The sequence below is a fragment of the Cupriavidus alkaliphilus genome (assembly GCF_900094595.1).
Taxonomy (GTDB): Bacteria; Pseudomonadota; Gammaproteobacteria; order Burkholderiales; family Burkholderiaceae; genus Cupriavidus; species Cupriavidus alkaliphilus.
On the sequence record NZ_FMAD01000012.1, the window covers coordinates 1 to 115,343 of the forward strand.

Sequence of the window (115,343 nt, forward strand, 5' to 3'; positions counted from 1 at the left end):
TCGGCGAGCGTGGTCAGCAGCGTGACGCGCTGGCCGAGCAGGCTGTCGAGCGCGATATCGGCGTTGGCGCTGACCGCAACGATGCGCCATTCGAACAGCGCCGAGATGGCCTCGCGCCCGATCCATGCTTCGACAGCAAGTTCCTCGACCGGCGAGCCGCCGTCCAGCCTGTACAGGCGATGATGCGATGAAAAGAGATGCTGATAGAGCGTGGCAAGGTCCATTTCCAGTACAACCAGGGCAGCGCAATCACCGATGGGCGAACGTGCGAATCTGCCCCGAAACGGTACGGAAGTCCATCAGAAATGTATTAAATGATATTTATATCTATTTTTATCAGATAAAAGAAACCGTCATGAGGGCTTCTGCCGGGTTCGCTTAACGAAAAAGCCGCTCCGAAGAGCGGCTTTTGTCAGCACATGGGCCCGCGGCCCATCGCCGCATCAATCATCCAGCAACGACAAATCCCGCACCGCGCCCTTGTCCGCCGACATCACCAGCTTGGCATAGGCCTTCAGCGCCGCGGACACCTTGCGCGGACGCGGCTTGACCGGCTTCCAGCCCTTGGCGTTCTGCGCTTCGTGGCGGCGTGCCAGCTCTTCGTCGGACAGCAGCACGTTGATGGTGCGGTTGGGGATGTCGATACGGATCTTGTCGCCGTCTTGCACCAGGCCGATGGCGCCGCCGGCCGCGGCTTCGGGCGAGCAGTGGCCGATGGACAGGCCCGAGGTGCCGCCGGAGAAGCGGCCGTCGGTCAGCAGCGCGCACGCCTTGCCCAGGCCCTTGGACTTGATGTAGCTGGTGGGGTAGAGCATTTCCTGCATGCCGGGGCCGCCCTTCGGGCCTTCGTAGCGCACGATCACCACGTCGCCGGCCTTGACCTTGTCGTTGAGGATGTTCTCGACCGCTTCGTCCTGCGATTCAGTGACGTGGGCGGTGCCCTCGAACACCAGGATGCTCTCGTCGACGCCGGCGGTCTTGACCACGCAGCCGTCGAGCGCGATGTTGCCGGTCAGCACCGCCAGGCCACCTTCCTTCGAGAAGGCGTGCTCGTAGGAGCGGATGCAGCCTTCGGCGCGGTCCAGGTCCAGGCTGGGCCAGCGCGTGTTCTGGCTGAACGCCACCTGGGTGGGAATCCCGGCCGGGCCGGCCAGGTAGAAGTTCCTGACGGCTTCGTCTCGTGTGCGGCTGATGTCCCACTGCTCAAGCGCGTCCTTGAGCGTGGGGGCATGCACCGTCGGCACGTCGGTGTGCAGCTTGCCGGCGCGCTCCAGCTCGCCCAGGATGGCCATGATGCCGCCGGCGCGGTGCACATCCTCGATGTGGTACTTGTTGGTGTTGGGCGCGACCTTGCACAACTGCGGCACCACGCGCGACAGGCGGTCGATGTCGGTCATGTCGAAGTCGATTTCCGCCTCGCGCGCGATCGCCAGCAGGTGCAGGATGGTATTGGTGGAGCCGCCCATGGCGATGTCCAGCGTCATGGCGTTCTCGAACGCCTTGAAGCCCACCGCGCGCGGCAGCACGCGCGCGTCTTCCTGTTCGTAGTACTGGCGCGCCAGCTCGACGATGCGGCGCCCGGCGCGCTTGAACAGCTGCTCGCGGTCCGCGTGCGTGGCCACCACCGTGCCGTTGCCGGGCAGCGACAGGCCCAGCGCCTCGGTCAGGCAGTTCATGGAATTGGCGGTGAACATGCCCGAGCACGAGCCGCAGGTCGGGCAGGCGGAACGCTCCACCTCGGCCACGTCGGCGTCGGAATACGCGCTGTCGGCGGCAATCACCATGGCGTCGACCAGGTCCAGCTTCTTGAACTCCATGGCCTTGGTGACGGGGTTGGCCAGGCGCGTCTTGCCGGCTTCCATCGGCCCGCCGGAAACGAAGATCACCGGGATGTTCAGGCGCATCGCGGCCATCAGCATGCCGGGGGTGATCTTGTCGCAGTTGGAGATGCACACCATGGCGTCGGCGCAGTGCGCGTTGACCATGTATTCGACCGAGTCGGCGATGATGTCGCGGCTGGGCAGCGAATACAGCATGCCGTCATGGCCCATGGCGATGCCGTCGTCGACCGCGATGGTGTTGAACTCCTTGGCCACGCCGCCCGCGGCCTCGATCTCGCGCGCAACCAGCTGGCCCAGGTCCTTCAGGTGCACGTGCCCCGGCACGAACTGCGTGAAGGAGTTGACCACGGCGATGATGGGCTTGGAGAAGTCTTCGTCTTTCATGCCGGTGGCGCGCCACAGCGAGCGCGCCCCCGCCATGTTGCGGCCGGCGGTGGAAGTTTTGGAACGGTATGTGGGCATGGTCTTGCTTTAGAAGTATCGCGGGTAGGAAGCGGGCCGCGGGAATAAGGGCCCTGGCATGCCCGTGCGATCAACCTCTTGAGCTGCGCCGTGGGCAAAGCCGCGATTATCCCACAGCCGGCGCGGCAGGCGCTTCCCCCGCCGCGCGGCACGCGGCGCCCGCCAGGTCGGCCGCAATGTTCGGGCGGCCACCATGGGAGCGCGCCACCCGCCTCCGATACCCTTGCGCGATTGCCGTTTCGGGGAAATGCTTGCGTTTATGTCACCTGCGCGGAGCAACGTCATGGACACTTCAAGCGAACTGCAAGCCACCGTGGACGCCCTGGCACAGCCGGGCAAAGGCCTGTTGGCCGCCGACGAGAGCGGCCCGACCATTGCCAAGCGCTTCGAGCGCATCGGCGTGGAATCGAGCGAAGAAAACCGGCGCGCGTGGCGTAACCTGCTCCTGGGCACGCCGGGGCTGGGCGACTACATCAGCGGCGTGATCCTCTACGAGGAAACGCTGGGCCAGCAGGCCGACGATGGCACGCCGCTGCCGGAGCTGGCCGCGCGGCAGGGCATCGTGCCCGGCATCAAGGTCGACAAGGGCAAGCTCGCCCTCGCGCTCGCCCCCGGCGACGAGATCACCGAGGGCCTCGACGGGCTGGGCAAGCGCCTGGCCGGCTACCGGCAACAAGGCGCGCGTTTTGCCAAGTGGCGCGCGGTCTACAACGTGTCCGACACTCTCCCCGGTCTCGCCGCCGTGCAGGCCAACGCCGAAGCGCTGGCCCGCTACGCCGCGATCTGCCAGCAGGCCGGCGTGGTGCCGATCGTCGAGCCGGAAGTGCTGATGGATGGCGGCCACTCCATGGCCCGTTGCGCCCAGGTGACCGAGGCCGTGCTGCACGAAGTCTTCCACGCCCTGCACCGCTACGGCGTGGCGCTGGAACACATGCTGCTCAAGCCCAGCATGGTGCTGCCCGGCAAGGATGCCGGTCACGCGCCACCGTCGGAGGTGGCGATGCAAACCGTGCGGGTGCTCAAGCGCACCGTGCCTGCGGCGGTGCCGGGCATCTTCTTCCTGTCCGGCGGACAAACCCCGGCCGAGGCCACCGCCAACCTCGACGCCATGAACCGCCTGGCGCCGCTGCCGTGGCGGCTGTCCTTCTCCTATGGGCGCGCGCTGCAGGAGCCGCCGCTGCTGGCCTGGCGCGGCGAGGCCGCCAACGCCGGGGCGGCGCAACAGGCATTGCTGCAGCGTTCACGGCTGAATGGCATGGCTTGCATGGGGAAATATGAGGCGGCGCTGGAGGGCGCCGCGGGATAAATCCGACCATGCAAGGTATAGCGGTGGCGCACGCGGCCGCGGGCGCATCGCGGGCGGGGCGCCGCCCGCGCCATGCCTTATGCATAGAGAGAATCACGCCGGCCCCCTAGAATGTCGGGATGAAATCCTCTCTGCACCCCACCAGGACCGTGGTCCTGGTATTTCTGCTGGCCATCGTGGCGGGCAGCATGCTGTTGATGTTGCCGGTGTCGAGGGCCGAGGGCGGCCAGGCGCCCTGGCTGGTTGCCTTCTTTACCGCCGTTTCCGCGGTCTGCGTTACCGGGCTGGTCGTCGTGGATACCGGCACGTACTGGTCGGGTTTCGGGCAGGCAGTCATCATGGCGCTGTTCCAGCTGGGCGGCTTCGGCATGATGACGGCGTCCACCCTCCTCGGCTTGATGGTCAACCGCTCGTTGCGCCTGCGGACGCGGTTGATCACGCAGGTTGAAACCCGTGCGCTGGGCCTGGGCGATATCACCGGCATTGCCCGCCTGGTCCTGATCGTGACGTTCGGCTGCGAGCTTGCGATCGCGCTGTGGCTGACGGCAACGCTGCATTTCGGCCACGGCCTGCCTTGGCCCGAGGCGGCATGGAGCGGCCTGTTCCATGCGGTCTCGGCGTTCAACAATGCGGGTTTTTCGATCCATGCCGACAGTCTGACCCGGTATGCCGCCGCGCCGGCGATCCTGTTGCCCGTCATGCTGGCAATCGTGGTCGGCGGCCTCGGCTTCCCGGTTCTCTACGACCTGCATGGCAAGCTGCGCGAGCCGCGCCGGTGGTCCCTGCACAGCAAGCTCACCCTGCTTGGCACCGCGCTGCTGCTGGCGCTCGGCCTGGCCGGGCTGCTGCTCTTCGAATGGAGCAACAGCCGGACCCTGGGTCCCATGCCGGTGCCGGAGAAGCTGCTGGCCGCGGCATTTGCCTCCGTCTCGGCCAGGACGGCCGGATTCAATGCCATCGATATCGGCGCGCTGACGCAGGAAAGCCTGGCCCTGCATTACCTGCTGATGTTCGTTGGCGGCGGCAGTGCCAGCACGGCCGGCGGCGTCAAGGTCGGTACCATCGCCATCCTTGCCTTGCTGGTGATTGCGGAGTTCCGCGGCCGTACCGACAGCGAAGCCTTCGCGCGCCGCGTCAGTCCGTCGGCGCAGCGCCAGGCGATCACCGTGCTGGTGCTGGGCAGCACGCTGGTCACCGTCGGCACACTGGTGCTGCTGCGGCTGACCAACCTTCCCGCCGGCAGCGTTATCTTCGAGGTGATCTCCGCCTTCGGCACGGTTGGCCTGTCGACCGGCATCACGCCGGAGTTGCCGCCCGGCGCGCAGATCATGTTGACCGTGTTGATGTATGCCGGACGAGTTGGCACCATTACGCTGGCAGTTTCGCTGGCCATGGGCGAACGCCGCTCGCCCTATCGCTATCCCGAGGAGCATCCCATTGTTGGCTAGACTTTTTACCGAGCAGTTCGCCTTCTCCGCAGGAGACAGCGTGGTCGTGATCGGGCTGGGCCGCTTCGGCAGCGCAGTGGCCCAGTCGCTGATGCGCCTTGGCCACGATGTCATGGGCATCGACAAAGACATGGACCTGGTACAGCGCTGGTCGAACAGCCTGACTCACTGTGTCCAGGCGGATTCCACCGATGTCAACGTCATGCGCCAGCTTGGCGTGGCGGATTTCTCTCACGCCATCGTTGGCATCGGCACGGAAATGTCGTCCAGCCTGATGACCCTGATGGCACTCACCGAACTTGAAATCCAGGACATCTGGGTCAAGGCCTTCACCACCGAGCACGGGAAAATCGCCGAGCGCATCGGCGCCCACCACGTGGTCTATCCGGAAGCCGACATGGGCGCGCGCGTGGCCCATCTGATCACCGGCAGGATGATCGATTTCATCGAGTTTGAGGACGGCTTTGCCATTGCGAAGATTCATGCGCCGGCGTTCACGCACGGCAAGAGCCTGATGGAGTCGCGCGTGCGCGAGCAGTCAGGTGTTACCGTGGTCGGCGTCAAGCGCGCGAACGAGGAGTTCATGCATGCGACCCCGTCTACCACGATCGAGGCCGGCGACCTGCTGGTCGTCTCCGGTGCGACCAGCAAGATCGAACGCTTCGCCGGCGGCACCGGAAAGCCGTAGCGTGCCGCCCGGTCGATGCGCCGGCGAATCCGCCGGTTCAGGAACCCCGCAACCATGAACCAGCCTGCTCCGCAGCAAGATGTGCCCCGCGCCCAGATCCTGGCGGAGAAAGCATTCTCGGCTATCGACCATTATCTTCATATCGAAGCGGTCAGTGGCCTGGTACTGCTGCTTGCCGCCGCGGTGGCCCTGGTCTGGGCCAACTCGCCGGCGGCCGGCAGCTACGTCGCGCTTTGGCATACCAGCCTGTCATTCGGCTTTGGCAGCCACGTGGTGGACCAGCCGCTGCACTTCTGGATCAACGACGGCCTCATGACGGTGTTCTTCCTGGTGGTCGGCATGGAGATCCGGCGCGAGATCCATGAAGGCGCGCTCGCCAGCATCCGCTTGTCCGCGCTGCCGGTCACCGCGGCGCTGGGCGGCGTCCTGGTTCCCGCCGCGCTCTACCTGGCGATGAACCCGGGGTTGCCGGCGCGGCACGGATGGGCGGTGCCGACGGCCACGGACATTGCGTTCGCCGTAGGGGTGCTCGCATTGCTGGGCAAATCCATTCCGGGGAACGTCCGGGTCTTCCTGCTGGCCCTGGCGATTATCGACGACATCGTGGCGGTGCTCATCATTGCCGCGGCTTATTCCACCGGCCTCGACCATACCGGTCTCTATCTGGCCGGCGCCGGCATCCTGCTCGTCATTGGCCTGCAATGGCTCGGCATCGGCACCGCGTACGCGTATGTCGTGCCGGGCGCCGTGTTGTGGCTGGGCTTGCTCAAGACGGGTGCCCACCCGACCCTGGCAGGGGTGGTGCTGGGCATGATGACTCCGGTCCGGATCGCGCCGGTCCGCGGCCGTCCGCTGGACCAGGCAAGGGACGCCGTTGACGACCTGCGCGCCCGTAGCGCGAGCCCCGCGCCGGAACCGGACAAACTCGCCGCGCCGTTGCGGCAACTGCGACAAGCGCAGCGGGACGTCCTGCCGCCGGTCACGCGCGTGCAGATCGCGCTCCATCCCTGGGTGGCCTTCCTGGTCATGCCGTTGTTTGCGCTGGCGAACGCCGGCGTCGATGTCACCGGCGTAGACCTCGGCAACGGCAGTGCGCGGGTCGTGCTGGCGGGGGTGGTCGCGGCGCTGGTACTGGGAAAACCACTGGGCATCGTCTCGATCAGCTGGCTGGCGGTTCGGCTCGGATGGTGCCAGTTGCCGCCCGAAGTATCGTGGCGGGGCCTGTGGCTGGTCGGCCTGCTTGCCGGCATCGGTTTCACGATGTCGATCTTTATCGCCATGCTTGCCTTCGACGATGCCAACCTGCTTGCCGCCGCCAAGCTTGGCGTGCTGCTTGCCTCCGCCATTGCCGCGGTGCTCGGGCTCGGCTGGGGACTGCTCTACGCGCGCAGCCTCAAGGCAGCCAGCCGTTAGCGACCAGCCTGCCTGCGGCCGGCGCTTGCGGCGTTGGCGCGAGCCCGCCGCACGGTTCAGCGAAATACCCCCACTGCCTCCACCAGCCGCACCGCCTGCTGATTCAGGCTCTCTGCCGCGGCTGCGCTTTGCTCGACCAGCGCGGCGTTCTGCTGCGTGATCTGGTCCAGGTCGCTGACCGCATCGCCCACCTGCGAAATGCCGCTGCTCTGCTCCCTGGTGGCGTCGCTGATCTCGGCGATCAGCTGCGACACATGCCTGACCTGCGACACGATGTCCTGCATGGTCTGGCCGGCATCGTCCACCAGCCTGGCGCCGGATTCGACGTTGTGCACGCTGGCATCGATCAGCCCCTTGATTTCCTTGGCGGCGTTGGCGCTGCGCTGCGCCAGGCTGCGCACCTCGCCGGCCACCACTGCAAAGCCGCGGCCCTGCTCGCCGGCGCGCGCGGCTTCCACCGCGGCATTCAGGGCGAGGATGTTGGTCTGGAAGGCAATGCCGTCGATCACCCCGATGATCTCGGCGATGCGCTTCGAGCTCTCGGTGATCGCCTTCATCGTGCTGATCACCTCCGACACCGCCTCGCCACCGCGTTGCGCCGCGGCACTGGCCGAGCCCGACAAGGTATTGGCCTGCGCCGCGGTCTCCGCATTGCTTTTGACCGTGGCGGTCATCTGCGTCATCGACGCGGCGGTTTCCTGCACGTTCGACGCGGCCTGCTCGGTGCGCGCGCTCAGGTCGGAGTTGCCGCGCGCGATCTCGTTGCTGGCGGTCTGGACGTTGACCACCTGCGCGCTGACGTCGTCGATCAGCCAGCGGAACATCAGCCCCAGCTGGTTGATGGTGCGCAGGGTCATGCCGATTTCGTCGACCCGGTTCATGTGCACGGCCTTCTGGCTTTCGCCCGAGGCCACGCGCAGCGCGTGTTCCAGCACTTCCTCCAGCGGCCTGGTGACCTGCCGCTGCAGCGTCCACGACACCAGCAGCGTGGCAAGCGCCATCACGCCGGCAAAGCCGGCCAGCGCCATGCCGCCCAGGCCGAGCCACCAGGCACTGGCCACGCTGGCAGACAGCAGTCCGGCCAACGCCAGCCGCACGCGCCAGCGCACCGGCATGACCTGGAGCAGCGACGTCACCGCCATCAGCCCGGTCCGGACGATCAGCCCCTTGTGGAATCTGCGGTTGCCGGCATGGCCCTCGCGGAAGTCGCGATACAGGCGCTCCGCGGCGGCGATCTCATCGCGCGTGGCCTTGGTCCGCACCGACATATAGCCCGCTGGCCGGCCATTGCGAACCACCGGCGTAGCATTGGCGCGGACCCAGTAGTGGTCGCCGTTCTTGCGCCGGTTCTTCACCAGCGCGGTCCACGGCTCTCCGCCCTTCAGCGTGGCCCACATGTCGGCGAAGGCTTCCGCCGGCATGTCGGGGTGGCGCACCAGGTTATGCGGCTGGCCCTGGATTTCCTCCTGCGTGAAGCCGCTGACTTCGACAAACGCTGCATTGGCGTACGTGATGTAGCTTTGCGTGTCGGTGGTCGACATCAGCGTGGCGTGGTCCGGGAACTCGAATTCCCGCTGCGTCACCGGTTGATTGTTGCGCACGGCACTCCTCCTCATTCTCGATAAAAGGCGGGGGACGCGTTAGTGGTTGCGGCCTGCAGAATCGCTGTCTGCATATGTCCCTTCCAGCCGGAATATCGGATTGCGGCGCGTTCGCCCGACCCCACTGTGGTGGGGATGGCGGGCGGAATGACGAGGGCGGGTGCCGGTCGGGCTTTCGGCACCGCGTCGTTGTCGGGTATTGGCCACCCCTATAAAGCCCAACGTCAAAGCGTCGCGCTATTTGCCGAACGTCATGCTGAGCCCCGCAAACACCGTCCACCGGGCTGCCCTTGCATCGCCGGCAGCGCCGCATCACCTGCGCTCCACCACATTGCGCCCGGCCACCGATGCCTTTAACATAGCAAGCCAATCCCCCATCACCGAGGTACTCGTCATGCGCCATTGATGCCGCCGTCTTCATGACGGCCAGTCTCCACCTACCCCCACAAGCAGGGGGAGCTTCTGGCATCCCTGGAATCATCCATGACGAATCCCTATCTCACGCTGGAAGGCGTGTCTTATGTTCTGCCCGACGGCAGGACGCTTTTCTCCGATATCAGCGAACAGTTCGACCAGCGCCCCACCGGCCTGGTCGGGCGCAATGGCGCCGGCAAGACGGTGCTGGCGCGCATGCTGGCCGGACAAGTGCAGCCGACCAGCGGGCGCTGTACGCGCTCCGGCAGCGTGTACTACCTCGCCCAGCAGATATCGCCTGCGCCTGGCGCTACGGTGTCTGGCCTGGCCGGTGTGCAGGCCACGCTCGATGCGCTCGGACGCATCGAGGCCGGCAGCAGCGCGCCCGAAGATTTCGATGCCGTGGGCGAGCGCTGGGATGTACGCCTGCGGCTGCAGGACGAACTGGCGCGCAATGGCCTGGGCCATCTCGATGCCGCGACGCCTGCCAGCGTGCTCAGCGGTGGCGAAGCCATGCGCGTCACGCTGATCGGCGCCTTGTTGTCGGATGCCGATTACCTGATCCTGGACGAGCCGAGCAATCACCTCGACCGGCCGAACCGGCAGGCGCTGATCGGGCAGCTGCAGCGATGGCCGCGCGGGCTGCTGGTGGTAAGCCATGACAGGCAATTGCTGGAGGCAATGACGCGCATCGTCGAGTTGTCTTCGCTTGGACTGCGCAGCTATGGGGGCAACTACTCCTTCTACGCGCAATGCAAGGAGCGCGAGCGGCTGGCCGCGATCCAGCAACTGGAACAACGCAAGCTCGAACGCCGGCGCGAAGAGCAGTCCCTGCGCGAGCAACGCGAACGCCTCGAGCGGCGCCAGGCACGTGGCAACCGGCACGGACAAGAAGCCAACCAGGCCAGGATCCTGCTGGGCCGCCAGAAGGAACGCAGCGAAAGCTCGGCCGGCAAGCTGCGCCAGCAGCATGCCGAGACCCGGCTGGAGCTGGCCGAGCGCGTGCGCGAGGCCGCGCAGCGGGTCGAGCACGACCTGGCCATCGTAGTGCACGAGCTGCCGGTCGCCCTGGCTTCGCAAAAACGCGTCGCGGAACTGGAGGCCGTGGAGCTGCCCTTTGTCCAGGGTGCCACGCGCCAGATCCACCTCACGTTGACGGGACAGCAGCGCGTGGGCGTGATCGGCCCCAATGGCAGCGGCAAGTCGACCTTGCTCAAGGTGCTCGCGCGCCAGCTGACGCCCCTGAGCGGGACATGCAGGCTTCCGGTGGAGGGCATCTACCTGGACCAGCGGCTGGCCAACCTGGACCCGCGGCGAAGCGTGCTGGAACAGATGCTGGCCGCCAACCCGACGGCTGCCGAAGGCGATCTGCGCATGCGCCTTGCGCACCTCGGCCTGGATAGCGGGAAGATTGCAGTGCCCGGCGGCTCCCTCAGCGGCGGCGAGCGTCTGAAGGCGGCGCTGGCGTGCGTGCTGTATGCCGACCCAGCGCCGCACCTGCTATTGCTCGATGAGCCCAGCAACCACCTGGATCTGCCTTCGGTACAGGCGCTGGAAGCCATGTTGCGTGGCTACCGGGGCGCGCTGATGGTCGTGTCCCACGACGATGCATTCATGAACAACCTGGGCCTGACGGATCGGCTGGTGGCGACGGAACAAGGCTGGCGGACCGCGCCGTGGTGATGTCAGGCGGTGCGCATCGCCAGTGCGTAGTACGACGCGCCGTCCTCGCTGCGCTCCAGCACCGCGCGCACCGTCACCGGCAGCCTGCTTCCGTCTTCCCGCAGCAGTTCGGCGGCGAACGTCGCCCTGGGCCGGGTGCGCGTCATCCTGCGCAGGCGGGCCTCGGCCTCGGCCAGGCGCCTGGCAAACCCGTCGCCCAGCAGCGCCTCGGCGTCGCCGCCGACCATCTCGACGAGCGCCGCGTTGACCGATTCGCAGCGCAGCTTGCCGTCCAGCAGCGCCATGCCTTCGGAGGTCAGCTCGAACACCGCCTGGAACCGCGCCTGCTGGTCGCGCAGTGACTGCTCGGCAAGCTTGCGCGCAGTGTTGTCCATGCTGATGCCGACGATCTTGACGATGCGCCCGTCGAGTTCGCGCACCGGCGTGGCGCGCGACGAGATCCAGCGGATGCTGCCGTCGGGCTGGACCAGGCGGAAGTCGAATTCGTGGGCCTTGCCGGTGCGCACCGATTCCTCGTAGGCGGCGTTCATCATGGGAACGTCCTCGGCGGGCACATGCTTCCAGAAGCTTTCGTTGCTGACGATGCGCCAGCCGTACACGGCCTCGACGTTGGACGAATAGGTCACGTCGTCGGTGATCAGGTTCCATTCCCACGTGACGATGCGCGCGCCCTCCTGCGCCAGTTTCATGCGCGCCTCGCTCTCCATGATCTCGGCGGTGTAGCGGCGACGCATGTCGGTCATCGGGATTTCCACCGCGCTGGAGGTCTCGGCCTCGTGCCGGGCCTGATCGCCGTAGCGCAGCCAGATCCAGTTGACATCGAGGAACGCCGCCAGCTTGCGCAGCTTCTCGTAGTCGATCTCGCCGCCCCGGGTCCATTTGTGGACCGCCGGGCGCGACACGTCGAGCGCGTTGGCTACCGCCTGCAGCGTGAGCTTCTTGTGTTCGAGCAGTTCCTTGAGGCGGAAGGCAAAGCTGTTTTCTGTCATGTTGTGGATTCCCCGGTGGCACCGCCGAGATGGCGCATGAAAAACTCGACGCAGGCGCGCACGCGCGCGGAGCCGGACAGGCGCGAAGGATACACCGCCCAGATATCCGCGTCCTGGCGGTAGTCGGGCAGCACCTGCACCAGGCGCCCGGCCTCGAGGTCGGGCGCGACATCCCACATCGAGCGCAGCATGACGCCATGCCCGGCCAGCGCCCAGCCTGTGACGATCTCGCCGTGGTTGGACGACAGGCGCCCTCCTACCTTGACGTTGCGCTCCCCCTCGGGCCCCGTCATGCGCCAAATGCCAAAGGGGTGGTCGCGCTCCTTGGTGACAAGACAGTCGTGCTCCGCCAGCGCCTCGAGCGTCCGCGGTACGCCGCGCGCGGCCAGGTAGGCGGGCGCCGCGCACAGCACGCGCCAGTTGCGCGCCAGGCGGCGCGCGATCAGGTGCGGCGCAATGTCGTTGCCGATGCGGATGTCGAGGTCGATGCCTTCGGCCACGAGGTCGACCAGCTTGTCGAACACGTCGAAGCGGATTTCCAGTCCGGGAAACTGCTGGCAAAGCGTCGAGATCAGCGGTGCCACATGGCGCCTGCCGAAGCCCACGCTACTGCCGATGCGCACCAGCCCGCGCGGCGCGCCGCCGGCAGCGATTTCATCCCTGAGCTGCCCGATCTCGTCGAGCATGTCGCGGGCCCAGCGGCACACGCGCTCGCCGTTTTCCGTCAGCGACACCTGGCGCGTGCTCCGGTGCAGCAGTTGCGCGCCCAGCGCCTGTTCCAGCGCCTTGACGCGCTTGCTGACATAGGCGGGCGAACTGCCCAGTTCTTCCGCGGCGGCGACGAAGCTGGCGCGCTGCGCGACCAGACAGAACACCCGCAGGTCTTCCAGTGGGGGCAGATTATTCACGATTCGTGTTTCCTGTATCCACGCTTGCGCGGATGATCCGCGCCGGGTTTCCCGGCATTCTCGATCGCACCTGACCACCAGACCCGAGCGAGACACCGCCATGACCACACCATTTCCTGCTGCGTTCCGGATCGCCGCCATTGCCGGCGACGGCATCGGCAACGAAGTCCTGCCCGAGGGGCTGCGCGTCGTCGAAGCCGCCGCGCGCAAGTTCAACCTGCCGATCGAAGTGCGCCACTTCGAATGGGCCAACTGCGACTACTACCTGCGCCACGGCAAGATGATGCCGGACGACTGGAAGCAGCAGCTCGACGGTTTCGACGCGATCTACTTCGGCGCCGTCGGCTGGCCCGACAAGGTGCCTGACCACATCTCGCTGTGGGGCTCGCTGCTCAAGTTCCGCCGCGAGTTCGACCAGTACGTCAACCTGCGCCCGGTGCGGCTGCTGCCCGGCGTGCCCTGCCCGCTGGCCGGCAAGAAGCCCGGCGACATCGACTTCTACGTGGTCCGCGAAAACACTGAGGGCGAGTACAGCTCCGTCGGCGGCCGCATGTACGAAGGCACCGCGCGCGAGATCGTGATGCAGCAGTCGGTCTTCAGCCGCCACGGCACCGACCGCATCCTCAACTATGCCTTCGAGCTGGCGCAATCGCGTCCGCGCAAGAAGCTGACCTCGGCGACCAAGTCCAACGGCATCGCCGTCAGCATGCCGTGGTGGGACGAGCGCACCGCGGCGATGGCAGCGCAGTACCCCGACGTCCAATGGGACAGCCAGCACATCGACATCCTGTGCGCGCGCTTCGTGCTCCAGCCCGAGCGCTTCGACGTGGTGGTCGCCTCCAACCTGTTCGGCGACCTGCTGTCGGACCTCGGCCCGGCCTGCACCGGCACCATCGGCCTGGCGGGCTCGGCCAACCTGAACCCGGAGCGCAAGTTCCCGTCGCTGTTCGAACCGGTGCACGGCTCGGCGCCGGACATCTACGGCAAGCAGATCGCCAACCCCATCGGCATGATCTGGTCGGGCGCGATGATGCTGGATTTCCTGGGCGGCGAAGCCGGACGCCAGGCGCATGACGCCATCCTCGCCGCCATCGAAACCGTGTTGCGCGAAGGCCCGCTGACGCCGGACGCCGGCGGCAAGGCCGGCACCAGCGAGGTGGGCAAGGCCATCGCGGCAGCGCTCTGAACCTGCGCGGCATGCGGCACGTGATGCCGGGTTCGCTCCCGGCATCGGGTCCATACAACGCAGCGCGCACCGTTCGTCACACCCGCAGTTTTTTTCCACGCGGAGCTTGTGCATGTCCGGAATTTTGCATAGAGTTTCCGTTAACTAATAGTTACTGTAAACCATTAGTTAACAAAATACAAGCAATCTGAACGCGGGCACCGCCCGCGCCGGGCAGACAAGTTCCACCACAAAACCAAGCCATGCGCCAAGACGCATCGGAGGAGACGCACTTGAAAACTCCCACGCCCCGCCTCGACGGCTTCCTGACCGCCTGCACCCTCACCGCCGTGCTGGTCACCGTCATCGCCATGGTCCGCTGGCCCGCCGAAGCGGCCGCCACCGCCACCCTGCTGTTCGAATGGTCCACGCGCTCCTTCGGCTCGCTGGTCCAGATCTTCGTCTTCGGCTGCGTCATCGCCTGCCTGGCGCTGGCCTTCAGCAAGTACGGCAACGTGCGGCTGGGCGAAGGCAAGCCCGAGTACTCCACGCTGTCGTGGGTGTTCATGTTCATCTGCGCCGGCATGGGCTCGTCGACCATGTACTGGGGCGTGATGGAGTGGGTCTACTACTACCAGTCGCCCGGCCTGAACGTGCCCACCGGCACGCGCGAGGCGCTGGAGCACTCCATCAGCTACTCGTTCTTCCACTGGGGCCTGAGCGCGTGGGCGGTGTACGCGCTGCCATCGCTGGCAATGGCGTACCACTTCCATGTGCGCAAGAACAAGGGGCTGAACCTGGCGTCCATCGTCGAAGCCATCACCGGCTTCCGCGCCACCGGGCCGGTGGGCCGGCTGGTCGACCTGATCTTCCTGCTGACGATGTTCGGGGCGCTCACGGTTTCGATCGCGCTGACCGCATCGACCTTCACGCGCGGCCTGTCCGGGCTGTTCGGCGTGCCGGATACCTTCGTCACGCAGCTGGTCGTGATCGTCGGCGTGTCGGTGCTGTTCTCGGCGAGCGCCTATGTCGGCATCGACGGCGGCATGCAGCGCCTGAGCCATATGGTGTGCTGGGGTGCGCTGCTGCTGGCGGCGGTGGTGTTCGCGATCGGGCCGACCCTGTTCGCCGGCAATAACATCGTCAACGGCCTCGGCCTGATGCTGCAGAACTATGTCCACATGAGCCTGTTCACCGATCCCACCGGAGACGGCGCCTTCAGCCGCGGCTGGACCGTGTTCTACTGGCTGTGGTGGGTGTCGTACTCGCCCGGGGTGGCGATGTTCGTGGCGCGCGTGTCCAAGGGCCGCAAGATCAAGGAAGTCATCTATGCCCTGCTGCTGGGTGGCAGCGTCGGATGCTGGTTCTTCTTCGGCGCGCTGGAAAGCTACAGCATGCACCAGTTCATCACCGGCACCATCGACGTGCCGCGCATCCTGAAGGAACATGGCGGCGAGGCCGCGGTGGAAATGCTGCTGAGCGCGCTGCCAGCCGGCAAGGTGTTCCTGGCGGTGTACCTGGCGATCATGATCGTGTTCCTGGCCGCCCACGTCGATGCCGTGGCCTACGCCGTGGCCGCCACCACCACCCGCAACCTGAAGGAAGGACAAGACCCGTCGCCGACCAGCCGCGTGTTCTGGTGCGTGATGCTGACGCTGGTGCCGCTGGCGATGCTGTTCGTCAAGGCTTCGCTGGAGACCATGAAGACCGCCGTGGTGCTGACCGCGATCCCGTTCCTGGTGATCCTCGGGATCAAGCTGTTCGGCCTGTTCCGCTGGCTCATGCAGGACTACGCCGACACGCCGGCCCACCTGATCGAGACGGCCCGGCCTGAAGCGGACAGCGTTACCGTGAGCACCGAGCGCGCAACCGCCATCGCCAAGGCCTGATCGCGCGACAGGGGACGCGCCTCCGGCCGTCCCCTCTCACCTGAATTTTGCCAGCCCCAAGGCTCTTTTTTTACGCCTTGCTGTTAAACAATATTTAACCTGTAACCACAAATTAACCGAGGAAACGGAATCATGGAGAAGACCCTGGACACCGCCGCCGTCAAGCTGCCTGCCGGCTTCTGCGCCGACGACGAAAACGCCTGGACCCTGCCCGCCTCCTTCTACACCAGGGACGCGGTCTTCGAGTACGAGAAGGAAAAGATCTTCGCCAACAGCTGGATCTGCGTGGCCCACCGCAGCGAACTGGCCGAGTCCAACGACTACGTGACGCGCGAGATCATCGGCGAGAGCATCGTCGTGCTGCGCGACCGCGAAGGCGTGCTGCGCGCCTTCTACAACGTCTGCCCGCACCGCGGCCACCAGCTGCTGCAAGGCAGCGGCCGCGCCAGGAACGTCATCACCTGCCCGTACCACGCCTGGACCTTCAAGCTCGACGGCGAACTGGCGCTGGCGCGCAACTGCGACAACGTGCCCAATTTCGACAAGAGCAAGTCGAGCCTGGTGCCGGTGCGGGTCGAGGAATACGCCGGCTTCGTCTTTATCAACATGAACCCGGACGCCGGCAGCGTCGAGGAGCAGCTGCCCGGGCTGGAAGCGCGCATGCGCGCCGCCTGTCCGGTCATCGACGACCTCCACCTTGGCGCCCGCTTCGTCACCGAGACGCCGGCCAACTGGAAGTCCATTGTCGACAACTATATGGAGTGCTACCACTGCGGCCCGGCGCATCCCGGCTTCTCGGACTCGGTGCAGGTCGACCGCTACACCCACACGCTGCACGGCAACTGGACGCTGCAGTTCGGCCACGCCAAGTCGTCGGAGAAGTCCTTCAAGCTGGACGAGTCGATCAAAGATCCGAGCTTCAGCGGCTTCTGGGCCTGGCCCTGCACGATGTTCAACGTGCCGCCGGGCGCCAACTTCATGACCGTGATCTACGAGTTCCCGGCCAGCGCCGAAGTCACGCTCCAGCACTACGAGATCTACTTCCTGAACAAGGAACTGACCGAGGAACAGCAGAAGCTGGTGGAGTGGTATCGCGATGTGTTCCGCCCGGAAGACCTGCGCCTGGTCGAAAGCGTGCAGAAGGGCCTGAAGTCGCGCGGCTATCGGGGCCAGGGCCGGATCATGGTCGACCGCCAGCGCAGCGGCATCAGCGAGCACGGCATCGTGCATTTCCACCGCAAGGTGGCCCAGGAATACGAAGGCGCGTAAGCGCCGGTACCCCCAATACCGAAACGGAGACCAGACCCATGCAACTCAAGGACAACGCCCTGTTCCGCCAGCAGGCCCTGATCGGCGCCGAATGGACCGACGCCCCCGACGCCGCCACCGTGGCCGTGACCGACCCCGCCACCGGCGATCTGGTCGGCACCGTGCCACTGATGCGCGAGGCCGGCGCCGTGGCCGCGATCGAGGCCGCCAATGCCGCCCTGCCCGGCTGGAAGGCCCGCACCGCCAAGGAGCGCGCCGCGCTGCTGCGCAAGTGGTTCGACCTGATCATCGAGCACGAGGACGACCTCGCCGCCATCATGACGCGCGAGCAGGGCAAGCCGCTGGCCGAAGCGCGCGGCGAGGTACGCTACGCCGCCTCGTTCATCGAGTGGTTCGGCGAGGAAGCCAAGCGCCTCTACGGCGACGTGATCCCGTCCCCGGCCGCCGACAAGCGCCTGGTGGTGGTGCGCGAGCCGATCGGCGTCTGCGCCGCGATCACGCCGTGGAACTTCCCGGCGGCGATGATCGCGCGCAAGGCCGCGCCCGCGCTGGCGGCCGGCTGCACCATGGTGGTCAAGCCCGCCAACGAGACCCCGTTCAGCGCGCTGGCGCTGGCCGAGCTGGCGCTGCGCGCCGGCATCCCCGCAGGCGTGCTTAACATCGTCACCGGCGACGCGGCGGCGATCGGCAGCCAGTTCACCGGCCACCCGCTGGTGCGCAAGCTGTCGTTCACCGGCTCGACGCCGGTCGGCCGCCTGCTGATGCAGCAGTGCGCCGGCACGGTCAAGAAGGTGTCGCTGGAGCTGGGCGGCAATGCGCCCTTCATCGTGTTCGAGGACGCCGATATCGACGCGGCGGTCGAAGGCGCGATCCAGGCCAAATACCGCAACGCCGGCCAGACCTGCGTCTGCGTCAACCGCCTCTACATCCACGACGCGGTGTATGACCAGTTTGTCGAGCGCTACGTGAAGAAGGTGGCCGAGCTGCGCGTCGGCAACGGCTTCACCGCAGGCAGCGAGATCGGTCCGCTGATCAGCGACAAGGCGGTCGCCAAGGTCGGTGCGCTGGTGGCGGATGCCGTCGGCAAGGGCGCGCGCATCGCCATCGGCGGCGGCGTGCATGAGGCCGGTGCGCAGTTCTTCGCGCCGACGGTGCTGGCCGACGTCAAGCCAGGCATGCGCGTACTCGACGAAGAAATCTTCGGCCCAGTCTCGCCCATCGTCCGCTTCAGCTCCGAAGCCGAGGTCGTGCGCATGGCCAACGACACCATCTACGGCCTGGCGGCCTACTTCTTCAGCCGCGACATCGGCCGGGTCTGGCGCGTGGCCGAGCAGCTCGAGTACGGCATCGTCGGCATCAACACCGGCCTGTTCTCAAACGAGGTGGCGCCGTTCGGCGGCGTGAAGCAGTCGGGCCTGGGCCGCGAGGGCTCGAAGTACGGCATCGAGGACTACCTCGAGATGAAATACCTCTGCATGGCGCTGTAACGCGCGGCAGCAAACCCGGAAGACAGCAGCATGGGCAATATCTACCAGACCCTCCAGGTGCGGGTCTCGCGCATCGAGCACGTGACCCCGCTGATCAAGCGCTTCACCATGGAAGCGATCGACGGCGGCGAGCTGCCGCCCTTTACCGGCGGCAGCCACGTCATCGTGCAGATGCGCGACGGCGAGCGCCAGTACAGCAACGCCTACTCGCTGATGAGCTCGCCCGACGCGCTCGGCAGCTACCAGATCGGCGTGCGCCGCGAAGAGAAGTCCAAGGGCGGCTCGGCGTTCCTGCATGAGCGCGTGGCCGAGGGCGACGCACTCACCATCACCACGCCGAACAACCTGTTCGCGCTTGACGATGGCGCGCATCACCACGTGCTGATCGCCGGCGGTATCGGCATCACGCCGTTCATGTCGCAGATGCATGAATTGCGCAAGCGCGGCGCGTCGCACGAACTGCATTACGCGTTCCGCGCAGACGAGCACGGTGCGTTCCGCGATGAGCTGGCGGCGTTCACGCAGCAGTCTTCCGGGGGCCGCGTCAGCTTCTATGTCGACAGCAAGGGGCAGAAGCTGGACCTGTCCGGCGTGCTGGGCGGCATGGACGCCGGCGCGCATGTCTATGTGTGCGGACCGGCCCCGCTGATCGACGCCGTGCGCCAGGCGGCGCAGCACGTCGGCGTCGATCCGTCGCGGGTGCACTGGGAACAGTTCGCCGCGCCGGAACAGGCGGGCGACGCCTTCACCGTGGTGCTGGCGAAATCCGGCAAGACGGTGGAGGTGGGCGCCGGCGAATCGATCCTGAAGGCGATCGAGCGCGACGGCACCGTGCCGGTCGAATGCCTGTGCCGTGAAGGCGTGTGCGGCACCTGCGAGACCCGCATCCTGGAGGGCGAGGCAGTTCACTTCGACCAGTACCTGAGCGACAAGGAGAAAGCGGCGCAGAAGACGATGATGATCTGCGTCTCGCGGGCCCGGGGCGGCAAGCTCGTGCTCGACCTGTAAGACGACAACAACAATAACAACAACAAGCCGGCGCAGAGGACGCCGGCCAACATCCACCGAGGAGACCCCATGAGGAAATCAGCCAGCCTGTGGCTGCTGGCGAGCGCCGTGCTGCCCGCCGTTTCGTATGCGCAGTCCAACCTGACGCTCTACGGCGTGATCAGCACCGCAGTGCGCTACACCTCCAATATCGACGGCCGCCACCACGACCAGGGCGAGCTGGTCTCCAGCGGCATCGGCGGCAGCCGCTGGGGCCTGAAGGGCAACGAAGACCTGGGCGGCGGCAACAAGGCGGTGTTCCTGCTCGAGAACGGCTTTGGCACCGACGACGGCAAGACCGCCTATAGCGCGCTGTTCGGCAGGCAGGCATACGTCGGCCTCTCCGGCGACTGGGGCACCCTGACCTTCGGCCGCCAGTACAACGCCCTCAACAACATCGCGTGGTCCTTCGATCCGCTCGACCAGAGCTGGGGCAATTTCTGGTCCGATCCGCTCTACACCGGCGGCGATATCTTCTTCCAGGGCTACCGCGTCAACAACAGCGTGGTGTACAAGAAGAAATTCGGGCCGGTCAGCGTGCAGCTCGACTACGGCTTCGGCGAGCGCCCCGGCAGCCTGGCGCGCGGCGCCACCTTCGGCGGTGGCGTGATGTACCAGGACGGGCCGCTGGCGCTGGGCGTCGCCTATGACCAGCAACGTCCCGGCAGCGGCGACAACACGCTGCACAACTACTCGGTCGGCGCTTCCTACGTGGTCGGCAAGGCCACCGGCTATGCCGGCTACATGGGCCGCCGCGAGACCAATCCCGATGCGCGCTTCTGGATCGCCTTTGTCGGCCTCGGCTACCAGCTCACGCCGGCGCTACACCTGTCGGGCGCCTACTACCGCTACAACCAGAGCGGCACTGTGACCACCCAGTTCCAGGCCACGCCGCTTGTGCTGGGGAGCGGCAATGCCGATGCGATCTCGGCGGTTGCCGACTATGCCTTGTCGAAGCGCACCAGCCTGTTCCTTGAAGCCGACGCCACCTTCGCGCGCGGCGGCACGGTCGGCCGCGAGACCGAGTACTGGGCCGGCACGCCGGTGACCGATATCCGCAGCACCACGCGCGTGGGCGTGATGGCCGGGATCCGGCACGTGTTCTGAGGGCGCTGCATCGGTGCGGGCAAGCGCTGCGCGCGCGGGCCCACTGGCCGCCGGCTGAACCGTGTTGCACCGGCCGGCGTCCGTGTCCACAGGCATAGAATGCGCTACTGCAGTGCCAACTCCATGCCGAAGGAACACGAGGGATATCCATGATCACAGGACACGTCTTCATTGCCACCAGCCTTGACGGCTTTATCGCCCGCCCCGATGGCGACATCGGCTGGCTTCTCGAGCGGGATGACCCGGCCGAAGACCACGGCTACACGGATTTCATCGCCGACAAGGGCGCTATCGTGATGGGCCGCGGCAGCTATGAAAAAATCATCACGATGGGCGAATGGGCTTACGACCGGCCGGTGCTGGTGCTGTCCAGGCAACTGGCCGGCAAGCCGGTGCCCGACCCGTTGCAGGGAAAGGTGCGCTTCTCCGGTGCGACGCCGCAGGATGCCATGGCGCAACTGGAGGCGGAAGGCGTGCGGCGCGTCTATGTCGACGGCGGCCAGTTGGTGCAGTCGTTCCTGCGGGAGGGATTGATCGCGGACATGGTGGTCACCACGGTGCCGGTACTGATCGGCACAGGCAGGCCATTATTCGGCACGCTGCCGCACGACGTGAGCCTGAAGCTTGAGTCGAGCCGTCACTTCCCTTCCGGACTGGTGCAATCGACCTATCGCGTGCTGCGCTGACCCCTGCTCAGGGGCTGGCGCTTTACCGCCAACAGACCGCGGGCGCGGCGGCGTCGGTGCGGCGCTGCGTAGTGCAACGCGCAGCACATTACCGTCTGCGCGAACTACCGCGCCGCCCGATGCGGCCAGCTTCTGCCAGCACCAGCGCGCGGCCGATGGTGTCGAGCGCGTCGCGCATCAGCAAGGCTTCTTCGACATCGCTGGCATACGCGATCAGATCCGGCCACGTGATGTTGTGCAGCAGTCTGGACAGAGCGGCTGCGCGCCGCTCGTCGAGGTCCAGCCGGAGGGTCGGTGCCTTCACGGCCTTAAGGCAGCCTGGGGTCTGCATTGGGCATGTCGGCCAGCGCCGGCTGCCCTTCCCTGGTGTAGAACTTGTAGGCAACGAAGACGATGGCGACCCACGACGCGGAGACGATCAGCGACATCCGCATGTCCGGCAGGATCGCGATGCAGACCAGCACCGCGGCGATGAACACCAGAGCAATGTAGTTGCCATACGGGAAGAACGGCATCTTGTAGGACAGGCTGTCCGCTTGCCCGGTCTGGATCTTCAGCTTGCGGAAGCGCAGGTGGCTGACCACGATCGACGTCCAGGCGCACACCAGCGCGAACACGGTGATCGACGAGAACAGCTCGAACGCCTTCTCCGGCATCAGGTAGTTCAGCAGCACGCCCGCGAACATGGTGGCGAACACCAGCATGATGGCTCGCGACGGGACGTTGCGGCGGTTCACGGTTCCCAGGAAAGCCGGCGCGTTCTTCTGCAGTGCCAGGTTGTAGAAAGTGCGGCTGTTGGTGAACACGCTGGCGTTCACGGCCGACAGCACCGCGGTGATGACCACCAGGTTCATGACCCCGGCCGCGGCGGGCACGCCGATCCGCGTGAATACATCGACGAACGGACTACCCTTGGCCGTCAGCGAGGTCCACGGGAAGATCATCAGCAGCACCGCAATGGCACCGACGTAGAAGATCAGCAGACGCCAGAACGTCGCGCTGACGGCCTTGGGCATGGTGGTCTTGACATCCTTTGCCTCCCCCGCCGCCAGGCCGAGGTTCTCGATGCCGCCGAACGAGAACGCCACCATGACGATCGACAGCACCATGCCGCCGATGCCCTTGGCGAAGAAGCCGCCATGGTCCACCAGGTTGTGATGGCCGATCGGCTCGCCATTGTTGCCCAGGCCGAAGAAGATCATGCCGACGCCGAAAACGATCATGGCAACGATTGCCGTCACCTTGATCAGCGCGAACCAGAACTCGGCCTCCCCGTAGAACTTCACGCCGATCATGTTGACGCAGAACATCACCGACACGGCAATCAGCGCGGTCAACCAGATCGGCATGGTTGGGAACCAGAAATGTACGTAGTTGCCCAGCGCATTCAGCTCGGCCGCGCTGGTTGCCAGCAGGAAGATGAACGCGTTCCAGCCGTTCAGGAAGCCGGCAAAACGGTGGATATACCGGTTCGAATAGGAAATGTAGGATCCGGAGACCGGCTCCTCGACCGCCATCTCGCCCAGCGCGCGCATGACGAAGTAGATCGCCACGGCGGCGACCAGATAGGTCAGGATGATCGCCGGGCCCGCGGTCTTGATGGCCCAGGACGACCCATAGAACAGGCCGGTGCCGATCGCGCCGCCGATGGCGATCATCTGGATATGGCGGCTCTTCAGGTCGCGTTTCAGCTCTTCCTGTTCATAGGACTGAGCGTCGGTTTTGCTGCGCATTGCACTGTCTCCTTTGGTACATCTCTTTGTGATGCTTGTCGTTGTGGGTGGCCAGCTGTCCGGAGCCGAATCAGGCAGTCGGAGTCCGCCGATGCGACGGGCGAGCGCCTTCCGCAGCCGATGGCTCCTCTTCCATCGACTGCCGGCTGGCTTCGTCCTGGGTTCGCAGAGCCGGATCAGAGTCCGGCAACGGCGGCAGTCAACCTGCCGATGGCTTCATCCACGGTCGCACGCGGGCATCCCAGGTTCACACGCATGTAGCCGTGCCCCTCGATGCCGAACTTCTGGCCCTTGTCGAGCCAGAGCCGGGCCCGGGTCAGCATGAATTTGTCCAGCGACGGCGCGTCCATGCCGAGGCCGCGGCAGTCCATCCATGCCAGGTAGAGCGAGTCGGCCGGCAGCACCTGGATGCGTGACGTCGCGCGATGCACCGACTCGCGGAAATGGTCGTGGTTGGCGCGAAGGTATGCCAGCAGCTCTTCAAGCCATGGTTCGCCGTGGGCGTAAGCCGCCTCGGCGGCCACCATGCCCAGCGTATTGACCAGCGGGAACATGTTCCTGTCGTACTGGCGGCGCAGTTCGTCGCGCAGGCGCCGGTCCGGCACGAACACGTTCGCGCTTTGCAAGCCCGGCAGGTTGAAGGTCTTGCTGGGTGCCGTGCAGGTAATGCTGTGCCGGGCAAAATCGTCGCCGAGGGAAGCAAAGGGAATGTGCCTCTTCTCGGGGTTGAGGATCAGGTCCTGATGGATCTCGTCCGAGATGACCAGGACACCGCGGCGCAGGCAGATCTCGCCCATGGTCCGCAGTTCCGCCTCGGACCAGACATTGCCGGTGGGATTGTGCGGATTGCTCAGGATGAAGAGCCTGGTATCGTCGCGGATCGCCGCCTCGAAGCTGGCCGGATCGAAGCGGTAGCCGGCATCGCTACGCTCGAGCGGAGCAAAGGCGAGATGGCGGCCGTTCATCAGCACGTCGTTATGGAAGTGCGCATAGACCGGCGGCTGGATTAGCACGGAATCGCCAGGTGCGGTAAATGCCTGGATGGCCGTCTTCAGCGCGGTGATGATGCCGGAGGTCTGCACCACCCATTCCTTCTCTACCTCCCAGCCGAACCGCCTGCCCTGCCACGCGACCACCGCGTCGACGTAGCTGTCGGTCGCGCCGCCCGGATAGCCGAAGATGCCGTGCTCCACCGCTTCGTGCAGCGCATCGATGACGGCTTGCGGCGCGCGGAAATCCATGTCGGCAACCCACATCGGCAACGGCTTTGCGGCCGCTTCTTCCGGCGCCAGCAGTTTTTCGGGAATGGCCCATTTCATGGAGTGGGACTGCGCACGGTCGATGACCTCGTCGAACACGCTGAGCGCCTGGCCGGCTCCGGCCGATATCTCGCCTTGCACTGCGGTTGCATGGATCTTCATGGCTTCCTTGTTCTCGCTTCAGGGAGGCGCCCGCTGGCGCCGGATGGCTTGGATGGAGGCCAGCATAGCGATGCCATGTCATGAATAAAAATGGTATATTTTCATGAACCAATGAACCGGAGTCATGCGTGCTGGATCGCCAACATCTTGCGGCACTTGTCGCGGTAAGCCGTTATGGAAGCGTCACCGCGGCGGCGGAAAAGCTGAACGTCACGCAATCCGCGCTTTCGCATATGGTGAAAAAGCTGGAAGACCATCATGGCGTGCCGATCTGGACCAAGAACGGCCGCGGCCTGCGCTTTACGCAGGCAGGGGAATACCTGCTCGCGCTGGCGGAGCGCCTGTTGCCGCAGCTGGAACACGCCGAGCGCATCCTTGCTGACTTCGCCGAAGGCCGCCGCGGCGCACTGCGGGTCGGCATGGAATGCCACCCCTGCCAGAAATGGCTGGCGCGGCTGACGCCGCACTACCTTGCCGAGTGGCCGGACGTCGACTTCGATGTCCGGACCTCATTCCGGTTCGACGGCGTCGCCGCGCTGCTCGGGCACGAGATCGACCTGCTGATCACGCCTGATCCGGTCAAGGTGCCGGAACTGGCTTTCACGCCGGTGATCGACTACGAACTGGTGCTGGTCGTTCATGAATCCCATCCGCTGGCCGCGCAGCCTTACGTACGGCCGCACGATCTGGTTGATGAGACATTGATCACGGTGCCGGTCAGCATCGAGCGCCTCGACATCTATACCCGCTTCCTGGTCCCGGCGCATTGCCAGCCGAAACGCCACCGCACCGCCGAAGCGACAGACCTGATGCTGCAACTGGTCGCCGCCGGTCGAGGCGTCTCCGTGTTGCCGGATTGGCTGGTGCAAGAGGAAGGCGCCGGCATGCCATTGCGGGCGTTGCGACTGGGCAAGCGCGGTATCCGGAAGAGCATCCATCTTGGGATCCGGCGTGGCGACGAGGAAACCGCCTACCTGGCCGGCTTTGTCGAGATGGCGCGGCGATCGGGGCGCTAGACCGCCCGTACGCGCGGGACCGGACGTCAGCCGGCAAGCCGGGGCAAGCGCCTTCCCGGCGGTTGCGGCTCAGCGCCTGGCAACCGCTCAGACCTGCCGGGACGGCTCCACGCTTGTCCTTTGCAGCCACAGCAGCGCGGCAGCCGCAACCACGACTGGCGGCAGGATCAGCGAACTCACCATCGCCCAGCCAAAGGCAGCCAGCAGGCTGCCGGAAACAAACGAGCCCACCACCATGGCCCCGAACACGACGAAGTCGTTCAGCGACTGGACGCGCGGCCCTTCCTCCGGGCGATGGCAGGTCAGCACCATGGCGGAAGCACCCAGGAAGCCGAAATTCCAGCCGACCCCGAGCAGCACCAGCGCGATCCAGAAATGATGGACGGTCATGCCGCTGAGGCCTGCCAGCGCTGCCATGCCGGTCAGCGCCAGGCCCGCCAGCACGATCGCCGGTGCACCGAAGCGGGCGATCAGGCGTCCGGTGAAGAAGCTCGGCGCGTACATCGCGATCACGTGCATCTCGATACCGTAGTTCGAATAGAGCCGGGGTATGCCGCACAGCTCCATCGCCAGCGGCGCGGACGTCATCATGAAGTTCATCATCATGTAGCTGACCACGCCGCACAGCATGGCAACCAGCAACTGCGGCTGCCGCAGGATCTCGCGGACCGGCCGGCCACTGTCCGTGCGCGGCCCCGCCGTGCGCACCTGGAACCGGACACCGCGCAGCACCAGCGCCGCCAGCACCGCGACCGCGGCGGAGGCCAGGTAGGTCACGGCATACGCGTGGGGCGGCCACAGGTTCATGGTGGCGGACACCAGTTGCGGTCCCACTACCCCGGCCGCAACGCCGCCCGCCAGAACCAGGGACAACGCCCGCGGCCGCTCTTCCGGGCCGACGCATTCCGCGGCGGCAAAGCGGAACGTCAACACCACAGCCGCGTAGGCGCCCCCGAACAACATGGCAAAGCAGAACAGCGCGAAGGACCGGTTGACCAGCGCCAGCGCGGCCAGCAGGCCGACCAGTACGCCGCAAACGTTCCCCGCGAGAAACGCGGCGGGTCTGCCGAACCGCCGCGCCAGCATCCCGACGGGCAGCGTGGACAGCGCCATGCCCACCACGAACAGCGAAATCGGCAGCGTGGCGAGTTCCGGTCGCGGCGACAGCATGTTGCCGATGATGGCGCCGGTGGCGTAGACGACGGTGGAATTCGCACCGGAAAGCGCCTGTGCGAGGGCAAGCCGGGCGACGGAGGCGTTGATCGTCATGGATGCATTTACGAGGAAATTGAATTCTGCTGGGCGTCATCGACGCCGGTGAACGTCCCTGCGCAGTAACGGCTGATGGCGCCAGGGACATTCGGGATCAGGCCACGATCCCCGTGACTCCATCCGGCATCACCCCCTTCAGGCCGTGTCAGGCATCGTCCGCCGCCATGGTCAGCACCATTCTGAACTTGACGTCGCCGCGCTTCAAGCGCTGATAGGCCTCGTTGGCGCGGGCCAGCGGCATAGATTCGAAGCGCGGACGCGCGTCCACCAGCACGCTGAACGCGAGCGCCGCCTCGCTCTCGTGCGGCGTGCCGGTAATCGAGCCGACCACTTCCCGCTCGCCGACCACCAGGTGCCGGGTCTGCACCGCGAGCGGTTCCCGGGTGCCACCAAGCACGACCAGGCGGCCTTGCGGCTTCAATGCCTGGATCAGCGCGGCAACGGCCTGCGCATCGCCAGCCGTCGAGATCAGGGCGTGCGCGCCACCCATCTTCTGCAGCGCTTGCGCGGCATCGCCGGCATGGGTGTCCAGGTACACATGTGCGCCCAGTTCGGCCACGTCGCCGGCGATATCGCTGCCCCGCCCCACCGCGACCACCTTGAAGCCCATTCGCTTCGCATACTGGATGGCCATGTGGCCGAGCCCGCCGATGCCGAGGATCGCGACCACATCCCCTGCCTGCGCGCCGGACTTGCGCAGCGCGTTGAACGTGGCAATCCCCGCGCAAAGCAGAGGGGCCGCTTCCGCTGAACCCAACTCGTCGGGAATGGCAACAAGCCCGGTCGCGCGGGCGCGGACGATCTCGGCATAGCCGCCATCGCAGGTTGCGCCAACGATGGGCTGGTCTTCGCACAGCTGGAACTGGCCCCGCCGGCACTGGCTGCACGCGTTGCAGTGTCCGCCCAGGCGCCCGATCCCTGCCCGCATGCCGATCCGCCACATGGCGGGCGTATTGGCGCCGATCGCAAGGATCCGTCCCACGATCTCGTGCCCGGGCACGCGCGGCGGCTGTTGCGCGGCATTGGCCTGCTCGATATCGCCGATGTCGGCGCCGCACATGCCGCAGGCTTCCACCTGGATCAGGACTTCTCCGGCCTGCGGCAAGGGCGTGGTTCGCTCCACCAGTTCGAGCAGCCCGGGACGGGCGATCTGCATCGCGCGATAAGTCGGCTTCATTTCACAGGCCCACGGTTTTCGGAAGCAATCGGTTCATGCGGATCAGGTCTTGCGTTCCCCTGCCAGCGGCATCCACTGCCCCGGCAACATAGCCGGGAAAGACCTGCGACCACTCGCTGGCGATGCCGGTGATGCGGCCTTGCCAGGGGCCGGATGACGCCGTCGCGGCCGGGGCCGCGGCGTGGTGATGCGCCCCGCCTTCGAGATCCAGCGCCGTCGCGGTCAGGCCATCGCCGGCCCAGTCCTTGATAAAGTCCGCGACGGGCCTTCCCGCGCGCGGACCGAACAGGCGGGCAAGCTGCGCACGGCAGTGGGTGCGCAGCACGTCTTCCGCAACGGTGCGCCTGACACCGGCCGGCACGCCAAGAAAGCCAAACAGCGCGGCGCTGCCGCCGGGCATCGATGCATCGTGGATCTCGGCCATCGGACCCACCGCGCTTCGGGCCTCCCCGGAGAGCCCCTGCTCGCGCCAGAATGGACCGTCATAGACCGCGACATACTTTGCATGCGACGCCATCCAGGTCGGCGTCGCACGCCACTGCTGCGCCAGAGTCTGCGGCAGTGCCGGGGCGAAGGTGATGGTTGCCTCCGCAAGGCGTGGCGGCAGGGCCAGCAAGACATGTTCCGCTGCGATCGTCGCTGCCACGCCCGCGCCATCGGCGTAATCCAATGCGATCTGCGAGCCTTCGATACGCAGCTGCCGCACCGTCCGGCCCGTGAGGATCCGGGACGTGTCAAGCTGCCGGCGCAAAGCATGAACCAGCGCCCCCATGCCGCCGGCCAGGCGCATGGAAGCGGGCGAACTGACATAGCCCCTCAGCCGCATGGGCGCCACGCCAGCACCGCGCTCGGCCAGCATGTCGCCCGACTCGTGCTGGTTGAACCGCGCCAGGCCGAGCCGGGTGACCAGATCATCCAGTTCACGTTGGAAAGCCGGCCAGAACCAGGTGGGCCCAAGGTCAACGCGGTCCATGCCATCGCCTTCCGGCTCGGAACCGGACTGGCCGGAGGCAAGCGGCGACAGGATGCGCCCGCCCATGGCCGGGCGCGCCTCAATAAGGACGTAGTCGTCGATACCGGCTTTCTGGAGCAGCGTGGCCGCGTACAGGCCGCTCAAACCCGCGCCGACGATGGCGATTCTCGTGCTTTGCATGGCTTATGCCGCCGCACCGGCGGCCGGTGCGTGGGTTCTGATGTACAGGGTTGCGCCGGCCGCGCCGGCCTGGATCTCCGCGTGGTCGCCTTCGGGGAATCGCATCCAGCTGCCCGCGGCGTAGTCATGACCATCCATGCGCAGTTCGCCGTGAACCACCAACAGTTCCAAAGCACGTCCCTGCGGCAAGGACACGCCTCCATCGAGGTGCAGCAGGGCGACATGCTCGGCATCGTCCGCATACAGCGCGCAGACGGCCCCGCCGTCGAATTGCCGCCAATGGACGGCGTCGTTGGTATCGATACGCACGCTTTCCTGCTCGCTCGCCCTCATGTGCCGCAGCTTGACGAAAATGACGGCGCCGCCCGCGCTTGACGGCCGGTGCGACGATCCTGGCGGACTGCGCAGATACCAGCCCGCCGGATAGTGCGCGTTCGCCTCGGAGAAGACGCCCGACAGCACCAGGATTTCCTCGCCGCCCGGATGCCTGTGCAGCGGGAAATGGGATGCGGGAGCGTACCTGACAATACTGGTCGCCCGGGCCTGTTCTCCGCCAAAACGCTCCAGCATCATCCGCTCGACTCCGGGCTGCGGAGAAGCAACCCAGTGGTGATCGTCCGGCGTAACCACAGCGCGGCGGGTGAGATCGGCATTCACGTACATGGGCGGGCAGCGGCGGCTCCACAGTCTGCGTGCAGGGAAGGCCGTGCAAAGTGCGACGACAGTGGCGAGCCGAAAGCGGATATCGTTTTGGATGCAGCGATTGTTGTTGCTTTCGGCGAAGCGGGCAAACGAGATAATGTGTGCGACGGTAAAGAAAAACTTTAGCGTGGCCGGCCTATCTCGCCGCTGCGAGTTTTACCCATAAGCACCGGCCTGCGGGCTTTGCATCGTCGGATGCATGGCTCAGTTCGGGCATTGCATCCGGCGGAAAGCTATCAAGGGGAAGCACGTTCCCGGCTCACTCAAGCTCGGTGATAGCTTCGCGGCTTTTCGCCAGCTCTCTCAAGCGGTACTTCTGGATCTTGCCAGTGCCCGTCTTTGGCAGCGCGCCATATACCACCCTCACCGGGCATTTGTAATGAGCCAACCGATCACGACAGAAATCAATGACCTCCTTTTCTGCGGGTGCGTCGACTCCAGGCTTCAGTTCGATAAAGGCACAGGGCGACTCCCCCCACTTCGGATCAGGCTGGGCTACCACCGCGGCAATCAACACCGCCGGGTGTTGATGCAAGACATCTTCAACCTCCACCGACGAGATGTTTTCCCCGCCCGATATGATCACATCCTTGGAGCGGTCCGTGATCTGTATATATCCGTCGGGATGCATGACCGCGACGTCACCGGTGTGAAACCAGCCGCCGCCAAATGCGGCTACGGTCGCCTGGGGGTTTTTCAGGTAACCCTTCATCACGATATTGCCGCGTAGCAGCAACTCGCCTTGCGTCTTGCCATCGCAGGGTACCGGTTCCATGGTGTCGGGATCTGCAACGCGCAGCCCTTCCAGGGCGGCGGCCCGATTGCCCTGGCGCGACATCAGTCGGGCTTTTTCTTCGATTGGCTTGTCATCCCACGCCGGATCGCGATATGAACTGACCGGCGTTCCCGAGGCCTCCGTGATGCCGTAGACGTGCTCCACGTCGAAGCCCATTTCCATCACAGCCTTCAGGACACTTGCGGGCGGCGGCGATCCCGCCGTGCGCACCCTGACCGCATGCGAAAACGCGCGACGCTCGGATTCCGATGCCGTCGCAAGCGATGCCAGGACGATGGGCGCGGCACAGAAGTGGTCCACCTTATGCGTCTCAATGGCGTGAAAGATGTTTGCCGCCGTGACCTTGCGCAAGCAGACATGGGTGCCCGCCGCGGCAGTAATGGCCCACGCGAAGCACCAGCCATTTGCATGGAACATGGGAAGCGTCCAGAGATACCGCGGCCCGCGCGGCATGCCCCAGTCAGTCAGCTGAAGCATGCTCATCAGGTATGCGCCCCGATGGCTCGGCACCACACCCTTGGGATCCGAAGTCGTGCCGGATGTGTAGTTGAGTGCGATGGCATCCCACTCGTCATCGGGCCAGATGCCGCTGAAGTCGGCATCGCCTTCGCTCAGAAGCTGCTCATAGTCGAGCGCTCCCAGTCGGTTCCCGCTAGGCCCTTCAGTGTCGAGAATGTCGACCACCACTGGTGGATTCTCCAGGCCTTGCAGAGCGGTTGCAGCGAGCGCGGCGAACTCGCTGTCTACCAGCAAGACTCTGGCTTCGCCATGGGCCAGGATGAACCTCACGCCGTCCGCGTCCAGCCGGCAGTTGATGGCATTGAGCACCGCACCGCTCAGCGGGACACCGTGATGGGCCTCGACCATGGCAGGCGTATTCGGCGCCAGAATGGAAACCGTATCGCCGCGGCGGACGCCGCGCTTCACGAGCGCGCTGGCAAGGCGGCGGCAGCGGTCTCGCGTTGTCCGCCAGGACTGACGGAGGCTGCCATGGACGATCGCAGTTCGCTCAGGATACTGCTCGGCGCACCGATCCAGGAACTGCAAGGGCGTCAACGGCACATGGTTGGCCGCGTTGCGCTCAAGTCCTGCCTGATAAATGTTGGCGTTCATCTTTTGTCTCCTGCCTGACGTGCCGCAGCGGGTGCATCAGCTATCGCTAGTTGTGGAAACAAAAATGTAGCGACTGGCCACGATCAGGAATGTCTCGCACGAGACATTGCCCCCATTCCCCAATTTCGTGTCGCTACCCGGGGGCGAATGTCTCGCACATGACAGTGCGCCCCCGCTCTTGCTCCTACTCTCCGACCGGAGTCCGTCAGATGTCTACGACATGTCGAGAGAGCAAGCATGAACAGAGTTGCACCCCCACCCGCAGAACTCCAGTCTGTCCGCGAGGCTGTTGAATGGGCGATCGTCACCCGCCGCAGCGTCAGGGCCTTTCGTCCGCAGCCCGTGGACGTGGAAACCGTCCACAAGATCCTCGATGTCGCCCGGTTTGCCGCCACGGGCGTGAATATCCAGCCGTGGCAAGTGCATGTCGTGACCGGGCAGGCACGCGACCGCATTTGCGCGGCAATCAAGCAGGTCGACGATGACCCCGCACAGTCCGGCGCCCATGCTGACGAGTGGGCGTACTACCCGGACGAGTGGGTGCCACCGTATCTGGATCGACGCCGTGAAGTGGGGTGGAGGCTTTATGGCCTGCTCGGCATCGAGAAGGGAAACAAGGCGCGCATGCATGCCCAGCATGGTCGGAATTATCAGTTTTTCGACGCACCCGTTGGCCTGTTCTTTACCGTCGACCGGCTCATGAATGAAGGCAGCCTGATCGACTACGGGATGTTCCTGCAGAACCTCATGGTCGTGGCACGCACATATGGTCTCAGTACCTGCCCGCAGGCAGCCTTCATGAAGTACCACGCCATTATTCGCCGGGAGCTTTCATTGGGGCCAGAGGAGAAGTTCCTGGTCGGTATGAGCCTGGGGTACGCGGACGACGAGCGGGTGGAAAACCAACTGATCTCGGACCGTGCGCCCGCATCCAGCTTCACCGTCGTCCACACATAAAGAGGCATGAAAGCCTGACTGACAAAGCAACCCATCCATCACCGCATGGAGGAGACAGATGAAAACCGAAATCAATGTACAAAAATTGGCAGAAGACGCACGCTTCTCGCGATTCCACGCCGTGATCCTGTTCTGGTGTGTCGTCATACTGGTTCTCGACGGCTATGATCTTGCAGTGGTCGGGGCGGCCTTGCCCTCGATCATGAAAGAGATGGGCGTAGACGCCACCAAGGCCGGCTTCATGGCCAGCTCCGCGCTGTTCGGCATGATGGTCGGCGCGATCTACCTGGGCACAATGGCCGAGAGGATCGGGCGCAAGCTATCCATCTGCATCTGTGTGGCGCTGTTCAGCTTGTTTACGGCCGCGGCTGGACTCACCACCGATCCCATCACCTTCAGCGTGACGCGCTTCCTCGCAGGACTTGGCATCGGCGGCGTACTGCCCGTTGTCACGGCCCAGATGGGCGAATTCGCACCGGCCAAAATGCGTGCCCGGCTGGTCACGCTGGTTTTTGCCGGATATTCGATCGGCGGCATCCTCGTGGCGCTGACCGGCAAGCAACTGATCGGGACATACGGATGGCAAGCAGTGTTCTTCGTCGCTGGCCTTCCGATCTTCTTCATTCCGTTCATTTTGTGGACCATGCCGGAGTCCGTTGCCTTCCTTGCGAAAAAGGAACACCATGCCGAACTCGAGCGTGTAGCGCGACGCCTGGCACCGGCATTGAAGCAGGGTGACCGCTATCAGTTCTTCGTTCCGTCCGAGGCGCTCGCTTCCAATGCTCCGGTGGCTGCGCTCTTCTCGCAGGGTAGAGCCCTTAGCACGCTGATGATCTGGGTGGCGTTCTTCACCGGCCTCTTCATGGTCTACGCGCTCAGCTCGTGGCTGACCAAACTGATGGCGTTGTCCGGGTACAGCCTGGGCTCGGCGCTGAACTTCGTGCTCGTCTTTAACATCGGCGCAGTTTGCGGTGCCATTGGCGGCGGATGGCTGGGTGACCGATTCAATATCAAGCACGTGCTGGTTGCCTTCTATGCCACGGGAGCGGTCTCTCTCGCCCTGATGGGGTACACCAAGGCGACAGAACTGCTCTTTGTCCTCGTGTTTGTCGTGGGCGCGTCGACCCTCGGTACGCAGTTGCTGGCCTATGCATATGCGGGTGAGTTCTACCCGGGTTCCATTCGCTCGACGGGCGTCGGCTTTGCCTCAGGGATCGGGCGACTGGGTGCCATCATCGCCCCGGTCCTCATCGGTGCGCTGGTGGCAATGAAGCTGCCATTGGAACAGAACTTCCTGGCCATCGGCGTTGCCGGTCTCGTCGGTACGCTTGCCGTCATGCTGATTGACCATCGCAAGAGCGCCGCGGCACTGAACCAGCCAGAAAAAATGGCTTCGCGAGCGCCGCTGGGGCCCGTACCCGCGCATCAGCCGACGAACCACTAGATAGAACCCCGACCATCATCTCCGGAAGTGGGCGCCAGGGCGAGTGCACTCGCCCTGGCTTCAATGGATCGGGGCAGGCTAGTCGCCAATATGCGCGTACCGGCGCAGTCCATCCAGATCGATTACCACAATGGCTCCATATTCCATCTCGATCATGCCCGCTTCGGCGAGTTCGCGGAGTGCGCGGTTGGTGTTTTGCCGGGAAAGCCCGGATAGCCTGCCGAGCTCTTCCTGTGACAGCGCAAGGGTGCGCTCGGTGGCAGGATAAAGCTGATGGTGGAATAGCGCGGCCAGGCAAAATGCGACGCGGGCGGCGGCCTCGTGGAGCCGGAAGTTGTGCACCAGTCCGACGTAGTAACCGCAGCGTGCATTGAGCTGGTCAATGACGTAGCGGCTGAAGCTATGGTTACGCGCCAGCAGCCACAAGAAAGTCTCGCGTGGCACATAGGCAATGCGACTGTCCTTGATGGCTACCACCGAATACGGCCGCATCTCCGACTTCAGCACTGCGCCTTCGCCAAACCACGATCCCGCTGGCACGCCAGCAAAGGTCACGGCGCGACCGCAAGCGGACGCCGTATCGACTTTAATGATGCCTTCGATTACGCCGAGCCAGTGATCGGCCGGATCGCCGCGATGACACGCTATGCCACCCGCGGCGCAGCAACGCTCGAACGTCTCGGTTTTGACACGCGACTTCTCTTCGTCGGTCAATATGGCGAACCAGCTTGACGCCTGCAGGAAGTCCTCAAGCGTGCGATGGCGTGACAGCGTCGAACCGTAGCGCGTGTGAACATGCACTGCGCTATCGACTTCAGCGCAGGAAATCGACCGCATGGCAACTCCTCGGCTTTGCAAAGCGCCCGGGCTAGTGCTTTTCATCGCCCTTTCCATCCGAGTCCGCGTTTTTTCGCGCCTCGCGGGGCGCCGAAGGGTCGGGATAGATTTCCACGGCGACCGTCTCCTGCTATGAAAGCCGGTCAGCGCCAGCATTAAGTGAAATCAAGATTCACTTAAGGCTAAGGCGGCCGTTTCACGAAGTCAAGGACGAATCTCGCAGGGTATCCACTTACCTGAGCAACCTGCCTTGGCATTGCGCCGACAGGAGTCTTTCCGTACACATCCAATCTGGAACCCAAGTTCTAGTTATGTACGCCTTTTTCTTCACAGGAAATCGTCACGCGGGTGGGATGAACGCCACCGCGGTTCCTGCCACGCCACGCAGGCAGAAGGAAATAATGGACGTCACCTGACTCTGCATTGGGACGCCCGCCAGCGCCGCTTCGCTGCTCAACGGAGCGACGAGTCCCTCGAACAGGCATCCCACGATGCAGTCGGCCGAGGCAGCCGAATCCTGTTCGGGAAACTCGCCGTTGGCAATACCCTGATCAATGATGGTGCGGAACACCCGCGAGAGCGCACGGTGATAGGTCAGCCTTGCTGCCTCGACCTCGGGTTCAACCGGTTCGGCCACCAACGCGTGCGCCAGCCGCCGGCCACGCAACGCCCTGCTCGCGAAAGTCCAGGCCGCCATGCCCAGCCGCTCGCAAGCGGTGCCATCCCGCATGGCAATGCCGGCCACGACATCGACTTCCCGCTGTGCCGTGAATTTGACGACCTCGACAAGCAGTTCGGTCCTGGACGGAAAATATCGATACAGCGTCCCGATCGCTATGCCAGCCGCTTCGGCGATCGCCGTCATCTGGGCTTCCCTGAACCCCGACTGCGCGATGAGCGTGCGTGCGGCCTTCAGGATAAGGGGATGCTTGTCGGCACCGCGGCGACGCAGGCGTACTCTGGGAGAAGTCAGTAGATCATGCATCTCGGTCCTGCTGCCTTAAGCCATCCCTGCCGTGATCGCGGGGAGCATCCTGCGTCCGATTATGCCATGCGCTCCCAATGCCTTTGGTATCAGAAGACCCGCAAGCAACTGGAAAAGCCGGGCGCAGCCCTGCCGCGGGCGAGCACCTCGCCCCAAACCGACCATCGCCGGATCGCGGCCCAACCCCTTTCGTTTCGTCGACCCCAGCAAGCAGATTGTCCGGTTCCTGAGGATCGCCCGCGTCGACGCCCATCGCCTTGCCTCCCTCCCCTAACACGCAACAAGCCGCACTTGGCGATTCCCACGCAAAAAATATGTGAATGAGAATCCCTCGCATCTAACGGCTACATTGTTGCGCCTCCTTTTTTTGCCTTTTTCTTGCTGATGCCAGCATTTCTTCGTCATCCCGGCTTGATCGCCAGCCATGCCTGTCGCGCCAGCCTGATCCTCTTTACCTTGTCCAATGCGGCGCTCGTTCGAGCGCAGGAGCTTGCAGGCTCGGCCAATCTTCCTGAAGTCCGCGTCAGTGCGAATGCTGGCGGGAGCGGATACGTTGCTACCGAGGCCAGCGGAGCAACCCGGACCGAAACGCCGTTGCGCGAAGTACCGCAGTCCGTGCGCGTGGTCACCTCGGAACTAATTAACGACCTCGGTGCAACCCGCCTTGCAGACACGGTGGACTATGTGAGCGGCGTGGCCCGCCTGAATGACTTTGGCGGAACTTGGGACAACTATGCCATCCGTGGATTCAGCAGCACGGATATGGGATACCTGGTCAACGGCTTTCCTGGCTCGCGCGGCTACAACCCGATGCGAGATGCCGCCACGGTCGAACGCTTTGAATTCCTGAAGGGGCCTGCCGCGGCGCTATATGGCAGCAGTGAGCCAGGCGGCACCATCAACATTGTCACGAAGAAACCCAGATTCACGCGGGCAACCACGGCGGAACTCAGTGCCGGGACGCTCGGGTTCAGACGCGCCACGGTCGATACCACCGGCCCCCTCAATGAAAAGCTGGCCTATCGCCTCAATGCCATGGCCGAGGACAGCGCCAGTCGCAGCTCCCTGATCGACAGCCACAAGTACCTTGTGGCGCCGGCGTTCGCCTGGGCGCCAGACGACCGCACGCTGCTGCAATACGAGGGCGAATTCATGCGAGTGCGTACACCGCTGGACCGTGGCCTCGTCAATGTGAATGGCAGAATCACCCTCCCACGCGACCGCTACCTTCAGGAACCCAACGATCCCAACCTCCATCTTTCCAGCGATACGCACCAGTTGACGCTCGACCGCCAGCTTTCCGCCAGCTGGCGTACACGGATAGGCGTGAGCTACAAGGAATCCAGCTTCGAGGGATACGCCGCAGAGTTTGGCAGCTTGCGCGCGGACGGCCGTACCCTCACGCGCCGCCATAGCTGGCGGACACTGCCTTCCCGCGACACGTCGGCCAACGCCGAGGTGGAAGGCAACTTCCATACCGGTGGCCTGGGGCACCGCATGCTCGCCGGCATCGAGGCTTCGCGCCTGTTCATGGGGATGGATATCGCCTACTCCAGCCTCGCGGCCAACCCTTATGCAATTGACATCTACGAACCGGTGTACGGGCAAGCGAAGCCGCCGCTCGCGCCGAGCATATCGACGCGCGAAAACCAGCGCAACGTTGGTGCCTATCTGCAGGATGAGGTATCGATTGGAGAGCGATGGAAACTGCTGGCCGGAGTACGCTTCGACAATTTCCACCAGTCGGTGGATAACCTCCTCACCGCAACCTCGACCCACCAGAGCCAGACAGCCGTGTCGCCCAGGCTCGGGTTGACGTGGCTGCCCACCGCGCAGCTTTCCGCATACGTGTCCGTCGGCAAATCCTTCCGCCCGAACAGCGGCGTGGACGAGGCCGGCAATGCCTTCGATCCGCAGCACGCCCGCGCGGTAGAGGCAGGGCTGAAGTGGCAGTCCAACGACGAGCGGCTAGGGGCAACGCTCGCGGTCTTCGATATCCGCAAGAACAACGTCCTGACGCGCAGCCCCACCAACCCCAATTTCAATATCGCCGCCGGCCAAGCCACGAGCCGCGGGCTGGAGATAGACGTCTTCGGCCAGCTGGATCAGCACTGGCGCATCAGCAGCAGCTTTACCCTGATGAACGCCAAGGTCACCGAGGACAACGCCATCGCGCCCGGCACCCGCCTGACCAATATTCCCAAGGTCAGCGCGAGCCTGCTCGCGATTCGTGAAGATGCCATGCCCGTGTTCGGCGGGCGGTACGGCATTGGCACAGGGATCGTCTATGTGGGATCGCGCTCCGGCAATGCCACCGACACGTATTCACTACCCGCCTACGCCACCGTGAAGCTGGTCAGCTACTGGCAGATGGATCGCCGCACTCGGGTGTTCCTGGACATTCACAATGTGTTCGACAAGACCTATTATCCCGCGTCGTGGGGTAACCTCGCGGTAGTGCCGGGGTTGGGGCGGCAGTTTGTCGCCGGACTGCGATACCAGTTCTGAATCCGTGTGGGTGGGGGCGACACTGGCCGCTCCCAAAACAACTGAAGGTTGGAGAAGACCGGGATCGATGTGCCACGTCGAAGATGGCGTGTTGGCGGGAGGCGATTGCACTCAAGACAACAGGCCGCCATCGCGACCTCCCCTTACAAATACTTGAACAGATTCATCCCCTGGATCTGCATAAACGACTGCTGCGCCCCCTGCAGCGCCACCTGCCGCTGGTAATACTCGGTAATCGCCTTGGCGTAATCCAGGTCCTGCAGCCCTGACAGCGTCTGCGAATAGGTCAGATCCCGGTTGGCACCGACATCATCCAGCGCATCCAGCTCGTTCATGCGCGAGCCCACCGAGGCGCGCACGGTCAGCACGTTGTCGAGCGAGTTGGAGAACTGGCGCACCGCGGTCGACAGCACGTTGCCCAGGTTGGCGCGGTCGTTCTCCGAAGCGGCGGGCTGGCGCAGCGTGTCGATCACGGTCTGCAGGTTGGCGAACATGTCGGTGCCGGCCTCGCTGGCCGGCTGCATGGTCAGGGTGTCGCCGGCCTTGGGGTTGCCGGTGACGTTGAAGCTGAAGCCCGCCACCTCGATCTGCGCGGGCGAGGTGTAGGCCAGCGGGCCGGCCACCACCGGCGCGGGGGTGGTGCCGGTCGAGGTGTCGGTGATGGTGTATTCCATCTGGCCGGTGGCGTTGGCCGTGAACGACATCTGCAGCGCATGGCCGAACAGCGGGTGGCTCGGGTCGGTGGTCGACACCGTGCCGAAGGTGGCGGTGCCGGTATTGGCGGGGTTGCCCTTGACCACATAGCCTGCGCCGCCGGTCACGCTCATGAAGACTTCGCGGCCGGTGTTGCCGGCGGGCATCTGGCGCGCCACGTCGACCTGCAGCAGTTGCTGGCCGTTGTCGCCGATATAGTTGCTGGCGCCGGCGCTCTGCGTGAACGGCGCGCTGCCCGAGCGCGTGCCGCCGAACAGGAACTGGCCGTTGCCGTCGTCGGAGTTGGCCAGGCTCAGCAGCTGGTTGTACAGCCCTTCCAGCGCGGTCGCCAGCGAACCGCGGTCGGCATCGCTCATGGTGCCGTTGCCGGCCTGCACCAGCATGGTCTGGATGTTCTGCGTGATGGTCGTGACGGACTGCAGCGCGTTCTCTTCCGCCGCCAGCGCGACATTGGCCTGGTTGCGGGACGTGGCGTACTGCCCGTTGACGGCCTGCGCCTGGCTGACGCCCAGCGCGCGCGTGGCGCCGACCGGGTCGTCCGACGGGGTCAGGATCGAGCGGCCGGTGCCGAGCTGCTGCTGGATATGCATCAGCGCGCCCTGCTGGAAGTTCATCGAAGCCAGGCCTTGCTGGTACAGGGTGGAGCTTGCAACGCGCATATTGGGTTACCTCTTCTGACGCGGGTGGATGCGGCGCTTAGCGGCCGATGCCGATGATGGTGTCGAACAGCGTGCCAGCGGTCTGGATCACGCGCGCATTGGCCTGGTACAGCTGCTGGAAGCGCAGCATCGACACGGTTTCCTCGTCCATGTTGACGCCGGAGACCGACTGCTGCGCGGTCTTGATCTGCGTGGTGATGCTGTCCTGCGAGGCCGAGGCGATCTTGACCGACTTGGCGCGCGTGCCGACATCGTTGACCAGCTGCGCGTAGGCTTCGCTGAAGCTCGACACGCCGCCGATGGTCTTGGCGTTCTGCAGCTTGGCCAGGGCCAGCATGTTGCCGTTGTCCTTGACCGCGCCGGCGTTGCTGCCCAGCGTGAAGCTGTCGCCGGCGGCGGGCGTGCCGCCGAAGCTGAAGGTCAGGCCATTGAGGGTGAAGTCGGTATTGCTGCCGTTGGGCACGCCCACCGGCTGCGGCGCCATGGCCACGCCGCCAACCTTGAACACGTAGTTGGTGCCGTCGAACTCGGCGGTGATCTTGCCGGCCGGCGGGGTGAACCCGGGCGCGACCTTGCTCAGCGACGCGGTGGCGTTGCCCTTGTTGCCGGCGGTTGCCTCGATGTAGGCGGGCGAGGCCGCGGCGATCTTCGCGGGATCGTTGATCGCCATGTCGAAACCGGTGGCGGCGTTGCGGGTCGGCTGCACCGTGAACGAATCGTTGGTGCCCATCGGCCCGTTGATCTCGACGGTAAAGCCATCGGCGCTGAATTGCAGCGGGTAGGTAGCACCGCCGGCCGGCACGGGCGTGACCACCTGCTGGTTGTCGGACAGGCGCGTCAGCGTGTAGTTGGTGCCGTCGAAGTGGAGCTTGTAGTCGCTGGTGGTCAGCGCCGAGGCGTTGTCGATCGTGGCGGTGGCCACCGTGGTCTTGACGGTGTTGTTGGCGTTGGGGATGGTGGTGGCCCCGCCCAGCTTGAACATGTCGGTGCCGGGGGCGCCGTTCAGGTCGATGCCGAGCTGGTGCTGCGCATTGAAGCTTGCGCCGATCGCCAGCGACAGGCGGCCGATGGCGCTTTGCGCCGGGTCCAGGGTTTCGGTGCGGAACTGCAGCAGGCCGCCCAGCGAGCCGCCGGTGAGCGCGCCCGGCTCGCTCTCGATCACCGCGCCGGTGGGCAGCGTGTAGGCCACCACGGTGCGGTTGGGGTCGGCGGCCGAGGCCACGGCCTTCAGTTCATAGGCGTCGTTGCCCATCACCAGCGGCTGGCCGTTGCCGACGAAGATGTTGTAGGTGCCGCTGTCCTGTACCACCACCTTGGCGCCGACCAGCTTGGTCAGCTCGGCTACGGCTTGGTCGCGCTGGTCGAGCAGGTCGTTGGGCGGCTGGCCGCCGGAAGCTGCCTTCAGCCGGGTGATCTCCTGATTCAGGTTGGCGATCTGCTTGGTGTACGCGTTGACCTGCGTGACGGCGGTGCCGACCTGCTCGTTGACGCCGGCCTGCAGCTGCTTGAAGTAGTTGCTGGCCGAGCGCACCTGGCCCACCAGCGCCTGGCCCGCCGACAGCATGCCCTGGCGCGCGGCCGGATCGGCCGGGGTATCGGCCACCGCCTGCACCGCGGCGAAGAACTTCTGCATCAGCGGCGCCAGGCCGCCCTTCTGGTCGGCCAGCAGGTTGTCGATCTGGCTGATCTGGCCCGAGTACGCCGCCAGCGAGGCGCTGGCCGAGGTGGCGCCGCGCAGCTGGCCGGTCAGGAACTCGTCATAGACGCGGATCACCGTGGTGGTGTTCGAGCCGAAGCCGTAGAAGCCCTGGCTGGTGTACTGGCCGCCGGCAGAAGCGACGATGGTGTTCTGGCGCGAATAGCCTTCAGTTGCCGAGTTGGCAAAGTTGTGGCCCGTCGTCGTCAGCGCGTTCTGCGCGGTGTTCAGGCCGGAGAGGCCAATACTGAAGAGAGACATGGTGCTCTGATCCCGGATTTTTAGGACTGCCGCGGCGTGGGGCCGGCGGTGTGGATGTGGGAGTTATCGGCTGGGTGGGGGTGGGACTTTAGGTGTGGAGGAGGCGTTTTACAGGTCCGGCAGGTTTGGGCAATTGCGACGGCCTTCACTTCGTTGATGTTCCCGCCCTCACCCCAACCCTCTCCCGCAAGCGGGAGAGGGAGTACACAAGCGGGAACTGGAAGGGTCGAGGCGATGGCGCCACGCCTCAGGCCGCCACCTTCTTCATGATCTTCACCAGCTTGTGCCCATACGCCGGATCCGTGGCATACCCCGCCCGCTGCAAGCCGTGCGCCGCGTCCTCGGCGGTGGCCGCGCTGACCACGCCCGCGTAGCGCGGATTGCTGGTCAGCAGGCGCGCGTAGTCGGCGCAGGCCTCGTCATACGAGCCATAGGCGCGGAACTTCGCCCGCACCTTCTGCGGCTGGCCGTCGATGTATTCGGTAGTGGTGATTTCCGCGACGCGGCCCTTCCAGCTGGGGCCGGCCTTGATGCCGAACACGTTGAACGTGGAGGAGCCGTCGGCGTGCGTGATCTCGCGCTGGCCCCAGCCGGATTCCAGCGCGGCCTGGCCGACGATCAGCCGCGCCGGCACGCCACTGGCGCGGGAAGCGGCTTCGGCGGGCCCGGCCATGCGGGCGACGAAGGCGCTCACGTGGGCCGGCGCGTCGTCGGGCAGCCGGCCGAGCCGGTCTTCGCCCGGGCCACGGTCCGCGTAGGACTGCGGCTGGTACTGGCGCAGGCCCGCGGTGGGATTCCATTGCTGGCCCGCGACGGTGGTGCCGATCGCCGGCAGGTCCGCCTGTTCGCCCGCGTCGGCAGGCATGGCGCCCGCACCGCGGCTGTCGAGCAGCCTCGCCATCTCGGCATCGGCGGCCTTGCCGGCCTCGGCCGGAGTCAGCGTGTTCATGCCGGAGGGCATCGCGGTGCCGGTGGCGCGCGCCAGCTGTCGCACCATCACATCGGCCAGGCCGATGCCGCGCGACGACATCTGCTGCGCCAGCTGCTGGTCCATCATCGACAGGTAGAGCTTGCTCTGCTCGTTGTCGAACAGGCCGTCCTGCGGCGTGGCGTCGCGCATGCTCTTGAGCACCATCTGCGTGAACACCGCCTCGAACTGCTTCGCGACGGCCTGCAGCGTACTGGCGTCGGCGCCGCCGCGCGCGCTGTGCTTGAGCGCTTCGAAGCCCTGCGTGTCGAGCGCGAAACGCTGGGTCAGGTCGGCGCCCGGCGGCGGCAGTGCGCCGCTGTGAATGCCGCTGGTCATGCTCAGATCACTTCCAGCTCGGCGCGCAGCGCACCGGCCGCGCGCATCGCTTCCAGGATGGTCTGCAGGTCGGCCGGGGTCGCGCCCAGCGCGTTCAGCCCCTTAACCACGGCCGCCAGCGAAGCGCCCGCCTTGACGATCTGCAGCGAACCGCCCTGCTGCTTCAAGTCTATCTGCGACACCGGCGCCACCACGGTCTGGCCGCCGCTGAACGGCGCGGGCTGGCTGATCACCGGTTGCGTGTTGATCACCACCGACAGATTGCCGTGCGCCACCGCGCAGTCATCCACGGTCACGGCCTGGTTCATCACGATGGAGCCGGTGCGGGCGTTCAGGATCACCTTGGCCGCGGCCTTCGCCGGCGTGACGTCGATATTCTCGATGCGGGCCAGGAAGCCCACGCGCGCCGCCGGCGATGCCGGCGCGCGCACCTGCACCACGCGGCCGTCCAGCGCCGCGGCGACGCCACCGCCCATGTTGCGGTTGATGGCTTCGACCACGCGCTCGGCGGTGCCGAAATCCGTATCCTTCAGTTCCAGGTTGAGCACGCCGCCATCGGGCTGGAACGGCGCGACCGCGCGCTCGACGATGGCGCCGTTGGCGATGCGCCCCACCGCCAGCTGGTTGATCTGCACCTTGCTGCCGTTGGCCGACGCGCCCGCGCCGCCCACCAGCATATTGCCCTGCGCAATCGCGTAGACCTGGCCGTCGGCGCCCTTGAGCGGTGTCATCAGCAGCGTGCCGCCGCGCAGGCTCTTGGCATTGCCCATCGACGACACCACCACGTCGAGCTGGCTGCCGGGCTGCGCGAACGCGGGCAGCGACGCGGTCACCATCACCGCCGCCACGTTCTTGAGCTGCATGTTCTTGCCGGCCGGCAGCGTGATCCCCATCTGCGAGAGCATGTTGGTCAGGCTCTGCGTGGTGAACGGCGTCTGCATGGTCTGGTCGCCGGTGTTGTCCAGCCCCACCACCAGGCCGTAGCCGACCAGCGGGTTCTCGCGCACGCCCTGGAAGGTGGCCAGGTTTTTCAGGCGCTCGGCCTTGGCACTGGAGGCAAAGGCGCCGAAGGCCACGCCCAGTGCCAGGCTGACCATGGTCAGCCGCAGCAGGCGGGACAGGAAACGAGCGAGCATCTGGGCAGACATGGCGCGGTCAGAACGGAGAAACATTGAGGAAGAAGCGCTGCAGCCAGCCCATGTTCTGCGCTTCGTCGATCACGCCCTTGGCGGTGTATTCGATGCGCGCATCGGCGACCTGCGTCGACAGCACGGCGTTGTCGCCGGTGATGGTGCGGGGATTGACCACGCCCGAGAAGCGGATGAACTCGGCGCCCTGGTTGATGGCCATCTGCTTTTCGCCGGAGACCACCAGGTTGCCGTTGGCCAGCACTTCCAGCACGGTCACGGTGATGGTGCCGTTGAAGGTGTTGGCGGCGCTGGCGCCGCCGCTGGCCTTCATGGTGTTGGCACCGTTGATGTTGGCGTTCTGGCTGGTGCCGAACAGCCCGCCCAGCGCGCGCGGCACCGCGTCGAACGCCAGCGCGGCGTTGCCGGTGCGGCTGGTATTGGTGCCGGAGTTCTTGCTGGCGTTGACGTTCTCGGTGATCAGGATGGTCAGGATGTCGCCCACGTTGCGCGGGCGGCGGTCCTCGAACAGCGGATTGCCGGCGTACGAAGACTGGTAGATCGAGCCCGACGCCGGGCCCATCGGGCGCGGCTCGGCGCGCGCCGTGGTCGGCATCTGCACCAGCGGCTCGCGCGGCATCAGCGCGCAGCCGCTTGTGGCCAGCATTGCCACGCCGGCCAGGCAAACCAGCGCGCGCGCGCCCAGGCGGGAAAGCAAGGTGGCCATGTTCACACCAATCAACCCAGTTGCGACAGGCGCTGCAGCATCTGGTCGGATGCCTGCACCGCCTTGCTGTTGATCTCGTACGCGCGCTGCGTCTGGATCATGCTGACCAGTTCCTCGACCACGTTCACGTTGGACGCCTCGACATAATTCTGCTGCACCACGCCCGCGCCGTTCAGGCCCGGCACGGTGGTGTTGGGCGCGCCCGAGGCGTCGGTCTGCACATACAGGTTCTCGCCCATGCTTTCCAGGCCGGCCGGGTTCATGAAGGTGGCCAGCTGCAGCTGCCCCACCTGCACGTTGGCGCTGGAGCCCGGCTGCGTCACCGACACCGTGCCGTCGCGCCCGACGGTCATCGTCAGCGTGTTGGCGGGGATGGTGATGGCGGGCTGGATCACGAAGCCGCTGGAAGTCACCAGCTGGCCGTTCTGGTCCACCTGGAACGAGCCGTCGCGGGTATAGGCGGTGGTGCCGTCGGGCAGCGCCACCTGGAAGAAGCCCTGGCCCAGGATGGCCACGTCCTTGGCATTGCCGGTCTGCTGCGGGTTGCCTTGGGTGTGGATGCGCTCGGTTGCCACCGGACGCACGCCGGTGCCCAGCTGCATGCCGGAGGGCAGCGTGGTCTGGTCCGACGACAGCGCGCCGGGCTGGCGGATGGTCTGGTACATCAGTTCCTCGAACACCGCGCGGCCGCGCTTGAAGCCGTTGGTCGACACGTTGGCCAGGTTGTTCGAGATTACGTCCATCTGCGTCTGCTGCGCATCGAGGCCGGTCTTGGCAATCCAGAGAGAGCGGATCATGTGGGTCCTTGGTGGGTGCTGGGGGCCGGCACGGCGATGCCGCGCCGGCCGGTCATTCGGTTCAGTTGGTCGAGAGCAGCTGGTTGGCGCGCTGCTCGTTGCCGTCGGCGCCCTGGATCATCTTCATCTGCATCTCGAAGCGACGCGCATTGGCAATCATCTCGACCATGGCTTCGGTCGGGTTGACGTTGCTGCCCTCGAGCGCGCCCGAAATCACGCGCACGGTGGGATCGGCCTCGAGCGGCTGCGCGCCGGGGCGCAGGCGGAACAGGCCGTCATCGCCGCGGGCGATGGCGTCGTTGGGCGGATTGACCACGCGCAGCCGGCCCACCTGCGCCAGGCCGGCCGAGGCTTCGCCCGGGCCGCGCGCGGTGATGGTGCCGTCGGTGCCGATGCTCACCTGCGAGCCCGGTGGCACCGCCAGCGGACCGCCGTCGCCCATCACCGGCAGCCCGGAGATGGTCTGCACCTGGCCGTCCTGCGCCACCTGCAGCGCGCCGGCGCGGGTGTAGGCCTCGGTGCCGTCGGGCGCCTGCACCACCAGCCAGCCATTGCCCTGCAGCGCCACGTCCAGCGTGCGGCCGGTGTAGGTCAGCGGGCCGGCGCGCATGTCGGCACCCGGCGTGGAGGCCAGCGTGAAGGCACGCGTGCCGGCCTCCGCCCCGACCACCGGCACCGCGCGGTACAGGTTGACCTGGGCGCGGAAAGCCGGCGTCGAGACGTTGGCGAGGTTGTTCGATACCGCCGCTTGCTGGTCGAGTATCTGCTTGGCGCCCGACAGGGCGGTGTAGATCATGCGGTCCATGGCGGCGGCTCAGCTCAGCGTGGCGGTCACAGGTTGACCAGGGTCTGCATGACCGTGTCCTGCGCCTTGATGGTCTGCGCGTTGGCCTGGTAGTTGCGCTGGGCCACGATCAGGTTCACCAGCTGGCCGGACAGGTCCACGTTGGAGGCTTCCACCGCGTTGGAGCGTAGCGTGCCCATGCTGCCGCCGGCCACGCCGACCAGCGGCTGGCCCGATGCGCCGGTGGCCGACCACACGTTGTCGCCTTCCGGCTTCAGGCCTTCGACGTTGCCGAACGCGGCCATCACGATCTGGCCCAGCGGCTTGGTCTGCTCGTTGGAATAGCTGCCGACGATGGTGCCGTCGCCGTTGACCGAGAAGCCCAGCAGGCTGCCCGAGGTGTAGCCGTTCTGGCTGAGCTGCTTGACGTCGTTGTCGGCACCGAACTGGGTGGTGCCGGTCAGGTCCAGGCGCATGGCCATGGCCTGGGCGCCGTTGGCCGCCGGCTGGGTCAGCGTGACCGCGCCCGCGCCGGGTGCCTGCAGCGCGCCGGCGTTGTCGAACGACAGCGTGACCGGTGCACCGCCGACCGCGTTGCCGTTGACGTCGGTCACGTACATCTGCCAGTCAGTGCCGCCCGGCACGGTCGGCGCCGCGCCCGACTTGGCGAAGTACGCCATCAGCTGCTGCTTGTTGCCCAGCGAGTCATAGACGTTGATCGCCGTGCTGTAGTTGAACATGTTGCTGGTCGGCGGCACGCCGGGCGCGCTGGCAAACGCCTGCGTCGGCACGGTGGCGCGCGAATCCAGCTGGAACTTGGCGGTGATGTTGCTGGTAGCGCGCGGCTCCATCTGCGCGTTGCTGATCACCAGCGGCTGCGGCTGCACGCCGGCGCCGCCGGCGACGCCGGCCGGATAGCCCGTCACCTGCAGGCCCTGCATGTTGGTGATGCGGCCGTCTTCCTGGCGCTGGAACTGGCCGTTGCGCGAGTAGTAGACCGCGCCTTCTGGGCTGGTCATGCGGAAGAAGCCGTTGCCGTTGGTGATGGCCACGTCCAGGGACCGGCCCGAGGCCTCGATATTGCCCTGGTTGAACGACTGCACCACCGAGTTCACGCGCACGCCCAGGCCGATCTTGGTGCCGGCGTAGACGTCGGCGAACTGCGCGGCCGATTGCTTGTAGCCAACCGTGTTGGCGTTGGCGATGTTGTTGCCGATCACGTCCAGGTTGGACGCGGCGGCGTTCAGGCCGCTTACCCCTTGACCGAAACCCATGATTGCTTCCTTTTGACTAGGCTATGGTTGAAGCCGGCTTGCGCCCGCGCGCTGCCGGCACCTGCGTATCTGCGTATTAAAGAATGCGGCGCACGTCGTCGACGTTGGCGGTCTGGCCGTCGCCCAGGTCCACCAGCACGCCGGTGGCATCGCCGCTGATGCTCTCGACCTTGCCGTACACCAGCGCCACCGGCTGCACCGAGGTGCCGTTGGCGGTGGCGGTCACCTTGAAGGTGTAGTCGCCGTCGGCCACGGCCACGCCGGCGTTGTTCTTGCCGTCCCACGCGATGTTGTGCACGCCCGCGGTCTGGCCCTTCATGTCGATGGTGCGCACCACGTTGCCGTCCTTGTCGAGCACGTCGACGGTGACCGCATCCGCGGTCGACGGCAGGTCCACGCCGATCTTGCCCGGCACGCCGCCTTCCACCGATACCTGCTTGCCCGGCACCATCACGGTACGGCCGATCAGCGCGGCCGAGTCCATGGCGCGGCTGGCGCTGACCTGCGACAGCAGCTGCGACAGCGTCGCGTTCATGGTCTGCATGCCGCTGACCGTGCTGATCTGCGCCAGCTGCGAGGTCAGCTGCGCGTTGTCCATCGGGTTGAGCGGATCCTGGTTGTTCATCTGCGTGACGAGCATGGTCAGGAAGTTGTTCTGCAGCTCGGACGCGCTGGCGCTGCCGCTCTTGAGCGCATCGTTGATGCCTTGCGTGTTGCTGCCTACCGGTGGGGTGGTGGTCATGTCAGTTGGTTGTGTGCGAGGTGCGGATGGAGCCGTTGCCGTGACGGGCCGGTGCGTCTTACTGGCCGATCGTCAGCGTCTTGAGCATCATGTTCTTGGCGGTGTTGAGCACTTCCACGTTGGCCTGGTACGAGCGCGAGGCAGAGATCATGTTGACCATCTCCTCCACCGGGTTGACGTTGGGCATCACCACATAGCCCTGCGCATTGGCCATCGGATGCGTGGGGTTGTGCACCATGCGCGGGGGCGACGGATCCTCGCTCACGCCCTGCACCTGCACGCCGCCGATATCGGTCTGGCCCGGCGTGGGCGCCATGCCGAACACCACCTGCTTGGCGCGGTAGGCCTGCCCGTCGGGGCTGACCACGCTGTCGGCGTTGGCCAGGTTGGACGCGGTCACGTTCATGCGCTGCGACTGCGCGGCCATGGCCGAGCCCGCGACGTCGAAGATGTTCATTGCCGGCATGGGTTCGCTCCGCCGTTACTGCTGGATCGCGGCCAGCATGGTCTTGATCTTGGAATTCATCACCGTCAGGCCGGATTCGAAATGCACGGCGTTGTCGGCAAAGGCCACGCGTTCGGTGTCCATTTCCACGGTGTTGCCGTCCACGCTGGACTGCAGCGGGATGCGGTAGGCCAGGTCGAATTCCTCGCGCCCTGGCGCCTGCGCGGGCAGGTGGCGCACCGAGGTGGTCGACAGCGACACGCCCTCGTTGCGGTGGCCGCGCTCCACGGTCTGCGCCAGCGTGCTGGAGAAATCAAAGTCGCGCGCCTTGTAGCCGGGCGTGTCCGCGTGCGCGATGTTCGAGGCAATCACCGACTGCCGCTGGTTGCGCAGGCTCAGCGCTTCCTGCTGGAAACGTAGCGCCGCATCAAGTCTGTCAATCATCTGGCATCTCCCCTGCTGGGCCAGCGCTCCCGCAATCGGAGCGCACGTAGCTTCTTCAGGGTTGGCATCTTAGGCGGGGAGCTGTCACGCCAATCGGATGAATAAGGACGGGAAATCCGCGCATTTCGGCCCGCCCGCGCGCGGGGCGCTGCCTACAATGGGCCCCGATGACAGATGTATACGGCGCGCGCAGCCAGTCACGGGGCCGCGCGCCGTCCTTGCCGGGAAGTCCAGATGACACAGCATTGCCGCAACGCGCGCCGCCTGGCGCAAGCCGCTCTTGGCGCTTGCCTGCTGGGCGCTTGCCTGTTTGGCCGCGCCGGCGCCGCGCCGGCGCAGATCACGCCGGTAGCCATGCAGGCGCCGGCCGCGCACGGTGCCGGCACCCCCGCCCACGCCGCGGCCAACCCCTTTACCGAAGACCCCGCGCGCATGGCGGTCGAACGCTTCCTGCAGCAGCAGACCGCCGGGCTGCCGGGCAAGGTCAGCGTGCAGGTAGCGCCGCCGTCAGGCGGGCGGGCGCCCGAATGCATCGCGCCCGATCCCTTCCTGCCCGCCGGCGCTTCGCCGTGGGGGCGCGTTTCGGTAGGCGTGCGCTGCGGTGGCGAGCGGCCCTGGGTGCGCTATATGCAGGCGCGCGTGTCGGTGCTGACCGACTATTACGTGGCCGCGCGCGCGCTCGGCGCGGGCGAGCCGGTCGGCCAGGCCGATATTGAAGTCCGCCAGGGCGACCTGGGCGCGCTGCCGCGCGCGGTGATCACCGACCCGGCGCAGCTTGCCGGGGCCGTCACCGCCAACCGGATCGCCGCCGGCTCGCCGCTGCGCACCGACCTGCTGCGCAAGGCCATCGCCGTGCGCCAGGGGCAGACCGTCACCGTGGCGGTCGAGGGCGATGCCTTCCAGATCACCAGCGAAGGCAAGGTGCTGGCCGACGCCGCCACCGGCAATACCGTGCAGGTCCGGCTGCGCAACGGCCAGGTGGTCAATGGCCTGGTCCGCAGCGGCGACACCGTCGTGCTGCAATGACAATGCGCCAAGTGCTGTAACCGTGGCTGAGATGACTGGAATTCCGGGGCCAGCGGCGTGCGAAAATGCCGCCGCAGCCGCCGTGCAGCGAATCCGGGCCAGGCGCCCTAAAGAATTCGCCGGCGCGTCCGTAATGCCATAGGAAACCAGCAAGGATCGCCCCGTGAAGATCAACCACTCCACCTCGTCCCGGCCCGCCGACGCCGCCGCAGCCGACGCCGCCCGGCCCCAGGCCGCCCCGGCCGCCGCCGCCGACGCCACTGATGCCGCGCCGTCCGCCGGCCTGAGCGTCAGCCCGCTGGCCGCGCAGGTGCGCGACATCAGCGCCCGCCTGGCCCAGCCGGCTGACGACGATATCGATACCGCCAAGGTCGAAGAGATCCGCCAGGCCATCGCCGAAGGCCGGATCAAGATCGACCCGGGCAAGATTGCCGATGGCCTGCTCGCCACCCTGCGCGAGCTCGGCCAGGCCGACGCCAAATAGCCACCATGAGCCAGAGCCTGATCCAGTCCCTGCAGCGCGAAACCGAAGGCATCCAGGCCTTCGGCCAACTCCTCGCCGAAGAGCGCGACGCCCTCAAGCGGGGCGACTTCCAGTCCCTGAGCGGGCTGCTGACGCGCAAGGTAGAACTGGGCCAGGCCCTGTCCCGCCAGCTCAAGACCCGCGAAGCCCAGATGGGCGCGCTGGGCCTGCGCGCGGGCCCCGACGGCCAGCTGCTCGGCCGCCAGGTCGAACCGGCGGTGGCCGATGCCTGGCGCGGGCTGATCTTTGCGGCCCGCACCGCGCGTGACGCCAATGCGCTCAACGGGGCGGTTGTGGACGCCCATCTCGACTTCACCCGTGAAGCCATCCAGGCGCTGCGCCAGCATAGTGGCGGGGATGCGGGGTTGTATGGGAAGGATGGGAAGGCGGCGGCTGGGGTGGGTGGGGTTAGTTTGGCGGCTGGTTAAGATTCCGCCGCTATGCGCCTTCTACAGTGGCAATGGCGGGAGCCTTCACTTCGTTGATGCTGCCGCCCTGACCCCAACCCTTTCCCGCAGCGGGAGAGGGAGTACGCAATCTGAAATGGGAAAGCCCGAGGCAATAATATCGCTGCGGGTTTTCTCCCCTCTCCCGCTTGCGGGAGAGGGGCGGGGGTGAGGGCCGGCGCGTGCAATAGCGACAGCCTTCACTTCGTCGACGCTCCCGCCCTCACCCCAACCCTCTCCCGCAAGCGGGAGAGGGAGTACACAAGCGGGAATGGGGAAGCCCCGAGGCGTTGATGCTGCTGCGGGCTTTCTCCCCTCTCCCGCTTGCGGGAGAGGGGCCGGGGGAGAGGGCCAGCGGTGGCAATAGCGATGGCCTTCACTTCGTCGATACTCCCGCCCTCACCCCAACCCTCTCCCGCAAGCGGGAGAGGGAGTACACAAGTGGAAATTTGGAAGGCTCGAGGCAATGATGCCGCTGCGGGTTTTCTCCCCTCTCCCGCTTGCGGGAGAGGGGCGGGGGTGAGGGCCAGCGGTGGCAATCGCGACGGCCTTCACTTCGTTGATATTCCCGCCCTCACCCCAACCCTCTCCCGCAAGCGGGAGAGGGAGTACACAAGCGGGAATTGGAAGGCTCGATTGAAAGTCGCGTGTGCCCGACGCGGCAAGGCCCTACCTGAACCCCACCACCACCTCATTACTTCGCCCCTGCAACACCGGCACCAGACTCCCCTGCCCCGGCACCCGGAACGCGTACACAAACCCCTTGGTGGCATCGTCGCCCAAGAACGCATCGGTCTTGCCCTCAGCCTGCGGCAGCAGCACGCAGCGCTGGGCATTGCACAGGTAGGCCTGCAGTTCCTGCGGCGGCGTCTTGGCAAAGCTGTAGCGCCAGCGCACCGAGGTAATCACCCCTTCTGATTGCGGCAACACGCCGGTGGGCAAGATCGGCGGCGACACCGCGCGCTGGCCGCGGCCGTACAGGGCCGGGCCGTTGACCGAGCCGGTCCAGGCATGACGGGTGCCTGCATCGAACGCGGCCCACGCGCATGCCGAGATGGCTGCCAGCAGGCAGCAGGCGCCACGGGCGACGCGCGCCTTCCCCGGCATTACAGCAGGCCGCGCAACTGGTTGCGCAGCCGGTTGATGGCCTGGCCGCGGATCTGGCATACGCGCGACTCGGTCACGTCGAGCACTGCGCCGATTTCGCGCAGGTTCAGTTCCTGGTCATAGCACAGCGACAGCACCAGCTTTTCGCGCTCGGGCAGGCGTTCGATGGCGCGCACCAGCGCCTCGCGCATGCCGCTTTCCATCAGCACGGTGAGCGGGTTGCCGTCATCGCTGCCGCCGAGGTGGCGGTCCAGGAAGTCTTCCTCCCCGGAGCGCTCGAAGTCTTCATAGTGCAGCAACTGGCAGCCATAGACCTCGTTGAGCAGCAGCTGGTATTCGTCCAGCGGCATCTCCATGGCCTCGGCCACTTCGGAGTCGATGGGCGTGCGGCCGAGCTTCTGTTCCAGGTTGCGCTGGGTGCGTTCGATGCGGCGGGTGAACTGGCGCAGGCTGCGCGATTGCCAGTCGTTGGCGCGCACTTCGTCGAGCATGGCGCCGCGGATGCGCTGGCTGGCGTAGGTCTCGAAGCGCGCGCCGTGGGTGTCTTCATAGCGCTTGGCGGCGTCGAGCAGGCCGATCATGCCGGCCTGGATCAGGTCGTCGATCTGCACGCTGGCGGGCAGCCTGGCGGCGAGCTGCAGCGCGATGCGCCGCACCAGCTGGGCGTGCGCCTTGACCACATCGGCCTGTTCGAGCTTTCCCTGGATCGTGTACATGGTGCAATTCTCGTGACTGCTGGATGGCTGGACCGGCGCGCTTTTGCGTGCCGGCTGGCTCAGGGTGTGGTGGTTTCGGGTGGCATGGCTGGCAGGCTCAGGCCATGGCGGGCGCAGCTGCTGGCGCGGCGGCATCCGCGCGCAGCGGCCAGGCGCCGATGCCTCCGGCGCTGCGGCGCAGGGCCGCGGTGGCCGGTGCCGCCGGGAAGGCCTCGACCACGCAGCGGCCCAGCTGCGCGGCGCGCGCCACCAGCGGGTCGGCCGGCAGCCAGCCCGCGCACAGCACTTCGACGCCGAGGTACTGGCTGGCGGTGCGCGCCAGGTTGCGCAGGATGGCCTGCACCGTGGCTTCGCTGGCCGCCAGGTTGACGATCAGGTGGAACTGGCGCCACGCATACAGGTGGTGCAGCCGCTTGATGCACGCGTAGGCGGCGGTGATCGACGCCAGCTCCGGACGCATCACCACCAGCACGTTGTGCGCAGCGCCCGCAAGCGGCGACAGCGCGCCGTCGGCATCGAGGCCGGCATCAACGAGCACGCTGCGAAAATCGTTCGTCGCCGCCGTCGGCAAGGCAGCACCCGGCACCGGCCGGCCCGCCGGCACCACCGACAGCACACCTTGCGGGCTCACACCCGCCGCAGCCTCCAGCGACAGCCGGCCCGCGTGAACGTCAGCCAGCGTGCCCACCGGCCTGGCGCCGGACAAGCGCGTGGCACGGGCGTTGGCGTCTTCGTCTACCAGCAGCACGCGCTCGCCCTGCATCGCCAGCGCATGCGATAGACCCAGCGCCACGGTGGTGGCACCGGCGCCGCGTTCGCTGGCGAGCACGGCGATGCGGCGCGTGGTGCGCGGCGCCAGCATCCGGCGCAGGCTCTCGGCCTGATCCATGGCGAGGGAACTCACTGCACGGCCTCCGCGGTAGCGGCAGGCGCTGCGGCGCCGCGGCCCGGATAGTTTTCCAGCACGTCGAGCAGGGCCAGCATGCGGCCCATGCCTTCATTGAGCACGGTGCCCGGCACCGGCGCGCCCGGGCGCACCGCTCGGCCGGCCAGGCGCGCCAGGAACGCGGGCGCGGCCGCGGTCGGCGCGTGTTCCAGGCGCAGCACCGACATGCCCAGCTGCAGCGCGGCCACGGCGGCGCCGGCGGCATCGTGCGCATCCTGCGCGAAATGGTCGATGGCATGGCGCAGCGTGCGCAGGCCGGCCTCGGCCGCATCGGTCCACAGCGCCCAGCGCGCCACCTGCGCGGCATCCTGCGCCAGGGCCGGATCGCACAGCAGGTAGCGCGTATCGAGCAGCTCGCCGGTGGCGCGGTCGGCCAGGCGGGCCACCACCAGGCAGGCGTCGATGCCGCCGTCGGGCGTGCCCTTGCCGCGCACCGGGCTGTCCGGCACGCGCACGTCGGCAGTTGCCAGCCAGCGCACGGCATCGCGCTCGCGCACGGTGTCTTCGCCGACGGCGTGGAAGGTCAGCGTGTCCGCCAGCGCATCGAGCTTCCACGCGGCGCCGGCGCTGACCACGCGCGCGGTCTTGCGCGCGCTGGCCACCCAGCGCTCGCCGGCCTGCTGCCAGCGCGCCAGCGTGGCGGCGGACGGCATCGCCTCGAGCAGATTGACGACCTTGCGCGCGGCGCTCATCGCGGCGCGCAGGTTGGCGGCATCGGATTCGGCTTCGCCCAGCGGCTGGCCGGCACGGCCAGTGGGGGTGACGGCTGCCGCCAGCGGCATGCCGTTGCGGTCGGCCAGCCACAGCGTGTGCTGCGTCGGCTGGGGCGAACGGCGTCCGGGCACGGCCACCTGCAGCGTGGCGGCAACGGCCAGCACGTACTGCTCGCACTGGCGCGTCACATCCCGGCACACGGCTTCGCGCACCTGCTGCGACATGGCGCGCAGGGCGGGCGCGCCGGCGCTGCGCTGTTGCCACAGCGAGCGCGCCAGGTCGAAGCCCAGGCCCGCGCCATTGAGTTCGGCCACGCACTGGCCCAGCGCGTCGGCGCTGTCGGTCAGCGAGCGCAGCACGTCGGTGGCGCCACCGCGCGCAGTTGTCTCTTCCCCCGCACCAGCGGCGGCACGGCGCGCGGCATCGGCATCGGCAAACACCGAGCCGCGGCGCGGCGTCAGGAAGGCGCGCTCCACCAGCGCGGTGCTGCTGGCCAGTTCCAGGTGCTCGGGCACGCGCTGCCCGGTGGAGGCATAGAAGACAGGCAATCGGTGGCGGATCACCACGTCCAGCACCGATCCCAGGTGGGTCGCTTCGTCCAGCTTGCTGATGATGCAGCCGTCGATGCCGCCGCCATCCGGCGCGGCGTCATGGCGGTAGGCATGCACCACTTCATTGAGGGTGTCGCCGTGGCTGGCGCCGTTGAGCAGCAGCACGCGCTGCACCGGCGCGGGCACGCCGGCCAGCATGGCGATCTGCTCCGACAGGCTGCGGTCACGCTGGCTCATGCCGACGGTGTCGATGATCACCAGGTGCTTGTCCTTCATCGCCGCCAGCGCAAAGCGCAGGTCGGCGGCGTCCTTGACCGCATGCACCGGCACGCCCAGGATGTCGCCATAGATGCGCAGCTGCTCATGGGCACCGATACGGAAGCTGTCGGTAGTCAGCAGCGCCAGCTTGTCGGCGCCGTGGCGCAGCACGAAGCGCGCCGCCAGCTTGGCCGTGGTGGTGGTCTTGCCCACGCCGGTGGGGCCCACCAGCGCCAGCACGCCGCCTTGCGCGAACAGGTGGTCTTCGTCGGCCAGCACCGGCAGCTTGCTGGCCAGCTCCGCGCGGATCCAGCCCATCGCCGCGGGCCGGTCATAGCCCAGCGGCAGCCGCGCCAGCAGCGTGCGCGCCAGTTGCCCGGAAAAGCCCGCGCCCACCAGCCATTCGAACAGCGATTCGCGCAGCGGATCGCTCGCGGCCACACCGTGCGCCGCCGCGCTCGGGGCTACGCCCGGGGCCGCGCTGATGCCGGCCAGCTGGCGCTCCAGCATCGCCCGCATCGATTGCAGCTCGCCGCGCAGGTCGCCGATGGCGGCAGGCTCGGCCGCCGGTGCGGGCGGCACATACACCTGCGCCGTGGCGGACACGCTGCCCAGGTCCGTATCGCGCATGGCGACGATCTCCACGCCGCCCTCGACGGTGCGGTTGGACAGCACCACGGCATCGGGGCCCATGGCTTCGCGCACCTGGCGCATGGCTTCGCGGCCGTTGGCCGCGACAAACTTGGCTACGCTCATCTATGGCTCCTCACGCGCCGATCATGGCGGTGATGCGGATATTGCGGTTGTCGGGCACCTCGGCGTGCGACAGCACCCGCAGCTGCGGCATGGTGCGGCGCAGGAAGCGCGCCATCAGCGGACGCAGCTGCGACGGCACCAGCAGCACCGGGTCCATGCCCATCTGTTCCTGGCGCGTGACCGCGCCCTGGGTCTGCTGCAGCAGCGCGTCGGCCAGGCCTGGCTCGATGCCGCCGCCGTTGGTCAGCGCCTGCGACAGCACGCGCTCCAGGCCGGCATCGAGGCCGATCACCTGCAGGTCGGCATTGTTCGGGAACAGCTGCTGCGTGATGGCGCGGCCCAGCGCCACGCGCACCATCGCGGTCAGCTCGTTCGGATCGCTGATCTTGGGCGCGTGCTCGGCCACCACATCGAGGATGGTGCGCATGTCGCGGATCGGCACGCCTTCGTCCAGCAGGTTCTGCAGGATCTTCTGCAGCGCAGTCAGCGAAATCGTCTTCGGCACCAGGTCTTCGGTCAGCTTGGGCGAATCCTTGGCGATGCGGTCCAGCAGCGCCTGCACTTCCTGGCGGCCCAGCAGCTCGGCCGCGTGCATGTGGATCAGGTGGTTCAGGTGCGTGGCCACCACCGTGCTGGCGTCGACCACCGTGTAGCCGTAGGCCTGCGCCTGCTCCTTGATGCCGGCATCGATCCACACCGCCGGCAAGCCGAAGGCCGGATCGCGCGTGGCGGCGCCCGGCAGCGTGCCGCTGACCTGTCCGGGGTTGATCGCCATCCACTGGCCCGGCATGGCTTCGCCGCGGCCGATCTCCACGCCCTTGAGCGTGATGCGGTAGGCGTTGGGCTTCAGTTCCAGGTTGTCGCGGATATGCACCACCGGCACCAGGAAGCCGATTTCCTGCGCCACCTTCTTGCGGATGCTCTTGATGCGGCCCAGCAGCTCGCCGTCCTGCGCGCGGTCCACCAGCGTGATCAGGCGGTAGCCCACTTCCATGCCGAGCGGGTCCACCAGCGTGACGTCGTCCCAGCTGGCTTCAGTCGATTCCTGCGCGACCGCCGGCGTACGCTCTTCACGCTGTTTGGTCTGCGCCTGCGTGGCCGCGCGGCGCGCGACATAACGGCCCATCCACACCAGCGTGCCCGCCAGCAGCAGGAAGGCAAAGTGCGGCATGCCCGGGATGATGCCCATCAGGCCGATGATGCCCGCGGTCAGGTACAGCACGCGCGGGTTGGCAAAGAGCTGGCCGGTGAGCTGCTCGCCCACGTCCTGCTCGTTCGACACGCGCGAGACGATCACGCCGGCGGCGGTGGAGATCACCAGCGCCGGAATCTGCGCCACCAGGCCATCGCCGATGGTCAGCAGCGTGTAGTTGTGCACGGCGGTGCCGAAGTCCAGGTCATGCTGGACCATGCCCACCACCATGCCCGCGGCCACGTTGATAAACATGATCAGCAGGCCCGCCACGGCATCGCCGCGCACGAACTTGCTGGCACCGTCCATGGCGCCGTAGAAGTCGGATTCCTGCGCCACTTCGGCGCGGCGCTTCTTGGCGGCGGCTTCGTCGATCAGGCCGGCGTTCAGGTCGGCGTCGATCGACATCTGCTTGCCCGGCATCGAGTCCAGCATGAAGCGCGCGCCGACTTCGGCGATACGCCCCGCACCCTTGGTGATCACCATGAAGTTGATCACCACCAGGATGGCGAACACCACGATGCCCACGGCAAAGTTGCCGCCCACCAGGAAGTGGCCGAAGGCCTCCACCACCTTGCCGGCCGCGTCCGGGCCGGTATGCCCTTCCAGCAGCACCACGCGCGTGGACGCCACGTTCAGCGACAGCCGCAGCAGCGTGGTGAACAGCAGCACCGCCGGGAACGCCGCAAAATCCAGCGGCTTCTGCGTGTACATGCTGACCAGCAGCACCATGATCGCCAGCGCGATATTGAAGGTGAACAGCAGGTCCAGCACAAAGGGCGGCAGCGGCAGGATCATCATCCCCAGGATCATGATGATCAGCAGCGGCCCGGTCATGGCCTTGAGCTGGCCGGCCGAGCGCAGGCCGGGCAGGTTGAGCAGGTTGCTTAGTGCGTTCATTCGCGCATTTCCGGTACGGCGAGTTCATCGGGCACCTGCAGGTCCGCCGGCGCCTGCGGCTGCGGCCCCTGCGAGTAGTGCCAGTGCTTCAGTTGATAGACCCAGGCCAGCACTTCGGCCACGGCGGTATAGAGGCCGGCCGGGATTTCCTGGCCCAGCTCCACATGGCGGTGCAGCGCGCGCGCCAGCGGCGGCGCCGACATCAGCGGCACGCGGTGCTCCGCGGCCAGCGCGCGGATGCGCGCGGCAACATCGCCGGTGCCCTTGGCCACCACGCGCGGCGCGCCCATGCGCCCTTCCTCATAGCGCAGCGCCACCGCAAAGTGCGTGGGGTTGGTCACCACCACATCGGCCTTGGGCACCTCGGTCATCATGCGGCGGCGTGCCATGGCGCGCTGCTGCTGACGGATGCGGTTCTTGATATGGGGATCGCCCTCGCTCTCCTTGAATTCCTGCTTGACCTCTTCCTTGGTCATGCGCAGCTTCTTGAAGAACTCCCAGTACTGCCACGGCACGTCGATGGCCGCCACCACCAGCAGCGACAGCGACACCACCAGGCAGCAGAACATCACCAGGTCCACCATGTGCAGCAGCGCCTCCTGCACCGGCGCATTCATCAGCGCGATGGCCTCGGGCAAGCGCCGCCACAGCACCCACGCGCCGACCGCGCCCACCAGCAGCGACTTGGCCACCGCCTTGAGCAGCTCCACCAGCGAGTGCGCGGAGAACATCCGCCCCAGCCCCGCCAGCGGCGACAGGCGCGAAAACTGCGGCGCGAACGACTTGGCCGAGAACACCCAGCCGCCCAGCAGCAGCGGCGCGGCCAGCGCGGCCACGCCGAACAGCAGCAGCAACGGCAGGAAGGCCAGCAGGCTGTCCCACACCATCAGCGCAAAGCGCGACAGCATGCGAGACGGATCGAAAGCCGTGGCTCGCTCGAAGCGCAGCGCGCCCTGCATCACCTGGTTCAGGCTGCGGCCTAGGTGGCCGCCAAGCGTCCACAGGCCGGTGACGCCGGCAATCAGCATGACGAACGTGGCCAGCTCGCGCGAACGCACCACCTGCCCCTCCTCGCGCGCCTTTTCCAGGCGCCGGGGTGAGGCGGGTTCGGTTTTCTCGAGATCGCTTTCTTCGGACATCCACGCTCCGTGCGAAGCGGCCAGCCGCTATTCGTCAGCGGGGATTATCGAAGCGCGGGGGTGTTCCCATTCGCGCGAAAAGGCGGGGGAATTGGGTGCTGTTTGGGATATGGGGGACGCATCAGGTTAACGGCGGGCCGCCCGAGAGTCTTTAGAGGAAAAGTGACGAAGCCGCCGACCGAAGGGCTCTTGGAGCAGCTTCTGCCCGCTGACTGAAAGAGCGTTTCACATCGTGGGATTTTCGTCGCTGGCAGCGCCGCGCCGGGTTTCGTTCTGCGAAAAAACATTCCGCATCATGAAAATTGATGCCTAACCCATTGAAATTTAAGGGCAAACAAAGTCTTATGTCTTATATAAGACTAGGCCGCAACCGAGCCAGATCCCCCTACAATAAGTCCACGCTGTTTGCTTCGACCCACGGTCGGCACGCCAAACGATTTTTCTCAAACGCGCCTTATCTTAGGAAACTGACATGGCCCAGTATCAAGACGACATCAAGGCAGTGGCTGCTTTGAAAGAAACCCAGGGCAGCGCCTGGAACGCCATCAACCCCGAGTACGCTGCCCGCATGCGCGCGCAGAACAAGTTCAAGACGGGCCTGGACATCGCCAAGTACACCGCCAAGATCATGCGCGCCGACATGGCCGCCTACGATGCGGACCCGTCGAAGTACACCCAGTCGCTGGGCTGCTGGCACGGTTTTATCGGCCAGCAGAAGATGATTTCCATCAAGAAGCACTTCAACAGCACCGAACGCCGCTACCTGTACCTGTCCGGCTGGATGGTCGCCGCGCTGCGCTCCGAGTTCGGCCCGCTGCCGGACCAGTCGATGCACGAGAAGACTTCGGTCAGCGCGCTGATCCGCGAGCTGTACACCTTCCTGCGCCAGGCCGACGCCCGTGAACTGGGCGGCCTGTTCCGCCAGCTCGACGCCGCCACCGGTGCCGAAAAGGCCGCGATCCAGCAAAAGATCGACAACCACGTCACCCACGTCGTGCCCATCATCGCCGACATCGACGCCGGTTTCGGCAACGCCGAAGCGACCTACCTGCTGGCCAAGCAATTCATCGAAGCCGGCGCCTGCTGCATCCAGATCGAAAACCAGGTCTCCGACGAGAAGCAGTGCGGCCACCAGGACGGCAAGGTCACCGTGCCGCATGAGGACTTCCTGGCCAAGATCCGCGCCATCCGCTACGCCTTCCTGGAACTGGGCGTTGACGACGGCATCATCGTCGCCCGCACCGACTCGCTGGGCGCCGGCCTGACCAAGCAGATCGCCGTGACCACCAAGCCGGGCGACCTGGGCGACCAATACAACTCGTTCCTGGATTGCGAAGAACTGTCGGCCGACCAACTGGGCAATGGCGACGTCATCATCAAGCGCGACGGCAAGCTGCTGCGTCCGAAGCGCCTGCCCAGCAACCTGTTCCAGTTCCGCGCCGGCACGGGTGAAGCCCGCTGCGTGCTGGACTGCGTGACCGCGCTGCAGAACGGCGCCGACCTGCTGTGGATCGAAACCGAAAAGCCGCATATCGCCCAGATCGCCGGCATGGTCAACGAAATCCGCAAGGTCATCCCGAACGCCAAGCTGGTGTACAACAACAGCCCTTCGTTCAACTGGACCCTGAATTTCCGCCAGCAAGCGTATGACGCGATGAAGGAAGCGGGCAAGGATGTGTCGGCCTACGACCGTGCCCAGCTGATGAGCGTGGAATATGACGACAGCGAACTGGCCAAGCTGGCCGACGAGAAGATCCGCACCTTCCAGGCCGACGCGTCGCGTGAAGCTGGGATCTTCCACCATCTGATCACGCTGCCGACGTACCACACTGCTGCGCTGTCGACGGACAACCTGGCCAAGGAATACTTCGGTGATCAGGGCATGCTGGGTTATGTGGCTGGCGTGCAGCGCAAGGAAATCCGCCAGGGCATCGCTTGTGTCAAGCACCAGAATATGTCCGGGTCGGATATTGGTGATGACCACAAGGAATACTTCAGCGGCGAAGCTGCGCTGAAGGCGGCGGGCAAGGACAACACCATGAATCAGTTCTGATTCCTGGAATAGCCAAGCCAGACGTCAACCCGCACTGGGCTGCTCTGCGGATTTGGGCGGTTCAGTAGGCTGGGCCTGAGGGGCTGAGTTCTGTATTGCACAGGACTCAGCCCTTTTTGCTTGGTCGCGGCGACGCGCTTTTCATTCGTGCGCCTGGCCCCGAATTCCCTCAGACATAGAGCCCGCTGCCCTGTCTCTCACTCGCAACGCTGGCTTTCCCTCTAACTGAGAATGAGTTACATTTATCCAGCCCTTCCACAGCTTATCTCGCGAAGGTGAGCCTGACTTCGCATCCATGCCGACACCGATGTTTTTCATGCCGACCCTGCCTGATGCCAAGGCCGGGAGCCTTCGCGGGCGGCCCGCAGCCGCTCCTTGCTCTGCCAAAGTCGCACGGTATGTGATGCCGGACTCATACGCAGCAAACCTTCAGCCGGGCATGGCGATGCCCGCGACGGCGCGCTGAGGCGCACGGCTGCCATGGCCGCTGCCGAACCCGTCGTCAGCGCACAGGTTTGCGCGCTCTACCACGATCACCATGGCTGGCTGCAAGGCTGGTTGCGGCGCAAGCTGGGCAATGCGTGCGATGCGGCCGACCTTGCGCAGGATGTGTTCCTGCGGTTGCTGAACCGCGACCAAGTTCCGATTCGCGAACCACGCCTGTACCTGGGCCGCATTGCCGACGGGCTGGTCATCGATCATTGGCGCCGGCGCGCCCTGGAGCGCGCCTGGCTGGAAACCCTGGCGCAACTCCCCGAGGCGCACGCGCCCTCGCCGGAAAGCCGCCTTGCCTTCCTGCAGACGCTGATCGAGATCGACCGCTTGCTGGATGCGCTCAAGCCCAGGGTGCGCAGCGCATTCCTGTGGGCCCAGCTCGAAGGACTGACCTGCCCGCAAATCGCCGAACGGCTGGGCGTGTCGCTGTCGACCGCCGAACGCTATGTCGGCACGGCGCTGCGGCACTGCTATACCGTGCGCTTCGGTGACTGACGCCGCGGCGCGCGGTGCGCCAGACCCTGCTTCGCCACCGTCGATTCCATCCGATATTGTCGACCAGGCCGTGCAATGGGCGGTGCGGCTCCAGTTCAGCCAGGCTGACGCAGGCGCGCGCGAGCGGTTCGCGCAATGGCTGCGGGCGGATTCGCGCCATGCGCTGGCGTGGCAGCGCATGCAGTCGCTGCGCGACGATTTCGCCAGCGTGCCGCCAAACCTGGCCCTGCCCACACTGCAAGCCGCGGACGCGCTGCGCAAGAGTGGCGCCGGCGGCCGCCGGAAAGCGCTCAAGACGCTGGCTTTCGGCGGGGTTTCCGTGCTGGCGGTGTCGGCGGCGAGCCAGTTCGCACCCTGGCAGCGCTGGCGCGCCGACGCCAGCACCGGCACCGGCGAGCAACGCACGCTGCGCCTGGAAGACGGCACCACGGTCGTGCTCAATACCGACACCGCGATAGATACCCGCTTCGATCCCGGCCATCGCGTGGTGGCATTGCGGCGCGGCGAGGTGTTGGTAACGACCGGCCACGACGCCCGCTTTGCCGCGCAGCCGTTCTGGGTGCAGACGCCGTTTGGCTCGCTGCGCGCGCTTGGCACGCGCTTTGTGGTGCGGATCGAAGCGGACCATGCGCGCGTCAGCGTGCAGGAAGGCGCGGTGGAGATGCACCCCGGCGGCGGTGCAGCCCGCGGGGTGGCAGAGCCGGGCACCACATGGACGATGTCGCGCACGCAAGCGGGACGGTCGGCCGCGCCGCCAATCGCCGCGGACGGGTGGGCGGACGGCGTGATCGCCGGCAATGACATGCGCCTGGCCGATGTGCTGGCGGAACTGGAGCGCTACCGCACCGGCCGCATCGCCTGCGATCCGCGCGTGGGCGACCTGCGCGTATCCGGCGCCTACCGGATTGCCGATACCGATCGCGCGCTGCGCTTCCTGGCCCATTCGCAGCCGATCCGGGTGTCGTATCTCACCCGATTCTGGGTCATGGTGGGGCCGGCAGAGGGTCACTGACCCTGGCTGAGACCTTGTCGCGCACCTGCCAGAAAAATTTTTCAGAAAAAGTGAGGGGATCCGGATTCTCGTCCGGCTTTACAGGCAGTAACGCAACTCAACTTACTGCCGGAACCGAGAATCATGCCTGCCAACGACCTTCAGCCCGCCCTTCCCGCGCTCAGCCCGATGACGGCTGCCTTGCGATCCGCGTTGTTCTGCCTTGCCGTCGGGGCAACCGGGGCATCGCCGGCATTGCGGGCGCAAACCGCAACGGCGGAACCGCAGGCCCCCACCACCGCCACCACCGCCGCCACCTTGCCGGCCGTGACCGTGACGGCTGCCGCCGAGCCCTCGGGCGAACTGCCCCAGCCCTATGCCGGCGGCCAGACCGCGCGTGGCGGGCGACTCGGCCTGCTCGGCAACCGTGACGTCATGGACACGCCGTTCGCCACCACCAACTACACCGCCCAGCGCCTCGAAGACCAGCAGGCCGTGACGCTGGCCGAGGTACTGGGCAGCGACCCGTCGACACGCTTCACGGGCCAGATCGGCGGCGTGACGGACTCGTTCATGATCCGCGGCTTCCCGATCAACGAAGGCAACCTGTCAGAAGTAGCATTCGACGGCGTCTATGGCGTGTCGCCGAACTACCATCTGTTCACCGAGTACATCGAACGCGTGGAGGTGCTCAAGGGCCCGGCGGCGATGCTCTACGGCATGTCGCCGAACAGCGGCGTGGGCGGCGTGGTCAATCTCGTGCCCAAGCGTGCCGGCGCCACGGACCTTACCCGCTTCACACTGGACTACACCTCGGATGCCCAGGTCGGCGGCGCCGTCGACCTGAGCCGCCGCTTCGGTGAAGGCAAGGAATGGGGCATCCGCTTCAACGGCCTGCACCGCCAGGGGCCGACGCCGCTGGACAATCAGAAGTCGCGGGCCGAAGTGGCCGCGCTGTCGCTGGACTACCGCGGCGAGCGCTTGCGCGCCTCGCTCGACCTCATCGAGCAGTACCAATGGACCGATGCGCCCACGCGCCCGTTCCTGGTCGCCAGCGGCGTGCAGGCGCCCGCAGCGCCGGATGGCCGCCGCAACGTGTCGCAGCCCTGGGGCTGGTGGAAGTCGAATGACATCTCCACGCTGCTGCGTGTGGAATATGACGTCGCCGACAACGTGACCGTGTTTGCCGACGCCGGCGGCACCCGTTCCGACGTCGCGCGCCTGTCCGACCAGACCCCAACGATCCTCAATGCCGCCGGCGATACCTCGTCGGCCATGCAGCGCTGGCGCTTCCAGATCAACCGCGCGTCGTTCGATACCGGCGTGCGCGCCAAGTTCGATACGGGCCCGGTGCGTCATGCGCTGGCGCTGCAGGCCAACCTGTACTCGGACCGCATTGCCAATGCCAACGTGTCCGGCACCCCGGTGCAATCGAATATCTACGCGCCGGTGGCAAGGCCGGAACAGTCCATCGCGGCGCCCCGGTTCGTGCCGAAGGTGTCGGACTCCACGCTGTCCGGCGTGGCGCTGATCGATACGCTGAGCGCGATGGATGACCGCGTCGCCCTGACGCTGGGGCTGCGCTACCAGAACGTGGAGTCGAACAACTACGTCGCGGCCACCGGCGCGAAGTCGGCCGCTTACGAGGAAAGTGCCGTCACGCCGCTGGCTGGCATCGTGTTCAAGCCGTGGCGCAACGTGTCGTTCTACGCCAACTACGTGGAAGGCCTGAGCAAGGGCGATATCGCGCCGGCCACGGCTTCGAACGCCGGGCAGGTGTTCGCACCGTACAAGACCAAGCAGCAGGAGGTTGGCGTAAAGATCGACAGCGGAGCGCTGATCGCCACGCTGGCAGCATTCCGCATGACCAAGCCGAGCGGCCAGCTCTACGGCACGGCTTATGCCGTCGACAGCGAGCAGCGCAACCAGGGCCTGGAACTGACGGTGTCGGGCGAAGTGCTCAAGCGCGTGCGCCTGCTGGGCGGCGTAACGCTGCTGGACGCCGAGCTGACCAAGACCAACAGCGCTGCCACGCAGGGCAATCGTCCGGTTGGCGTGCCCAACGTCATGGCCAACCTCGGCGCCGAGTGGGACCTGCCGTGGTTGCAGGGCCTGACGCTGACGGGCGCCGTCAACTATACCGGCAAGGCCTATGTGAACCAGGCCAATACGCAGTCGGTGCCGGCCTGGACCACCTTTGACTTCGGCGCGCGCTATCGCACCAGGGTGGCGGGCAAGGCCACCACCTTCCGCGCCAGCGTGATCAATGCGTTCGACCGCCGCTACTGGTCGGGCGTGGCATCGTTCGGCACGGTATCGCTCGGTGCGCCGCGCACCGTCCTGGCGTCGATGACGGTGGACTTCTGATGCGAGGGCCATGACCGCGAGCTGCCGTGCGACCCTGTTGTCGGTCATCGTCGCGCTGGCGCTCGCGGTGGCGGCGCTGGTGCCCGAGGCTGCGGCCCAGGCGCCGGCAAATGCGTCGGCACATGCGCCGGCACATGCGCCGCCATCCGACAGCCGCGAGTATGCGATCGCCGCGGGCCCGCTGGGTCCTGCGCTGATCCGCTTCGCACAAGTCTCGGGCATCGACCTCGCCTACGACGCCACGATGGTCGGCCGCCTGCACGGCCCGGGATTGCGTGGTCGCTACACCGTTGCGGACGGCCTGCGGACATTGCTGGCTGGCAGCGGCCTGGAAGCCGTGGCCCTGCCCGACGGCGGGTATCAGGTACGCAGGCGTGACGGAGTGCTGGCCGGGAAACCCGAGGCGGTGCAGATCCTGCCTACCGTCACCGTGTCCGGCTCCATGCCGGGTGAGCCTCCTGCCGCGGCCCCAGGCGGCCAGCTGGCACGCGGGACGCGCCTGGGGCTACTGGGCAATACCGACCTCATGGACGCGCCACTGAGCACGGTCGGCTACACGGCCCAGGCGATACAGAATCAGCAGGCGCGCACGGTCGGCGACATGATCGAGAGCGATGCGTCGGTACGGTCGGTCAGCAAGCCAGGCGGCATTCTCGACGCTTACACGATTCGCGGATTTCCCTTCAGCAACGGAAATTTTGGCGAAATCGCGTTCGATGGGGTGTACGGCGTGGCGTCGAACTATCGCGTGTCCACCGGCTACGTCGAACGCATCGAACTGATCAAAGGTCCCACGGCCGTGCTGACAGGGATGGCCCCCGGCGGCAGCGTTGGCGGCGGCATCAATATCGTGCCGAAACGCGCCACCGAATCGGATGCGACGCAGCTTGGCGCAGACTATGCATCGGCCGTGCAAGTCGGCGCATCGGTGGATCTGAGCCGCCGGTACGGGCCGCAGCAGGATTTCGGCGTGCGATTCAACGGCGGGTATCGCAGCGGCGGCACCGGCCTGGATCAGCAATCGCGCCGCGCCGGGGTGGGTGCGCTGGCGCTCGACTATCAAGGCAGCCGCTTGCGCGCGACGCTGGATGCGATCGTCCAGCGCGAATCCATCGCCGCGCCCTCGCGCTTGCTCCATATCGTGCCGGGCATCGGCGTTCCCGACGCGCCAGACGGCCATCGCAATATCTCGCAGTCGTGGGAGTCTTCCGGCATCAGCGATCATTCTGTATTGCTGCGTGCTGTCTACCGGTTCAGCGATCAACTGGAGGGGTTTATCCACGGCGGCGGCGGACGTACCCGCGTATCGCGGCTGTTTGCCATCGCACCCACCATCATCAATGAACGGGGCGATGTGACAGTCCTGGATACCAACTATCGCTTCAATGTCGCGCGTGCCAGCGCGGAGGCTGGGCTGCGGGGCACGTTCGACACGGGCCCGCTCAGGCACCGGGTCGGACTGGTGGTCAGCGGCTATCGCGATCAGCTCGAGCGCGGCCTGGTGAATGCCAGCGTGACATCGCTGACGAACATCTATGCACCGGTGACGCTTCCGCCGCAAGCGATCCCGGCACCGGACGATGTGCCCAAGATCTCGCAGACCACGCTTTCCGGCCTGGCACTGGTCGACACCCTGGCTGCCTGGGACAACCGGCTGCAGCTGACGCTGGGGGTACGCTACCAGCGCATCCGGTCAGACAATTTCAGCCCCGACGGCGCGACCACCGGCCGCTACGACCGGGGGGCCGTTACGCCCATGCTCGGGATCCTGGTCCAGCCGCGTGACAACATTTCCCTGTATGCCAATCGCATCGAGGGGCTCGGCAAGGGTGATACCGCACCCACGTCGGCAACCAATGCCGGCGAGGTGTTCGCGCCCTATCGCTCTGTCCAATACGAGGTGGGTGCCAAGGTGGAAATCAACCGCCTGATCGCCACCGCCAGCGCGTTCCAGATCACGAAGCCGGGCGGCGAAATGTCGGGAGGCGCGTTCGCGGTCAGCGGGGAACAACGGAATCGCGGCATCGAGCTGGGACTCTATGGCACACCCCTGCAAGGTGTTCGCGTCAACGCCAGCGCGATGTGGCTGGATGCCACGATCACCCGCAGCGCCGTCTCGCAGGGCAAGGTGCCTGTCGGCGTGCCATCGCTGCAAGGCAATCTGGGTGTCGAATGGGATATGGCGTGGCTGCCAGGCCTGACGCTGACCGGCGCCATGGCCTATACCGGTGGGCAGTACGTCGACGCAGCCAATACCCAGCACATTCCCGCCTGGACCCGCTTCGACATCGGCCTACGCTATCGCACCGGGCTTGGCCGGCATACGGCAACATTCCGGCTCAACGTGCGCAATGTGCTGAACCGGCGCGGCTGGGCTGCGGTCGATGCCTATGGTGGAATGGCGCCGGCCGATCCGCGGACGGTGCTGGCATCGGTAGTGGTGGATCTTTAGGCGGGGGTTTGTGTTTATGGGGCCACCCACCTGCTGTGGATCGCGTTGGCCATGCCGGCGATCTGGGCCTTGGATCCTGAATTTCCGCAAGCAAGCCTATGACGCGATGAAGGCCGCGGGCAAGGACGTGTCGACCTACGACCGCACCCAGCTGATGAGCGTCGAATACGACGACACCGAACTGGCCAAGCCGGGCGACGAGAAGGTTCGCACCTTCCAGGCTGATGCCTCGCGCGAAGCCGGCATCTTCCACCACCTGATCACGCTGCCGACGTACCACACCGCCGCTCTGTCGACGGAAAACCTGGCGAAGGAATACTTTGGCGACCAGAGCATGCTGGGTTATGTGGCTGGCGTGCAGCGCAAGGAAATCCGGCAGGGGATCGCTTGTGTCAAGCACCAGAATATTTCTGGGTCGAACATTGGGGATGATCACAAGGAGTACTTCAGCGGGGAAGCGGCGCTGAAGGCGGCAGGGAAGGACAACACTATGAATCAGTTTTGATTCTGGTGGGGCCTAAAGTAAGAACGCCAGTCCGTATGGGCTGGCGTTCTTCTTTTGAGCCTGGACGCCGTTGCTGATTATTCAAGGGGCAGGCCCTGCAATTGAGGAAGGACAGTTTGTTCCAGTTGCCCCTTTGGAAGGCACGTTGTACTTATGAATCATGCGCTTCGTGCGCTATGGCTCGAATGACCGCTTCATTCCGGTCAGTTAACTGCGCACCGCCAATCCCGTAATGGGCTGTAACGAGAAGCTTTTTCATTTGCCTGTGTACTTCGTAAAAAGTCTGGATACGTCCACCGCCATCAGTGCGGCCATATGACCACTTAGCAGTGTCAATAATGCGAAATGTGCCCATAACCGCATAAGCACACCCCCCATCTTGGTGGCGCAAAAAGCTTGTCCGTTGGTTACACTTATTTACATGACGTAACCCGACACTTACATCCTCCATGTCCTCGTTTGTGGCTACGTCATCACAGTGACGAGCGCATTCTCTCGCTGATGTTAGACCATTAAATCAATAGGTTTTGGAGAGGGGACTATGAAAGGATTTTTGAAGACTTTTGCTGCTGTCGCAGCAGGGTTCGCGACCCATGCCACCGATGCAGCGCCGTTACGAGCCCAGGCGCCAACCCATTCCGTTGATGCCTCGTCGACCGCTTCTATCGATGCTAAGACCCTAGAAGTCATCGCCGTAATAGATTCGACGGGAGACGCCTTCAACTTTGTGTTGAAGCGGGCAGCTGATGAGCAAGGGTCCCTGATGGCCTATCACCAATCGCACTCTTCGCATTCATCGCACCGTTCTCATTCGTCGCACTACTCCAGCCGCTATTAAATTAGAAAACTGCTTGAAGCCGACTCCCGCAAGGAGTCGGCTTTCAATGAGGTCGCCATGACGACACGCTTGGAATTGGATGCCGCAGTCTACAGTTTGGAAGCTGTACAGAAGGCAGCTTATAGGTTCATTGACCGTCTCACCATCCTCATCTCCCAAGGACAAGGCATAGTGATTTGTGAGCTTGATTTGGTCGTGGGCACCCAAATGCCCATAGGCGACGTCCTGGCCGACTTCAAACGTGAACTACTCGATCAGCAGCTCCGCTTGCAGATCAAACGAGAAACAGAGCCAGCCAGGAACCTGATTCTCGCTTACGCCTTTTCCCGTACAGGGCTGCAGCAATGAGCAAGTTTCGTAGCCTTGAAAGCTATCAAGTCAAGCGGTCGGGTCAATATCAGTTGCTTCCATTCCGCTTTGAAGCCCTGGATGACCAAAGCGTCGTTGCCACCAATGCAGTCGGTGAGTTTGCTTTCCTCTCCCGTAGTCAGCTCGAGAACCTTGTAGCGCATCGTTTAAGCCCGACCGATCCCGACTACAGCATGTTGAGGTCTCGGCATTTCCTGCGTGAAGACGGCGATGATGCTAGCTTGGAACTTCTTGCACTAAAGACGCGAACCAAGTTTAGTAAGCTCCGAAATTTCACGAACCTGCATATATTCGTCGCGTCGCTTCGTTGCGACCATAGCTGCCAGTACTGTCAGGTCTCTCGACAATCAGAGAACAAAGCAGCGTTTGACATGACACTCGAAACGGCGGACAAGGCCCTCGACCTTGTGTTTCGCTCTCCGAACCCGGCCATTAAGATCGAGTTCCAAGGTGGTGAACCACTTTTGAACTTCGAACTGATCCGACACGTTGTTCAAAAGGCAGAACAACGAAACAAGGGCGAGGGTCGGGATCTGCAGTTTGTTATTACAACAACCTTGTCACTAGCCACCGATGAAATCCTGGAGTTCTGCCGCGACCACAAGATTTTTCTATCGTCTTCCCTGGACGGCCCTTCCGATCTGCATAACAAAAATCGTCCCCGTCCAGGTCGGGACAGTCATGAACGTTTTGTCTCTGGCCTGAAGCGAGCTCGCGACATCCTAGGCTACGATTCCGTGTCGGCGCTAATGACTACGGCTCCAACAAGTCTCACTCGGGTTCGTGACATCGTCGATGAATATCTGAAGCATGGCTTCGACGGAATTTTCCTGCGTCATCTTTCCCCCTACGGTTTCGCGCTGAAGACGAAAAGTTTTCAGGCTTACAACACCGACCGGTGGCTCGAGTTCTACAAGGAAGGGATGGAATACATCCTCGAACTGAACAAAGCTGGAACACCGTTCACTGAGTATTACTCCACGCTTTTGCTGACCAAAATGATGTCGGCCGAAGATCCCGGATTTGTAGATTTGATGAACCCAGCCGGCGCGGGCATCGCAGCTATCGTATTCAACTATGACGGAGATGTCTATGCATCCGACGAAAGCCGCATGCTTCGTGAGATGGGGGATACCACATTCCGTCTTGGCAACGTTCATCAGAACAGCTATGAGGAAATGTTCACCTCCGACGCACTTCTGACTGCCCTTGAGGATTCGTTCACTTCCTCCGCCCCCATGTGCAGTGATTGTGCATTCGAGCCCTGGTGTGGCGCAGATCCGGTCTTTCACCATGGAATGTATGGGGACGTCCTCGGGCGCAAGCCCGAATCGGACTTTTGCAAGCGGGTCATGGGGATTGCCAAGTATCTCTTGGAGAAAATGCGCAAGGACGACGAAGCGAAGGAAATTTTCATGCGGTGGGTAAACCGATGCTGATACTTTCGGGTCGTGTAATACGAATAACTGAGGACAAGCCCACTCGGCAACATGTGCCTGCTCCTCGACGGCAGTTCTCGCTCAGTACGAATCGCAATCTCCCGCTCCCTTTGAGAGAATCGCGAGCCTATCTGTCACGCTCCGCAGACCCGGTCCCTGGTGGCTTCACACATTACTTCGCGTTCAACAACCGCCCTCTAAGCTTGGCAGATAACGTGCCTTGCACGCTGCTAGGCGAAGAATTCTCTTACCTTGCTGATGGTGACGTGGTCAGCTTGACGGATGACGGTAGGATCCGGGCCCTCTTTAGAGCGGCGTCTGAACACAACAGCATCCTCCTTACCGAGCAGTGCAACAACTATTGCTTGATGTGCTCCCAACCTCCAAAGAAGGTCGATGACCGCTGGCTGTTGGAAGAAGCAATGGAAACGGTGCGGTTGATTCCGCGGATCACCCGCTCACTGGGCATTACTGGCGGCGAGCCAACACTGTTCGGTAGAGGCTTCCTAGACTTGCTTCACCAGATCAAGAACTGGCTGCCACGCACATCTCTGCACATCCTCTCAAACGGCCGCACATTCTCTGACGTAGCGTTCGCTGAGCAATATGCGGCAGTCCAACACCCGGACGTCATGGTAGGTATCCCGGTGTACTCCGCAGACCCGGCACGACACGACTATGTCGTTCAGGCCGAGCGTGCCTTTGATGAGACGATCCGAGGCATTCTGAACCTGAAGCGTCTGGGTCAGAAGGTCGAGATTCGTGTGGTCGTACACAAGCAAACCTATGAAGGACTGCCAGCACTCGCCGAATTCATCGCGCGGAACTTGCTGTTTGTTGACCACGTCGCCCTGATGGGGCTGGAGATGACCGGTTTCACCCGCGCGAACTTGGACGCGCTATGGATCGATCCGGCTGACTACAAAGCCGAGCTCAGTATGGCTGTCCGAATTCTGAGGAGCTATGGGCTTCGGACATCGGTTTATAACCATCAGTTATGTCTGGTGAATCCCGATGTCGAACCGGCTTATGTCAAGTCGATCTCCGATTGGAAAAACGAATACGCGTCCGAGTGCGGCCCATGTACGCGCCGAGCTGAGTGTGGCGGGTTTTTTGCTTCTGGTATTCAGCACGGCTACAGTAAGTCGATTCGGCCATTTATGTAGGCTTGCTGGGGACACAGAGCGAGCGCTGATCGGACCCACCGAGTTTCAACGTCAGAACGAAACGGCAAGTCGAACTATTGCACGTCGATCGCAAGATTTGAGCGCGATGAATCTGCCGCTCCCGTCACTGGCTTGTCAGCATTCTAAGCGGCATCAGGTCGATCTTCTTCGTCTGCTCGGAGAAGCGCGCCTGGTAGAACTCAAAGTCCTTCCTACCCTCTTTCACGCATTTCTGATCGATGAGTCGCATGATCTGCAGCTTGTCCTCGTTTCTTGTCTTCATACCAAATGCAATGCCTGCCAGATCCGAAAATCGGTACCGAAGCTTGCGTGACGCCACGTCGTCAAATCGTAGCAACCCGGAGTGCAATACGAGGCGCGCCTCCCTCTCATGCGCCCATTCCTCCGACTTGGTGCAGAAACTGTGAGAATATTTGCGCCAGTACTCATGCCTCCATTCCTCGTCTTCGCGGAGCATTCTTTGTGCGGTGGTGCTACGTTCACCATTTGGGCCAGCGAACCAGAATCCGGCAAGTCTTGCCTTGGTAAGCGTCGCGATTGATTCGAAGAAATTGACTTGTGGGAACTCCGACGTATAGCGGACCTCTTCGAAGCGGTGCGGCACATAGCCTAGAATCGGTTCTCCGCCCACGCTGGTCGTGCGCCAGCCGTACGCTCGATGCAGATCCAGCGTACGGCCATCCTGGTGGCCTACCTTTGCTCTGAATTTCAGGCACGCTCCACGATGACCATCGCCATAAGTGCCCCACATCGCCGAGTTTGTTGGGTCTGCAACAAAGCAAGCAACATACCAATTCGGATAAAGAAGTCGCTCTAGAGACTTTACATAAAAATCAGTGAAGTCATACCCGATAAACATCGATGACCGCCTCTCATCGGGGATAGGATTATTGAACTCGTTAATGAGAGACACTTGCGAGGAAAGCGCCTCACTCGCAGAAAACATGATGTCAGCCAAGCCATGTGACTGCTCGCCAATGGCCAACAGCCCACTCAGGTTCTCAGCTAACGCATCGATCACGGCATCTAGTGCTCGAGTCTCCGAGACGCCGACTGGAAGACGTGCATCTAGTGCAGCTTTTACGCTCCGAGTTGCCAGCGGGTGAAGCAGCCGCAGATAGAAATGCAGTTCATTCGGTCTGACTTCTCTCCCACGCGATGCAAGAGCTGCAATCAAACGTTCCGGAACGGGGTGCTTAAAAAATTCCTTGCAAGCTTCCGTATAGCACTCTCTGATTGGGGCCTTCGGCAAGTCCTCGTCAATCTGATGCACGAAGGGCGAGCACATCTCTGGGTTGAACTCCGGCCCCATAATCAATGCAAGAGAAGTGGCCTGCATGAGATTGAGCAGATAGTGGCGCAGCAGATTTCGCCAGACGATCTCATCGCCTCGCCAAAATATGTGCTTGAAGCCTTCGAGCGGATCGTTCAATCCCTCAGGCGGGCAAAAGTAGATCTCTTGATTTTCCAGTTCTCGGAAACCATCAAGAAGTGCGTGTGTCGATCGAAAGCGGTAAAGATAATCTTGCATGTGTATCGCTACTCTCGCTCTTGGCTACCGGCCCCCACCGGCGCCACTTGGGCGAAAGATAATAGCAGGCATTTGTCGCGCTTGGCGGCCGATTTCGCATGGATTTCCGCCGAGACTATGCAGCACCCAAAGGCCCGCGCCTCACTGCTTCGGAACCATACGAATGTTCAAGATTGATAGCCTTTCAAACTGCACCGTCAACCTCAAGGAAGTCAACTTCTCCGAGCTAGGATTCATCGAGCGGCGCCATCCTCAGGAAGGAGGGTAGCCAACCAGCACGATGCACTCGGCGAAGAACTCCTCATCATCCAGAAGGAATTCGATAGATTCGACGACACACGCGAGAGGCTTGGTCTTCTAGCCGTCCGCATGGACGACAGAAAGGTTTCGATCATCGAGTGCGTAGCGCCCTTCGACGGTGACATTCGAGAAAGTTGGCCGGGAATGATTCGATGGCTTGTCGACCATGTGAAGAGAATGGAGATAACTTTCGGGAAGGAAATACCTGCGCTTCGCAACTTGGTTCAGTCACTGAAGGACACTGCAGCAGATGGCGTATCAACCGCGCCTGAGGTGTGAAGCAAAATGTCCAAGTCGCCCGCCCCGCTTGGTCGTTGGCGGCTTGGAACAAGTGGAGGGGATGACGGCCGAAATTGGCCAAGAGCGGACTTAGGAAAGCAGGCTGCGTTGTACGGAAGAGGAACTCAAGCCGCCAGCCGTCCACGGCCGACTCACACTCTGGAAGAGCAGCGAGAGACAAGATACCGGTGAAGTCCTTAGACGCGACGACTGGGTCGTCGCGCTCCTAGTGGCCACGTTCGCGCTAAAAAAAACAGGACCCCACCATGCACGCTTGATAAAGATTCCACTGAACATGTGTGGTAACGGTACAGAATTCCGGCTCCCTGTGCCGTCGGGAGGAGACGAACTGTGTGATGAGCTGTTAGCGCCGATGCAAAAATGACCCAGCCCGCCGAAGTAAAACTGACCCACCTGGTGGAGGATGGCGGATTTGCCGTCGATGCTGACACAGGAGCAAGCCGTGGAAATCAGGGTATTGGCGAGACGAGGTACGGGAGTGAGGGAGATAGCGCGGCAGACGGGTCTGTCGCGCAACACGGTGCGGCGGTATTTGCGTGACGAACAGGCTTGCCGCTACGGGCCGCGAGAGCCCAAGGTGACCAAGCTCGCACCACACCACGCATATTTGCTGACGCGAATCGCGGCGGCACGTCCTCGCTGGATTCCGGCGACGGTGCTGCTGCGAGAGTTGCACGAGCGCGGCTACCCAAGCCTGTTCGGCCCATCCCGCGCGAGAGCTTGCAGCATCCGCTGGCGGTGTATGACAGCCTGCTGGAGGTAGCAGCATGAATCTGCAGCACGAGCGCAATGCCGGTCTGTGCGGCCAGCTCAAGCTTGACCGCGTGGCGCTGGAGTGGGGAGCGCTGGCGCAGCGCGTGGCAAACGAGGACGCCAGCCTGGCCGACTTCCTGGAGCGGCTGCTCAATGTCGAGGTTACCGCCCGCGAGGAACGCAAGCGCCAGGTCTTGACCAAGCTGGCGACGCTGCCGTCGGTGAAGACGTTGGAGCAATATGACTTCGGCTTCGCCAGCGGCGCGCCGCGCATGCAGATACAGGAGCTGGGCAGCCTGGCGTTCATCGAGCGCGCAGAGAACGTCGTGCTGCTCGGGCCGTCCGGGGTGGGCAAGACGCATCTGGCCACGGCGCCGGCCTACCGGGCCACGCAGGCAGGTATCAAGACGCGCTTCCTGACGGCGGCTGACCTGATGATGCAACTGGCCACTGCGCGACAGCAAGGGAGGCTGCGCGAGTACTTCAATCGGGCGGTGATGGGGCCCAGGCTGCTGGTGGTCGATGAAATCGGCTACCTGCCATTCGGGCGGGAGGAAGCGAACCTGTTCTTCAACGTCGTGGCCAAGCGCTACGAGCGTGGTTCGATGGTGCTGACCAGCAACCTGCCGTTCGCACAATGAGCAACTGCGTTCGACGATGACCAGACGCTGACGGCAGCGATGCTTGACCGGCTGCTGCATCACGCCCACATCGTGCAAATTACGGGCGAGAGCTACCGGCTCAAGGACAAGCGCCGCGCGGGACAAACGAACAGCCGGACTGCCGTCAAGGCGGCCGGCTGACGGGAGCCAGGTGGGTCAGTTTTACTTCGACGATCCTTGGCAAAGTGGGTCTGTTTTAAATCGGCGTTGACACATAGGCAGGCCGTGCAATTTGAGGAACGACAGTTTGTCCCAGTAGCCTCTTTGGCAGGCTATGCGGCTATCACGGACGGTGAGGAAACCGCAGCCGAGTAAGCCTATGGGGTCACGCCACTCGAGTGCTGCGACTACTTCTGCTTCATGGATTGCTTCGACGATGCAGGTCATCTTGGCAAGCGCGAATTCGCGTTCAAACAAAGCGCGGATCGCTTAGCGTCCTTCGAGTGGGCCTTGGCCCCCCCGGTATGTCGAGCGTCCGTTGTGGGCAAGGACGGTCGGAGCTTCGGAAGATCATCCGGGGTCCCGCCCACATGCGGCCACGGGCTGAGCGCTTGAACAGACGATTGAGCGACTGCCCCACTTAGGAGAGCGGTCGCTCAAGAGATGACAGCCTACATCGCCTGATCGGCAACTACTGATCGTCAATGTGTGTGAATGACCTGTTCCCGCCATGCCGAACGATTCCTATTCGGTCACACGAAATTTGAGAGTACAGTCAAGCGCATCAAAAGTGACGACGCGCTTTGAGAAGGAGAACAGACCAGTAACAAGTGTGGTTCATCAAGGCGCAAATTGTACGCTGTCTGATCGCGATCGAACGTAACAGCCATTATCGGTCGAAGGACTAGTAGAGTCTCGGGCAACACATGGAACCTATATCGCATAGATTCTGGTAGCCTCGACATCACACGAGCCGGATGGCAAAATTGAGCCAAGCTGTTGGCTGTGAATTCTTACCTACGATATGGGAACGATAAAAGGTAATGGCCTCTGGGGAGATTAGAAATACTGCATCACGGTCTGCGCACCTCAATTGCGTTGAATCAGAGCAGTTTAATTTTTCAAAAAAATAAGGAAATTCTTGACGCGAAAAGCAAGAGCTCCATTAAATGATCTGGTTAAGCAACGGTTTTTGATGCATATGTCTTCAAAGTATTTATTCAAATAATAATGAGAGGTTAATAAATATGATTGCTTTCGCTTCCGCGGCCTCTGAAGAAATGCTTTTGGCTGACGTGATCCGCCATATCGCAACGCGAAATTCGATATTATTTTTAGGGTCTGGGTTCTCTGCTTCTGCGCGTGGCATAGACAACGAAGAAATGCCTTTGGCGTCAAATTTGGCGCAAAAAATTGCAGATCTTCAAAATTTCGATGCGGAAAAAGACTTGCGCTATGCGTCGTCCCGATATTTAGATAGTAATGGAGACAAAGGCGCTCTGATTAAGTTGCTTCGCGAGACTTTTTCCGTTAGCTCAGTGGAAGATCATCATGTCACTATTGCCTCTATGCCTTGGCGCCGGGTGTATACGACAAACTACGACATGTGCTTCGAGCGCGCCGCCGAAAAGGCGGGAAAAATATTCGATCCAGTTGATCTGTCGTCAAATCCATCTGAGTTTTCGGCGCGAAATAGTATCTGCGTACACTTGAATGGCTCGCTTAGAAATTTAAGTCCTGAAACGCTCAATAACGATTTCAAACTGACGAATTCATCTTATCTTTCGCCAGATTCTTTTTTGACGTCAAAATGGCGATATCAATTCCAACGAGATCTGGATTTTTCCTCCGCAATAATCTTTGTCGGGTATTCGATGTATGACATCGAAGTTCAAAAGATTCTCCACTCGAATCCTACATATCGCGAAAAGACATTCTTCATCACGCGCTCCTTAAAGAAAGGGCGAGATCAATTTACGATCGAGCAATTTGGATCGATTTTGCCAATAGGAGTGGAAGCTTTCGCTAAGGCTCTTGCTCAAGAGGTAGACGATTTTATTGCTGAGCCGGAGGAATTGGTTCTTGCGAGCCTTTGGGAGTATCAGTTTAGTGAGGATGATATTGAAATACGCGACGTTGATGTTGATACATTTTTAATGCGCGGCGAGGCCTCCGATGAAATTATCGATGCTGCCGTAGTGGGTGCAAAGGGAGCGCCTCTTCTGATTTCTCGCGACGATATAGAGTATGCGAAAAAATTGCTGGATGCGAATGCAAAATTGGTCGTCGTAGCAGAATTTGGGAATGGAAAATCCACATTTATCCGTGCCCTCAGAAGCCAACTAGCGTTGAACGGCGTTCGAGTTTTTACCGCAGATCAGGCAGACGCACATCAACACGACGATCTTGAGACAATTGTTAAAAAAGACATAAGTGGTTGTTTGATCATCGACTCTTATGAGCAGAATATTGATCTGCTTTCTCATTACGCGGAGTTAAGGCCAGAGAAACTTAAACTCATCATTGCCGCACGAACGAGCATCCACGAACGTTTTCGCCCTTGGTTGGTTCAAGTAGGCTTGGAACTGAATGAAATATCCTTGGATGATCTATCCCCAAAAGAGGCGGACCAGTTCATCGAAATCATGGACAACATCGGATATTGGGGGGAGAAGGCAGCCTTGCCTCTTCACTCTAAACAGTCCATTGTAAACTATGATCATCATAGACAACTCTCGTTGAATCTGTTGTCCCTTTTATCATCCCCCCAGATGATTGATCGCGTACGAGAGCTTATGAGCGGTTTGTTATCCAATTCACAGCACAGGGACACAATATTCTCCATTGCACTACTCGCTGCGAACGACAGGCCTCTCAATTCCAGCCTGATTTCAGAAATCGCATTAAACGATGCAATTTATTCTTCCGAGTTGCTCAGTAACGAGAGTTTTCGACAGATTTTTCGAGTCCAGGGGGTAAAGATTGCCGCACGATCTAGCATATTTGCTATTTCAATTATTTCGCAGCAATTTCAAGCTACATACATCGTAGATCAACTGCTGAAAATCGTTTCGGCCATTGACGATGGAACCGCTGATCTGCGAGATATTCAAAAAAGTTTATTGAGATTCTCAGTTGTCGAGCGATTTTTGCCTGCGAAGCAGCGCATGCAGAATCTGGTTCGATATTATGAAAATCTGAAGCGCGAAATTTCGTGGCTTAAAACTGATCCACATTTCTGGTTGCAATATGGGATGGCTCAGCTTACGTATAAACATTACGCTAAGGCTCAGGGGTACTTCGACCAGGCTTATGCGTTAGCGGAGAAAAAACATAATTACCATACTGACCATCTTGACACCCAGCAAGCACGCCTATTCCTTCTGCAATCTATTTCGGTTGAGGATTCGGCAAGATCGTTTCAATTATTCGCGGATGGTCACAGGCTTCTGCGTTCGTTAGCGGACGATGTTCACAAATATCGACAGGTTGAAATATATAATGAAATCTTCGACAAGAAGTTCGCAATATTCTCTAAAACCCAAAAGGCAACCTTTGAGCGAGCATGCAAAACTCTGCATGCAGAACTGACACAAGCAATGTCAGACATCTGGCCGGGTAGCCGTCCGCGCATAATAATTCGAGTCGCCGATATGCTTGAAGCGATTCTCTCGAAGATCAAAGTCGGAAAAAAATGAGCGGTCAATAGCAATTGGCGCTCTATGACTTTTTTTCATGCGCCGAGATGCATTAAGTCTCAGAGCCATCGGTGACCACCCATGGCTGTGAGACGTACGTCTAGAGGCACTCGTTCAACGGCCAATTCTTTGGCCAAAAGACTGGAATGACTGTTCCTCAGTGTGGATTCAACCGGTCGATGCAACGGATTAATGGAATCGTTCAGCCGGTGTATCGAAGTGCAGTGTCTTGCGCGGACGCTCGTTCAGGCGCCGGGCCACGGCGTTCAGTTTCGCTTGTGAATAGACAATCGCCTCAACCTGCAAACTTGTCGAGTCGGCAGAAGATTATGTAAAGCCCCGGCCCATGCCACTGCCGGCGGCGACGTCCAGGTAGGTCAATCCCTTCCGGTCCTGGCGCGCGAGGAAGGGAGCTATTCTCGGCTGCAGCCGACGCTGCCTGAGCGAATGACCGTTGGACTTTTGAGAACGGCCGTTGACGTCGCTGCGAACTAAAGGACGGCAGCGGGTCGATAACGGCCGTGCGAGGGACATACAACGGGCATCATCGACGCTGGCGCGCCACACTGCGAGATCGGTGACATGTCAGGTCAGATCGGCCATTGCTGCGGGGAATCCTGAATTCCGGCCAGAATCGAACGCTCATGACACCGCCGAGCAGCATGAAATAGGACAGCGTGTAGAAGTTGAGAAGCGGACCTCCAATTGCCAACGCCCATCGCGCCTCGTGGACAGGCAACAGGCCAAACTGATAGCCCGGCTGCATCCAGGTACCCCATATTCCCACCGGACAGAAGAGCAACACGATGGCGCGGGTCAGCCCGGACCTGCCCTGATATTCGCGCTTGTAGGCATCCATCCGCCTCACGGACTCAAAATAGAGCACGTCCAGCGGACGCAGCAATCCCAATATCAGCTAAGGCAGAAACAGCACGGCAGACAGCACGAAATTGGCGGCCGTTGCATGCGGAAAGTGCGATTGCTTGATATAGCCGGATACCGACGGCACCGGACGGGCCAGCATCGTATCGGCAAAGTCCAGTCCGAACGGACTCGATGGCGCGGGCCAGTACAGCGCGATGGCAGCTGCGGCGATGTAGGGCAGTACACAGGCCCCGAGCAGGATCCCCAGTGTCGAAGGGTTGGCCGGCAATGGTTGCGTACTTCCACATATTGTTGGGCTGGCGTGTTGGGCCGACTTGTCAGCGAGAAGATTGCCTCGGCGCTCCGGCTGTTCCCGGCGCAAGGACCGATGCGGTCCGAATGCGCCAATGGCGGCAAATCCGAAACTACAAGGGACAGGCCGGGCAAGCCAGTATGGCGAAGTGGGGTGTCTGCGGGCCACAACAGTGCGTGGCGCGCCAGGCCACCGGCCTCGCTAGAATGCCTGGAACGCGCTACCGGCGATGGACTGATTGCGCCCTAAACTGCGGGCCCAGGCATCGGCCAGACTGCCCAAATCGCTAAGGTGAAAAATGCGGACCCGAACGAAATACTCACGAGCTAAAGGCACACGTGTGGCCGCCGCCCTTGCATCCTGGGGCGGGGCCTCCATTGCTGTTCTTGTGTCGCTTATGTTTGCCACCTCAGCCGTGGCCGGGTCCATCCGTGCAAATTGGCTGGTGACCTTGCCGCTACTCGCCTGGATATCACTTGCCGTCATGACCGTTCGCTGGATTCAGAACCGCGCTTGTCATTGGCTTTGGCCAGTTGCAGGGACTATTTGCGGCATTGCGTCTAGCGTTGCATTCATTCCGATCGCAATTTTCTACATCGCTGCGGTGCCTCTCGCCATTTACCTGGTTTTCTGGCACCTGCGACAGCCCACGGGGTTTCCATTGAGTCGAAAGTCCTGAGTTGCCAAGTGGTCAAACAGTTCGCGTGGAGTGAACGGCTCCGGCTACTGTCTGCTCCGCAATGAGCCGGGCCGATTTGCCTAGACGATTTCAGCGAGACAGGATTCGCAAAGGGTGCGCCGCGATGCTGATGGCGGAACATGAGCAGGGTCGGCAGCCAATTGCACGATTGCCTACCCCGCCCCAGGGTTAATCAACCTCCAACCCCTGTCCCTCCACCACCGCCAACTCACTCAAAACCTGCGTCTCATGCGCCAACGTGGCTGCAAGAGAAAGCAAACCCTCCCAAACCCCCTGCTCCAAATCCACCGCCTCCAAACTAGCAGCCCCATGCTCACTAGCCATAAGCAATAGCCCATGAAGCTGCGCCGCCCGTTGTACCGCAAGACTTAGCGGGTTCTCCCCCGGGGTGTGAGCGGTGACGAGCATGTCGACACCATTGTGTTCCGCGGTAATACCGTGATGACTATGGCTATACATGGCGCACCTCCACATAGGCGGCACGCGCGCCCCGCTGCATTGTGAAAGTACTGGAGATAGCCAATCGCCCAGAATGGGCAAGTAAGAACTGAAGCATGGGAATGCCCCCTATCCATACAGGTTCAGTCCCGCTCCCCGGGTGCTGATTGGGGTGGGCGGGCGCAAGGCAGGGTTAGCAGACCGGGAAAGAGCCGAAAGCCGGCGAGCCCGAAGGCTCCCCTGCCAGGGCCCGCCCAAGGAAGGGGCGTGCGCAGGCACAGCGGACGTAAGGGTACCGCCAGAAGACGAACGTTCGGCTCTTTCTCACTCAGGCTGCTAAACCCGGTCGCCACGACGCAGCGACGAACCCAGTATGAAGAGAGGCAGCAAGCGCGAGTATGGGCAAACTCTTAAAAGAGCGTTCATCGCCGGATTGCCGGGATGAAGTGGGGGCGCAGGTGTTGATGCGGCTCACTTCGTTGATGCGCCCGCCCTCACCCCCGCCCCTCTCCCGCAAGCGGGAGAGGGGAGAAAACACGTGGCATCGCGAAATGCCGCAGGGTATCCAAATCTTAGAAACCCAAACTAGCCAACAAATCATCCACCTGCGCCTGGTCCGACACCACATCCGGCTTGCCTTCCGGATTCACCTGCGGCCCATTCATCAGCGTCGACGGTGCCGGCGCTTCCACGCGGCGTTCGGACGGCACATTGTCGATCAGCACCTGCAGCAGTTCCTGCTCCAGCGCGCGGATCATGTCCATCATCTTCTTGATGACCTGGCCGGTCAGGTCCTGGAAGTCCTGCGCCATCATGATGTCGAGCAGGTGGCTGTTGGTGGCGCGGGCTTGCCCGGGTACCTCGGACAGGAAGGCGCGGGTGTCCAGCACCAGCGAGCGGGCGTCGGACAGTTCCACCGGCTTTTCAAACCACGCTGCCCAGCGCTTGTCCAGCGTTTCGGCCTGCTGTTCGATGTCGGACTGGATCGGCTGCGCCAGTTCGACCGCGTTGAGCGTGCGCTCGGCGGCCTGCTCGGTCATCGCGGCGATGTAGTTCAGGCGGTCGCGCGCGTCGGGGATGGCTTGCGCGGCGCGCTCGATTTCCTTGTCCAGGCCGAGCTCGCGCATGTTGTCGCGCAGCATGCGCGTCAGGTTGCCGATGCGCAGGATCAGTTGTTCGGCGGAATCGTTGCTCAGGGTGGGGGTCATGACAAACGCGCCTCCGCCTCAGCCGCCGAGCTTTTCGAAGATCTTGGTGATCTTCTCGTCCAGCGTGGCGGCCGTGAACGGCTTGACCACGTAGCCGTTGGCGCCGGCCTGGGCCGCGGCGATGATGTTCTCCTTCTTGGCCTCGGCGGTGACCATCAGCACCGGGATCTTGCCGATATTCGCGTCGGCGCGGATGGCCTGCAGCATGGACAGGCCGTCCATGTTGGGCATGTTCCAGTCCGAGATCACGAACTGGAAGCTGCCGTCCTTGGCTTTTTCAAGGCCGGCGGCGCCGTCCTCGGCTTCTTCGACGTTGACGAAACCCAGCTCCTTGAGCAGGTTGCGGATGATCCGGCGCATGGTCGGGAAATCGTCCACGACCAGGATCTTGATGTTCTTGTCCACTTTAAAGACTCCAGTAAATGCAGTGATGGCTTGTGGATCCGGCTTTGTTGTTTCGGCTTGCCGGCTCGATTAGACCCGTTGCGCGCGCGTGCCGTAGGTGGCCAAGCGCGCCATGACGCGCTGGGTCATCGCCGGCAAGGGCACGACTTCATGCACGCCGCCGGCGGCGATCGCCTCCTTCGGCATGCCAAACACGATGCAGGTTTGCTCGTCCTGCGCCAGGTTGTAGGCGCCGGCCTCGCGCATGCGCAGCATGCCGCGGGCGCCGTCTTTGCCCATGCCGGTCAGGATCACGCCGATCACGTTCTTGCCGCCGTGCTGCGCGGCCGAATCGAACAGCACGTCCACCGACGGGCGATGGCGGTTGACCGGTGCTTCCTGCGACAGGTGTGCGACATAGTTGGCGCCGCTGCGTGCCAGCAGCAGGTGCGAGTCGCCCGGGGCGATATACGCATGGCCCGGCAGCACGCGTTCGCCGTGCACGGCTTCCTTGACCGTGATGCGGCACAGGCCGTCCAGCCGCTGCGCAAATGAACGCGTAAAGCCGGCCGGCATATGCTGCACGATCAGCACTGCGGGGCTGTCGGGCGGCAGCGGCATCAGGAATTCCTTGATGGCTTCGGTGCCGCCGGTGGAGGCGCCCAGGATGATCAGCTTCTCGGTCGACAGCAGCGGGCTGCGCAGCATCGACACCGGTGCGGGTCCGCTGGCGGACGGCGCGGCAGGCGGCGTGGCCGCGCGCACGCGCGCGCGCGACGCGGCGCGCAGCTTGTCGGCAATGGTGTCGGTGTATTCGAGCAGCCCGTCGCGGATGCCCAGCTTGGGCTTGGTGACGAAGTCCACCGCGCCCAGCTCCAGCGCGCGCATGGTGATCTCTGATCCGCGCTCGGTCAGCGACGACACCATCAGCACCGGCATCGGCCGCAGCCGCATCAGCCGTTCCAGAAAGTCCAGGCCGTCCATGCGCGGCATTTCGACGTCGAGCGTCAGCACGTCGGGGTTCAGGCGCTTGATCAGGTCGCGCGCCACCAGCGGGTCGGGCGCGGTGCCGACCACTTCCATGTCGGGCTGGCTGTTGATGATCTCCGTCATCAGGCTGCGGATCAGCGCGGAGTCATCCACGCAGAGCACCTTGATCTTGGCGGCAGTCATGATTGGTCGTGCTTGTAGGGTTTCAGGGAAGCTGGCGCGGGTATGACTGCCGCGCAAACAGTTCCGGCGAGCGCGACGGTTCGCGCGCCGAAGTGGCAATGGCCCGCGCCAGCGCGCGTTCGTCGCGCGCCACCGAAACCTGGTCGTCCTGCCGCGTCAGGCGGCGCACCAGCGCCAACCCGCCGATCGGGAAATAGCTGACGCGGCGCGCATGCGGGCCGCGCAGGTCCTGCGCCGCCACGCGCACCTCTTCGGCCTTCAGGTAACGCAGCACGAAGTCCGCGTTGCGGTCGCCGATGTTCAGCGTGGTCATGTTGGCCAGCACCGCGCCGCCGCCGAAGACCTTGGCCTCCAGCCGTTCGCGGCGCGCGCCCATCTTGAGCAGTTCGTTGATCAGCACTTCAAGCGCGTAGCTGCCGTAGCGCATCGACGGCGACAGCATGCGGTCGGCGCTGCCGCTGGCGCCCTCATCGTCCGGCAGCATGAAGTGGTTCATGCCGCCGACGCCGGCAACCTCGTCGCGGATGCAGGCGGCCACGCAAGAGCCCAGCACGGTGGTCAGCACCACGTCTTCGCGGGTCACGTAGTACTCGTTGGGCAGCAGCTTGATGGCCTGCTTGCCGAACTCGCGGTCGAAGTAGGTGCGCGTAGCCAGCGCTTCGGGCAGGTGGGGCGTGCGCATTACGGCCTGCCCCGGCTGGCCACGAACTGCGCCAGTTCATAGACGGTCTGCCCGCGCAGCTGGAACGCGCGCGTGACGTAGGAGAAGTTCTCCGAATGGCCGGCGAACAGCAGCCCGTGCGGCTTGAGCAGCGGCACAAAGCGCTCCAGGATGCGGCCCTGGGTCGGCTTGTCGAAGTAGATCATCACGTTGCGGCAGAAGATGGCATCGAACTGCTCGCGGATGGCCCAGTCGGGCGCGAGCAGGTTCAGCGGCTCGAACGCGATGGTGGCGGCCAGTTCCGGCTTGACCTTGACCGAGCCGGTGCGCGGGCCGGTGCCCTTCAGGAAGAAGCGCTTGAGCCGTTCCGGCGACAGCCGCGCCACCTGGTCGGCGGAATAGACGCCGCTGCGGGCCTTGGCCAGCACCTGGGTGTCGATGTCGGTGGCCAGCACGGTGCCGGCGCGGTCGCCCAGCGCCTCGGCCAGGGTGATGGCGATCGAGTACGGTTCTTCGCCGGTGGACGCGGCCGAGCACCAGACGCTGTAGGGCCGGCCCACCTGCCTGGCATGCTCGGCCAGCAGCGGGAAGTGGTGCGCCTCGCGGAAGAACGAGGTCAGGTTGGTGGTCAGCGCGTTGGTGAAGAACTCCCACTCCGGCGAGCGGTCATCCGCTTCCAGCAGCGCCAGGTACGAGGCAAAGTCGGTCAGCTGCAGCGTGCGCAGCCGGCGCGCCAGGCGGCTGTAGACCATTTCGCGCTTGTGGCTGCCCAGCGAGATGCCCGCGCGGCGGTGGATCAGCGCGCGGATCTGCTCGAAGTCGCGCTCGGTCAGCAGGAAGTCGCGCGCGTCGTCGCGCCGCAGCAGGGCGGCCGGCGTGGGGGCTGGCCCGCTGTGAGCGGGTGCGCTGGCGGCGGTGCGGAACGGCGTCATGGGTTGTGCTTCGAGAATGCGGGAACTCAGGCGCGGAAAATCAGGCGTACTCGGCTTCGACCAGTGCCATCTCGGGGCTGGTCATCAGCTTCTCGATGTCGATCAGCACCAGCATGCGGCCGTCAATGGTGCCCAGGCCGGTCAGGTGCTCGGTCGAGATCGATACGCCGAACTCCGGCGCGGGCTTGATCGCCTCGCCGGTCAGCGTGAGCACGTCCGACACGCCATCCACGACGATGCCAACCACGCGGCCGGCCACGTTGAGGATGATGACCACGGTCTGGTGGTCGTAGCGCACGTTGCCCAGGCGGAACTTCAGGCGCAGGTCGACGATGGGCACGATCACCCCGCGCAGGTTGGTCACGCCCTTGATGAAGTCGGGCGCGCTGGAAATGCGCGTGACGGTCTCGTAGCTGCGGATCTCCTGCACCTTGAGGATGTCGATGCCGTATTCCTCCGACCCCAGCGTGAAGACCAGGAACTCCTGGCCCGAAGCGTCGCTTCCGGGGGTATCGATGTGTCCGATGCCGGCCATGATCTCTTGTTCTCCTGTGATGGGACGATTACTGCTGCAGCGCCGGTTCCTGCCGGCGCACGCCGGTGCGCTGCAGCGCGCCGACATCGACGATCAGCGCCACGCTGCCGTCGCCAAGAATGGTGGCCGCGGAAATGCACGGCACCTTGCGGTAGTTGGTTTCCAGGTTCTTCAGCACCACCTGGTGCTGGCCGATCAGCTGGTCCACCAGCAGCGCGAAGCGCTTGCCTTCGGCCTGCAGGATCACGGCGATGCCCTGCGTAGGCTCCTGCAGCGCGCCGGCCACGTTGAACACGCGGTGCATCTCCAGCAGCGGCAGGTACTCGCCGCGCACGTGCATGACGCGGTCCGAGTTGGCCGCGGTATGGACGTCTTCGGCCTTGGGCTGCAGCGACTCCATCACGCAGTTCAACGGCAGGATGAAGGTCTCTTCGCCCACCTTGACCGACATGCCGTCCAGGATGGCCAGCGTCAGCGGCAGCACGATGCGGATGGTGGTGCCCAGGCCCGGGCGCGAGCTGATCTGCACGTGGCCGCCCATCTCCTGGATGTTGCGCTTGACCACATCCATGCCCACGCCGCGGCCGGACACGTCGGTAATGACCTCGGCAGTGGAGAAGCCCGGCGCAAAGATCAGTTGCCAGACTTCTTCATCGGTGATGGTCTCGGACACCGGCAGGCCGTTCTGGATGGCCTTGGCCAGGATGCGCTCGCGGTTCAGGCCGCCGCCGTCGTCGCTGACCTCGATGACGATATTGCCGCCATGGTGCTGCGCGGACAGGATCAGCTGGCCGGTCGGGTCCTTGCCGGCGGCCACGCGCTTGTCGGGGGTTTCGATGCCGTGGTCCAGGCTGTTGCGCACCAGGTGCGTCAGCGGATCGATGATGCGTTCGATCAGGCTCTTGTCCAGCTCGGTGGCCTTGCCGAACGTGACCAGGTCAATCTGCTTGCCGAGCTTGCTGGCCAGGTCGCGCACCAGCCGCGGGAAGCGCGAGAACACATAGTCCATCGGCATCATGCGGATCGACATCACGGCTTCCTGCAGGTCGCGCGCGTTGCGCTCGAGCTGGCCCATGCCGGAGAACAGGCGGTCGAACAGCACCGGGTCCAGCGACGATGCGGTCTGCGCCAGCATGGATTGCGTGATCACCAGTTCGCCCACCAGGTTGATGATCTGGTCGACTTTCTCGGTGGGCACGCGGATCGAGCCTTCGCCGTGCGCGGGCGCGGGGGCCGGTGCGGCCTTGGCCTTTTCACGCGCGGCCGGGGCGGCCGGGGCCGGGGCCGCGGCCACCGGGGCGGGCGCGGGAGCGGCAACCTGGGCCGCAACCGGTTCCGGCGCATCGGTCGCGGCTTCGATCACGATCTGGTCGCTGTCGATCACGAAGCAGCACACCGCGATGATGTCGTCGGCGCTGCATTGGGTGTTGAGCCACACCACCAGTTCGCCGCTGGTCTCTTGCTGCCCGGTGATCTCGCCCAGGTTGGCCAGCTCTTCGCGCAGCAGCGCCTGGTCCGACGCCGATACCTTGATCAGGCGGATCTTCAGGCCGCCGGCGGCGGGCGCGGCTGCGGGCGCGGTGGCAGCAACCGGTGCGGGTGCCGGCGCCGCAGCGGCTGCCGGGGCCGCGTCATGGCCGGCGGCTTCCTGTGCCAGCTGCTGCAGCACGGCGCAGATGCGCTTCAGCGTTTCCGGATCGGGTTCGGTGCCGTTGCGGTAGGCGTTGAGCTGGTCTTGCAACACGTCCTTGGTTTCCAGAAAGGTGTCGATGATGGTCCTGGTCAACGCCAGTTCCTGCCGGCGCGTGCGGTCCAGCAGGTTCTCGAAGATATGGGTGGTCTCGGTCAGCGCCGCGAAGCCAAAGGTGGCGGCGCCGCCCTTGATCGAATGCGCGGCGCGGAAGATCGCGTTCAGATGCTCGGGATCGGGCGCCTCGATGTCCAGGCCGAGCAGCAGCTGCTCCATTTCGACGAGCAGTTCTTCCGCTTCCTCGAAGAAGGTCTGGTAAAACTGAGTGATATCGATATCGACAGACATGGCGTCCTGATTCACTTGGTTACGGCGCACGGCACGCTGCGGCGGCCCTGCGTCATGGTTTGCTGCCCGGGGCCGGCGCTGCTGCCGGTGTTGCTGCCGGTGCCGCTGCGGGTGTTGCTGCCGGTGCGGAGGCTGCCGCCAGCCCTGCCTGCATCTCCTGCGCGGCCTTGCCGGACTGCGCCGCCACCGTGACTTCGGCGGCGCTGGCGTTCTCGGCTTCAAAGCGCGCCTGCGCCTTCTGGTTCAGCACCACGATGCTGATGCGGCGGTTGATCGGCGCGAGCAGGTCCTGCTTGTCCAGCGGCATGGTCGCGGCCAGGCCCAGCACGCGCAGCACCTTGCCTTCCTGCATGCCGCCCGCGATCAGCTCGCGGCGCGAGGCGTTGGCGCGGTCGCCGGACAACTCCCAGTTGCTGTAGGTGCGCTCGCCATTGGAATAGTTGGCCGCGTCGGTGTGGCCGGACAGGCTGACCTTGTTGGGCAGCTCGTTCAGCACCGGGCCGATCTCGCGCAGGATGGTGCGCATATAGCTTTCGACGGTGGCGCTGCCGGTGCGGAACATGGGGCGGTTCTGCGTATCCAGGATCTGGATGCGCAGGCCTTCGCTGGTGATGTCCAACAGCAGCTGCGGCCGGAACTGGCGCAGCACCGGGTTGTTCTCGATGATCTGTTCCAGGCGCTGCTTGAGCGCGCGCAGGCGCTGCGCTTCCTGCTGCTCGTTGCGGCGCTGTTCGTCGCTGGGGTCATTGTCGCGGGCGCGCATGACTTCACCGTCCTTGCGCATCGCGTCCAGCCCGCCGCCCGGGATCACGCTGGGCGACTGGCTGCTCTTCTCGCCGCCGACGATGGCCACCTTGAGCGGCATGCGGAAGTATTCGGCAATGCCTTCCAGCGTCTTCTTGTTGGCGCTGGACAGCAGCCACAGCACCAGGAACAGCGCCATCATCGCCGTCATGAAGTCGGCGTAGGCAATCTTCCAGCTGTGGTTGCCGTGCGGCCGGGCGTGCGACTTCGCCCGGCGGACGATGATCGGACGCATATCGTGTGCGCTGCTCATGTGGTGCCCCTTGCTGCGTGCGTTGCCGGCTGCCTTAGTTCAGGCTCTTGACTTCACGCACGTGGTCGTCCAGCTCCAGGAACGACGGACGCACCGTGGAGTACAGCACCTTGCGGCCGAATTCCACCGCCACCAGCGGCGCGTAGCCGTTCAGGGAGGCCAGCAGCACCACCTTGATGCACTCGTAGACCTTAACGTTCTCGGACACCTGCAGCTCGATGCGCGCGGCCAGCGGCGAGATAAAGCCGTAGGCCAGCAAGATGCCGAGGAAGGTGCCGACCATGGCGTGCGCGATCAGCGCGCCCAGCTCCGCCGGCGGCAGGTCGGCCGAACCCAGCGCATGCACCACGCCCATCACCGCGGCGACGATGCCGAACGCCGGCAGGCCATCGCCGACGCGCGACAGCGCATGGGCGGGAATCTCGGCTTCATGGCGGAAGGTCTCGATCTCGTGGTCCATCAGGGCCTCGATCTCGAACGCGTTCATATTGCCGTTGACCATCATGCGCAGGTAGTCGGTGAGGAATTCCATCACCACCGGATCCGACAGGATGCGCGGGTACTGGCTGAACACGCTGCTGGCGGCGGGATCGGCGATTTCCTTTTCCAGGAACAGGATGCCCTCGCGCCGCGCCTTGGACAGCAGCACGTACAGCAGCGACATGACGTCCAGGTACAGCTCTTTCTTGTACTTGGAACTCTTGAACAGGCCCGGCAGCGCGCGCGCGGTGGCCTTGATGGCCTTGCCGGTATTGGTGGCGATGAAGGCGCCGAGGGCGGCCCCGGCGATGATCACCACTTCGGCAGGTTGATACAGCGCGCCCATATGGCCGCCGGTCATGGCGTAACCGCCAAGCACCGCCGCTACCACGACGACATAGCCAAGAACTACTAGCACGATCGGATCCCCGTCTAAAAACGCGCGTCAGCCACGCTCATTGGCCCGTTGCACGGGCGCACGGAGAGAATCCGTCCGCCAGCGCAGCAAGCTTGCCAGCCGGCGGACCTTGACCAGGATCAGGCGTTGGTCTGCACGGCGGCGGCGTCTTTCGAGAGCTTCTTCACTTTCCCTGCGCGCGACGGCGGACGGCACAGGCTGCACACAAAGTTCGCGTGCGGCTCATACGCGTGCGTGACAAACTGTCCGCCGCAACACGTGCACCGGGACAGCTGCAGCATGTTGCTCTCGAAGAACCGTACTAACGTCCAGGCCCGCGTGAAACTTAAGACAATTTCACCGCCGAGCAGCGAAACATGCTCGAGGTACAGGCGGTACGCCGCCACCACCGCGCGGATGCCCACGGTCTCGCCTTCCTGCACCATGAACTGGTAGGCAGAGAAGAACAGGGACGAGTGGATATTCGGCAGCCAGGTGGTGAACCAGTCCGTCGAAAAGGGCAGCATGCCCTTGGGCGGCGAGACGCCGCGCAGCTCCTTGTACAGGCGGATCAGCCGGTCACGCGACAGCGTGGTCTCGGCTTCAAGCACCTGCAGGCGCGCGCCCAGGCCGATCAGCTCGATGGCGAGCTGGGTCTGGTTGGCGTCCTGGAGCACGCTCTTGCGGCTGGGAACGGAGGTGGCCGTATAACTCCGGGTAGGCTCGGCCTGCAGGAGCGCGGTCAATTGATCGACTCCACAGGCTGACGTGCGAGCAGGATCGCGGCGTGGATCTGCTGCATGTCGTGGCTCTTGGCCGTGTGGGTGAGAGTAGACAGAAGCGCATGGTCGTCGAAGCGGAACCTGCACAGCACCATGTTGGATGCCGCCAGCTTGACGAGTTGCGCGGAGGTCAGCTTGGCAAGGATGTCCGCAATTTCCTTGCTGACCCCGAGCCGAAACATGGCTTCGACCTGGTTTTCGCGCACCAGGCGTTGCGCGAGCAGCAGATAGGCGAGGTTAACCTCCCTGATCTCCTGGAGAACTTCACTGCTTTCCAATTTATCCCCGCTACCAAAACCCACCGTAGCCGCTTGTCCGGCGCTTACCGTTGCCCTCGGGGGGCACGGCGACCAGATCGTTTGCATGCGGCTGGGCGGGTACAACGTACGACTAAGGAACTACGCCCATGTCCAACTGTAATCAACTCCGTTACAAGTGTTACAGAGTGTAAGTAAGACTGTTACGTTTATATCGGCAATCGCCCCGCAATGCCAATCCCTACTTACGCGGGGGGGATCCTAATGTCGCATGAAACATACATTGGACCCGCACATTTTGTAACAAGTCACACGCTAGACTTTTGATTTCGCTCAAGACAGCACGAGCGAACGTCCTCCGCATCAACGCGTGGGAACGGCCTTGGTAGCCTGCTGGATTCCTCTATTGACGAAGGCCGCGCGGAGTGTATCGCCGCGCATGGTGTTCGTAATACTGTCCAAAATATCCGGCCTGAATGGGACGGCGGCGGCAGTGCCAGCTTCAATGTCCGAACAGCCGGCGCAGCCAGTTCGCGAGCCGCGCGAACACATCGTCGGGCGCTTCGCGGAACAACGCCGGGCGCACGCGCTCGACCTGCTCCAGCACGCGCGAGGCCTCGTCCGGCTGCATCGACCCGTACTCCAGCGCCAGCCCCAGCATGCCGCGCAACTCGCCGACGCGGGCGCGGCCGGCGGCCTCGTTGTCTTCGGTCTGCAGCGCGTACATCAGGTCATAGGCGCGCTGCCGCAGGCTCTCGGCCAGGCGCCAGGCCGGCGTGCGCATGCGCTCTTCCAGCGCGCGCAGGTCTTCCGCGGACGCCGCCACCTGGGTGGCCAGGGCCTCGGTATAGGCGCTGTCGGCGCCGCACTCGGCCAGCACCTGCGCCGCCCATTCGCGCGCGTGCGCGAGGCGCTGCTCGCCGCTCCAGCCGGGCTGCACCGCCAGGCCGAAGCCGAAGCGCTGCGCATCGCGCATCAGCGCCGCGAGGGCATTGGGCAACTGCTTGTCGAACACGCGGCGCGCCCAGCCGTACTCACCCCCGGACAGCAGCCGCGAGACCGCGCGCTCGGTCAGCGGGCCGTCATGCTGCAGCAGCCGCGCGCGCAGGAAGTCATCGAACTCGGGCGGCAGGAACTCGCGGTCCAACCCGGTCGAGACCCCGATGAACTGGTCGAATTCCTTGCGCAGCCTGGCCGCGTCCTCTTGCGGCAAGGCCAGGGTGATATCGGTCGTCATGGCAACACTCAGAACGCGCTCCAGTCGCCGTTGTCGGCAGCGGCGAGGGCCGGCCGCGGCGTGATGGCGGCGGCGCGCGGCGCCGCCTTGGCTGGCGCCGGCTCGGCCGCGTCGTGCGGGGCTTCATCGGCGCCGGCGGCTTGCGCCTTGGCCATCGGCAGCTTGGCCGCACGCTTGCCCGCGGCGATGGCACGCACCGCGCCTGGGGCGCGCTGGGCCTTGACGGGCACCGCAGCGGCGGCCGGCAACACCTCGAAGCGATCCGCGCGCTCGTCCTCCGCCGCCAGGCGGAACGTGGCCACCGCGGACTGCAGGCGGCTGGCCTGTTCTTCCAGCGCGCCCGCCGCGGCGGCGGCTTCTTCGACCAGTGCCGCGTTCTGCTGCGTCACCTCGTCCATCTGCGCCACCGCCTGGTTCACCTGCTCGATACCCGAGCTCTGCTCGGCCGATGCCGCGCTGATCTCGCCCATGATGTCGGTCACGCGCTTGACCGCCTGCACGATCTCGTCCATGGTCTTGCCGGCCTGGCCAACCAGTGCCGAGCCGTTGTCGACGCGTTCCACGGTATCGCCGATCAGGCCCTTGATTTCCTTGGCCGCGTTGGCGCTGCGCTGCGCCAGGCTGCGCACCTCGCCCGCCACCACCGCGAAGCCGCGGCCCTGCTCGCCGGCGCGCGCGGCTTCCACCGCGGCGTTCAGCGCCAGGATGTTGGTCTGGAACGCAATGCCTTCGATCACGCCGATGATGTCGACGATCTTCTTCGAAGCATCGTTGATCTCGTCCATGGTCTGCACCACCCGGCCCACCACTTCGCCGCCGCGCAGCGCAGTGTCCGACGCGTTTGCCGCCAGCCCGCTGGCCTGGCGCGCGTTGTCCGCGTTCTGGCGCACCGTGCTGGTCAGTTCTTCCATGCTCGACGCGGTCTGCTCCAGCGACGCCGCCTGCTGCTCGGTGCGCTGCGACAGGTCATTGTTGCCCGCGGCAATCTCGCGCGAGGCGCTGCCGATCGATTCGGCCGAGGCCTTGAAATCCCGCACCATGCGCGACAGCTGCTGCTGCATCTGCTGCATCGCATAGACCAGGCTGCTCTTGTCGCCGGCACGCGTGGTCACCGGCGTGGAGAAATCGCCCTCGGCAATGCGTGCGGCAATGGCCGCGGCATACGCCGGCTCGCCGCCCAGCTGGCGCGACAGCGCGCGTGCCAGCGCCACGCCCAGCAACACCGACAGCGCCAGGCCGCCCAGCACCAGGCCCAGCATCCACAGGCGGGTCTCGTCGTAGACGCTGCGCGCTTCTTCCATGTTGTTGCGGGCACGGTCGTCGCGGCGCTTGACCATCTGCAGCATCACCGCTTCCAGCGCATGGCTGTCCTTGAGCAGGTCAGCGCTTTCCGAAAACACCTGGCTCTCGAACTGCGAGGTATCCAGCGGCTGCTTGCTGACCAGTTCGACATACTTTTCCATGCGCGCGCGGAACGCCGGCGACAGGTCCTGGTACTGCTTGACCAGCGCCTTGCCCTCGGGCTTCTCGAAGGCGCCAGACACCTGGCGGATGCGTTCATCCATCGCGGCCAGCGATTTGGCGATCAGCTCTTTCTCGATCGTGCGCTCGCCCATGGTCGATGCCGACAGCAGCGCGATCTGCGAGCGGCTGGCGTAGACCAGGTTGATGTTGGCGTCTTGCACCGCCTTCAGCGCGCGCAGGTCGTCGTTGTAGATCTTGCCGGTCCAGTCGGCCATGCGGCCCATGTTGACGACGCCCAGCAGCCCCATCACGGCGCCGATCACGGCAACGACCAGGAATCCGGCAACCAGCCTGGTCGTGACGCGCAATTGATTGAACCAATGCATAGCAACTCCCCCTTGTAACTGAAGCCTCGGGCACGGCCTGCCGCGCCCTGTGTACGCTGGCAGCGCGGTACGCCGCGGCTGCCTTCACTTCGATCCCAACCGTGCTGGTACCGTGCCTAGGCCCGTGCCAGCACCGCATCGCCGCGCGCATGCGCGGGCTGGCGCTGCGGGCGCGCCTCCGCCTGCATGCTGACGCGGAAAGTCGCCACGGCATCGCGCAGCCGCAGCGCCTGTTCTTCCAGCGCGCCCGCCGCGGCGGCCGCTTCTTCGACCAGCGCCGCGTTCTGCTGCGTGCCCTCGTCCATCTGCGCCACCGCCTGGTTCACCTGCTCGATGCCCGAGCTCTGCTCGGCCGATGCCGCGCTGATCTCAGCCATGATGTCGGTGACCGACTTCACCGCCTGCACGATCTCTTCCATGGTCTGGCCAGCCTGGCCAACCAGCGCCGAGCCGTTGTCGACGCGCGCCACGGTATCGCCGATCAGGCCCTTGATCTCCTTGGCCGCGTTGGCGCTGCGCTGCGCCAGGCTGCGCACCTCGCCCGCCACCACCGCGAAGCCGCGGCCCTGTTCGCCGGCGCGCGCCGCTTCCACCGCCGCGTTCAGCGCCAGGATGTTGGTCTGGAAGGCAATGCCTTCGATCACGCCGATGATGTCGACGATTTTCTTCGAGGCATCGTTGATCTCGTCCATGGTCTGCACCACCCGGCCCACCACTTCGCCGCCGCGCAGCGCAGTGTCCGACGCGTTTGCCGCCAGCCCGCTGGCCTGGCGCGCGTTGTCCGCGTTCTGGCGCACCGTGCTGGTCAGCTCTTCCATGCTCGAAGCGGTCTGCTCCAGCGACGCCGCCTGCTGCTCGGTGCGCTGCGACAGGTCGTTATTGCCCGCCGCCACCTGGCGCGTCGCCGTCGAGATGCTGGCCATGCCTTCCTGGATCTCATGCACCACCGACAGCAGGCTGCGCTGCATGGTCTGCATCGCCTGGGCCAGCGCGCCGATCTCGTCGGCGCTGCGGTGCTCGAAGCGCGTGGTCAGGTCGCCGGCGCCCATGCGCAGCGCAAAGTCCAGCATGTCGCGCACCGGCCGGTTCACGCGCGCCAGCAGCATGGTGCCGGCGGCGAAGGACGACGCCAGCGCCAGCGCAAAGCCGCCCCACAGCCACGGGCGCAAGCTGGCGGCGCCCGTGCCGCCCAGCGCTTCCACCGCGACCAGCGCGGCCAGGAACCACACCAGGCCGCCGGCCTGGGCCCACAGGATGCGGCGCTTCAGGTTCAGCCGCAGCAGCCGCTGCGCCATGCCACGCAGGCCGGTGCGCACCACCGCGCCATGGCGGATCGCCAGCCCGTCGGCACGCCCTGCGCGAAAGCGCGCATAGGCGGCGCCCGCGGCCTGCACCTGCTCGCGCGTCGCCATCGAGCGCACCGAGGTGTAGCCGACCACGCGGCCGTCGACGCGCGTGGGCGTCACGGTCGCATTGACCCAGTAGAAGTCGCCGTTCTTGCGGCGGTTCTTGACCACGCCCATCCACGTGCGTCCGGCCTGCAGGTCTTGCCACAGGTCGGCAAACGCCTCGGGCGGCATGTCGGGATGGCGCACCAGGTTATGCGGCGCGCCCAGCAGTTCTTCCGCCGTAAAGCCGCTGGCCTCGATAAAGGTGCGGTTGGCAAAGGTGATACGGCCCTTGAGGTCGGTGCGCGAGATCAGGTAGTCGGACGGAGACAGCGGGAACTCGCGCTGCGTGACGGGTTGGTTGTTTCGCATCTATGTCGGTACTGCTTGCCTGTGGCGCGCCGCATGGGTCCATGCGGCCGCACCGCGGGCGGGTTCGGTCCGGCGCGCGGGTGGCGCGTGCCGGACGGCGGGGGGCGCTGCGGCAGGATCAGGACACCGCTTCCAGCGCGGCCAGTTCTTCGGTATTGAGCAGCTTCTCGATATCGACCAGGATCAGCATGCGCTGCTCGACCGAGCCCAGGCCGCGGATGTAGTCGGTCGCCAGCTCGCCGGAGAAGTGCGGCGTGGGCTTGATCTGCGCGGCGGCGAGCGTGAGCACGTCGGAGACGCCGTCCACCACGATGCCGGTGGTGCGCTCGTTCAGGTCGACGATGATCACGACCGTGTACTGGTCGTAGCTGACGTTGGGCTGGCGGAACTTGATGCGCAGGTCGATGATCGGCACGATGATGCCGCGCAGGTTGATCACGCCCTTGATGTAGTCGGGCGCATTCGCGATCTGGGTGACCGACTCGTAGCCGCGGATCTCCTGCACCTTCAGGATATCGACGCCGTATTCCTCGCGGCCGAGGGTAAAGGCCAGGAACTCCTCGCCCGCGCCGTCTGCCTTGTCGATGTGCTGCATCGTCTAGCCCCCCAAATTTGGCTCATGCTGGTTTCTCTGGCGCCGCAGCGGCCTGGGCAGGCCGCCAGCTGCGCCGGGGCATGACTTCGCCCACCAGTGTTTACGGCAGGATCCGGGGGGATTGAAGGGCGACGCCGGGTCTCTCCTTACCCTTCCGACGTAGGGGGTGCCGCATCCAGCAGCGCCGCCACGGCCTGCATCAGCCCGTCCGGGTCGAACGGCTTGGGCAGGAAGCCCGACGCGCCCGCGGCGCGCGCCTGTTCGCGGATGCTGCCCTCCTGCTCGGTGGTCAGCATCAGGATGGGCATGCGCGAGTAGCGCGGCGTGGCGCGCAGGCTGCGGATCAGCGTGAGGCCGTCCATGCCCGGCATGACCTGGTCGGTGACCAGCATGCCGAAGCTGCCCGCGACCGCCAGCGCGTGCGCCTGGTCGCCATCCGCGGCCTCGGTCACGTCGAATCCTCCGGCGCGCAGGCAGGCGCCGATCATGCGGCGTAGCGAGGGAGAATCGTCGACGACGAGGATGCTGGGCAATGACATGGGCGCCTCCGGAGGTGCAGGAACGGGTGGGTCCGCCAGGAAGATGGAAGGTGCGGCCGGCGACGGATGGGCCGGCGCAAGCCGCCGCACGAACATGGCAGCCTGCCAGAGTGGTTATCGGCGGCGGGGCGGGACGACTTTAGTTTGGGCTTGGGAATGAGACTGGCCCCAGCGTGATGGCGTGGCAGGCCTGACTGCGTGGAGGCGCCGGCCCTCACCCCCGCCCCTCTCCCGCAAGCGGGAGAGGGGAGCAAACCAGCGGGAGAGAAAAGCCTTTGGGCTCGCATGCGACAACGCTGTGCGAGCGCAGCGACGCACTCCGTGCCAAGGCGGTAGACCTAAGATTGGGAGCGCGCGCAGCGCAGCCGTAGGCGTCCCACCAATAACGTCGTTAGTAGGCTGCCACCGACCTAAAGTCGGGTTCGTCCATCCGACCTCGAACGCCAGGCACATCCAGGTAGCGTCAGCAGGCTGGAACCACCAACCGCCGTACCGCCAGTCACCACCACTGGAGCCACTAACGCCGCCTTAGCCAGCCGCTCAGGCGACGCGTTTCTTGCCTACTTCTTGTCGCTCGGACAAAAAGTAGGTCGCCGGCTGCGCCGGCGAAACAGCCACGCCAGTCAAGCACGACAACGCCCCATAGTGCCAATGCCCCAAAAAACGCATCACGCCCCAGCCTGCTCCCGCAACGCCTCCGCAAACCCCCCAGCATCCAGCGGCAGCGACAGCAGATACCCCTGCACCTCGTCGCACCCCATCTCGTTGAGAATCTCCAGCTGCGAGGCCGACTCCACGCCTTCGGCCACCACCTTCATGCGCAGCTCGTGCGCCAGCGCCACCATCGAGCCGACGATGGCGCGGCCCTGCGCATCGGTATCGAGCCCGCCGATCAGCGTGCGGTCGATCTTGAGCGTGCCCACGCGCAGCCGCTTGAGGTAGCCCAGGCTGGAATAGCCGCTGCCGAAATCGTCCAGCGCCACCTGGATACCGAGCGATTGCAGCTCGGCCAGCGTTTCCAGCGACTTGCCGATGTCCTTCATCGCCGCGGTCTCGGTGATCTCCAGCGTGATCGCCGACGGCGGGATGTCGTGCTGGTGGATCTGCTCCAGCAGGTATTGCGGGAAGTTGCGGCTGGCAAAGCGCAGCCCCGAGACATTGATCGCCACCGGCACGGTCGGCACGCCGGCGTCGCGCCACTGGCGCACCTGGCGGCACACGCTGGTCAGGACCCAGTCGTCGAGCTTGTCGATCTGGCCCGACTGCTCGGCCACGGCGATGAACTCGGCGGGGCTGACCTGGCCCAGCGCGGGATGGCGCCAGCGGCACAGCGCCTCGGCGCCGACCACGGTGCGCCGGCGCGCGTCGTACTTGGGCTGGAACTGCAGCGACAGGGTATCGTCCTGGATCGCCACCCACAGGTCGCGCCGGATCACGCGGGTGCGGCGCGCGCGCTCGCCGGCGGCGCTGTTGAACAGGCGCACCTGGTTCGAGCCGCTCTGGCGTGCTTCGGCCAGGCTGACGCGGGCGGCCTGCATCAGTGTTTCGGAGGTATGCGCGTCGCGCGGATAGATGGCAATGCCGATATTCACGCCGATCTGCATCTGCAGCCCGCGCGCGGCGATGAACTCCGCCAGCGAACCCAGCATGCGCGAGCCCAGTTCCTGCGCGCGGCCATGGTGGACCAGCTCGGGCACGCCCACGGCAAACTCGTCGCGCGCCAGCCGCGCCAGGAAATCGTGCGGCTCCAGCACTGCCTGCGCCAGCGCGCCGGCGTCCTGGGCCAGGATATCGTCGGCGCGGACCTCGAACACCTCGTCGACTTCGCGGTAATCGGCGATATGGATCAGCAGCACGGCGCAGCCGGTCTCGGCCAGGCGGGCCTGGCCGATGGCCTGGTCCAGCCAGCGGCCGAAGGCCACGCGGTCAGGCATTACCGTCGCCACGCTGTATTCACCCACCGTGTCCTGGCCGCGCGCGCCGGCACGCACGGTCAGGCGGCCCGGGCGCCCGGGAATGCGCGCGCCGCGCCGCGCCAGCCGCGGCTCGGCGCCGCGATGCAGCACCGGCAGGTCATCGGCAAGTTCGTCGGCCAGCGTGGCTTCGGCGCGCACCGGCGCCGGCAGCCAGCCGCGCGACTGGGCCCGGTGGACGGCGAACAGCAGCGCGCACAGCGCGGTCAGCCCGCCCGCCAGCCAGGCCGGGTGCGGCAGGCCGGCGGCGTCGATGCAATCGCGCGCGGTCACGGTGCCGGCGCCGCACGAGCGGCCCAGGTGCGTGCCGGCGGCGGCCACCAGCCCGGCCCCCGCCACCACCGCCATCAGCGCCGCGCCACGCCACAGGCGTGCGCCCTGGCGCAGCCACTGCACCAGCAGCTTGACCGCCGTGGTGGCCGCCGCCGCGGCGGCAAAGCTGGCCGCCAGCTGGGCCGCGTCGTTGACGGCCGGCACGCTGCCCGACAGGCCCACCACCAGCACGGGCAGGCCGATGCTCAATTGCGACAGCAGCGCCGCCGACCACGTCAGTACGCGCAGCGACCGGCTGCCGGCCGGCTGGTCCGCGCGCCCGGCGCGAACGCCGAGGGCGGCGGCTACGCCCAGCAGGGCAGCCAGCAGCAACAGGACGGAACTCAGGGCAATCATTGGGCTGCGCGATGATGAAGAAAATGCGCGAAGACGATCAGGACGCGGGGCAAACCCCGCATCATGTCATCTTGCAGTCGCCGTGTGAACAAGGCAATGACTCGAACGCAGGGGTCAGAACGCGCTCCAGTCGTCATCGCCGCCGGCCGCGGCGACGGCCGGCCGCGCTGCGGGCCGGTTTGCCGCGCTGTTTGCGGCGCTGTTTGCGGCACTGCTTGCGGCGCCGTTTGCCGGCTTGCCTGCGCGCGCACCGGCAGGCCGGGGCGGCGCCGTGGTGCGCGTGCCACGGCTCGCGCCGGCGCTGGCGGGCGTAGCCGGCGCAGTATATGCCGGCGCTTTCGCCGTGGCCCTTGCAGCGGTGCTGGCTGCCGCCGCCGGTGCCGCCGCGGCGCCGACCGTGAACACCGAGACCACGTTCTTCAGCTTCTGCGCCTGCTCTTCCAGCGCGCCAGCCGCCGCCGCGGCCTCTTCGACCAGCGCGGCGTTCTGCTGCGTCACCTGGTCCATCTGGGTCACGGCCTGGCTGACCTGCTCGATGCCGCTGGTCTGCTCCTGCGAGGCGGCGCCGATCTCGCTCATGATGTCCGTGACCCGGCGCACCGCCTGCACGATCTCGCCCATGGTCTGGCCGGCTTCGGCCACCAGGCGGGTGCCGCTCTCCACGCGCTGGCCAGACTCGCTGATCAGCGCCTCGATCTCCTTGGCGGCCGAGGCCGAGCGTTGCGCCAGGCTGCGCACCTCGCCCGCCACCACGGCAAAGCCGCGCCCCTGCTCGCCGGCGCGGGCGGCTTCCACCGCGGCATTGAGCGCCAGGATATTGGTCTGGAAGGCAATGCCCTCGATCACGCTGATGATTTCCACCACCTTGCGCGAGGCACCGTTGATCTCGTTCATGGTATCGACCACACGGCCCACCACCTCGCCGCCCTTGAGCGCGATCTGCGAGGCCTCGCCCGCCAGCACGCCGGCCTGGCGCGCATTGTCGGCATTCTGGCGCACCACCGTGGTCAGCTCTTCCATGCTCGCGGCGGTTTCCTCCAGCGACGAGGCCTGTTCCTCGGTGCGCTGCGACAGGTCGAGGTTGCCGGTGGAAATCTGCTGCGTGGCCGACGCCATCGAATCCGCGCCGCTGCGCACCTCGGCGACGATGCCCGACAGGCTCGATTGCATCGCGGCCAGCGCCTGCATCATGCGCCCGATCTCGTTCTTCGAGATGCTGGTGATGCGCGCGGTCAGGTCGCCGCGGGCGATGCGCTCGAACACCGCCAGCGCCTCTTGCACCGGCGCGACGATGGCGCGGTTCAGCGTGACCGTGCACAGCGCGGCAATCGCCAGGCCCAGCACCATCATCACGATCGACAGCATGCGGATGCGCGCAAAACGGGCCTGCGCCGCGCCGAAATTAGCCTCGCCCGCCGCCATCTGGAACTTCTGCAGCTTCTCGTGCGCGCTCGACATGCTGCGTTGCAGGTCAGGCAGCACCTTCTTGGCCAGCCGCACCGCCTCTTCCTGGTTACCCGCCAGCGAGGCCGCCTGCAGCGGCAGCACGCCCTGCTCCATGAACGCCTGGCGCTGCTTGCCCAGTTCCGTTGCCAGGGCTTTTTCCTCGGCATTCTGCGGCAGGCTCAGATAGCGCTTCCATGCCGCCTCCGACGCCTCCACGAACACCCGCGAGCGGTCTACGTTGACCTTGGGATCGTCCTGCTCGCCCTGCATCACGTTGCGGTCCAGCGCCAGGCGCATGCGTGTGGTCGCCAGCATCGCGTCGCTGAGCGCGATGGTCGAGCCAAGCTGGTTGGCATAGGTTTCCTTGAGCGCGTCGTTGCTCTGCGAGATGCCGTACAGGCCGGCGCCGCCGACCAGCAACAGCAGCAGCGACAGGATTCCCATGGCGCCCCGTAGCAGGGTCTTGATCTGAATATTGTTGTGGAAGGACATGATGAAATAAGACTCTGGCAATCCGCGGGACACACCCCTTGCCCCGGTCCGGCAGGATCGTTGCCGCATTGATCCGCCCTGCCCGGATAACGGCGCGGCCCCCTCATCCTTGAGTCGCTGCCCGGCGCGCACGGTTATGGTGAATCGGCGATAAACGCCATGTCGGATATCAGCCACGTAGGGAGCTTTGGCTGGCAGGTATGGCCTGAAATGGGGTTGCCGCCTGTCCGTAAATGCCAGGACGATTAATGTCATGGCCGGTATCCGCACACAACGACGACAGGCGGGGCGGTAGCGAATACCGCCCGGATTTCGGCACCGCTGCCCACCTCTCAGTCCCGCCAGCGCGCGGCAAAATCCGCGGCGACTCGCCCTGACACTGAAAGTTCACACAATTATCAGCAGCAAGAATTTTCGCAAAAACCGTCCGGGATTACGCGACCGGGATTTGCAGCCGGCATCCGGCCCGTTATAATTGTTTTCAGCATTTACCCCGCCCACCAGCGCACCCAGCGCAATTCAATCACCGGAAACCGAGGACGCAATGGCGACGTATCAGGAAATCGTTCAGAAAATCAGCGAACTGCAGAAGCAAGCCGAGGAAATCAAGGCACGCGAACAATCCGCCGTGATCGCCGATATTCGCGAGAAAATCGAGCAATATGGCCTGACCGCGGAAGACCTGGGTTTTGGCGCGAAGGCCCCGGCCGGCAAGAAGGCGGTCAACCGCAAGGTGCCGGTGCGTTATCGCGACAACGCCGGCAATACCTGGACCGGCCGCGGCAAGCGTCCGGGCTGGCTGACCCAGGCCCTGGCCCAGGGCAAATCGGTGGAAGACTTCCTGATCCGCTAAAGCGCGCGATCCGGCAGACGGCAAAACGCCACGGAGACATCCGTGGCGTTTTTGTTTTGCGCGGCGGAAAACCTGGCCGGGGTCAGGCGTCGAAGCCGTGCGGGTTCATCGACTGCCAGCGCCATGAGTCCTGGCACATGCGGTCGAGGTCGTGCTGCGCGCGCCAGCCCAGCAGTTCGTTGGCCAGCGCCGGGTCGGCATAGCAGGCGGCGATATCGCCCGGGCGCCGCGCCACGATCTGGTACGGCACCGGCCTGCCGCTGGCGCGCTGGTAAGCCTGCACCACCTCCAGCACGCTGTAGCCGCGCCCGGTGCCCAGGTTCACGGTCATGCCGCGGCCCTGTTGGCGCAGATAATTAAGCGCCGCCAGGTGGCCGTCGGCCAGGTCGCAGACGTGGATATAGTCGCGCACCCCGGTGCCGTCCACGGTGGGGTAATCGCCGCCGAATACCATCAGTTGCTCGCGGCGCCCGCCTGCCACCTGCGCCACATAAGGCATCAGGTTGTTGGGAATGCCGCGCGGATCTTCGCCGATCAGGCCGCTCTCATGCGCGCCCACCGGATTGAAATAACGCAGGTAGGCAATGCGCCATGCCGGATCCGATTTTTCCAGGTCGCGCAGGATTTGCTCGCCCATCAGCTTGGTCTGGCCATAGGGGTTGGTCGCCGACAACGGGAAATCTTCCAGGATCGGCACGGTGTGGGGATTGCCATAAACCGTGGCCGAAGAACTGAACACCAGTTGTTTCACCCCGGCCGCGCCCATTGCCGCGCACACCGTCAGCAGGCCGTCGAGGTTGTTGCTGTAATAGGCCAGCGGCTGGCTGACCGATTCGCCCACCGCCTTGAGCGCGGCAAAATGAATCACCGCGCTGATGCGGTGTTCGGCAAAGAGCCGGTCCAGCAGCGCGCGGTCGCGCACGTCGCCCTGCACGAAATGCGGGGCCTGGCCGGTAATGGTGGCGAGCCGCTCGATCACGGCCGGGCTGCTGTTGCACAGATTATCCAGGCCGATCACGTGGTAGCCGGCATTGAGCAGCGCGACCCAGGTATGCGAGGCGATATAGCCGGTGGCACCGGTCAGCAGCAGGGTTTCAGGCATGGGTATTGGCGTCGATCGATTCGGTTCAGCGTTTTGCGGATGGCAGCCGGAGCGCGGTGTGCACGATAAATAACTTGATTGCCCCACCCGGCACGGGAAGGTACCTATTATCCACGATGCGCCATGGCGCCCCGCCAGCCGCCCCTGCTTACGGCGTCAGTCAGAGGCCGCGGAAGCCGGCGCCACCAGCCCCGCCCGCGCCTGCCAGGCTTCATATGCTGCCCGCAACCGCCAGCCCGATTCCAGGTCGCGCATGCCCAGGCACTGCGCCACCTCGGCGGGCGCCGTGCCGGCCTCGAAATGCATGGCCGCGCAGGTATTGCGCAGGGTCTGCGGCGACGCGCGTTCGCTGCGCCCGGCAAGCACGCCGGCTTCATCCAGCAGGATTTCCACGCGCCGGTAGACCGACGCGGCATGCATCGGCCGTCCCGTCGGCATGGCCGGAAACACCAGGCTGCCGAGGGTGCCGGAGGTCTCGCGCAGCGCCAGCCAGGCACGCAGCGGCGCATGTGCCAGCGGGAACAGCGGCACCGTGTAGGCGCGGCCGTTGTCCGGGCGCACCATGCGCAGCGCCATCCGCCCGGGCGCGCCATCGGCGATCACGTCGATGCGCAGCGCGCGCGCCTCGGCCACCTTCAGGCCGCCGCCGAGCAGCACGGCCAGCAGCGCCGCGTCGCGCGCGCGCTTCCATTGCGTCGGCGACGCCGCGGCGCCGGTGTCGCCGGCCGGCGCGCCGGCCGGGCCGAGGATGCGCGCCACCAGCAGGTCGCGCTCGCCGGGCAGCAGGAAGGCGGTGGGATCGTTCTCGCCCTCGGCCAGATGGGCGCGCACCGCCTGGCTGCCGGGGTTGTGCATGCCCTCGCGCAAGCGTGACAGGTGGTGGAACACCCGTTCGATCAGCCGCGCATAGCGGTAGCGGTGCGACTTGTGCAGCTGCTGCGCGTCCAGGAATTCGCCGATCTGCTCGGCGGACCAGCTCAGCGGCGGCAGGCCGCGCTCGGCCGACCAGCGCAGCAGCTTGCCCCACATGGCGCGGTAGACCACGCTGGTGCCGTGGCGAAAACCGTGCTGCGCCAGCCAGCCGTCGAACGCGCGCTCGGGGTGGTCGCGCCAGGCGGCCAGGTCGGCATCGAACAAGGCCGCCTGCTCGAGCTGAGCGGCACTGGGCTTGGTGGTCACGGACTCTCCTGCTCTCCCGCATCAGGCCGGCGGCCGGCGGACGATCCCGACTATTGTAGACAACGCGTCACTGCGCGCCGCCGGACACGTATCGAGCTTGCAGCGGGCCATGCGGCGTGCTACCTTTCGATCCACTATGCAACTGGTTGCATAGAGTTTGTATATGACCGGAACGAGATCGCAGCAACCTACCGCGCCCCGCCAGGAGACCCCGTGACCACTGCCCTGCTCCCCGCCGCCCAGGCTTCGCTCGACGCCTGGCACCAGATGATCGCCACCCAGTCCATGGCCGGGCTCGATGCCATCGTCGCCGATGACGTGGTGTTCCGCTCGCCGGTCGCGCACACGCCGTACCCCGGCCGCGCCGCCATCGCGCTGGTGCTGACCACGGTGAACCAGGTGTTCCAGGACTTCCGCTACCACCGCAGCTTTGTCAGCGAGGACGGCCACAGCGTGGTGCTGGAGTTCAGCGCCAGCGTGGACGGCAAGGCGCTCAAGGGCATCGACATGATCCGTTTCGACGACGCCGGCCGGATTGCAGAGTTCGAGGTCATGGTGCGCCCGCGCTCCGGCCTGGAGGCGCTGGCCGCCGCCATGGCCGCGCGCCTGGCCAGCCAGAAACACCTGCTGACCGGCGCCGCCTGACGCGCGCCAGCCGACAGCGCCACCGCATCGCTTCACCGAATCCATCGGAATTACCCAGGAGACTTCCCCATGGCCCTTCCCGTCCAGCTTCAGAACCGGCTTTCGCTGCCGGTGGTGTGCTCGCCGCTGTTCATCATCTCCAACCCCGACCTGGTCATCGCCCAGTGCAAGGCCGGCGTGGTCGGCTCGTTCCCCGCGCTGAACGCGCGCCCCGCGCCCAAGCTGGAGGAATGGCTGGACCGCATCACCACGGAGCTGGCGGCGCACGACGCGAAGCACCCGGAGCGCCCGTCGGCACCGTTCGCGGTCAACCAGATCGTGCACAAGTCCAACGACCGGCTCGAGCATGACCTGGAACTGTGCGTGCGCTACAAGGTGCCGATCGTGATCACGTCGCTGGGGGCGCGCAAGGAAGTCAACGACGCGGTCCACTCGTACGGCGGCATCGTGCTGCATGACGTCATCAACAATACCTTCGCGCGCAAGGCGATCGAAAAGGGCGCGGACGGCCTGGTGGCCGTGGCCGCCGGCGCGGGCGGCCATGCCGGCACGCTGTCGCCGTTCGCGCTGCTGCACGAGATCCGCGAATGGTTCGACGGCCCGCTGCTGCTGTCGGGCGCCATCTCCAGCGGCGACGCCATCCTGGCCGCGCAGGCCGCCGGCGCCGACCTGGCCTATATCGGCTCGGCCTTTATCGCCACGCATGAGGCCAACGCGCAGGACGGCTACAAGCAGATGATCGTCGACAGCAATGCCAACGACATCGTGTATTCCAACCTGTTTACCGGCGTGCACGGCAACTACCTGCGCGGCAGCATCGAGCGCGCCGGGCTGGACCCCAACGCGCTGCCGGAATCGGACCCGTCGAAGATGAATTTCGGTTCGACCAGCGTGAAGGCGTGGAAGGATATCTGGGGCGCTGGCCAGGGCGTCGGCGCGATCAAGCGCGTGGTGCCCGCCGCCGAGCTGGTGCGCCGCTTTGCCGAGGAATACGCGCTGGCGCGCCGCCGCCTGGGCCTGGGCGAAGCCAGCCCGGCCGGCACGCGCGCGGTCGACCTGGCCTGAGCGCGCAGGCCCTTGCGCCGGCGCTACAGCAGCGGCAGCAGGGCCTCGCCCCAGGCCACCCAGTCGGTTTCGAAGCGGATCCCGCGCTGCAGCAGCGTATAGCGCAGTTGTTGCGCGCGGTCCATGTCCGGCGCCGAGAAATCGCGCCGCTCGATGGCCAGGTAGGTCTCGAGACGGGCGCGGTGCAGCGCGATCAACCGCCGCATCTCGTCGCCCAGGCCGAGCGGCCCGATCACCGCATCGGCGCGCAGCTTGACCAGGATCTCCTCGCGCTGGTCCAGGCCCGCGCCCGGCGCCAGCACCCAGCGCGCCAGTTCATCACGGCCCGCGGGCAACACGCGGTAGACCTTCTTGCGGTTGCGCCGGTCGGACCCACCCTCGTTTTCGGCGCCGTCGCTTTCATCGGCGGCAATCCACCCGTTGTCCGCCATGCGGCCCAGTTCGCGATAGATCTGCTGGTGCGTGGCATGCCAGAAATAGCCGATGGAGCGGTCGAAGCGCCGCGCCAGCTCGTAGCCGGACGAAGGCTTTTCGATCAGGGAGATCAACAAGGCGTGCTGGGTCGACATGCGTCTGCTGGGCGCGGGGATGATCGGAGTGGATGCGGACAGCGCAGCGTGCCGGCAGGCGCGCCGGTCACCGCACTTTCAAAAACTGGCGCTATGGTAGCGCAATGCCGGGCCGGTACCCGAAAGGCGCCGCGCAATATGGCGGGGAACGATATATTCGTCGATTTTGTCAGTTAAGAAATTTCCCGCCAGACAGAATTAAAAAACGCTGAATGGCATTTCCGGCCGATGTGCCATACATTCCATACATTGAAGCTGTGCGAGCAAAAACGATCCGCCCCCGGCCGCACCATGTAGAACTTTGGAGTGTGTCCATGACCGGAAGAATCCTGCTAGCCGAAGACCGCGACGTGCCCTGGGAGGCCGCCGCGCGCCCGCTCGGCCTGCTGGCGCCATTGCACGAAAAGGCCCCAGTCTATTACCGGCTGCCCGATACGCCTGACGGGCACCATATCAAGGAATATCCCAGCGGCCTGCGCCAGCTGGTGCGTTTTGTCGGCGTCGAAGAACAGGTCGTCAAATACAACCTGAGCTGATCCGCGCCACTGTTTTCCTGTGGTTGTCTCCTCCGAGCCCGATCCTGCGGGCAGGGACTTGAACCCGCGAACTTCGCGGGTTTTTTCTTGGCGTGACGGTATCGGCGCGTGCCGGCCTCAGAGCTGCGGCGCACGGCAGGCCGCACCGCCGCCATTGGCTGCCTCCGGCATGCCGAACACGGCTCGCGCCCCGCACTGCGAACCGAACATGCGCGCCTGGTCGTGCCCGACGCCCACGACTTCATACGCCTGGTGGCGAATGACCAGGCCCGGGCCGGCGAGGTAGCGCTCGTAGCGCAGGTAGCCGCGCGCACGCTGCAGCCGCGTGGGGCCCTCGGCCTCGGCGCCGCACGATTTGTCCAGCACGCGGTGGTTGGGATCGTTGTCCTCGGTGCCGGCCAGATAGGTGACCTCGCGCCCGGCATAGCGCCGGCACAACGCCATGCCGTCGGCGCCTTTGGCATACGGCACCATGTCCTGCATGCCGTAGCGGTATTTGTCGTAGTCCGGGCAGCGGGCCTGGTCATACGGCGCGAACGACTTGCCGTCGGCGCCAGCCGGCCGCACCGGCGTGAAATACAGATACGACGACGGATTGGCCACGACATAGCGCAGGTCGATGCCGCCGGCGCGGATGCGCTCGTCGACATTGTTGAGCACCGCGTAGCGGTGCACGATCTGCGCGCCGCCGGAGTGGCCGGCCACCGTCACCTTGCGCACCTGCGGCAACCGCGCCTTGTCGGTGAAAAACGCGAGCAGGTCGTCCAGCACCTGCAGCGAGCTAACGCGAGCCGGCCCCTCGACCGCATCCTCGCCGCTGATCCAGCCCTGCACCGACCAGTGCGGCATGCCGGCAAAGCCTTTGTTCCCGTCCGGCGTGCCGGCAAAATTCGGCGCGACCAGCAGCACCTCGTCCGGGTTGCGGCCGCTGGCCTTCAGCAGTGCCGCGCCGGCGGCATAGTAATCATCGCCGTTGCGCTGCAAGCCATGCTGGACCAGCACGACTTCGCGGATGCTTGACAGGTCGCCGTCGAGCCGGTGGTTGGCATAGACGGGGAAGTCATAGCCGGCGCCAAGATGCACGCGCTGCCACTGCGCGGGAGCGGCGGCCTTGCCCGCGACGGGCGGCGCTGCCGGCGTACCGGCGCAGCCGGCCAGCAGCGCGAGGGCGGCGGCGGCCAGGGCGCGTGCCAGATGCGCACGGATGGGCTGCGGGTGGGCGATCGATGGCGTCATGGCGGGTGGTCTCCGGTTGGCATGCCGGCGATGGTAGGCCAGTGGCGCGCGGCATGGCAACGCCCGCCGCGCCGCCATGCTGCCTTACGCGAGCCGCGCGGCCAGCGCCGCCACGTCGGGCCAGGTCACGCGCCGCACCATCACGCGCAGGCCGGGTCCATGGAAATCGTCCTCGAACGGTTCCGACTCCGTGCCGCCCAGCCGCTGGTAGAACTCGCGCGCCTGCGTATTGGCCTCCAGCACATAGAGGAACAGCGGCTGCCCCGGCCAGCCTTGCGCAACGCGTTGCGCGCAATGCGCCAGCAACCGCTTGCCGAGTCCCTGGCCATGGTAGCCCGGCAGGACATGCAGGTTGTCCAGGTAAATGCCGAAGCGCGAGTCGGCCTGCGGCAGCAGGCAGGCAAAGCCGGCGGTCACGCCGTCGACCAGCGCCAGCGTGACCTCGGCCGGGCCATCGGCGCCGTCGTGCATACGCGCGCGCCAGGCCGCCAGGCGTTCGGGGAAGGCCTGCACGCGCAGGTAAGCGTCCGGCAGCATGCCGGGATAGGTGTGCTGCCAGCTGGCGGCGTGCATGGCGGCAAGCCGGTCGGCATCGGCGGCGGTGGCAGGTATCAGCGCAATATCGGGCATGGGACGAGACCAGGAAGGCACAGCGGCATCCGTGCCTGGGTGCAGGGGCGCGCGGCAAGCGCCCATTGTGCCCGCGACATGCCAAAGCTTGCAAAAGGCGCAGGAAGGGTTTGCAATCGGGGGCCCCGGTACACCCGGCATTCCCTTGCGCGCCGCCGCGGCAGCGGGAACGAAGGTTGCAGCAAGCCGGGCAAGCTCTGCCAAGCAAAAGGAAGCCTTATGTACATGGTCTACTGGTCCGAAGCCCTCGGCACCGGACTGACGCCGCATGCGCAGTCTTTCCCCAGCGATGCCATGCGCGAAGCGCTGCGCTTTACCGAGGCGCTGCGCCAGCGCCAGCACGCGGGCGAGCCGGTCAGCTTTGTCACGCTGTGCTCGGAAAACCCCGACTCGGTCGGCCGTGCCGGGGCGGCCGATCCGCCGCCCGACTACGAATGGAGAAAGCGGCGGCCCTGATCCGGTGGGCGGCGGCCCGGTCAGGCCCGCCCCGCCGCCGGCCGCAGCGCCGCGCGCACCACGAAGGCCATCACAACTGCAAACAGCAGCATTGCCGCCAGGAAGTACAGCCCGGCCGCAAGGCTGCCGGTGGCGTCCTTGATCACGCCGATGCCATAGGGGCCGAAGTAGCCGCCCAGATTGGCCAGCGAGTTGATGGTGGCGATGCCCACCGCGGCGCTGGCGCCGGTGAGGAATTCGCCGGGCAGCGCCCACACCACGGCCTGGATCGAATAGATCGAGAACGCGGTCAGGCAGATAAACAGGAACTGCAGCACCGGCGACTGCACCCAGGCGCTCAGCGCCATGGTGATCGCTGCCATCCCCGACACCACCACGATGTGGCCGTAGCGCTCGCCCTTGCGGTCCGAGTGGCGCGGCACCAGGTACAGGCCGACCACGGCGAACAGGTAGGGCACCGCTGACAGCAGGCCGGTCATGGCATCGGTCACGCCGAACTGCTTGATGATGGTCGGCAGCCACAGCGACAGCCCGTAGATGCTCAGCGGGAACGGCAGGAACAGCAGCGACAGCAGCAGCACGCGCTTGTCCTTGAGCGCCTGCAGCGGGTTGCCGTGCGGCTTGAGCGCATAGGCGGCCTGGTCGGCGGCGAGTTCGCGCTCGATCCAGGCGCGCTCGGCCGGTGCCAGCCATGCGGCGCTGGCGGGCGACTCCGGCAGGATGCGCAGCGTCGGCAGGCACAGCAGCACCGCCGGCAGGCCGCTCAGCACAAACAGCGTCTGCCAGTTGGACATGCCGAGCAGCCCCTGCGTCGACAGCACCAGCCCGGCAATCGGTCCGGTAATGATCAGCGCGATCGGCTGGGCCAGCACCAGCAGTCCGATGATGCGCGCGCGATGGCGCATCGGGAACCACTTGGTCAGGAAGTACAGGATGCCCGGATACAGGCCGGCTTCGGCCGCGCCCAGCAGGAAGCGCAGCACGTAGAAGCTGTGCGCGCCCTGCGTGAACGCCATCGCCATGGTGATCACGCCCCAGGTGAACAGGATGCGCGCAAACCAGCGGCGCGCGCCGAAGCGTTCCAGCGCCAGGTTGCTCGGCACCTCGCACAGGAAATAGCCGATAAAGAACAAACCCGCGCCCAGGCCATAGGCCGCATCGCTGATGCCGATGGCCGCGTTCATGTGCAGCTTGGCGAAGCCGACCACCGAGCGGTCGATATACGCCACCACGTAGATCAGCGCCAGGAACGGGATCAGCCGGCGCACCAGCATGCCGATGATGCGGGTCTCTTCCTGCGCCTGTGCGCCGGTTTCCTTTCCTGGGACGGCGCGCGCCAGCGGCGCGGTCTGTGTGCCTTGCATGGCTAGTCTCCTCTGTTCTTGTAAGGGGTCGCGCGCGCGCCGCCGGGGCCGCGCGCCTTCAATGTAATCGGGTCGATCAGTGCGAGTGGCGCGGCACCTCGCGTCCGCGGCAGCCGACCAGGAAGTCGAGGTCGCAGCCCTCGTCGGCCTGCAGCACGTGGTTGACGTAGAGCTTGCGATAGCCGCCGTCGGCAGGCGCCTGCAGCGGCTGCACGTCGGCCATGCGGCGTTCGAACTCGGCGGGATCGATATCCAGGTGCAGGCGCCCGGCCTCGCAGTCCAGCTCGATCCAGTCGCCGTCGCGCACGATTGCCAGCGGCCCGCCGGCGGCAGCTTCCGGTGCCACGTGCAGGACCACGGTGCCGTAGGCGGTGCCGCTCATGCGTGCATCGGAAATGCGCACCATGTCCTTGATGCCCTGGCGAAGCAGCTTCGGCGGCAGGCCCATATTGCCTACCTCCGCCATGCCCGGGTAGCCGCGCGGTCCGCAGCGCTTGAGCACCAGCACCGAGTTCTCGTCAACGTCGAGCGACTCGTCGACGATGCGTTCCTTGTAATGCTCCAGGTTCTCGAACACCACCGCGCGGCCGCGGTGGCGCAGCAGCCTGGGCGTCGCCGCCGACGGCTTGAGCACGGCGCCGCGCGGCGACAGGTTGCCGCGCAGGATGCGGATGCTGCCGTCGCGGATCAGCGGCTGGTCCAGCGGGCGGATGACTTCGTCGTTGGTGATCGGCGCATCCCTGACGTTGTCCCAGATCGCCTTGCCGTTGACGGTCAGCGCGCCCGGATGCGGCAGCAGGCCGGCCTCGCCCATGCGGCGCAGCACCGCGGGCAGGCCACCGGCGTAGTAGAACTCTTCCATCAGGAAGCGGCCCGACGGCATCAGGTCGACGATGGTCGGCGTATCGCGCCCCACGTTGCTCCAGTCTTCCAGCTCGAGCGGCACGCCGATGCGGCCGGCAATCGCCTTCAGGTGGATCACGGCGTTGGTCGAACCGCCGATCGCGGCATTGACGCGGATCGCGTTCTCGAATGCCTCGCGCGTCAGGATCTTCGACAGCGTCAGGTCCTCGCGCGCCATCTCGACGATGCGGATGCCGGACATGTGCGCCAGCACATAGCGGCGCGAATCGACCGCCGGGATCGCGGCATTGTGCGGCAGCGAGGTGCCCAGCGCCTCGGCCATGCAGGCCATGGTCGAGGCGGTGCCCATGGTATTGCAGGTGCCGGCCGAGCGCGACATGCCGGCCTCGGCCGACAGGAACTGGTGCAGGTTGATCTCGCCCGCCTTGAGCGATTCATGCAGCTGCCACACCGCGGTGCCCGAGCCGATGTCCTTGCCGTCGAGCTTGCCGTTGAGCATCGGCCCGCCGGTGACGACAATGGCCGGCACGTCGCAGCTGGCCGCGCCCATCAGCAGCGCGGGCGTGGTCTTGTCGCAGCCGGTCAGCAGCACCACCGCATCGATGGGGTTGCCGCGGATCGCTTCTTCCACGTCCATCGCGGCCAGGTTGCGCGTCAGCATCGCGGTCGGGCGAAGGTTGGATTCGCCGTTGGAGAACACCGGGAATTCGACCGGGAAGCCGCCGGCTTCATACACGCCGCGCTTGACGTGCTCGGCCAGCTTGCGGAAGTGGGCGTTGCATGGCGTGAGTTCCGACCACGTGTTGCAGATGCCGATCACCGGGCGCCCGTCGAAGGCGTGGTCGGGAATGCCCTGGTTCTTCATCCAGCTGCGATACATGAAGCCGTTCTTGTCGGCGGTGCCGAACCACGCCGTCGAGCGCAGCGGCTTGCGTTGCTTGTCCTTGGAATCCGACATGTTGTTCCTGGTGCGAGGGGCCGCCGGGGCCCGGCGGCGAAGATGGCAGGGACGACGGATCCAGCGGCATCGCATCATGGCGGCGCAACCAGGCTGTCTCCGTTCGTTGTTATTTGTCGGACGGAGTGTATGCAGCTGGCCGATATGCTACTAATGAAGAGTTCGGCATTTGCCATATCGATATCGGCATTGGTACTTACCCTATGGAAGCCCCCATCTTTTCTGACACGGCTGATGCGGTCCCCGCGCCACCCGCCTGGCACAACCACACCCGCCTCAAGACGCGCCAGCTGCTGCTATTGCTGGCCGTCGCCGACGAAGGCAGCATCCACCGCGCGGCGGAAAGGCTGGCGATGACGCAGCCGGCCGCTTCCAAGCTGCTGCGCGAGCTGGAGGAGATGCTGTCGGTACCGCTGTTCGAGCGCCTGCCGCGCGGCATGGCGCCGACCGACTATGGCCGCGCGATGATCCGGCATGCGCGCGCGGTGATCGGCAGCCTGAACCAGGCGCGCGAGGAAGTGCTGGCGCTGAAGGCGGGCCGGCTCGGCCATGTGGCGATCGGCGCGATCACCTCGCCAGGCGTGCGGCTGCTGCCGCCGGCGATCGCGCGGGTGAAGGCAAGCTATCCGGGATTGCGGGTCTCGGTGGAGATCGACAACAGCAACGTGCTGCTCGACCGGCTCGGGCAGGAAAAGCTCGACATGGTGGTCGCGCGGCTGTTTCCCGAACACGACAAAGGCCGGCTGCGCTACGAGCCGATGGCGGAAGAGCCGGTCTGCGCCGTGGTGCGCCCCGGCCACCCGATGCTGGCGGCGCCCGCCCTGGCGCTGGCCGACACCACCGACGCCGCCTGGCTGATCCCGCCGGCCGGCACGGTGCTGCGCCACCGCTTCGAGCTGATGTTCCAGCGCGCCAGCCTGGCGCCGCCGACCAACGTGGTGGAAACCGCCGCGCTGCTGTTCCT

96 protein-coding genes and 3 pseudogenes (1 of these 99 running past the window's edge) are annotated in these 115,343 nt (G+C 65.0%); 38 read left to right on the forward strand and 61 right to left on the reverse strand.

Annotation, left to right across the window (positions count from 1 at the left end; translation table 11 throughout):
- Together GA0116996_RS22345 and ilvD are read right to left on the reverse strand one after the other, a co-directional pair.
- A partial coding sequence (locus tag GA0116996_RS22345) for a hypothetical protein (protein WP_141693759.1) occupies nt 1-224 on the reverse strand: 224 nt, incomplete at its 3' end.
- Nucleotides 225-443: 219 nt separating this feature from the next.
- Complete coding sequence (gene ilvD, locus GA0116996_RS22350) at nt 444-2,303, reverse strand: dihydroxy-acid dehydratase (RefSeq protein ID WP_092315976.1); 1,860 nt, start codon at nt 2,301-2,303, stop codon at nt 444-446.
- A gap of 283 nt (nt 2,304-2,586) precedes the next feature.
- On the opposite strand from ilvD, the gene GA0116996_RS22355 reads away from it, so the two are divergent.
- From GA0116996_RS22355 to nhaA, 4 genes are all read left to right on the forward strand, one after another.
- Entirely contained in the window at nt 2,587-3,609 is a 1,023-nt protein-coding gene (locus GA0116996_RS22355; RefSeq protein ID WP_092315978.1) for a class I fructose-bisphosphate aldolase, read from the forward strand.
- 119 nt (nt 3,610-3,728) lie between these two features.
- The gene (locus GA0116996_RS22360; RefSeq protein ID WP_092315980.1) at nt 3,729-5,057 is read left to right on the forward strand and encodes a TrkH family potassium uptake protein; all 1,329 of its coding nucleotides are present in this window, start codon (nt 3,729-3,731) and stop codon (nt 5,055-5,057) included.
- Between the two features lie 40 nt (nt 5,058-5,097).
- The gene (locus tag GA0116996_RS22365) at nt 5,098-5,745 is read left to right on the forward strand and encodes a potassium channel family protein (protein WP_207781298.1); all 648 of its coding nucleotides are present in this window, start codon (nt 5,098-5,100) and stop codon (nt 5,743-5,745) included.
- A gap of 54 nt (nt 5,746-5,799) precedes the next feature.
- A complete protein-coding gene (gene nhaA / locus GA0116996_RS22370; RefSeq protein ID WP_092315984.1) occupies nt 5,800-7,158 on the forward strand; it encodes a Na+/H+ antiporter NhaA in 1,359 nt (452 codons plus the stop codon).
- Between the two features lie 56 nt (nt 7,159-7,214).
- Here nhaA and GA0116996_RS22375 read toward each other — a convergent pair whose 3' ends face one another.
- On the reverse strand, nt 7,215-8,759 hold the full coding sequence (locus tag GA0116996_RS22375; protein ID WP_092315986.1) for a methyl-accepting chemotaxis protein: 1,545 nt from the start codon (nt 8,757-8,759) through the stop codon (nt 7,215-7,217).
- 483 nt (nt 8,760-9,242) lie between these two features.
- On the opposite strand from GA0116996_RS22375, the gene GA0116996_RS22380 reads away from it, so the two are divergent.
- On the forward strand, nt 9,243-10,856 hold the full coding sequence (locus tag GA0116996_RS22380; protein WP_092315988.1) for an ABC-F family ATP-binding cassette domain-containing protein: 1,614 nt from the start codon (nt 9,243-9,245) through the stop codon (nt 10,854-10,856).
- A 2-nt stretch (nt 10,857-10,858) separates the two neighbouring features.
- On the opposite strand, the gene GA0116996_RS22385 is transcribed toward GA0116996_RS22380, so the two are convergent.
- Nucleotides 10,859-11,845, reverse strand: coding sequence for a PAS domain-containing protein (locus tag GA0116996_RS22385; RefSeq protein ID WP_092315990.1), 987 nt, complete (start codon nt 11,843-11,845; stop codon nt 10,859-10,861).
- Entirely contained in the window at nt 11,842-12,753 is a 912-nt protein-coding gene (locus tag GA0116996_RS22390) for a LysR substrate-binding domain-containing protein (protein WP_092315992.1), read from the reverse strand. The genes GA0116996_RS22385 and GA0116996_RS22390 overlap by 4 nt, the downstream gene beginning before the upstream one ends.
- Before the next feature lie 100 nt (nt 12,754-12,853).
- Here GA0116996_RS22390 and GA0116996_RS22395 point away from each other — a divergent pair, with 100 nt between their 5' ends.
- The 7 genes from GA0116996_RS22395 to GA0116996_RS22425 all read left to right on the forward strand — a co-directional run bounded on the left by GA0116996_RS22395 (nt 12,854) and on the right by GA0116996_RS22425 (nt 21,403).
- Nucleotides 12,854-13,939 carry a tartrate dehydrogenase gene (locus tag GA0116996_RS22395; RefSeq protein WP_092315994.1) on the forward strand — a complete coding sequence of 362 codons (1,086 nt, stop codon included), beginning with the start codon at nt 12,854-12,856 and terminating at the stop codon, nt 13,937-13,939.
- 272 nt (nt 13,940-14,211) lie between these two features.
- Nucleotides 14,212-15,807, forward strand: a complete 1,596-nt coding sequence (locus GA0116996_RS22400; RefSeq protein ID WP_208601266.1) for a BCCT family transporter — start codon at nt 14,212-14,214, stop codon at nt 15,805-15,807.
- Between the two features lie 132 nt (nt 15,808-15,939).
- On the forward strand, nt 15,940-17,076 hold the full coding sequence (locus GA0116996_RS22405) for an aromatic ring-hydroxylating oxygenase subunit alpha (RefSeq protein WP_092315997.1): 1,137 nt from the start codon (nt 15,940-15,942) through the stop codon (nt 17,074-17,076).
- Between the two features lie 38 nt (nt 17,077-17,114).
- Nucleotides 17,115-18,563 carry an NAD-dependent succinate-semialdehyde dehydrogenase gene (locus GA0116996_RS22410; RefSeq protein WP_092315999.1) on the forward strand — a complete coding sequence of 483 codons (1,449 nt, stop codon included), beginning with the start codon at nt 17,115-17,117 and terminating at the stop codon, nt 18,561-18,563.
- Nucleotides 18,564-18,593: 30 nt separating this feature from the next.
- Nucleotides 18,594-19,571, forward strand: coding sequence for a PDR/VanB family oxidoreductase (locus GA0116996_RS22415; protein ID WP_092316001.1), 978 nt, complete (start codon nt 18,594-18,596; stop codon nt 19,569-19,571).
- A 69-nt stretch (nt 19,572-19,640) separates the two neighbouring features.
- Complete coding sequence (locus GA0116996_RS22420) at nt 19,641-20,717, forward strand: porin (RefSeq protein ID WP_092316003.1); 1,077 nt, start codon at nt 19,641-19,643, stop codon at nt 20,715-20,717.
- A 149-nt stretch (nt 20,718-20,866) separates the two neighbouring features.
- On the forward strand, nt 20,867-21,403 hold the full coding sequence (locus tag GA0116996_RS22425; RefSeq protein WP_092316005.1) for a dihydrofolate reductase family protein: 537 nt from the start codon (nt 20,867-20,869) through the stop codon (nt 21,401-21,403).
- 88 nt (nt 21,404-21,491) lie between these two features.
- Here GA0116996_RS22425 and GA0116996_RS22430 read toward each other — a convergent pair whose 3' ends face one another.
- The 3 genes from GA0116996_RS22430 to GA0116996_RS22440 all read right to left on the reverse strand — a co-directional run bounded on the left by GA0116996_RS22430 (nt 21,492) and on the right by GA0116996_RS22440 (nt 24,557).
- Nucleotides 21,492-21,734, reverse strand: a complete 243-nt coding sequence (locus tag GA0116996_RS22430; protein ID WP_141693760.1) for a DUF7706 family protein — start codon at nt 21,732-21,734, stop codon at nt 21,492-21,494.
- Entirely contained in the window at nt 21,712-23,136 is a 1,425-nt protein-coding gene (locus tag GA0116996_RS22435) for an amino acid permease (RefSeq protein WP_092316009.1), read from the reverse strand. Before GA0116996_RS22435 ends, GA0116996_RS22430 begins: the two co-directional genes overlap by 23 nt.
- Nucleotides 23,137-23,312: 176 nt before the next feature.
- Nucleotides 23,313-24,557, reverse strand: coding sequence for a MalY/PatB family protein (locus GA0116996_RS22440; protein WP_092316011.1), 1,245 nt, complete (start codon nt 24,555-24,557; stop codon nt 23,313-23,315).
- Between the two features lie 128 nt (nt 24,558-24,685).
- Here GA0116996_RS22440 and GA0116996_RS22445 point away from each other — a divergent pair, with 128 nt between their 5' ends.
- Nucleotides 24,686-25,573, forward strand: coding sequence for a LysR family transcriptional regulator (locus GA0116996_RS22445; RefSeq protein ID WP_092316013.1), 888 nt, complete (start codon nt 24,686-24,688; stop codon nt 25,571-25,573).
- A gap of 87 nt (nt 25,574-25,660) precedes the next feature.
- On the opposite strand, the gene GA0116996_RS22450 is transcribed toward GA0116996_RS22445, so the two are convergent.
- From GA0116996_RS22450 to GA0116996_RS22470, 5 genes are all read right to left on the reverse strand, one after another.
- Nucleotides 25,661-26,842, reverse strand: coding sequence for an MFS transporter (locus tag GA0116996_RS22450; RefSeq protein WP_092316015.1), 1,182 nt, complete (start codon nt 26,840-26,842; stop codon nt 25,661-25,663).
- A 148-nt stretch (nt 26,843-26,990) separates the two neighbouring features.
- Nucleotides 26,991-28,022, reverse strand: coding sequence for a zinc-binding dehydrogenase (locus tag GA0116996_RS22455; protein WP_092316017.1), 1,032 nt, complete (start codon nt 28,020-28,022; stop codon nt 26,991-26,993).
- A 1-nt stretch (nt 28,023) separates the two neighbouring features.
- A complete protein-coding gene (locus GA0116996_RS22460) occupies nt 28,024-29,175 on the reverse strand; it encodes a flavin monoamine oxidase family protein (protein ID WP_092316019.1) in 1,152 nt (383 codons plus the stop codon).
- Between the two features lie 3 nt (nt 29,176-29,178).
- On the reverse strand, nt 29,179-29,838 hold the full coding sequence (locus GA0116996_RS22465; RefSeq protein WP_092316021.1) for a cupin domain-containing protein: 660 nt from the start codon (nt 29,836-29,838) through the stop codon (nt 29,179-29,181).
- A 298-nt stretch (nt 29,839-30,136) separates the two neighbouring features.
- On the reverse strand, nt 30,137-31,786 hold the full coding sequence (locus GA0116996_RS22470; protein ID WP_092316023.1) for an AMP-binding protein: 1,650 nt from the start codon (nt 31,784-31,786) through the stop codon (nt 30,137-30,139).
- Nucleotides 31,787-32,023: 237 nt separating this feature from the next.
- Here GA0116996_RS22470 and GA0116996_RS22475 point away from each other — a divergent pair, with 237 nt between their 5' ends.
- Together GA0116996_RS22475 and GA0116996_RS22480 are read left to right on the forward strand one after the other, a co-directional pair.
- Nucleotides 32,024-32,743 carry a nitroreductase gene (locus tag GA0116996_RS22475; protein WP_092316025.1) on the forward strand — a complete coding sequence of 240 codons (720 nt, stop codon included), beginning with the start codon at nt 32,024-32,026 and terminating at the stop codon, nt 32,741-32,743.
- A gap of 58 nt (nt 32,744-32,801) precedes the next feature.
- Nucleotides 32,802-34,187, forward strand: a complete 1,386-nt coding sequence (locus tag GA0116996_RS22480; RefSeq protein WP_092316027.1) for an MFS transporter — start codon at nt 32,802-32,804, stop codon at nt 34,185-34,187.
- Between the two features lie 78 nt (nt 34,188-34,265).
- Here GA0116996_RS22480 and GA0116996_RS22485 read toward each other — a convergent pair whose 3' ends face one another.
- Complete coding sequence (locus GA0116996_RS22485) at nt 34,266-35,024, reverse strand: Crp/Fnr family transcriptional regulator (RefSeq protein WP_243419789.1); 759 nt, start codon at nt 35,022-35,024, stop codon at nt 34,266-34,268.
- Nucleotides 35,025-35,364: 340 nt separating this feature from the next.
- Nucleotides 35,365-36,009 carry a TetR/AcrR family transcriptional regulator gene (locus GA0116996_RS22490; protein ID WP_092316029.1) on the reverse strand — a complete coding sequence of 215 codons (645 nt, stop codon included), beginning with the start codon at nt 36,007-36,009 and terminating at the stop codon, nt 35,365-35,367.
- Between the two features lie 384 nt (nt 36,010-36,393).
- On the opposite strand from GA0116996_RS22490, the gene GA0116996_RS22495 reads away from it, so the two are divergent.
- A complete protein-coding gene (locus tag GA0116996_RS22495) occupies nt 36,394-38,517 on the forward strand; it encodes a TonB-dependent siderophore receptor (RefSeq protein WP_092316031.1) in 2,124 nt (707 codons plus the stop codon).
- Between the two features lie 143 nt (nt 38,518-38,660).
- Here GA0116996_RS22495 and flgL read toward each other — a convergent pair whose 3' ends face one another.
- From flgL to flgB, 11 genes are all read right to left on the reverse strand, one after another.
- Nucleotides 38,661-39,890, reverse strand: coding sequence for a flagellar hook-associated protein FlgL (gene flgL / locus GA0116996_RS22500; RefSeq protein ID WP_092316033.1), 1,230 nt, complete (start codon nt 39,888-39,890; stop codon nt 38,661-38,663).
- A 37-nt stretch (nt 39,891-39,927) separates the two neighbouring features.
- Nucleotides 39,928-41,847 carry a flagellar hook-associated protein FlgK gene (gene flgK / locus GA0116996_RS22505; protein ID WP_092316035.1) on the reverse strand — a complete coding sequence of 640 codons (1,920 nt, stop codon included), beginning with the start codon at nt 41,845-41,847 and terminating at the stop codon, nt 39,928-39,930.
- 247 nt (nt 41,848-42,094) lie between these two features.
- Entirely contained in the window at nt 42,095-43,153 is a 1,059-nt protein-coding gene (gene flgJ, locus GA0116996_RS22510; RefSeq protein WP_092316037.1) for a flagellar assembly peptidoglycan hydrolase FlgJ, read from the reverse strand.
- A 2-nt stretch (nt 43,154-43,155) separates the two neighbouring features.
- Entirely contained in the window at nt 43,156-44,301 is a 1,146-nt protein-coding gene (locus GA0116996_RS22515; protein WP_279327346.1) for a flagellar basal body P-ring protein FlgI, read from the reverse strand.
- Nucleotides 44,302-44,308: 7 nt separating this feature from the next.
- Nucleotides 44,309-45,007: a flagellar basal body L-ring protein FlgH gene (gene flgH / locus GA0116996_RS22520; protein WP_092316041.1), complete on the reverse strand. Its 699-nt coding sequence runs from the start codon at nt 45,005-45,007 to the stop codon at nt 44,309-44,311.
- Between the two features lie 11 nt (nt 45,008-45,018).
- A complete protein-coding gene (gene flgG, locus GA0116996_RS22525) occupies nt 45,019-45,804 on the reverse strand; it encodes a flagellar basal-body rod protein FlgG (RefSeq protein ID WP_092316043.1) in 786 nt (261 codons plus the stop codon).
- A gap of 61 nt (nt 45,805-45,865) precedes the next feature.
- Complete coding sequence (gene flgF / locus GA0116996_RS22530; protein ID WP_092316045.1) at nt 45,866-46,609, reverse strand: flagellar basal-body rod protein FlgF; 744 nt, start codon at nt 46,607-46,609, stop codon at nt 45,866-45,868.
- Nucleotides 46,610-46,635: 26 nt separating this feature from the next.
- Complete coding sequence (gene flgE, locus GA0116996_RS22535; RefSeq protein ID WP_092316047.1) at nt 46,636-47,862, reverse strand: flagellar hook protein FlgE; 1,227 nt, start codon at nt 47,860-47,862, stop codon at nt 46,636-46,638.
- A gap of 76 nt (nt 47,863-47,938) precedes the next feature.
- A complete protein-coding gene (gene flgD / locus GA0116996_RS22540) occupies nt 47,939-48,604 on the reverse strand; it encodes a flagellar hook assembly protein FlgD (protein ID WP_092316049.1) in 666 nt (221 codons plus the stop codon).
- A 58-nt stretch (nt 48,605-48,662) separates the two neighbouring features.
- Complete coding sequence (gene flgC / locus GA0116996_RS22545) at nt 48,663-49,070, reverse strand: flagellar basal body rod protein FlgC (RefSeq protein ID WP_018006607.1); 408 nt, start codon at nt 49,068-49,070, stop codon at nt 48,663-48,665.
- 15 nt (nt 49,071-49,085) lie between these two features.
- Nucleotides 49,086-49,493: a flagellar basal body rod protein FlgB gene (gene flgB, locus GA0116996_RS22550; protein WP_092316051.1), complete on the reverse strand. Its 408-nt coding sequence runs from the start codon at nt 49,491-49,493 to the stop codon at nt 49,086-49,088.
- A 234-nt stretch (nt 49,494-49,727) separates the two neighbouring features.
- Here flgB and flgA point away from each other — a divergent pair, with 234 nt between their 5' ends.
- The 3 genes from flgA to GA0116996_RS22565 all read left to right on the forward strand — a co-directional run bounded on the left by flgA (nt 49,728) and on the right by GA0116996_RS22565 (nt 51,470).
- Entirely contained in the window at nt 49,728-50,519 is a 792-nt protein-coding gene (flgA, locus tag GA0116996_RS22555) for a flagellar basal body P-ring formation chaperone FlgA (protein ID WP_092316053.1), read from the forward strand.
- Between the two features lie 163 nt (nt 50,520-50,682).
- Entirely contained in the window at nt 50,683-51,003 is a 321-nt protein-coding gene (gene flgM / locus GA0116996_RS22560) for a flagellar biosynthesis anti-sigma factor FlgM (protein WP_092316055.1), read from the forward strand.
- Between the two features lie 5 nt (nt 51,004-51,008).
- Nucleotides 51,009-51,470 (forward strand): flagellar protein FlgN, encoded by a 462-nt coding sequence (locus GA0116996_RS22565; RefSeq protein WP_092316057.1) that lies wholly within the window; start codon nt 51,009-51,011, stop codon nt 51,468-51,470.
- A 687-nt stretch (nt 51,471-52,157) separates the two neighbouring features.
- Here GA0116996_RS22565 and GA0116996_RS22570 read toward each other — a convergent pair.
- The 6 genes from GA0116996_RS22570 to flhB form a co-directional block, all read right to left on the reverse strand.
- Nucleotides 52,158-52,595 carry a flagellar protein FlhE gene (locus GA0116996_RS22570; protein WP_092316059.1) on the reverse strand — a complete coding sequence of 146 codons (438 nt, stop codon included), beginning with the start codon at nt 52,593-52,595 and terminating at the stop codon, nt 52,158-52,160.
- On the reverse strand, nt 52,595-53,311 hold the full coding sequence (locus tag GA0116996_RS22575; RefSeq protein ID WP_092316269.1) for an RNA polymerase sigma factor FliA: 717 nt from the start codon (nt 53,309-53,311) through the stop codon (nt 52,595-52,597). Before GA0116996_RS22575 ends, GA0116996_RS22570 begins: the two co-directional genes overlap by 1 nt.
- 97 nt (nt 53,312-53,408) lie before the next feature.
- Nucleotides 53,409-54,200: a MinD/ParA family ATP-binding protein gene (locus tag GA0116996_RS22580; RefSeq protein ID WP_092316061.1), complete on the reverse strand. Its 792-nt coding sequence runs from the start codon at nt 54,198-54,200 to the stop codon at nt 53,409-53,411.
- An 11-nt stretch (nt 54,201-54,211) separates the two neighbouring features.
- The gene (flhF, locus tag GA0116996_RS22585; protein WP_092316063.1) at nt 54,212-56,536 is read right to left on the reverse strand and encodes a flagellar biosynthesis GTPase FlhF; all 2,325 of its coding nucleotides are present in this window, start codon (nt 56,534-56,536) and stop codon (nt 54,212-54,214) included.
- 10 nt (nt 56,537-56,546) lie between these two features.
- A complete protein-coding gene (flhA, locus tag GA0116996_RS22590) occupies nt 56,547-58,628 on the reverse strand; it encodes a flagellar biosynthesis protein FlhA (RefSeq protein WP_092316065.1) in 2,082 nt (693 codons plus the stop codon).
- Entirely contained in the window at nt 58,625-59,767 is a 1,143-nt protein-coding gene (gene flhB / locus GA0116996_RS22595; protein ID WP_092316067.1) for a flagellar biosynthesis protein FlhB, read from the reverse strand. The genes flhA and flhB overlap by 4 nt, the downstream gene beginning before the upstream one ends.
- A 472-nt stretch (nt 59,768-60,239) precedes the next feature.
- On the opposite strand from flhB, the gene GA0116996_RS22600 reads away from it, so the two are divergent.
- The 10 genes and pseudogenes from GA0116996_RS22600 to hxsC all read left to right on the forward strand — a co-directional run bounded on the left by GA0116996_RS22600 (nt 60,240) and on the right by hxsC (nt 72,937).
- Nucleotides 60,240-61,820: an isocitrate lyase gene (locus tag GA0116996_RS22600; protein WP_092316069.1), complete on the forward strand. Its 1,581-nt coding sequence runs from the start codon at nt 60,240-60,242 to the stop codon at nt 61,818-61,820.
- A gap of 480 nt (nt 61,821-62,300) precedes the next feature.
- A complete protein-coding gene (locus GA0116996_RS22605) occupies nt 62,301-62,810 on the forward strand; it encodes a sigma-70 family RNA polymerase sigma factor (protein WP_092316271.1) in 510 nt (169 codons plus the stop codon).
- Nucleotides 62,803-63,822, forward strand: a complete 1,020-nt coding sequence (locus GA0116996_RS22610) for a FecR domain-containing protein (RefSeq protein ID WP_244159959.1) — start codon at nt 62,803-62,805, stop codon at nt 63,820-63,822. The genes GA0116996_RS22605 and GA0116996_RS22610 overlap by 8 nt, the downstream gene beginning before the upstream one ends.
- A gap of 123 nt (nt 63,823-63,945) precedes the next feature.
- Nucleotides 63,946-66,168: a TonB-dependent receptor gene (locus GA0116996_RS22615; protein ID WP_092316073.1), complete on the forward strand. Its 2,223-nt coding sequence runs from the start codon at nt 63,946-63,948 to the stop codon at nt 66,166-66,168.
- Between the two features lie 10 nt (nt 66,169-66,178).
- Nucleotides 66,179-68,620 (forward strand): TonB-dependent receptor, encoded by a 2,442-nt coding sequence (locus tag GA0116996_RS22620; RefSeq protein ID WP_092316075.1) that lies wholly within the window; start codon nt 66,179-66,181, stop codon nt 68,618-68,620.
- Between the two features lie 70 nt (nt 68,621-68,690).
- A pseudogene (locus GA0116996_RS22625) lies at nt 68,691-69,125 on the forward strand (isocitrate lyase); the annotation flags it as partial.
- Between the two features lie 541 nt (nt 69,126-69,666).
- Nucleotides 69,667-69,963, forward strand: coding sequence for a His-Xaa-Ser repeat protein HxsA2 (gene hxsA2, locus GA0116996_RS28395; RefSeq protein ID WP_092316077.1), 297 nt, complete (start codon nt 69,667-69,669; stop codon nt 69,961-69,963).
- Between the two features lie 57 nt (nt 69,964-70,020).
- Nucleotides 70,021-70,311 carry a His-Xaa-Ser system protein HxsD gene (gene hxsD, locus GA0116996_RS22635; RefSeq protein ID WP_092316079.1) on the forward strand — a complete coding sequence of 97 codons (291 nt, stop codon included), beginning with the start codon at nt 70,021-70,023 and terminating at the stop codon, nt 70,309-70,311.
- Nucleotides 70,308-71,771 (forward strand): His-Xaa-Ser system radical SAM maturase HxsB, encoded by a 1,464-nt coding sequence (gene hxsB, locus GA0116996_RS22640; protein WP_092316081.1) that lies wholly within the window; start codon nt 70,308-70,310, stop codon nt 71,769-71,771. The genes hxsD and hxsB overlap by 4 nt, the downstream gene beginning before the upstream one ends.
- 215 nt (nt 71,772-71,986) lie before the next feature.
- Nucleotides 71,987-72,937, forward strand: a complete 951-nt coding sequence (gene hxsC / locus GA0116996_RS22645; protein WP_244159960.1) for a His-Xaa-Ser system radical SAM maturase HxsC — start codon at nt 71,987-71,989, stop codon at nt 72,935-72,937.
- A 124-nt stretch (nt 72,938-73,061) separates the two neighbouring features.
- Here the strand turns inward: hxsC and GA0116996_RS22650 are convergent, their stop codons facing one another.
- The gene (locus GA0116996_RS22650; protein WP_092316085.1) at nt 73,062-74,489 is read right to left on the reverse strand and encodes a DUF2971 domain-containing protein; all 1,428 of its coding nucleotides are present in this window, start codon (nt 74,487-74,489) and stop codon (nt 73,062-73,064) included.
- A gap of 1,021 nt (nt 74,490-75,510) precedes the next feature.
- Here GA0116996_RS22650 and GA0116996_RS22660 point away from each other — a divergent pair.
- From GA0116996_RS22660 to GA0116996_RS22675, 3 genes and pseudogenes are all read left to right on the forward strand, one after another.
- Nucleotides 75,511-75,777, forward strand: a pseudogene (locus GA0116996_RS22660) (helix-turn-helix domain-containing protein); the annotation flags it as partial.
- A gap of 79 nt (nt 75,778-75,856) precedes the next feature.
- Nucleotides 75,857-76,645 (forward strand): annotated as a pseudogene (gene istB, locus GA0116996_RS22665) (IS21-like element helper ATPase IstB).
- A gap of 1,046 nt (nt 76,646-77,691) precedes the next feature.
- Nucleotides 77,692-80,142: an SIR2 family protein gene (locus GA0116996_RS22675; RefSeq protein ID WP_092316087.1), complete on the forward strand. Its 2,451-nt coding sequence runs from the start codon at nt 77,692-77,694 to the stop codon at nt 80,140-80,142.
- A gap of 544 nt (nt 80,143-80,686) precedes the next feature.
- On the opposite strand, the gene GA0116996_RS22680 is transcribed toward GA0116996_RS22675, so the two are convergent.
- From GA0116996_RS22680 to GA0116996_RS22785, 21 genes are all read right to left on the reverse strand, one after another.
- Entirely contained in the window at nt 80,687-81,001 is a 315-nt protein-coding gene (locus GA0116996_RS22680) for a hypothetical protein (protein ID WP_141693761.1), read from the reverse strand.
- A 57-nt stretch (nt 81,002-81,058) separates the two neighbouring features.
- A complete protein-coding gene (locus GA0116996_RS22685; RefSeq protein ID WP_092316091.1) occupies nt 81,059-81,295 on the reverse strand; it encodes a hypothetical protein in 237 nt (78 codons plus the stop codon).
- 892 nt (nt 81,296-82,187) lie between these two features.
- Nucleotides 82,188-82,478 carry a hypothetical protein gene (locus GA0116996_RS22690; RefSeq protein ID WP_092316093.1) on the reverse strand — a complete coding sequence of 97 codons (291 nt, stop codon included), beginning with the start codon at nt 82,476-82,478 and terminating at the stop codon, nt 82,188-82,190.
- Between the two features lie 551 nt (nt 82,479-83,029).
- Nucleotides 83,030-83,665 carry a protein phosphatase CheZ gene (cheZ, locus tag GA0116996_RS22695; protein ID WP_092316095.1) on the reverse strand — a complete coding sequence of 212 codons (636 nt, stop codon included), beginning with the start codon at nt 83,663-83,665 and terminating at the stop codon, nt 83,030-83,032.
- 18 nt (nt 83,666-83,683) lie between these two features.
- Nucleotides 83,684-84,070 (reverse strand): chemotaxis response regulator CheY, encoded by a 387-nt coding sequence (gene cheY / locus GA0116996_RS22700; protein ID WP_018004712.1) that lies wholly within the window; start codon nt 84,068-84,070, stop codon nt 83,684-83,686.
- Between the two features lie 69 nt (nt 84,071-84,139).
- Nucleotides 84,140-85,222 carry a protein-glutamate methylesterase/protein-glutamine glutaminase gene (locus GA0116996_RS22705; RefSeq protein WP_092316097.1) on the reverse strand — a complete coding sequence of 361 codons (1,083 nt, stop codon included), beginning with the start codon at nt 85,220-85,222 and terminating at the stop codon, nt 84,140-84,142.
- Between the two features lie 22 nt (nt 85,223-85,244).
- Entirely contained in the window at nt 85,245-85,904 is a 660-nt protein-coding gene (cheD, locus tag GA0116996_RS22710; protein ID WP_092316099.1) for a chemoreceptor glutamine deamidase CheD, read from the reverse strand.
- Nucleotides 85,904-86,815 (reverse strand): CheR family methyltransferase, encoded by a 912-nt coding sequence (locus GA0116996_RS22715; RefSeq protein WP_208601267.1) that lies wholly within the window; start codon nt 86,813-86,815, stop codon nt 85,904-85,906. Before GA0116996_RS22715 ends, cheD begins: the two co-directional genes overlap by 1 nt.
- A 40-nt stretch (nt 86,816-86,855) precedes the next feature.
- Nucleotides 86,856-87,350: a chemotaxis protein CheW gene (locus GA0116996_RS22720; RefSeq protein WP_092316101.1), complete on the reverse strand. Its 495-nt coding sequence runs from the start codon at nt 87,348-87,350 to the stop codon at nt 86,856-86,858.
- A gap of 28 nt (nt 87,351-87,378) precedes the next feature.
- Complete coding sequence (cheA, locus tag GA0116996_RS22725; protein WP_092316103.1) at nt 87,379-89,388, reverse strand: chemotaxis protein CheA; 2,010 nt, start codon at nt 89,386-89,388, stop codon at nt 87,379-87,381.
- 52 nt (nt 89,389-89,440) lie between these two features.
- The gene (gene motB / locus GA0116996_RS22730) at nt 89,441-90,445 is read right to left on the reverse strand and encodes a flagellar motor protein MotB (RefSeq protein ID WP_092316105.1); all 1,005 of its coding nucleotides are present in this window, start codon (nt 90,443-90,445) and stop codon (nt 89,441-89,443) included.
- A gap of 34 nt (nt 90,446-90,479) precedes the next feature.
- Nucleotides 90,480-91,343 carry a flagellar motor stator protein MotA gene (motA, locus tag GA0116996_RS22735; protein WP_092316107.1) on the reverse strand — a complete coding sequence of 288 codons (864 nt, stop codon included), beginning with the start codon at nt 91,341-91,343 and terminating at the stop codon, nt 90,480-90,482.
- 119 nt (nt 91,344-91,462) lie between these two features.
- Nucleotides 91,463-92,068, reverse strand: coding sequence for a flagellar transcriptional regulator FlhC (gene flhC / locus GA0116996_RS22740; RefSeq protein WP_011616430.1), 606 nt, complete (start codon nt 92,066-92,068; stop codon nt 91,463-91,465).
- Complete coding sequence (gene flhD, locus GA0116996_RS22745) at nt 92,065-92,382, reverse strand: flagellar transcriptional regulator FlhD (RefSeq protein WP_092316109.1); 318 nt, start codon at nt 92,380-92,382, stop codon at nt 92,065-92,067. The genes flhC and flhD overlap by 4 nt, the downstream gene beginning before the upstream one ends.
- A 481-nt stretch (nt 92,383-92,863) precedes the next feature.
- On the reverse strand, nt 92,864-93,598 hold the full coding sequence (locus GA0116996_RS22750) for a DUF4088 family protein (protein ID WP_092316111.1): 735 nt from the start codon (nt 93,596-93,598) through the stop codon (nt 92,864-92,866).
- An 8-nt stretch (nt 93,599-93,606) separates the two neighbouring features.
- Nucleotides 93,607-95,448, reverse strand: a complete 1,842-nt coding sequence (locus GA0116996_RS22755) for a methyl-accepting chemotaxis protein (protein WP_092316113.1) — start codon at nt 95,446-95,448, stop codon at nt 93,607-93,609.
- A gap of 116 nt (nt 95,449-95,564) precedes the next feature.
- On the reverse strand, nt 95,565-97,208 hold the full coding sequence (locus GA0116996_RS22760; RefSeq protein WP_092316115.1) for a methyl-accepting chemotaxis protein: 1,644 nt from the start codon (nt 97,206-97,208) through the stop codon (nt 95,565-95,567).
- Nucleotides 97,209-97,326: 118 nt separating this feature from the next.
- Nucleotides 97,327-97,803, reverse strand: a complete 477-nt coding sequence (locus tag GA0116996_RS22765; RefSeq protein WP_092316117.1) for a chemotaxis protein CheW — start codon at nt 97,801-97,803, stop codon at nt 97,327-97,329.
- A 146-nt stretch (nt 97,804-97,949) separates the two neighbouring features.
- Complete coding sequence (locus GA0116996_RS22770; protein WP_092316119.1) at nt 97,950-98,342, reverse strand: response regulator; 393 nt, start codon at nt 98,340-98,342, stop codon at nt 97,950-97,952.
- Nucleotides 98,343-99,010: 668 nt separating this feature from the next.
- A complete protein-coding gene (locus GA0116996_RS22780; RefSeq protein WP_092316123.1) occupies nt 99,011-100,984 on the reverse strand; it encodes a putative bifunctional diguanylate cyclase/phosphodiesterase in 1,974 nt (657 codons plus the stop codon).
- Nucleotides 100,985-101,098: 114 nt separating this feature from the next.
- Complete coding sequence (locus GA0116996_RS22785) at nt 101,099-102,922, reverse strand: methyl-accepting chemotaxis protein (protein WP_092316125.1); 1,824 nt, start codon at nt 102,920-102,922, stop codon at nt 101,099-101,101.
- A gap of 544 nt (nt 102,923-103,466) precedes the next feature.
- Between GA0116996_RS22785 and GA0116996_RS22790 the strand changes: the two genes are divergently transcribed.
- Complete coding sequence (locus GA0116996_RS22790; protein WP_092316127.1) at nt 103,467-103,775, forward strand: H-NS histone family protein; 309 nt, start codon at nt 103,467-103,469, stop codon at nt 103,773-103,775.
- An 82-nt stretch (nt 103,776-103,857) separates the two neighbouring features.
- Here GA0116996_RS22790 and galE read toward each other — a convergent pair whose 3' ends face one another.
- Nucleotides 103,858-104,877, reverse strand: a complete 1,020-nt coding sequence (galE, locus tag GA0116996_RS22795; protein ID WP_092316129.1) for a UDP-glucose 4-epimerase GalE — start codon at nt 104,875-104,877, stop codon at nt 103,858-103,860.
- Between the two features lie 156 nt (nt 104,878-105,033).
- The gene (locus GA0116996_RS22800) at nt 105,034-106,056 is read right to left on the reverse strand and encodes a tyrosine-type recombinase/integrase (protein ID WP_092316131.1); all 1,023 of its coding nucleotides are present in this window, start codon (nt 106,054-106,056) and stop codon (nt 105,034-105,036) included.
- Nucleotides 106,057-106,269: 213 nt separating this feature from the next.
- On the opposite strand from GA0116996_RS22800, the gene GA0116996_RS22805 reads away from it, so the two are divergent.
- Together GA0116996_RS22805 and GA0116996_RS22810 are read left to right on the forward strand one after the other, a co-directional pair.
- A complete protein-coding gene (locus GA0116996_RS22805; protein ID WP_092316133.1) occupies nt 106,270-106,701 on the forward strand; it encodes a nuclear transport factor 2 family protein in 432 nt (143 codons plus the stop codon).
- A gap of 69 nt (nt 106,702-106,770) precedes the next feature.
- Nucleotides 106,771-107,766 (forward strand): NAD(P)H-dependent flavin oxidoreductase, encoded by a 996-nt coding sequence (locus GA0116996_RS22810; protein WP_092316135.1) that lies wholly within the window; start codon nt 106,771-106,773, stop codon nt 107,764-107,766.
- A gap of 23 nt (nt 107,767-107,789) precedes the next feature.
- Here the strand turns inward: GA0116996_RS22810 and GA0116996_RS22815 are convergent, their stop codons facing one another.
- Nucleotides 107,790-108,335: a PadR family transcriptional regulator gene (locus GA0116996_RS22815; protein ID WP_092316137.1), complete on the reverse strand. Its 546-nt coding sequence runs from the start codon at nt 108,333-108,335 to the stop codon at nt 107,790-107,792.
- Nucleotides 108,336-108,649: 314 nt separating this feature from the next.
- Between GA0116996_RS22815 and GA0116996_RS22820 the strand changes: the two genes are divergently transcribed.
- Nucleotides 108,650-108,871, forward strand: coding sequence for a hypothetical protein (locus GA0116996_RS22820; RefSeq protein WP_092316139.1), 222 nt, complete (start codon nt 108,650-108,652; stop codon nt 108,869-108,871).
- Nucleotides 108,872-108,988: 117 nt separating this feature from the next.
- Here the strand turns inward: GA0116996_RS22820 and GA0116996_RS22825 are convergent, their stop codons facing one another.
- Together GA0116996_RS22825 and GA0116996_RS22830 are read right to left on the reverse strand one after the other, a co-directional pair.
- On the reverse strand, nt 108,989-110,107 hold the full coding sequence (locus GA0116996_RS22825) for a hypothetical protein (protein ID WP_092316141.1): 1,119 nt from the start codon (nt 110,105-110,107) through the stop codon (nt 108,989-108,991).
- Between the two features lie 84 nt (nt 110,108-110,191).
- Nucleotides 110,192-110,737 (reverse strand): GNAT family N-acetyltransferase, encoded by a 546-nt coding sequence (locus GA0116996_RS22830; RefSeq protein ID WP_092316143.1) that lies wholly within the window; start codon nt 110,735-110,737, stop codon nt 110,192-110,194.
- A 219-nt stretch (nt 110,738-110,956) separates the two neighbouring features.
- Here GA0116996_RS22830 and GA0116996_RS22835 point away from each other — a divergent pair, with 219 nt between their 5' ends.
- Nucleotides 110,957-111,193: a hypothetical protein gene (locus tag GA0116996_RS22835; RefSeq protein ID WP_092316145.1), complete on the forward strand. Its 237-nt coding sequence runs from the start codon at nt 110,957-110,959 to the stop codon at nt 111,191-111,193.
- A 20-nt stretch (nt 111,194-111,213) separates the two neighbouring features.
- Here GA0116996_RS22835 and GA0116996_RS22840 read toward each other — a convergent pair whose 3' ends face one another.
- Together GA0116996_RS22840 and GA0116996_RS22845 are read right to left on the reverse strand one after the other, a co-directional pair.
- Complete coding sequence (locus GA0116996_RS22840) at nt 111,214-112,557, reverse strand: MFS transporter (RefSeq protein WP_092316147.1); 1,344 nt, start codon at nt 112,555-112,557, stop codon at nt 111,214-111,216.
- Nucleotides 112,558-112,633: 76 nt separating this feature from the next.
- Nucleotides 112,634-114,379, reverse strand: coding sequence for an IlvD/Edd family dehydratase (locus GA0116996_RS22845; protein WP_092316149.1), 1,746 nt, complete (start codon nt 114,377-114,379; stop codon nt 112,634-112,636).
- Nucleotides 114,380-114,582: 203 nt separating this feature from the next.
- Between GA0116996_RS22845 and GA0116996_RS22850 the strand changes: the two genes are divergently transcribed.
- Nucleotides 114,583-115,343, forward strand: partial view of a LysR family transcriptional regulator gene (locus tag GA0116996_RS22850; protein ID WP_208601268.1) — the 5' portion only. Its footprint extends 220 nt past the window's final position; only the first 761 of its 981 coding nucleotides appear in the window; the start codon lies at nt 114,583-114,585; its stop codon lies off the right edge, out of view.

What these genes read in the sequence shown, in the direction of transcription:
- ilvD (WP_092315976.1), bottom strand. Translation starts at nt 2,303, where the DNA reads ATGCCCACATACCGTTCCAAAACTTCCACCGCCGGCCGCAACATGGCG.
- GA0116996_RS22355 (WP_092315978.1), top strand. Translation starts at nt 2,587, where the DNA reads ATGGACACTTCAAGCGAACTGCAAGCCACCGTGGACGCCCTGGCACAG.
- GA0116996_RS22360 (WP_092315980.1), top strand. Translation starts at nt 3,729, where the DNA reads ATGAAATCCTCTCTGCACCCCACCAGGACCGTGGTCCTGGTATTTCTG.
- nhaA (WP_092315984.1), top strand. Translation starts at nt 5,800, where the DNA reads ATGAACCAGCCTGCTCCGCAGCAAGATGTGCCCCGCGCCCAGATCCTG.
- GA0116996_RS22380 (WP_092315988.1), top strand. Translation starts at nt 9,243, where the DNA reads ATGACGAATCCCTATCTCACGCTGGAAGGCGTGTCTTATGTTCTGCCC.
- GA0116996_RS22385 (WP_092315990.1), bottom strand. Translation starts at nt 11,845, where the DNA reads ATGACAGAAAACAGCTTTGCCTTCCGCCTCAAGGAACTGCTCGAACAC.
- GA0116996_RS22395 (WP_092315994.1), top strand. Translation starts at nt 12,854, where the DNA reads ATGACCACACCATTTCCTGCTGCGTTCCGGATCGCCGCCATTGCCGGC.
- GA0116996_RS22405 (WP_092315997.1), top strand. Translation starts at nt 15,940, where the DNA reads ATGGAGAAGACCCTGGACACCGCCGCCGTCAAGCTGCCTGCCGGCTTC.
- GA0116996_RS22410 (WP_092315999.1), top strand. Translation starts at nt 17,115, where the DNA reads ATGCAACTCAAGGACAACGCCCTGTTCCGCCAGCAGGCCCTGATCGGC.
- GA0116996_RS22415 (WP_092316001.1), top strand. Translation starts at nt 18,594, where the DNA reads ATGGGCAATATCTACCAGACCCTCCAGGTGCGGGTCTCGCGCATCGAG.
- GA0116996_RS22420 (WP_092316003.1), top strand. Translation starts at nt 19,641, where the DNA reads ATGAGGAAATCAGCCAGCCTGTGGCTGCTGGCGAGCGCCGTGCTGCCC.
- GA0116996_RS22425 (WP_092316005.1), top strand. Translation starts at nt 20,867, where the DNA reads ATGATCACAGGACACGTCTTCATTGCCACCAGCCTTGACGGCTTTATC.
- GA0116996_RS22430 (WP_141693760.1), bottom strand. Translation starts at nt 21,734, where the DNA reads ATGCAGACCCCAGGCTGCCTTAAGGCCGTGAAGGCACCGACCCTCCGG.
- GA0116996_RS22435 (WP_092316009.1), bottom strand. Translation starts at nt 23,136, where the DNA reads ATGCGCAGCAAAACCGACGCTCAGTCCTATGAACAGGAAGAGCTGAAA.
- GA0116996_RS22440 (WP_092316011.1), bottom strand. Translation starts at nt 24,557, where the DNA reads ATGAAGATCCATGCAACCGCAGTGCAAGGCGAGATATCGGCCGGAGCC.
- GA0116996_RS22450 (WP_092316015.1), bottom strand. Translation starts at nt 26,842, where the DNA reads ATGACGATCAACGCCTCCGTCGCCCGGCTTGCCCTCGCACAGGCGCTT.
- GA0116996_RS22455 (WP_092316017.1), bottom strand. Translation starts at nt 28,022, where the DNA reads ATGAAGCCGACTTATCGCGCGATGCAGATCGCCCGTCCCGGGCTGCTC.
- GA0116996_RS22460 (WP_092316019.1), bottom strand. Translation starts at nt 29,175, where the DNA reads ATGCAAAGCACGAGAATCGCCATCGTCGGCGCGGGTTTGAGCGGCCTG.
- GA0116996_RS22465 (WP_092316021.1), bottom strand. Translation starts at nt 29,838, where the DNA reads ATGTACGTGAATGCCGATCTCACCCGCCGCGCTGTGGTTACGCCGGAC.
- GA0116996_RS22470 (WP_092316023.1), bottom strand. Translation starts at nt 31,786, where the DNA reads ATGAACGCCAACATTTATCAGGCAGGACTTGAGCGCAACGCGGCCAAC.
- GA0116996_RS22475 (WP_092316025.1), top strand. Translation starts at nt 32,024, where the DNA reads ATGAACAGAGTTGCACCCCCACCCGCAGAACTCCAGTCTGTCCGCGAG.
- GA0116996_RS22480 (WP_092316027.1), top strand. Translation starts at nt 32,802, where the DNA reads ATGAAAACCGAAATCAATGTACAAAAATTGGCAGAAGACGCACGCTTC.
- GA0116996_RS22485 (WP_243419789.1), bottom strand. Translation starts at nt 35,024, where the DNA reads ATGCGGTCGATTTCCTGCGCTGAAGTCGATAGCGCAGTGCATGTTCAC.
- GA0116996_RS22490 (WP_092316029.1), bottom strand. Translation starts at nt 36,009, where the DNA reads ATGCATGATCTACTGACTTCTCCCAGAGTACGCCTGCGTCGCCGCGGT.
- GA0116996_RS22495 (WP_092316031.1), top strand. Translation starts at nt 36,394, where the DNA reads ATGCCAGCATTTCTTCGTCATCCCGGCTTGATCGCCAGCCATGCCTGT.
- flgL (WP_092316033.1), bottom strand. Translation starts at nt 39,890, where the DNA reads ATGCGCGTTGCAAGCTCCACCCTGTACCAGCAAGGCCTGGCTTCGATG.
- flgK (WP_092316035.1), bottom strand. Translation starts at nt 41,847, where the DNA reads ATGTCTCTCTTCAGTATTGGCCTCTCCGGCCTGAACACCGCGCAGAAC.
- flgJ (WP_092316037.1), bottom strand. Translation starts at nt 43,153, where the DNA reads ATGACCAGCGGCATTCACAGCGGCGCACTGCCGCCGCCGGGCGCCGAC.
- GA0116996_RS22515 (WP_279327346.1), bottom strand. Translation starts at nt 44,301, where the DNA reads ATGTCTGCCCAGATGCTCGCTCGTTTCCTGTCCCGCCTGCTGCGGCTG.
- flgH (WP_092316041.1), bottom strand. Translation starts at nt 45,007, where the DNA reads ATGGCCACCTTGCTTTCCCGCCTGGGCGCGCGCGCGCTGGTTTGCCTG.
- flgG (WP_092316043.1), bottom strand. Translation starts at nt 45,804, where the DNA reads ATGATCCGCTCTCTCTGGATTGCCAAGACCGGCCTCGATGCGCAGCAG.
- flgF (WP_092316045.1), bottom strand. Translation starts at nt 46,609, where the DNA reads ATGGACCGCATGATCTACACCGCCCTGTCGGGCGCCAAGCAGATACTC.
- flgE (WP_092316047.1), bottom strand. Translation starts at nt 47,862, where the DNA reads ATGGGTTTCGGTCAAGGGGTAAGCGGCCTGAACGCCGCCGCGTCCAAC.
- flgD (WP_092316049.1), bottom strand. Translation starts at nt 48,604, where the DNA reads ATGACCACCACCCCACCGGTAGGCAGCAACACGCAAGGCATCAACGAT.
- flgC (WP_018006607.1), bottom strand. Translation starts at nt 49,070, where the DNA reads ATGCCGGCAATGAACATCTTCGACGTCGCGGGCTCGGCCATGGCCGCG.
- flgB (WP_092316051.1), bottom strand. Translation starts at nt 49,493, where the DNA reads ATGATTGACAGACTTGATGCGGCGCTACGTTTCCAGCAGGAAGCGCTG.
- flgA (WP_092316053.1), top strand. Translation starts at nt 49,728, where the DNA reads ATGACACAGCATTGCCGCAACGCGCGCCGCCTGGCGCAAGCCGCTCTT.
- GA0116996_RS22565 (WP_092316057.1), top strand. Translation starts at nt 51,009, where the DNA reads ATGAGCCAGAGCCTGATCCAGTCCCTGCAGCGCGAAACCGAAGGCATC.
- GA0116996_RS22570 (WP_092316059.1), bottom strand. Translation starts at nt 52,595, where the DNA reads ATGCCGGGGAAGGCGCGCGTCGCCCGTGGCGCCTGCTGCCTGCTGGCA.
- GA0116996_RS22575 (WP_092316269.1), bottom strand. Translation starts at nt 53,311, where the DNA reads ATGTACACGATCCAGGGAAAGCTCGAACAGGCCGATGTGGTCAAGGCG.
- GA0116996_RS22580 (WP_092316061.1), bottom strand. Translation starts at nt 54,200, where the DNA reads ATGGATCAGGCCGAGAGCCTGCGCCGGATGCTGGCGCCGCGCACCACG.
- flhF (WP_092316063.1), bottom strand. Translation starts at nt 56,536, where the DNA reads ATGAGCGTAGCCAAGTTTGTCGCGGCCAACGGCCGCGAAGCCATGCGC.
- flhA (WP_092316065.1), bottom strand. Translation starts at nt 58,628, where the DNA reads ATGAACGCACTAAGCAACCTGCTCAACCTGCCCGGCCTGCGCTCGGCC.
- flhB (WP_092316067.1), bottom strand. Translation starts at nt 59,767, where the DNA reads ATGTCCGAAGAAAGCGATCTCGAGAAAACCGAACCCGCCTCACCCCGG.
- GA0116996_RS22600 (WP_092316069.1), top strand. Translation starts at nt 60,240, where the DNA reads ATGGCCCAGTATCAAGACGACATCAAGGCAGTGGCTGCTTTGAAAGAA.
- GA0116996_RS22605 (WP_092316271.1), top strand. Translation starts at nt 62,301, where the DNA reads ATGGCCGCTGCCGAACCCGTCGTCAGCGCACAGGTTTGCGCGCTCTAC.
- GA0116996_RS22615 (WP_092316073.1), top strand. Translation starts at nt 63,946, where the DNA reads ATGCCTGCCAACGACCTTCAGCCCGCCCTTCCCGCGCTCAGCCCGATG.
- GA0116996_RS22620 (WP_092316075.1), top strand. Translation starts at nt 66,179, where the DNA reads ATGACCGCGAGCTGCCGTGCGACCCTGTTGTCGGTCATCGTCGCGCTG.
- hxsA2 (WP_092316077.1), top strand. Translation starts at nt 69,667, where the DNA reads ATGAAAGGATTTTTGAAGACTTTTGCTGCTGTCGCAGCAGGGTTCGCG.
- hxsD (WP_092316079.1), top strand. Translation starts at nt 70,021, where the DNA reads ATGACGACACGCTTGGAATTGGATGCCGCAGTCTACAGTTTGGAAGCT.
- hxsB (WP_092316081.1), top strand. Translation starts at nt 70,308, where the DNA reads ATGAGCAAGTTTCGTAGCCTTGAAAGCTATCAAGTCAAGCGGTCGGGT.
- GA0116996_RS22650 (WP_092316085.1), bottom strand. Translation starts at nt 74,489, where the DNA reads ATGCAAGATTATCTTTACCGCTTTCGATCGACACACGCACTTCTTGAT.
- GA0116996_RS22675 (WP_092316087.1), top strand. Translation starts at nt 77,692, where the DNA reads ATGATTGCTTTCGCTTCCGCGGCCTCTGAAGAAATGCTTTTGGCTGAC.
- GA0116996_RS22680 (WP_141693761.1), bottom strand. Translation starts at nt 81,001, where the DNA reads ATGGATGCCTACAAGCGCGAATATCAGGGCAGGTCCGGGCTGACCCGC.
- GA0116996_RS22690 (WP_092316093.1), bottom strand. Translation starts at nt 82,478, where the DNA reads ATGTATAGCCATAGTCATCACGGTATTACCGCGGAACACAATGGTGTC.
- cheZ (WP_092316095.1), bottom strand. Translation starts at nt 83,665, where the DNA reads ATGACCCCCACCCTGAGCAACGATTCCGCCGAACAACTGATCCTGCGC.
- GA0116996_RS22705 (WP_092316097.1), bottom strand. Translation starts at nt 85,222, where the DNA reads ATGACTGCCGCCAAGATCAAGGTGCTCTGCGTGGATGACTCCGCGCTG.
- cheD (WP_092316099.1), bottom strand. Translation starts at nt 85,904, where the DNA reads ATGCGCACGCCCCACCTGCCCGAAGCGCTGGCTACGCGCACCTACTTC.
- GA0116996_RS22715 (WP_208601267.1), bottom strand. Translation starts at nt 86,815, where the DNA reads ATGACGCCGTTCCGCACCGCCGCCAGCGCACCCGCTCACAGCGGGCCA.
- GA0116996_RS22720 (WP_092316101.1), bottom strand. Translation starts at nt 87,350, where the DNA reads ATGGCCGGCATCGGACACATCGATACCCCCGGAAGCGACGCTTCGGGC.
- cheA (WP_092316103.1), bottom strand. Translation starts at nt 89,388, where the DNA reads ATGTCTGTCGATATCGATATCACTCAGTTTTACCAGACCTTCTTCGAG.
- motB (WP_092316105.1), bottom strand. Translation starts at nt 90,445, where the DNA reads ATGAGCAGCGCACACGATATGCGTCCGATCATCGTCCGCCGGGCGAAG.
- GA0116996_RS22750 (WP_092316111.1), bottom strand. Translation starts at nt 93,598, where the DNA reads ATGACGACCGATATCACCCTGGCCTTGCCGCAAGAGGACGCGGCCAGG.
- GA0116996_RS22755 (WP_092316113.1), bottom strand. Translation starts at nt 95,448, where the DNA reads ATGCATTGGTTCAATCAATTGCGCGTCACGACCAGGCTGGTTGCCGGA.
- GA0116996_RS22760 (WP_092316115.1), bottom strand. Translation starts at nt 97,208, where the DNA reads ATGCGAAACAACCAACCCGTCACGCAGCGCGAGTTCCCGCTGTCTCCG.
- GA0116996_RS22765 (WP_092316117.1), bottom strand. Translation starts at nt 97,803, where the DNA reads ATGCAGCACATCGACAAGGCAGACGGCGCGGGCGAGGAGTTCCTGGCC.
- GA0116996_RS22770 (WP_092316119.1), bottom strand. Translation starts at nt 98,342, where the DNA reads ATGTCATTGCCCAGCATCCTCGTCGTCGACGATTCTCCCTCGCTACGC.
- GA0116996_RS22780 (WP_092316123.1), bottom strand. Translation starts at nt 100,984, where the DNA reads ATGATTGCCCTGAGTTCCGTCCTGTTGCTGCTGGCTGCCCTGCTGGGC.
- GA0116996_RS22785 (WP_092316125.1), bottom strand. Translation starts at nt 102,922, where the DNA reads ATGTCCTTCCACAACAATATTCAGATCAAGACCCTGCTACGGGGCGCC.
- GA0116996_RS22790 (WP_092316127.1), top strand. Translation starts at nt 103,467, where the DNA reads ATGGCGACGTATCAGGAAATCGTTCAGAAAATCAGCGAACTGCAGAAG.
- galE (WP_092316129.1), bottom strand. Translation starts at nt 104,877, where the DNA reads ATGCCTGAAACCCTGCTGCTGACCGGTGCCACCGGCTATATCGCCTCG.
- GA0116996_RS22810 (WP_092316135.1), top strand. Translation starts at nt 106,771, where the DNA reads ATGGCCCTTCCCGTCCAGCTTCAGAACCGGCTTTCGCTGCCGGTGGTG.
- GA0116996_RS22815 (WP_092316137.1), bottom strand. Translation starts at nt 108,335, where the DNA reads ATGTCGACCCAGCACGCCTTGTTGATCTCCCTGATCGAAAAGCCTTCG.
- GA0116996_RS22820 (WP_092316139.1), top strand. Translation starts at nt 108,650, where the DNA reads ATGACCGGAAGAATCCTGCTAGCCGAAGACCGCGACGTGCCCTGGGAG.
- GA0116996_RS22825 (WP_092316141.1), bottom strand. Translation starts at nt 110,107, where the DNA reads ATGACGCCATCGATCGCCCACCCGCAGCCCATCCGTGCGCATCTGGCA.
- GA0116996_RS22830 (WP_092316143.1), bottom strand. Translation starts at nt 110,737, where the DNA reads ATGCCCGATATTGCGCTGATACCTGCCACCGCCGCCGATGCCGACCGG.
- GA0116996_RS22835 (WP_092316145.1), top strand. Translation starts at nt 110,957, where the DNA reads ATGTACATGGTCTACTGGTCCGAAGCCCTCGGCACCGGACTGACGCCG.
- GA0116996_RS22840 (WP_092316147.1), bottom strand. Translation starts at nt 112,557, where the DNA reads ATGCAAGGCACACAGACCGCGCCGCTGGCGCGCGCCGTCCCAGGAAAG.
- GA0116996_RS22845 (WP_092316149.1), bottom strand. Translation starts at nt 114,379, where the DNA reads ATGTCGGATTCCAAGGACAAGCAACGCAAGCCGCTGCGCTCGACGGCG.